Source organism: Hyphomonas sp. CACIAM 19H1, assembly GCF_003325995.1.
Classification (GTDB): domain Bacteria; phylum Pseudomonadota; class Alphaproteobacteria; order Caulobacterales; family Hyphomonadaceae; genus Hyphomonas; species Hyphomonas polymorpha.
The window spans coordinates 2,378,831-2,493,674 of record NZ_CP016437.1 but is presented as its reverse complement, the minus strand read 5'-3'; the positions used below and the strand labels follow the sequence as shown (position 1 = coordinate 2,493,674).

The 114,844-nt window shown below is 62.3% G+C and carries 100 protein-coding genes, 1 tRNA gene and 1 pseudogene; 55 read left to right on the top strand and 47 right to left on the bottom strand.

Features of this window, described 5'->3' with window-relative positions; genetic code table 11:
• The first annotated feature begins 38 nt into the window (after positions 1 to 38).
• The gene (locus tag BBF93_RS11570) at positions 39 to 386 is read left to right on the top strand and encodes a hypothetical protein (RefSeq protein WP_114105999.1); all 348 of its coding nucleotides are present in this window, start codon (positions 39 to 41) and stop codon (positions 384 to 386) included.
• Positions 387 to 475: 89 nt separating this feature from the next.
• Here BBF93_RS11570 and BBF93_RS11565 read toward each other — a convergent pair whose 3' ends face one another.
• On the bottom strand, positions 476 to 1,240 hold the full coding sequence (locus BBF93_RS11565; RefSeq protein WP_114105998.1) for a crotonase/enoyl-CoA hydratase family protein: 765 nt from the start codon (positions 1,238 to 1,240) through the stop codon (positions 476 to 478).
• Positions 1,241 to 1,348: 108 nt separating this feature from the next.
• On the opposite strand from BBF93_RS11565, the gene BBF93_RS11560 reads away from it, so the two are divergent.
• The 5 genes from BBF93_RS11560 to eda all read left to right on the top strand — a co-directional run bounded on the left by BBF93_RS11560 (position 1,349) and on the right by eda (position 5,687).
• Positions 1,349 to 2,542 carry an acyl-CoA dehydrogenase family protein gene (locus BBF93_RS11560; protein WP_114105997.1) on the top strand — a complete coding sequence of 398 codons (1,194 nt, stop codon included), beginning with the start codon at positions 1,349 to 1,351 and terminating at the stop codon, positions 2,540 to 2,542.
• A gap of 5 nt (positions 2,543 to 2,547) precedes the next feature.
• A complete protein-coding gene (locus BBF93_RS11555) occupies positions 2,548 to 3,594 on the top strand; it encodes an acyl-CoA dehydrogenase family protein (RefSeq protein ID WP_114105996.1) in 1,047 nt (348 codons plus the stop codon).
• 120 nt (positions 3,595 to 3,714) lie between these two features.
• The gene (locus tag BBF93_RS11550; RefSeq protein ID WP_035600879.1) at positions 3,715 to 4,269 is read left to right on the top strand and encodes a hypothetical protein; all 555 of its coding nucleotides are present in this window, start codon (positions 3,715 to 3,717) and stop codon (positions 4,267 to 4,269) included.
• Positions 4,266 to 4,895: a GNAT family N-acetyltransferase gene (locus BBF93_RS11545; protein WP_233349102.1), complete on the top strand. Its 630-nt coding sequence runs from the start codon at positions 4,266 to 4,268 to the stop codon at positions 4,893 to 4,895. The genes BBF93_RS11550 and BBF93_RS11545 overlap by 4 nt, the downstream gene beginning before the upstream one ends.
• Before the next feature lie 156 nt (positions 4,896 to 5,051).
• Positions 5,052 to 5,687, top strand: a complete 636-nt coding sequence (gene eda, locus BBF93_RS11540; protein ID WP_035600881.1) for a bifunctional 4-hydroxy-2-oxoglutarate aldolase/2-dehydro-3-deoxy-phosphogluconate aldolase — start codon at positions 5,052 to 5,054, stop codon at positions 5,685 to 5,687.
• A 13-nt stretch (positions 5,688 to 5,700) separates the two neighbouring features.
• Here the strand turns inward: eda and BBF93_RS11535 are convergent, their stop codons facing one another.
• Positions 5,701 to 7,233 carry a lipopolysaccharide biosynthesis protein gene (locus BBF93_RS11535; protein ID WP_114105995.1) on the bottom strand — a complete coding sequence of 511 codons (1,533 nt, stop codon included), beginning with the start codon at positions 7,231 to 7,233 and terminating at the stop codon, positions 5,701 to 5,703.
• Positions 7,234 to 7,792: 559 nt separating this feature from the next.
• Between BBF93_RS11535 and BBF93_RS11530 the strand changes: the two genes are divergently transcribed.
• From BBF93_RS11530 to BBF93_RS11520, 3 genes are read left to right on the top strand one after another with little or no spacing between them, the layout of a single operon-like run.
• The gene (locus tag BBF93_RS11530; RefSeq protein WP_162786530.1) at positions 7,793 to 12,343 is read left to right on the top strand and encodes a MupA/Atu3671 family FMN-dependent luciferase-like monooxygenase; all 4,551 of its coding nucleotides are present in this window, start codon (positions 7,793 to 7,795) and stop codon (positions 12,341 to 12,343) included.
• Positions 12,309 to 18,578: a type I polyketide synthase gene (locus tag BBF93_RS11525; protein ID WP_162786529.1), complete on the top strand. Its 6,270-nt coding sequence runs from the start codon at positions 12,309 to 12,311 to the stop codon at positions 18,576 to 18,578. The genes BBF93_RS11530 and BBF93_RS11525 overlap by 35 nt, the downstream gene beginning before the upstream one ends.
• A 3-nt stretch (positions 18,579 to 18,581) precedes the next feature.
• Positions 18,582 to 19,532, top strand: a complete 951-nt coding sequence (locus tag BBF93_RS11520; RefSeq protein ID WP_114105992.1) for an alpha/beta hydrolase — start codon at positions 18,582 to 18,584, stop codon at positions 19,530 to 19,532.
• A gap of 23 nt (positions 19,533 to 19,555) precedes the next feature.
• Here the strand turns inward: BBF93_RS11520 and BBF93_RS11515 are convergent, their stop codons facing one another.
• On the bottom strand, positions 19,556 to 20,722 hold the full coding sequence (locus BBF93_RS11515) for an L-lactate dehydrogenase (protein WP_114107068.1): 1,167 nt from the start codon (positions 20,720 to 20,722) through the stop codon (positions 19,556 to 19,558).
• A gap of 369 nt (positions 20,723 to 21,091) precedes the next feature.
• Between BBF93_RS11515 and BBF93_RS11510 the strand changes: the two genes are divergently transcribed.
• From BBF93_RS11510 to BBF93_RS11485, 6 genes are all read left to right on the top strand, one after another.
• Positions 21,092 to 22,378, top strand: coding sequence for an outer membrane beta-barrel protein (locus BBF93_RS11510; RefSeq protein ID WP_035600893.1), 1,287 nt, complete (start codon positions 21,092 to 21,094; stop codon positions 22,376 to 22,378).
• Positions 22,379 to 22,438: 60 nt separating this feature from the next.
• A complete protein-coding gene (locus BBF93_RS11505) occupies positions 22,439 to 24,847 on the top strand; it encodes a polysaccharide biosynthesis tyrosine autokinase (protein ID WP_162174058.1) in 2,409 nt (802 codons plus the stop codon).
• 45 nt (positions 24,848 to 24,892) lie between these two features.
• Complete coding sequence (locus BBF93_RS11500) at positions 24,893 to 26,065, top strand: glycosyltransferase family 4 protein (RefSeq protein WP_162786528.1); 1,173 nt, start codon at positions 24,893 to 24,895, stop codon at positions 26,063 to 26,065.
• A 69-nt stretch (positions 26,066 to 26,134) separates the two neighbouring features.
• Positions 26,135 to 27,415 carry an O-antigen ligase gene (locus BBF93_RS11495; protein WP_162786527.1) on the top strand — a complete coding sequence of 427 codons (1,281 nt, stop codon included), beginning with the start codon at positions 26,135 to 26,137 and terminating at the stop codon, positions 27,413 to 27,415.
• A 478-nt stretch (positions 27,416 to 27,893) separates the two neighbouring features.
• Positions 27,894 to 28,901, top strand: coding sequence for a UDP-glucose 4-epimerase GalE (gene galE, locus BBF93_RS11490; RefSeq protein ID WP_114105989.1), 1,008 nt, complete (start codon positions 27,894 to 27,896; stop codon positions 28,899 to 28,901).
• Positions 28,902 to 28,949: 48 nt separating this feature from the next.
• A complete protein-coding gene (locus BBF93_RS11485) occupies positions 28,950 to 29,948 on the top strand; it encodes a glycosyltransferase family 2 protein (RefSeq protein ID WP_114105988.1) in 999 nt (332 codons plus the stop codon).
• On the opposite strand, the gene BBF93_RS11480 is transcribed toward BBF93_RS11485, so the two are convergent.
• The 7 genes from BBF93_RS11480 to BBF93_RS11450 all read right to left on the bottom strand — a co-directional run bounded on the left by BBF93_RS11480 (position 29,941) and on the right by BBF93_RS11450 (position 37,920).
• Complete coding sequence (locus tag BBF93_RS11480) at positions 29,941 to 30,885, bottom strand: RDD family protein (RefSeq protein WP_233349101.1); 945 nt, start codon at positions 30,883 to 30,885, stop codon at positions 29,941 to 29,943. The genes BBF93_RS11485 and BBF93_RS11480 overlap by 8 nt on opposite strands.
• Complete coding sequence (locus BBF93_RS11475) at positions 30,882 to 31,880, bottom strand: stage II sporulation protein M (protein WP_114105987.1); 999 nt, start codon at positions 31,878 to 31,880, stop codon at positions 30,882 to 30,884. Before BBF93_RS11475 ends, BBF93_RS11480 begins: the two co-directional genes overlap by 4 nt.
• Complete coding sequence (locus tag BBF93_RS11470; protein ID WP_114105986.1) at positions 31,877 to 33,190, bottom strand: DUF58 domain-containing protein; 1,314 nt, start codon at positions 33,188 to 33,190, stop codon at positions 31,877 to 31,879. The genes BBF93_RS11475 and BBF93_RS11470 overlap by 4 nt, the downstream gene beginning before the upstream one ends.
• Positions 33,187 to 34,143 (bottom strand): MoxR family ATPase, encoded by a 957-nt coding sequence (locus BBF93_RS11465; protein ID WP_035600907.1) that lies wholly within the window; start codon positions 34,141 to 34,143, stop codon positions 33,187 to 33,189. The genes BBF93_RS11470 and BBF93_RS11465 overlap by 4 nt, the downstream gene beginning before the upstream one ends.
• Entirely contained in the window at positions 34,130 to 35,350 is a 1,221-nt protein-coding gene (locus tag BBF93_RS11460) for a DUF4350 domain-containing protein (protein ID WP_114105985.1), read from the bottom strand. Before BBF93_RS11460 ends, BBF93_RS11465 begins: the two co-directional genes overlap by 14 nt.
• On the bottom strand, positions 35,347 to 36,162 hold the full coding sequence (locus BBF93_RS11455) for a DUF4129 domain-containing protein (protein WP_114105984.1): 816 nt from the start codon (positions 36,160 to 36,162) through the stop codon (positions 35,347 to 35,349). The genes BBF93_RS11460 and BBF93_RS11455 overlap by 4 nt, the downstream gene beginning before the upstream one ends.
• Positions 36,163 to 36,360: 198 nt before the next feature.
• Positions 36,361 to 37,920, bottom strand: coding sequence for a GMC oxidoreductase (locus BBF93_RS11450; protein ID WP_114105983.1), 1,560 nt, complete (start codon positions 37,918 to 37,920; stop codon positions 36,361 to 36,363).
• Positions 37,921 to 38,040: 120 nt separating this feature from the next.
• On the opposite strand from BBF93_RS11450, the gene BBF93_RS11445 reads away from it, so the two are divergent.
• Both BBF93_RS11445 and BBF93_RS11440 read left to right on the top strand, forming a co-directional pair.
• Positions 38,041 to 39,021 carry an aldo/keto reductase gene (locus BBF93_RS11445; RefSeq protein ID WP_162786526.1) on the top strand — a complete coding sequence of 327 codons (981 nt, stop codon included), beginning with the start codon at positions 38,041 to 38,043 and terminating at the stop codon, positions 39,019 to 39,021.
• A 59-nt stretch (positions 39,022 to 39,080) separates the two neighbouring features.
• Positions 39,081 to 39,548, top strand: a complete 468-nt coding sequence (locus BBF93_RS11440) for a GAF domain-containing protein (protein ID WP_114105981.1) — start codon at positions 39,081 to 39,083, stop codon at positions 39,546 to 39,548.
• On the opposite strand, the gene BBF93_RS11435 is transcribed toward BBF93_RS11440, so the two are convergent.
• From BBF93_RS11435 to BBF93_RS11400, 8 genes are all read right to left on the bottom strand, one after another.
• The gene (locus BBF93_RS11435) at positions 39,513 to 41,531 is read right to left on the bottom strand and encodes a carboxylesterase/lipase family protein (protein ID WP_114105980.1); all 2,019 of its coding nucleotides are present in this window, start codon (positions 41,529 to 41,531) and stop codon (positions 39,513 to 39,515) included. The genes BBF93_RS11440 and BBF93_RS11435 overlap by 36 nt on opposite strands.
• 65 nt (positions 41,532 to 41,596) lie before the next feature.
• Positions 41,597 to 42,718 (bottom strand): cystathionine gamma-lyase, encoded by a 1,122-nt coding sequence (locus BBF93_RS11430; RefSeq protein ID WP_051612821.1) that lies wholly within the window; start codon positions 42,716 to 42,718, stop codon positions 41,597 to 41,599.
• The gene (locus BBF93_RS11425; RefSeq protein ID WP_114105979.1) at positions 42,711 to 43,706 is read right to left on the bottom strand and encodes a glutathione S-transferase family protein; all 996 of its coding nucleotides are present in this window, start codon (positions 43,704 to 43,706) and stop codon (positions 42,711 to 42,713) included. The genes BBF93_RS11430 and BBF93_RS11425 overlap by 8 nt, the downstream gene beginning before the upstream one ends.
• 151 nt (positions 43,707 to 43,857) lie before the next feature.
• Positions 43,858 to 44,679, bottom strand: coding sequence for an alpha/beta fold hydrolase (locus BBF93_RS11420; protein ID WP_114105978.1), 822 nt, complete (start codon positions 44,677 to 44,679; stop codon positions 43,858 to 43,860).
• Positions 44,680 to 44,758: 79 nt separating this feature from the next.
• Complete coding sequence (locus BBF93_RS11415) at positions 44,759 to 45,181, bottom strand: DUF1330 domain-containing protein (protein WP_114105977.1); 423 nt, start codon at positions 45,179 to 45,181, stop codon at positions 44,759 to 44,761.
• A gap of 5 nt (positions 45,182 to 45,186) precedes the next feature.
• Positions 45,187 to 45,756 carry an NUDIX hydrolase gene (locus tag BBF93_RS11410; RefSeq protein WP_114105976.1) on the bottom strand — a complete coding sequence of 190 codons (570 nt, stop codon included), beginning with the start codon at positions 45,754 to 45,756 and terminating at the stop codon, positions 45,187 to 45,189.
• Complete coding sequence (locus BBF93_RS11405; RefSeq protein WP_233349100.1) at positions 45,753 to 48,017, bottom strand: S9 family peptidase; 2,265 nt, start codon at positions 48,015 to 48,017, stop codon at positions 45,753 to 45,755. The genes BBF93_RS11410 and BBF93_RS11405 overlap by 4 nt, the downstream gene beginning before the upstream one ends.
• A gap of 162 nt (positions 48,018 to 48,179) precedes the next feature.
• On the bottom strand, positions 48,180 to 48,947 hold the full coding sequence (locus BBF93_RS11400) for a hypothetical protein (protein WP_114105975.1): 768 nt from the start codon (positions 48,945 to 48,947) through the stop codon (positions 48,180 to 48,182).
• 194 nt (positions 48,948 to 49,141) lie between these two features.
• On the opposite strand from BBF93_RS11400, the gene ettA reads away from it, so the two are divergent.
• Complete coding sequence (gene ettA, locus BBF93_RS11395; protein WP_114105974.1) at positions 49,142 to 50,806, top strand: energy-dependent translational throttle protein EttA; 1,665 nt, start codon at positions 49,142 to 49,144, stop codon at positions 50,804 to 50,806.
• A gap of 108 nt (positions 50,807 to 50,914) precedes the next feature.
• Positions 50,915 to 52,516: an amidase gene (locus BBF93_RS11390; RefSeq protein WP_114105973.1), complete on the top strand. Its 1,602-nt coding sequence runs from the start codon at positions 50,915 to 50,917 to the stop codon at positions 52,514 to 52,516.
• A 2-nt stretch (positions 52,517 to 52,518) separates the two neighbouring features.
• On the opposite strand, the gene BBF93_RS11385 is transcribed toward BBF93_RS11390, so the two are convergent.
• Positions 52,519 to 53,214, bottom strand: a complete 696-nt coding sequence (locus BBF93_RS11385) for a YafY family protein (RefSeq protein ID WP_114105972.1) — start codon at positions 53,212 to 53,214, stop codon at positions 52,519 to 52,521.
• Between the two features lie 100 nt (positions 53,215 to 53,314).
• Between BBF93_RS11385 and BBF93_RS11380 the strand changes: the two genes are divergently transcribed.
• The 3 genes from BBF93_RS11380 to BBF93_RS11370 all read left to right on the top strand — a co-directional run bounded on the left by BBF93_RS11380 (position 53,315) and on the right by BBF93_RS11370 (position 56,388).
• Entirely contained in the window at positions 53,315 to 53,926 is a 612-nt protein-coding gene (locus BBF93_RS11380) for a glutathione S-transferase family protein (protein ID WP_114105971.1), read from the top strand.
• 240 nt (positions 53,927 to 54,166) lie between these two features.
• Entirely contained in the window at positions 54,167 to 54,556 is a 390-nt protein-coding gene (locus BBF93_RS11375) for a hypothetical protein (RefSeq protein WP_114105970.1), read from the top strand.
• A gap of 212 nt (positions 54,557 to 54,768) precedes the next feature.
• Complete coding sequence (locus BBF93_RS11370) at positions 54,769 to 56,388, top strand: AbgT family transporter (protein WP_114105969.1); 1,620 nt, start codon at positions 54,769 to 54,771, stop codon at positions 56,386 to 56,388.
• A 78-nt stretch (positions 56,389 to 56,466) separates the two neighbouring features.
• On the opposite strand, the gene BBF93_RS11365 is transcribed toward BBF93_RS11370, so the two are convergent.
• Together BBF93_RS11365 and BBF93_RS11360 are read right to left on the bottom strand one after the other, a co-directional pair.
• Positions 56,467 to 57,093 carry a phospholipid-binding protein MlaC gene (locus BBF93_RS11365; protein WP_035602214.1) on the bottom strand — a complete coding sequence of 209 codons (627 nt, stop codon included), beginning with the start codon at positions 57,091 to 57,093 and terminating at the stop codon, positions 56,467 to 56,469.
• A 4-nt stretch (positions 57,094 to 57,097) separates the two neighbouring features.
• Positions 57,098 to 57,910 carry a VacJ family lipoprotein gene (locus BBF93_RS11360; RefSeq protein ID WP_051612807.1) on the bottom strand — a complete coding sequence of 271 codons (813 nt, stop codon included), beginning with the start codon at positions 57,908 to 57,910 and terminating at the stop codon, positions 57,098 to 57,100.
• Between the two features lie 312 nt (positions 57,911 to 58,222).
• Between BBF93_RS11360 and BBF93_RS11355 the strand changes: the two genes are divergently transcribed.
• From BBF93_RS11355 to metH, 5 genes are read left to right on the top strand one after another with little or no spacing between them, the layout of a single operon-like run.
• Positions 58,223 to 59,200 carry a metalloregulator ArsR/SmtB family transcription factor gene (locus tag BBF93_RS11355; protein WP_035602217.1) on the top strand — a complete coding sequence of 326 codons (978 nt, stop codon included), beginning with the start codon at positions 58,223 to 58,225 and terminating at the stop codon, positions 59,198 to 59,200.
• Entirely contained in the window at positions 59,197 to 60,111 is a 915-nt protein-coding gene (gene metF, locus BBF93_RS11350; protein ID WP_114105968.1) for a methylenetetrahydrofolate reductase [NAD(P)H], read from the top strand. Before BBF93_RS11355 ends, metF begins: the two co-directional genes overlap by 4 nt.
• 3 nt (positions 60,112 to 60,114) lie before the next feature.
• Positions 60,115 to 61,173: a homocysteine S-methyltransferase family protein gene (locus BBF93_RS11345; RefSeq protein WP_114105967.1), complete on the top strand. Its 1,059-nt coding sequence runs from the start codon at positions 60,115 to 60,117 to the stop codon at positions 61,171 to 61,173.
• On the top strand, positions 61,170 to 61,595 hold the full coding sequence (locus tag BBF93_RS11340; RefSeq protein WP_162786525.1) for a gamma-glutamylcyclotransferase: 426 nt from the start codon (positions 61,170 to 61,172) through the stop codon (positions 61,593 to 61,595). Before BBF93_RS11345 ends, BBF93_RS11340 begins: the two co-directional genes overlap by 4 nt.
• Entirely contained in the window at positions 61,592 to 64,234 is a 2,643-nt protein-coding gene (gene metH, locus BBF93_RS11335) for a methionine synthase (protein ID WP_114105965.1), read from the top strand. Before BBF93_RS11340 ends, metH begins: the two co-directional genes overlap by 4 nt.
• On the opposite strand, the gene BBF93_RS11330 is transcribed toward metH, so the two are convergent.
• On the bottom strand, positions 64,198 to 65,091 hold the full coding sequence (locus BBF93_RS11330; protein WP_114105964.1) for a DUF5694 domain-containing protein: 894 nt from the start codon (positions 65,089 to 65,091) through the stop codon (positions 64,198 to 64,200). The two genes, metH and BBF93_RS11330, sit on opposite strands and share 37 nt — an antisense overlap.
• Positions 65,092 to 65,253: 162 nt before the next feature.
• On the opposite strand from BBF93_RS11330, the gene pyk reads away from it, so the two are divergent.
• On the top strand, positions 65,254 to 66,678 hold the full coding sequence (gene pyk / locus BBF93_RS11325) for a pyruvate kinase (RefSeq protein WP_035602229.1): 1,425 nt from the start codon (positions 65,254 to 65,256) through the stop codon (positions 66,676 to 66,678).
• Here pyk and BBF93_RS11320 read toward each other — a convergent pair.
• Positions 66,665 to 67,156 carry a TIGR02281 family clan AA aspartic protease gene (locus tag BBF93_RS11320; protein WP_162786524.1) on the bottom strand — a complete coding sequence of 164 codons (492 nt, stop codon included), beginning with the start codon at positions 67,154 to 67,156 and terminating at the stop codon, positions 66,665 to 66,667. The genes pyk and BBF93_RS11320 overlap by 14 nt on opposite strands.
• 56 nt (positions 67,157 to 67,212) lie before the next feature.
• Positions 67,213 to 67,410 (bottom strand): DUF1289 domain-containing protein, encoded by a 198-nt coding sequence (locus BBF93_RS11315; RefSeq protein ID WP_035602232.1) that lies wholly within the window; start codon positions 67,408 to 67,410, stop codon positions 67,213 to 67,215.
• Positions 67,411 to 67,549: 139 nt separating this feature from the next.
• Here BBF93_RS11315 and BBF93_RS11310 point away from each other — a divergent pair, with 139 nt between their 5' ends.
• From BBF93_RS11310 to BBF93_RS11295, 4 genes are all read left to right on the top strand, one after another.
• Positions 67,550 to 68,551, top strand: coding sequence for a nicotinate-nucleotide--dimethylbenzimidazole phosphoribosyltransferase (locus BBF93_RS11310; RefSeq protein ID WP_114105963.1), 1,002 nt, complete (start codon positions 67,550 to 67,552; stop codon positions 68,549 to 68,551).
• A 122-nt stretch (positions 68,552 to 68,673) separates the two neighbouring features.
• Entirely contained in the window at positions 68,674 to 69,867 is a 1,194-nt protein-coding gene (locus BBF93_RS11305; protein WP_035602238.1) for an acyl-CoA dehydrogenase family protein, read from the top strand.
• Between the two features lie 29 nt (positions 69,868 to 69,896).
• Complete coding sequence (locus BBF93_RS11300; protein WP_114105962.1) at positions 69,897 to 71,051, top strand: acyl-CoA dehydrogenase family protein; 1,155 nt, start codon at positions 69,897 to 69,899, stop codon at positions 71,049 to 71,051.
• 226 nt (positions 71,052 to 71,277) lie between these two features.
• Positions 71,278 to 72,282, top strand: coding sequence for a glycosyltransferase family 2 protein (locus BBF93_RS11295; protein ID WP_162786523.1), 1,005 nt, complete (start codon positions 71,278 to 71,280; stop codon positions 72,280 to 72,282).
• Between the two features lie 4 nt (positions 72,283 to 72,286).
• Here BBF93_RS11295 and rlmJ read toward each other — a convergent pair whose 3' ends face one another.
• Both rlmJ and BBF93_RS11285 read right to left on the bottom strand, forming a co-directional pair.
• The gene (gene rlmJ / locus BBF93_RS11290) at positions 72,287 to 73,072 is read right to left on the bottom strand and encodes a 23S rRNA (adenine(2030)-N(6))-methyltransferase RlmJ (protein ID WP_114105960.1); all 786 of its coding nucleotides are present in this window, start codon (positions 73,070 to 73,072) and stop codon (positions 72,287 to 72,289) included.
• 42 nt (positions 73,073 to 73,114) lie between these two features.
• On the bottom strand, positions 73,115 to 74,851 hold the full coding sequence (locus BBF93_RS11285; protein WP_114105959.1) for a M28 family metallopeptidase: 1,737 nt from the start codon (positions 74,849 to 74,851) through the stop codon (positions 73,115 to 73,117).
• A 194-nt stretch (positions 74,852 to 75,045) separates the two neighbouring features.
• On the opposite strand from BBF93_RS11285, the gene BBF93_RS11280 reads away from it, so the two are divergent.
• The 4 genes from BBF93_RS11280 (at position 75,046) to clpX (ending at position 79,173) form a co-directional block, all read left to right on the top strand.
• The gene (locus BBF93_RS11280; RefSeq protein WP_233349099.1) at positions 75,046 to 76,140 is read left to right on the top strand and encodes an alpha/beta fold hydrolase; all 1,095 of its coding nucleotides are present in this window, start codon (positions 75,046 to 75,048) and stop codon (positions 76,138 to 76,140) included.
• Positions 76,141 to 76,149: 9 nt separating this feature from the next.
• Positions 76,150 to 77,043, top strand: a complete 894-nt coding sequence (locus BBF93_RS11275; protein WP_114105958.1) for an alpha/beta fold hydrolase — start codon at positions 76,150 to 76,152, stop codon at positions 77,041 to 77,043.
• Positions 77,044 to 77,161: 118 nt separating this feature from the next.
• A complete protein-coding gene (locus BBF93_RS11270) occupies positions 77,162 to 77,785 on the top strand; it encodes an ATP-dependent Clp protease proteolytic subunit (protein WP_035602249.1) in 624 nt (207 codons plus the stop codon).
• 125 nt (positions 77,786 to 77,910) lie between these two features.
• Positions 77,911 to 79,173, top strand: coding sequence for an ATP-dependent Clp protease ATP-binding subunit ClpX (gene clpX / locus BBF93_RS11265; protein ID WP_035602252.1), 1,263 nt, complete (start codon positions 77,911 to 77,913; stop codon positions 79,171 to 79,173).
• Between the two features lie 65 nt (positions 79,174 to 79,238).
• On the opposite strand, the gene BBF93_RS11260 is transcribed toward clpX, so the two are convergent.
• The 6 genes and pseudogenes from BBF93_RS11260 to BBF93_RS11235 all read right to left on the bottom strand — a co-directional run bounded on the left by BBF93_RS11260 (position 79,239) and on the right by BBF93_RS11235 (position 82,778).
• Positions 79,239 to 79,499: a hypothetical protein gene (locus BBF93_RS11260; protein ID WP_035602255.1), complete on the bottom strand. Its 261-nt coding sequence runs from the start codon at positions 79,497 to 79,499 to the stop codon at positions 79,239 to 79,241.
• A gap of 55 nt (positions 79,500 to 79,554) precedes the next feature.
• Entirely contained in the window at positions 79,555 to 80,268 is a 714-nt protein-coding gene (locus tag BBF93_RS11255) for a metallophosphoesterase (protein WP_255417595.1), read from the bottom strand.
• 87 nt (positions 80,269 to 80,355) lie between these two features.
• Positions 80,356 to 80,643, bottom strand: a pseudogene (locus BBF93_RS11250) (transposase); the annotation flags it as partial.
• A 27-nt stretch (positions 80,644 to 80,670) separates the two neighbouring features.
• The gene (locus BBF93_RS11245; RefSeq protein ID WP_114105956.1) at positions 80,671 to 80,865 is read right to left on the bottom strand and encodes a hypothetical protein; all 195 of its coding nucleotides are present in this window, start codon (positions 80,863 to 80,865) and stop codon (positions 80,671 to 80,673) included.
• Between the two features lie 89 nt (positions 80,866 to 80,954).
• Positions 80,955 to 82,358, bottom strand: coding sequence for a type I glutamate--ammonia ligase (glnA, locus tag BBF93_RS11240; protein WP_114105955.1), 1,404 nt, complete (start codon positions 82,356 to 82,358; stop codon positions 80,955 to 80,957).
• An 81-nt stretch (positions 82,359 to 82,439) separates the two neighbouring features.
• Positions 82,440 to 82,778, bottom strand: coding sequence for a P-II family nitrogen regulator (locus tag BBF93_RS11235; RefSeq protein WP_011647079.1), 339 nt, complete (start codon positions 82,776 to 82,778; stop codon positions 82,440 to 82,442).
• A gap of 251 nt (positions 82,779 to 83,029) precedes the next feature.
• Between BBF93_RS11235 and BBF93_RS11230 the strand changes: the two genes are divergently transcribed.
• From BBF93_RS11230 to BBF93_RS11220, 3 genes are read left to right on the top strand one after another with little or no spacing between them, the layout of a single operon-like run.
• The gene (locus BBF93_RS11230; RefSeq protein ID WP_114107065.1) at positions 83,030 to 83,839 is read left to right on the top strand and encodes a Coq4 family protein; all 810 of its coding nucleotides are present in this window, start codon (positions 83,030 to 83,032) and stop codon (positions 83,837 to 83,839) included.
• Complete coding sequence (locus BBF93_RS11225) at positions 83,836 to 84,375, top strand: histidine phosphatase family protein (RefSeq protein WP_114105954.1); 540 nt, start codon at positions 83,836 to 83,838, stop codon at positions 84,373 to 84,375. Before BBF93_RS11230 ends, BBF93_RS11225 begins: the two co-directional genes overlap by 4 nt.
• 8 nt (positions 84,376 to 84,383) lie before the next feature.
• The gene (locus BBF93_RS11220; protein WP_114107064.1) at positions 84,384 to 85,826 is read left to right on the top strand and encodes an NAD(P)H-hydrate dehydratase; all 1,443 of its coding nucleotides are present in this window, start codon (positions 84,384 to 84,386) and stop codon (positions 85,824 to 85,826) included.
• A gap of 7 nt (positions 85,827 to 85,833) precedes the next feature.
• On the opposite strand, the gene BBF93_RS11215 is transcribed toward BBF93_RS11220, so the two are convergent.
• The 3 genes from BBF93_RS11215 to BBF93_RS11205 form a co-directional block, all read right to left on the bottom strand.
• Positions 85,834 to 86,319 (bottom strand): GNAT family N-acetyltransferase, encoded by a 486-nt coding sequence (locus BBF93_RS11215; protein ID WP_162786522.1) that lies wholly within the window; start codon positions 86,317 to 86,319, stop codon positions 85,834 to 85,836.
• Between the two features lie 119 nt (positions 86,320 to 86,438).
• Positions 86,439 to 86,523: transfer RNA gene (locus BBF93_RS11210), tRNA-Leu, on the bottom strand.
• Positions 86,524 to 86,668: 145 nt separating this feature from the next.
• Complete coding sequence (locus BBF93_RS11205; RefSeq protein WP_114105952.1) at positions 86,669 to 88,399, bottom strand: hypothetical protein; 1,731 nt, start codon at positions 88,397 to 88,399, stop codon at positions 86,669 to 86,671.
• 76 nt (positions 88,400 to 88,475) lie between these two features.
• On the opposite strand from BBF93_RS11205, the gene BBF93_RS19530 reads away from it, so the two are divergent.
• The 3 genes from BBF93_RS19530 (at position 88,476) to BBF93_RS11195 (ending at position 91,555) form a co-directional block, all read left to right on the top strand.
• Positions 88,476 to 88,748 (top strand): hypothetical protein, encoded by a 273-nt coding sequence (locus BBF93_RS19530; RefSeq protein ID WP_162786521.1) that lies wholly within the window; start codon positions 88,476 to 88,478, stop codon positions 88,746 to 88,748.
• A 163-nt stretch (positions 88,749 to 88,911) separates the two neighbouring features.
• On the top strand, positions 88,912 to 90,174 hold the full coding sequence (locus BBF93_RS11200; RefSeq protein ID WP_162786520.1) for a glycosyltransferase family 87 protein: 1,263 nt from the start codon (positions 88,912 to 88,914) through the stop codon (positions 90,172 to 90,174).
• 91 nt (positions 90,175 to 90,265) lie between these two features.
• A complete protein-coding gene (locus tag BBF93_RS11195; protein ID WP_114105950.1) occupies positions 90,266 to 91,555 on the top strand; it encodes a glycosyltransferase family 87 protein in 1,290 nt (429 codons plus the stop codon).
• Here BBF93_RS11195 and BBF93_RS11190 read toward each other — a convergent pair whose 3' ends face one another.
• The 7 genes from BBF93_RS11190 to BBF93_RS11160 form a co-directional block, all read right to left on the bottom strand.
• Positions 91,556 to 92,320: an SDR family NAD(P)-dependent oxidoreductase gene (locus BBF93_RS11190; RefSeq protein WP_114105949.1), complete on the bottom strand. Its 765-nt coding sequence runs from the start codon at positions 92,318 to 92,320 to the stop codon at positions 91,556 to 91,558.
• A 4-nt stretch (positions 92,321 to 92,324) separates the two neighbouring features.
• The gene (locus BBF93_RS11185; RefSeq protein WP_114105948.1) at positions 92,325 to 93,623 is read right to left on the bottom strand and encodes a class I adenylate-forming enzyme family protein; all 1,299 of its coding nucleotides are present in this window, start codon (positions 93,621 to 93,623) and stop codon (positions 92,325 to 92,327) included.
• Positions 93,620 to 93,865 carry an acyl carrier protein gene (locus tag BBF93_RS11180; protein ID WP_035599293.1) on the bottom strand — a complete coding sequence of 82 codons (246 nt, stop codon included), beginning with the start codon at positions 93,863 to 93,865 and terminating at the stop codon, positions 93,620 to 93,622. Before BBF93_RS11180 ends, BBF93_RS11185 begins: the two co-directional genes overlap by 4 nt.
• Positions 93,862 to 94,950 (bottom strand): hypothetical protein, encoded by a 1,089-nt coding sequence (locus BBF93_RS11175; RefSeq protein WP_114105947.1) that lies wholly within the window; start codon positions 94,948 to 94,950, stop codon positions 93,862 to 93,864. Before BBF93_RS11175 ends, BBF93_RS11180 begins: the two co-directional genes overlap by 4 nt.
• Before the next feature lies 1 nt (position 94,951).
• The gene (locus BBF93_RS11170) at positions 94,952 to 96,421 is read right to left on the bottom strand and encodes an MBOAT family protein (RefSeq protein ID WP_114105946.1); all 1,470 of its coding nucleotides are present in this window, start codon (positions 96,419 to 96,421) and stop codon (positions 94,952 to 94,954) included.
• A gap of 152 nt (positions 96,422 to 96,573) precedes the next feature.
• Positions 96,574 to 96,966: a GtrA family protein gene (locus BBF93_RS11165; RefSeq protein WP_051612587.1), complete on the bottom strand. Its 393-nt coding sequence runs from the start codon at positions 96,964 to 96,966 to the stop codon at positions 96,574 to 96,576.
• A 2-nt stretch (positions 96,967 to 96,968) separates the two neighbouring features.
• Positions 96,969 to 98,444 (bottom strand): UbiA family prenyltransferase, encoded by a 1,476-nt coding sequence (locus tag BBF93_RS11160; RefSeq protein WP_114105945.1) that lies wholly within the window; start codon positions 98,442 to 98,444, stop codon positions 96,969 to 96,971.
• 496 nt (positions 98,445 to 98,940) lie between these two features.
• On the opposite strand from BBF93_RS11160, the gene tig reads away from it, so the two are divergent.
• Both tig and BBF93_RS11150 read left to right on the top strand, forming a co-directional pair.
• Complete coding sequence (tig, locus tag BBF93_RS11155) at positions 98,941 to 100,278, top strand: trigger factor (protein WP_114105944.1); 1,338 nt, start codon at positions 98,941 to 98,943, stop codon at positions 100,276 to 100,278.
• 154 nt (positions 100,279 to 100,432) lie between these two features.
• The gene (locus tag BBF93_RS11150; protein ID WP_035599303.1) at positions 100,433 to 101,596 is read left to right on the top strand and encodes a DUF2336 domain-containing protein; all 1,164 of its coding nucleotides are present in this window, start codon (positions 100,433 to 100,435) and stop codon (positions 101,594 to 101,596) included.
• On the opposite strand, the gene BBF93_RS11145 is transcribed toward BBF93_RS11150, so the two are convergent.
• Positions 101,593 to 102,267 (bottom strand): EAL domain-containing protein, encoded by a 675-nt coding sequence (locus tag BBF93_RS11145; protein WP_035599305.1) that lies wholly within the window; start codon positions 102,265 to 102,267, stop codon positions 101,593 to 101,595. The genes BBF93_RS11150 and BBF93_RS11145 overlap by 4 nt on opposite strands.
• A gap of 114 nt (positions 102,268 to 102,381) precedes the next feature.
• Here BBF93_RS11145 and BBF93_RS11140 point away from each other — a divergent pair, with 114 nt between their 5' ends.
• Positions 102,382 to 103,188 carry an NUDIX hydrolase gene (locus tag BBF93_RS11140; RefSeq protein WP_114105943.1) on the top strand — a complete coding sequence of 269 codons (807 nt, stop codon included), beginning with the start codon at positions 102,382 to 102,384 and terminating at the stop codon, positions 103,186 to 103,188.
• Here BBF93_RS11140 and BBF93_RS11135 read toward each other — a convergent pair.
• Together BBF93_RS11135 and BBF93_RS11130 are read right to left on the bottom strand one after the other, a co-directional pair.
• The gene (locus BBF93_RS11135) at positions 103,185 to 103,769 is read right to left on the bottom strand and encodes an Hpt domain-containing protein (RefSeq protein ID WP_114105942.1); all 585 of its coding nucleotides are present in this window, start codon (positions 103,767 to 103,769) and stop codon (positions 103,185 to 103,187) included. The genes BBF93_RS11140 and BBF93_RS11135 overlap by 4 nt on opposite strands.
• A gap of 80 nt (positions 103,770 to 103,849) precedes the next feature.
• Positions 103,850 to 104,617: an NAD kinase gene (locus BBF93_RS11130; protein WP_114105941.1), complete on the bottom strand. Its 768-nt coding sequence runs from the start codon at positions 104,615 to 104,617 to the stop codon at positions 103,850 to 103,852.
• Positions 104,618 to 104,816: 199 nt separating this feature from the next.
• Here BBF93_RS11130 and BBF93_RS11125 point away from each other — a divergent pair, with 199 nt between their 5' ends.
• Together BBF93_RS11125 and hemA are read left to right on the top strand one after the other, a co-directional pair.
• Positions 104,817 to 105,608, top strand: a complete 792-nt coding sequence (locus BBF93_RS11125; RefSeq protein WP_035599314.1) for a class II aldolase/adducin family protein — start codon at positions 104,817 to 104,819, stop codon at positions 105,606 to 105,608.
• A gap of 89 nt (positions 105,609 to 105,697) precedes the next feature.
• Positions 105,698 to 106,915, top strand: coding sequence for a 5-aminolevulinate synthase (hemA, locus tag BBF93_RS11120; protein ID WP_035599317.1), 1,218 nt, complete (start codon positions 105,698 to 105,700; stop codon positions 106,913 to 106,915).
• Positions 106,916 to 107,011: 96 nt separating this feature from the next.
• On the opposite strand, the gene BBF93_RS11115 is transcribed toward hemA, so the two are convergent.
• Entirely contained in the window at positions 107,012 to 107,410 is a 399-nt protein-coding gene (locus BBF93_RS11115) for a MucR family transcriptional regulator (protein WP_035599319.1), read from the bottom strand.
• Between the two features lie 221 nt (positions 107,411 to 107,631).
• Between BBF93_RS11115 and glyA the strand changes: the two genes are divergently transcribed.
• The 8 genes from glyA (at position 107,632) to BBF93_RS11075 (ending at position 113,460) form a co-directional block, all read left to right on the top strand.
• Positions 107,632 to 108,939 (top strand): serine hydroxymethyltransferase, encoded by a 1,308-nt coding sequence (gene glyA, locus BBF93_RS11110; RefSeq protein WP_114105940.1) that lies wholly within the window; start codon positions 107,632 to 107,634, stop codon positions 108,937 to 108,939.
• Between the two features lie 6 nt (positions 108,940 to 108,945).
• Entirely contained in the window at positions 108,946 to 109,428 is a 483-nt protein-coding gene (nrdR, locus tag BBF93_RS11105) for a transcriptional regulator NrdR (protein ID WP_114105939.1), read from the top strand.
• Positions 109,425 to 110,078, top strand: a complete 654-nt coding sequence (locus BBF93_RS11100) for a RibD family protein (protein WP_114105938.1) — start codon at positions 109,425 to 109,427, stop codon at positions 110,076 to 110,078. Before nrdR ends, BBF93_RS11100 begins: the two co-directional genes overlap by 4 nt.
• An 18-nt stretch (positions 110,079 to 110,096) precedes the next feature.
• On the top strand, positions 110,097 to 110,720 hold the full coding sequence (locus BBF93_RS11095) for a riboflavin synthase (protein ID WP_114105937.1): 624 nt from the start codon (positions 110,097 to 110,099) through the stop codon (positions 110,718 to 110,720).
• Positions 110,720 to 111,847: a 3,4-dihydroxy-2-butanone-4-phosphate synthase gene (gene ribB, locus BBF93_RS11090; protein WP_114105936.1), complete on the top strand. Its 1,128-nt coding sequence runs from the start codon at positions 110,720 to 110,722 to the stop codon at positions 111,845 to 111,847. The genes BBF93_RS11095 and ribB overlap by 1 nt, the downstream gene beginning before the upstream one ends.
• Positions 111,847 to 112,275, top strand: coding sequence for a 6,7-dimethyl-8-ribityllumazine synthase (ribH, locus tag BBF93_RS11085; RefSeq protein ID WP_114105935.1), 429 nt, complete (start codon positions 111,847 to 111,849; stop codon positions 112,273 to 112,275). Before ribB ends, ribH begins: the two co-directional genes overlap by 1 nt.
• Complete coding sequence (nusB, locus tag BBF93_RS11080; RefSeq protein ID WP_114105934.1) at positions 112,275 to 112,739, top strand: transcription antitermination factor NusB; 465 nt, start codon at positions 112,275 to 112,277, stop codon at positions 112,737 to 112,739. The genes ribH and nusB overlap by 1 nt, the downstream gene beginning before the upstream one ends.
• Positions 112,740 to 113,010: 271 nt before the next feature.
• Positions 113,011 to 113,460: an Imm39 family immunity protein gene (locus tag BBF93_RS11075; RefSeq protein WP_114105933.1), complete on the top strand. Its 450-nt coding sequence runs from the start codon at positions 113,011 to 113,013 to the stop codon at positions 113,458 to 113,460.
• Positions 113,461 to 113,485: 25 nt separating this feature from the next.
• Here BBF93_RS11075 and BBF93_RS11070 read toward each other — a convergent pair whose 3' ends face one another.
• Complete coding sequence (locus BBF93_RS11070; RefSeq protein WP_114105932.1) at positions 113,486 to 114,655, bottom strand: epoxide hydrolase family protein; 1,170 nt, start codon at positions 114,653 to 114,655, stop codon at positions 113,486 to 113,488.
• Positions 114,656 to 114,844 lie beyond the last annotated feature (189 nt).

The following is a 114,844-nucleotide window of genomic DNA, read 5'->3' as shown; positions in this document are numbered from 1 at the left end:
GGTGCCGGTGCCCTTGCGAACTTTTATGGAGATGACCCGTGTCGCAAACTGCCTATCTGGTTTCCTGTGAAATTCTGTGCGGCGAGGGGAGCGATGGCGCCCTTGAAGGCATGGACAGCGCATACGTGATCGTTGGCGTCTATGCCGCCAATGACGAAGAAGCGATGACCAAGGTTGAAGCCTCGCTCGAGGAAGAAGGCTATGGCCTGGTGGAGGCCGACTGGATCGCCCCGGCCGCCGACATGGAATGGGAAGACGAAGAAGCCGCCGTTGAAGCCGCCGACCTGGTGGCGCGCCTGGCGACCATTCCGGACGAGGTGGTCTATGGGCCACTCTACCCCACGGTGGAGGAAGACGAGGAAGAAGAAGTGGACGAGGCCGCCTGACGGCGCGCCTTGATTGGTTAGACTGGGAAAAGGAACGGCCACTCCGGGGAGTGGCCGTTTTTTGGTTCGCCTGATGGGCTGTGGGGGACTTACTTGCCCTTCCAGACGGGGGCGCGTTTTTCGATGAAGGCTTTGGGGCCTTCTTTATAGTCTTCGGTGGTGACGAGGCTGGCGAAGGCCTTGCCGGAGTCTTTCCAGAGTTCCTCGTCAGACTTGGTGAATGCGTCGAGGGCGACCGTGCGGCTGGCGAAGACGGCGAGCGGGGCGTTGGCGGTGATGCGGGCGGCGAGCTTTTCGGCTTCGGCCATCACTTCGGCTTCCGGAACGACCTTGTTGACCATGCCGAGTTCATAGGCGCGCTGGGAAGAGAGCGGGTCGCCGGTCAGGATGGCTTCCAGGGCGGCGGCCTTACCGATCTGGCGGGGCAGGCGGAAGAGACCGCCGGCGCCGGCGACGAGGGAACGCTTGACTTCCGGCAGGCCGAAATTGGTGTCGTCAGCGGCGACGATCAGGTCGCAGGAGAGGGCGATCTCGGTGCCGCCGGCGAGGGCCGAGCCGGTGATGGCGGCGATGAGGGGCTTGGTGCGCTCACGCCTCGCGATGCCGGCGAAGCCGCCTTTCTTGGTGGAGAGGGCGCCGCCATTGCCGGCGGAGATTTCTTTGAGGTCAGCGCCGGCGCAGAAGGCCTTGCCGACGGCGGTGAGGATGCCGGCCCAGACTTCAGGATCTGCTTCCATCTGGTCGAGCGCAGCTTCCATGGTGGCGGCCATTTCGCCGTTGATGGCGTTGCGGGCTTCCGGGCGGTTCATCGTGATGATCGCGACGTTGCCTTTTTTGACGTATTCGACGGGCATTCTGGTGTCTCCCTGATATTGAGTGGCGCTCAGCTAAGGGCCTTTCCCCAACGTCGCGCAAGAACCCCTCTTGCGCGACGTTGGGGCAAGCCGCCACAGAGTTGCGTCATGAAGCTGACACTCGACCCCGAATATGAAGCCTTTCGCGAAGAGGTCTCCCAGACCCTTGCGAAGAACGCCCACCTTGCGCCCATGGCAGACGACAAGGGGTACAAGAACCCCAAGCGCCTCGCCTGGCAGAAATTCCTGATCGAGAACGGCCTCGCGGCCCGTACGATCCCGAAGGAATATGGCGGATACGGCGCTGAGCCGGACATCCTCAAAGCGCGCATCATCGCCGAGGAGTTTGCCCGCACGCGCCTGCCAGGGCCGATGGCGGGGCAGGGCATTTCGATGTTCGTGCCGACGCTGCTGGAGCTGGGCACCGAGGCGCAGAAGCGGGCCTATATCCGCCCGACCATCCATGGCGAGATGATCTGGTGCCAGGGCTATTCGGAGCCGGGCGCAGGATCAGACCTCGCCGCACTGCGCACCAGCGCTGTGGAAGACGGCGACCATTACATCATCAACGGCTCGAAGATCTGGACCTCGACGGCGAAACAGGCCGACATGATCTTCTGCCTTGTACGGACAGACCCGAACGCCAAGAAGCATGAGGGGATCACCTACATCACCTTCCCGATGAGCACGCCGGGGATCGAGGTGCGCCCGCTGGTCGACATGACGGGTACGGCGAACTTCAACGAGGTGTTCTTCACCGATGTGCGTGTGCCCAAGAGCGGCGTGATCTTTGCGCCGAATAAAGGCTGGCAGGTGGCGAATGCCACGCTGACGCATGAGCGGGGCATGCTGGGCGACCCGAACGCGACCAAGGCGCGGCTGTTGGAACTCATTGCGCTGATGAAGGCTGAGGCCGTGAACGGCGAGCGCCTGATCGACAATCCGGTGCTGCGCGACCGGCTGATGAAGCTGCAGGGCGAAGTGTATGCGATGCAGGCCAATGGCCTGCGGATCACGACGAGCCGTCTGCAGGGGCAACCGGCAGGGCTGGCGGGGCTGGTGGTGAAGCTGCAGGGGTGCGATCTCAATCACGAGATTGCGCGCCTGGCCATCGACGCGCTCGGGGAACTGGGCATCCTTTATGAGGAGGGCGAGCATCTGCGCAGCGGGGGCACCTGGCAGTGGCGCTATATGTACGACCTCGGACTGATCATCGGTGGCGGCACCGCCCAGATCCAGAAGAACATCATTGCGGAACGCGGCCTCGACATGCCGCGTGAGCCGAAGCTCGCAAAGGCGTAAGGCACATGGAATTTGCACTTTCTGAAGACCAGCGCATGCTGCAGGACAGCCTGAAGGGCGTCCTCAATGATGCTGCTTCCCTTGACCGTATCCGGAAGATCGCTGTGGGCGATGCCGGGGAGAGCGCCGTTCTGGACGGGGCGCTGACGGAGTTTGGCCTGGCGGCGCTGATGGTGCCGGAGGCGGCCGGCGGGCTGGGCCTCGGCGCGCTGGACGCCTGCCTCGTGCAGGAAGCGCTGGGCTATAATGTGGCGCCCTCGCGGTTCCTGGCGACTGCCGTGGCCGCGCAGGCGCTGGCCGGGCATGCGGATGTGCTGGGCGCCATTGCGGCGGGCGAGGCGAAGTTCGCCTTGGCGCTGACGGAGGTTTCCTCGCGGCGCGATGGCGCGGGCGTGGAGCTGAAGGGCGGCAAGCTCAGCGGCAAATCCCTGCTGGCGCAATCGGTGGACGGGGCAACGCATATCCTGGTGGCTGATACTGCCGGAGCGTGGCATTCGGTTTCTGCGGCAGATGCGGGCGTGACCGGGATGCAGACGATTGACCGGACACGGACGTTCCATGAGGTTACGCTGGATGGGGCCAGGCCGCTGGTCAGCGTGATGCCGGGCGTGGAAGTGCTGGCGCTGGCGCGGCTGCTGGTCGCTGCCGATACACTCGGCGCGGCGCAGGCGATGATCGACAAGGCCGTCGCCTATGCCAAGGAGCGCCAGCAGTTTGGCCGGGTGATCGGCTCGTTCCAGGCGGTCAAGCATATGTGCGCCGAGATGGCCGCGAAGCTGGAACCGGCGCGGGCGCTGATCTGGCATGCGGCCCATGCGCTGGATATCGCCGATGAGGAAGGCCCGATGATGGCCAACCTCGCCAAGGCGCATCTGTCGGAGGTGGGCACGTTCGTAGCGCGCACATCGACCGAGGTGCATGGCGGCATGGGCTTCACTGATCTGGTTGGCCTCCATTACTGGTACAAGCGCATCGGCGTGAACCGGCAATTGCTGGGCAGCCCGGAGCAGGCGCGCCAGACAGCGGCTGAACTACAAGGACTGGTTGCATAATCTGAGGCAGTCTTAAAAATTACACAACCTGGTCGCGAGTTTCGGCTTGCGATTAACCATGGGTTGTGTATTCACTTCTCCAGAATACACGCACTGGTCGTATTCTGGAGAGGGTGATTTATGTCTGAGATCTTGATCGACTATGCGCGGCTGGCAAAGCGCGCGGACGAGTTTGGTTTTCGCCGGGGAGAGTTCCTGGAGCTGAAGGCAGGCCTACGCCTGGCCGAAGAGCTGACCGGGCAGACCATGGCGACGCCGGAATCGATCACCTGGATCGACAGCCTGACGGGTATGACGGGCTGGGTGACGGGCGATCCGGTGGACGGGATTTTCATTTCCGTGCCGCTGTCGGCTGCGGGCGTTGTGGCGGTGCGCGATGGCAGCTTCGTGCCCGCCTGGCCGTCGCTGGGCCATATCTGCTGTGAGGGCGAGCTCTGCGGCGGCATCTATATCGGCGTCTATGCCGGGGCGAACAAGGACGCGCGCCGCCGGGTGATGATGGCCGCAGGGGTGATCCGCGTGGATGGCTTTGCAGCCGTGCCCTGTTTTGCCCGCGGGGCGACGGAGGATGGCAAGCGCTCCATGGCGTCGCTGGGGTTCCAGCCGATTGAAGGCGGGCTGAGCGATCTCTGGGGACAGGAGCCGCTGCCGCAATCGCGGGAGGATGCCGCTTGAGCCGCTACCCATCAATTGGTGAGCTTGTGCTGGCGCGGCCCCTGCCGGAGGGGGCACTCGAGGCCTTCTCAGCTCGCCCGGCGCGAACCCTGGGAGAGTATCAGCAGGCGATGGCCATCCGCGCGGCGGTGTATATGGCCGAGCAGGATTGCCCGTATGACGAAGAGTATGACGGCAATGATTTCACGGCCACGCATATGGTGGTCTATGCCGGGGTGCGCCCTATCGGGACCATCCGTGTACGGTGGTTTGCGGGGTTTGCAAAGGTGGAGCGGACTTCAATTCTGCCGGCGTTCAGGGGGACACCTGCGCTGAAGGTGCTGCTGGCGGAGACGTTCGAGATTATCGCGCGGAAGGGGTACCGGATGGCGCTGGCGCAGATACAGGCGCGGCTGTGGCCTACCTGGAGCCGGGTGTTCCGGTGCCGGCTGGTGAGCGGGCGGCAGGGATTTGCCTTTTCGGGATATGAGTATGCCGAAATGGAAATTCCCGTGCCGCGCCATCCGGAGACATTGAGCGTGCGGGCTGATCCGCTGCAGGTGATCCGGCCGGAAGGCGCCTGGGACGAGCCGGGCGTGCTGGACAAATCCGCCGGACGGCCGACTGATGGGGCGCAGGCAGCGTAGCGCGGGTTGAGTGGTCCCGTAGTGCGTCATGACACCGGGGGCATTTTGCGGGATGGGTGCTTGTCATCGTGGGCGACACGGGCCACAACAACGTTGACAGCGGCGCGCCGGTGGACGGCGTGGCTTGATCATCGACTGACTGCCGGGACGTGACGCATGACTGACGCCATCCAGAAACTTGATGCCGCCGCCCGAAAAGCGCCGGTTGTGCCGGTGCTGGTGGTGGATTCGGCTGCTTCGGCAGCGCCCCTGGCGATGGCGCTGGCGGAAGCGGGCGTGATGATTGCGGAAGTGACGCTGCGAACCGCAGACGGGCTGAAGGTGATCGAGGCGATGCGCAAGGCGGCGCCGGGGCTGATCGTCGGGGCGGGTACGGTGCTCACCGGGCGGGATGTTGAGGCGGCGCTGAATGCAGGTGCGGAGTTCCTCGTGTCGCCGGGCATGTCGCCGGGTTTGCGGGCGGCGCTGGGCGGGCGGGAGCATCTGATGATCCCCGGCGTGGCGACGGCGAGCGAAGCCATGGCGCGGTCTGAGGAAGGATTTCAGCGGCTGAAACTGTTCCCGGCAGCGATTGCCGGCGGGGTACCCGCGCTGAAGGCGCTGGCCGGGCCGCTGCCGCATCTGAAATTCATGCCGACGGGCGGCATCACGGAAGGCGAGGTGTCGTCTTATCTGGCGCAGCCGAACGTGTTTGCGGTGGGCGGTTCGTGGATCGCGGGCCAGGCGGATATCGCGGCGGGCAATTGGGCGAAGATCACAGCCACGGCGCAGCGCCTGCTGACACCGGCCTGAGGCGCGGGCTGCTTCAGCGGATGCCGAAGCGCGCGAGTTTCGGCTTGATTTTCTCTGCCGCGTTCAGCGCTGACCGCTCGATTCCTTCGGGGCGGCCGCTCACGATCCAGAACAAGGTATGGGCGGCGGCATAGGCCAGTGCGCCTGCAAGCGCGAGAATGCCGACCGTCAACACATTGCCGAAGAAGGTATCGGAGAATTCGGCAAGCGGGCGGACAAAGAGGACCACGCCGATCATCACGGCAGTGGAGAGGATCGACCGGCTGAAATTCTTTAGCTGATCGACGATGCTGATCTGGATCAGCCCCTTGAGGAAGTAGAGATTGATGACGGTGGCGATAAAGGTGGAGACCGCATAGGCGGCAAGGAAGCCAATGAAGTCATACAGCCAAGTGCCGAGCAGCAGGCAGCTGACCTGGATAATGAGCACGACCACATCCCGCTTCAGCATCAGATTTGTGCGGCTGAGCGCCATGGCGACCGAGCGGATCGGGCCGGTGGCCAGTAGCAGGCCGGTGCAGGGCGCGTAGAACTGGACAATCACGATAGCGAGTTCCCAGCCGGGGCCCAGCAGCAGCGGGATCAGCGGATCGGCGACGAGGGCAAGGCCAAACCCGACCGGCATGGCGAGCGCGACGGTCGCCGACTGCGCCTTCAGATAGGCGTGGCGGAAGCGATAGATATCGTCGGAGAGCCGGCTGAAGGCTGAGAACAGCGACCGCATGATCGGCACGAGAATGAGGTAGGAGATGTCGGAAGACAGCTTGTTGCCGATATGGACCTGGCCGAGGGTGCCCTGGCCAAACCGGCGGCCGGCGATCAGATTTACACTTTCTGCTGTCAGGCGGCTGACGATCATGCTGAGGCCAAGCCAGATCGAATAATCGAACAGGCGCTTGGGCGAGCGGAGCGACAGGCGGGGCAGCTTGCGATAGGTGAGGTAGGTCAGGATCATCGCCGCCAGAGTGCCGGCGATGAGGCCGATGACGAAGGCCCAATAGGATTTCCACATCAGCGCAACGGAAACGCTGACAATCACCTGAACCGTCTTGGAGATGATTTCGGTGATGACATCCCAGGTGAAGTTCAATGAGCGGGCGAAATTCTCGAAATACGGATTTCTCAGCCCAAAGAGCATCACGTTCAGTGTGAGGGCGATGATGACGCCGGATACTTCCGGCATCTTGAATATCATCGCCATGGGCTGGGCGATGGCTAGAAGCAGCAGCGATACCAGAATGGAACGGATGATGGAGATAGTCCAGGCGGTGTCGAACTCGTCATCGGTGGGCGACTGGAGGGCAATCAGCGCCTGAGTGACCGGCAGATCGAGCAGGCCCGCCAGAATGCCCATGATCGCCATGGCGAGCGCGATGACGCCGAAATCTTCGGGCACCAGAATGCGCGCCAGGATGATTGTGCCCGCAAAACCAAGGCCGTAGCTGGATATTTTGGCAAGCCCAAGCCAGGCCGCTGCCCGCAGAACCTGCCGGGAGGACACCTCTTGGTCTTGGGCCGGGGCCGCCGGGCTCTGATCACTGGTCATGCGCGTATCTTTGTGTGTTTCAGTTCGAAACGTAATCCGGAAGGCAGGGTCAGTATGAGATTCTTGTGCCAAGACGCATGCCTTTGGCCAGTGCGGCTGAGTAGAAGCGAGCCAAGTGTTTCGGAAGTCTGAAGATTTTGAGACTGCCAGCGGTATGGCGGCACAGGGAGCAGCCCCTCCACAGCCTCTGGTTTAAATCCTGCAGGGCGTTAACTGCGCCGGCTGGGGAGGGGGGCGCAGGGAGGAATTTGGCGGTATGCGCAATAATCCGGAGTGCATGCAGGCAGAAAGCGTGAAGGGGATATCATTGCCCGTTCACCTCCGGCGCGACAGGCCGGACCAGCGGGGCAAGCAGCGATCAGACGAAGGGAAACCGTCTGCTGGGAGGAAAGCGAGAGGCCCATTCGGCCTGTTTCGAACGAATTTCAGCTTATAATTTTTACCAAAGCTGATCGAATGTGACCTAGTGACAAAGGCCGCTGGCTTGATCGATCCTTAACGTCGAGGTAGCGTGCTGGTGGGGAAATTTGGTAGTAAAAACACGTATAGTGGGTGGTTCGTGAACAATATTCGTGCGCTTTTCGTAGGCGATGGTCCGCTATTGCTGCAATGTCTTGATGCTTATTTGGCGTCGGGTGGCCAGGTGGCGGCGATTGTTACTCAGGACGGGGCCATTGCCAGCCATGGGGAAGCAGCCGGCCTGCGTGTGCTGAACAAGAGTTCGGTCAACACGGGTGAGCTTGACGCGCTCGACTTCGATTATCTTCTCAGTATTGCCAATCTCGACATGTTGTCCGAGGCGCTGCTGAAGCGCGCCCGCAAGATGGCGATCAATTTTCATGACGGCCCTCTGCCGCGCTATGCAGGCCTGAACGCCACCTCCTGGGCTATTCTCGGCGGCGAGGCGAGCCATGGCGTAACCTGGCATGAGATGACCGCCGAGGCGGATATGGGCGGCATTGTTGAGGCTGCGCCCGTCGCGATGGATCCGAACGACACCGCTTTCAGCCTCAACGCCAAATGTTTCGAGGCGGGCCTTGCCGCCTTCAAGGCGATGATCCCGGCGCTTCTGGCAGGGAATGTTTCCCTGCGGGCGCAGGAAGGCGAGCGGACTTACTTTGGCCGGTACAAGCGGCCCGAGGCGGCGGCGACACTGCGCTTTGATGTGCCGGTGGATCAGACGTTGGCCCTTTCGCGGGCGATGTCGTTCGGTCCGTACACCAACACGCTGTCTTTCCTGAAGCTGTGGACCGGGCAGCGCGTGCTGCTGGTGGGCGATGTTGAGGCGGCAGGAGATGCCGCTTCACCTGTGCCACACGGTACCATTACGGCGCAGGAGGACGATGGCATCGTTGTGGCCGCGGAGGGCGGCAAGCTGCTGCGTGTCAAAGGGCTGACCTGCGCGCGGGGCGTGATGGTCATTCCGGCGCAGGCGGACGATCTGCGCATCGGCGCGCGCCTGCCAGACCTGTTGGCGGACGAGATTGCCGAACTGGGGCGCCACACGGTGGCAGCGGCGAAGGCGGAGACGTTCTGGATGGCGCACAGCACCCGCGCTGTGGCCAGCGAGGCGGCGCCCTATCCCCGCGCCATGAAGCCTGCCGGGGGCGAGCATAAATTCGTTCTGGACGCGCGCGGCGATGTGGCGCTTGGCGTGGCGGCGCTGGCGGCTTGGTCTACGCATGTGGGCGGCGGCGCTTCGGCGGCGATTGCATTCCATGACAGCGCGCAATGGGCCAGCCTGGGCCGGTTTGCGCCCTGGTTTGCGCCTTGGCGGCCGCTGGTGCTGGATGTCACCGGAGCAGCCAAAGGCGCAGAGCTGGTGGCGCAGGCGCGCGCGCTGGCAGTTGCCGCGAAGGACAAGGCGCCGCTGGCGTGTGACGCCTATATGCGCCGCACGCGGTCTGAGCGCGCGCAAGGCCGCGCCGACGATTTCACGCTGGCCGTTGCCTTGGGTGATGAGGCGCCGAAACATCCGAATGCGGATATTGTTTTGCGTGCTGGCGATGACGGGCTGACACTGCATGTGTCTGCGGCTGCATATGATGCCGATGTGGCGGAGGCACTGGCCGGGCATATCGGGACAGCGCTGGCTGCCCTGAGAGACCTGCCGGAGCAGACGCTGACGCAGATGGACGTGCGCCCGGCGGCAGAGCGCGAGGTGCTGGCCGGATTTGAGGCGGGGCAGGCGGTGGCTGTGCCCTTTGTTTCGATGCATCAGGGGGTGACCAATCAGGCCGCCCGCACGCCGGACAGGATTGCTCTACGCACCCGCGACGCTTCGATGACGTATGCGGAGCTTGATGCGGTTTCAAACCTCGTTGCCGAACAACTGATGTCGCGCGGTGTACGCCCTGGCGAAACAGTGGGCGTGTGCATGAACCGCTCGATCGACATGGTCGTCGCACTTCTGGCTGTGCTCAAGACGGGCTGCGCTTATGTGCCGCTGGACCCGGCCTACCCGGCGGACCGGCTGGACTTCATGCTGGAAGACAGCCAATCGCGATTTGTGATCATTGATGCGTCCGGCGCGCAGCACGGCGTGCGCGCCCAGCAGCTGGCGTTCGGTGATCTGCGCAGCGCTTCCGCTGGCACTTGGCGCCCTGTGGATGTCGGTCCGCAGGATCTGGCTTATCTCATCTATACTTCCGGCTCCACCGGCCGCCCGAAAGGCGTGAAGGTTCAGCATGGCGCGCTGGCGAATTTCTTCGCGGCGATGGATGTACGCCTTCCGTACAAGGATGGCGATACCTGGCTGGCTGTGACCAGTCCCAACTTCGACATCTCCGTGCTGGAGCTGTTCTGGACGCTGTCGCGCGGCCTGATTGTGGCGTTGCATGGCGCCGAGGCGCGCAAGGCAAAGCCGTTCAGCCTGTTCTATTTTGCTGCGTCCTCCTCGGCCAATGACGATCAGTACAAGCTGTTGTTTGCCGGCGCGCGGTTTGCCGACGAGAATGGTTTTGAAGCCATCTGGACACCGGAGCGCCACTTTCATGATTTTGGCGGCTCCTACCCCAACCCGGCGGTGACGAGCGCAGCGCTGGCCTCGATCACCAAGCGGGTACATATCCGCGCGGGCAGTTGCGTGTTGCCGCTGCACCATCCAGTCCGCGTGGCCGAAGACTGGTCGGTTGTGGACAATATCTCGGGCGGGCGTGTTGGGCTGGCCATCGCCACGGGCTGGCAGCCGAACGATTTTGTTCTGGCCCCGGATAATTTCGCCAAGCGCAAGGAAACGCTGAACGAGCGGATTGATATCCTGAAACGGCTGTGGCGCGGGGAGGCGGTTCCTTTCGTCAATCCCAATGGCGTTGAGGTGCCCACCCGCACCCAGCCGCGCCCGGTTCAGAAAGAGCTGCCGATCTGGCTGACGATTGCCAAGGCGCCGGAAGCGTTCGAGAGCGCCGGCCGCCAAGGATATAATGTGCTGACACACCTTCTGGGCATGTCGGTCGCAGAGCTTGGCGGCAACATCGCCAAGTATCGCGAGGCATGGAAGCAGGCTGGGCATCCAGGCGAAGGCCGGGTGACGCTGATGCTGCACTCATTCGTGGGCGACACGGACGAGGGGGTTCGCGAGGTCGTCCGTGAGCCGATGAAGAACTATCTGCGCACAGCCGTTGACCTTGTGCGCGATGCTGCCTGGACCTTCCCGACCCTGGTGCAGCGCGGGCAGGCAACGGGCCGCACCGCGCAGGAAGTGATGGATGCCGAGCCGCTCACACCTGAGGAAATGGACGCGTTGCTCGACCATGCCTTCGAGCGGTACTTCCAGACGAGCGGCCTCTTCGGCTCAGTGGAAACTTGCGCCGAGATGGCGCGCCGGGTTCACGGCATAGGCGTGGACGAGATCGGCTGTCTGGTTGATTTCGGTGTGGATCAGGATCTGGCCATCGAGCATCTGCCCTATCTGCGCCGCGTGATGGACCGGGCCGGCGCAATGCCGTCGCATGAGGGGCGCCATACGGTGGCCGAGGATATCGAATTCTTTGGTGCATCGCATCTTCAGTGTACCCCTTCCATGGCGATGATGCTGGGCGGGGAGCGTGACCGGCTGGCGGGGCTGCAGGTGATCTGCGTGGGCGGTGAAGCGCTGCCGATGGAGCTGGCCAAGTCTCTTCGGGCAAATGCTCCGCAAGCGAAACTGTTCAATATGTATGGCCCGACCGAGACGACGATCTGGTCGGCCATGTGTCATATCGACGAGGTGGGGGATTTCATTCCGCTGGGCGAAGCGCTGCTCAACACCACGCTGCGCATTGACTCCGCCTCCGGGCATCCTCAACCGGCGCTGGCCGCAGGCGAGCTGCTGATCGGTGGGGATGGCGTAACGCTGGGTTATTGGAACCGCCCGGAACTGACGGCGGAGCGGTTTGTGACACTGACAGACCGGCCCGGCGAGTTGATGTATCGCACGGGCGATCTTGTGCGCCGCCATGTTGATGGCAAACTGGAATTCCTTGGGCGGATCGACCATCAGGTGAAGCTGCGGGGCCACCGGATCGAGCTTGGCGAGATCGAGGCGGCGCTGGTGGCCCAGGAGGGCATCAACCAGTCCGTGGTGGTGGCGCTGGGCGATACCAGCGAGAGCAAGCGCCTGGTGGCCTATTGCGTGGTGAAGCCCGGCGCAGAGTTGGACACGAAAGCGCTGCGTGCGGAACTTTCACACAGCCTGCCGGAAATCATGGTCCCGGCGCACATTGTTGTTCTCAGCGGTCTGCCGCTGACGCCGAATGGCAAGATCGACCGGAAGGCGCTGCCGGCGCCGGAAGCCGTGGTGCAAGGTGCCGTCGAGACGCCGACTGACGAAGTGGAGCAGAAGCTGGCGGCCCTGTGGGGCGAGCTGCTGGGCCTTTCGGCCGTGGATGTGAACGCCAACTTCTTTGATCTGGGCGGGCATTCCCTGCTGGCATTCCAGATGCTGCGCCGTGTGCAGAGCGAGTTTTCCGGCGCTGTGACGATCACGGATGTCTTCCGTTTTCCGACGGTTCGCACGCTTGCGGCCCGCATTCGGGGCGGCGGCAGCGATGACAAGGATAAGCCGAACACGGGCATCGGCCGGGCGCAGGCACGCCTTGCCGCGCGCCGCCGCGATCCTGCCGGGGCTTGATGGCATGGCGGATGAGAACAGCATCGCCATCGTTGGCATGGCCGGGCATTTCCCCGGCGCCCGGTCAGTTCGTGAATACTGGTCCATGCTGGAAGCGGGCCGGGACGCGACCCGCTGGCTGACGCCGGAGGAGCTGCTGGCGGCGGGGGAGTCCTTCGCCGCCATCCAGGATCCGCGTTACATCCGGGCGACGATGGCCCTGCCGGACATGGAAATGTTTGATGCAGGCTTCTTCGGCTTCAGCCCCAGGGAAGCGGCGATCCTGGATCCGCAGCACAGGCATTTCCTGGAATGCTGCTGGGAAGCGCTGGAAGACGCAGGCCATGTGCCTGCGGATGAATTTGACGGCGCTGTCGGCGTGTTTGGCGGATGCGGGATGCAGGCTTATCTTGCATTCAATCTGCTCTCCAATCCTGAACTGGTTGAGAGCGAGGGCATGTTCCTCCTGCGCCACACCGGCAATGACAAGGACTTCCTGACAACGCGGGTGTCCTACCTGCTGAACCTGCACGGCCCGAGCGTCGGCATCCAGACGGCGTGTTCCACATCTCTGGTGGCGATCCACATGGCGGTGCAGAGCCTTCTGGCGCGCGAATGCGACATGGCGCTGGCGGGCGGGGCGAGCATCGATCTGCCGCATGGCCGCGGTTATCGGTATGCGGAGGGTGAAATCCTGTCCTCAACGGGGCGTTGCCGCGCCTTTGACGACGAAGCAGATGGCACGCTATTCGGTAGCGGCGCGGCCGTGGTGGCGCTGCGCCGTCTCGATGATGCGCTGCGCGATGGCGACAATATTCATGGGGTGATCCTTGGCTCTGCCATCAACAATGATGGCGCGCGCAAGGCCGGCTATCTGGCGCCGAGCATTGACGGGCAGGCGATGGCCGCGGCCGAAGCGTTGGCGATTGCCGGTGTGGAGCCGGAGAGCGTGGACTATATTGAAGCACACGGCACGGGCACGCTGGTGGGCGACCCGATCGAGCTGTCGGCGCTTCAGCAGGCTTATGGCGATGCTGCGCCCGGCTCCATCGGGATTGGCTCTGTAAAGACGAATATCGGCCACCTGGATACAGCGGCGGGCATTGCCTCGCTGATCAAGGTTGTGCTGGCGATGCGCGGCGAAAAGCTGCCTGCAACGCTCAATTTCTCCAAGCCCAACAGCCGGTTTGATTTTGCGCGCAGTCCGTTTCGGGTGGTTGGTGAGCAGAAGGAATGGCGCCGCAACGCCAGGCCGCGCCGGGCAAGCATCAACTCTCTTGGGGTTGGCGGAACGAACGCGCATGTCGTGATAGAGGAGCCGCCCGTGCGCGCGCCGGTGATGGCGTCCGGGCCGCAGATCGTCACCCTGTCTGCGAAAACCCGGGTGTCGCTCGAGGGGCTTGTCGCCAAATGGCGCGATTTTGCCGAAACGCCGGGACCGGATTTCTGTATCGCCAATTCCGCATTCACCACCCAGACAGGCCGGAAGCATTTTGCGCACCGGGCAACCGTGGTCGCGGCCAATGCGCACGAACTGGCCGAGCAGCTTTCGCCGAATGGCCCCTGGCGGCGCACGGCGTCCGTTGCGAAGGATGCCAAGCCGCGCATCGTTTTCATGTTTCCCGGCGGCGGCGCGCAATATCCCAACGCGGCCCGCTCGCTCTACGAGAACAATACGGTTTTCCGCGGCGCCGTTGAGGACTGTTTCAAGATCCTTGAGGCGGGCCTTGCCAGAGACATCCGCAGGCTGATGTTTGAGTCCTCTGAGTTCAAGCAAGACTCTGTCGCGCTGGAACGGCCGACCTATTCTTTGCTGGCGGTGTTCATTGTCGAGTATGCGCTTTCCAAACTCTGGCAAAGCTGGGGGGTGACGCCAGACGCCGTGATTGGTCATAGCGCAGGCGAGTATGCTGCCGCTGTGCTGGCAGGTATCATGTCGCTCGAAGATGCGATTGGCATAGTTCTCGTGCGCGGCGAAGTTTTCGAGACGGTGCCTGCGGGCGGTATGATCAGTGTTCAGGATGATGAAGCGCGCGTGCGCGCGCTCATCGGTGAGGATCTGGATATCGCAGTACTGAACTCGCCGCAGGTGACGGTCGTATCCGGCGCGGACGCGCCGCTGGCGGCGTTTTCAAAACGTCTCGAGGCGGGGGGTATCAAGCATGCGCCCGTGCGTATCAAGGTGGCGGCGCATTCGCGGATGCTGGACAGCGGGCTCGCGCGCTTCCGCGCGCGGCTGGACAAGGCGAAGCTGTCACCGCCGAAGATCGAGTTCATCAACAATCTTGTCGGCGCGCCGGCCAACCCGCAGGAACTGGCGGCATCCGACTATTGGGTAAACCATCTGCGCGGCTGTGTGCGGTTTGCTGACGGTCTGTCAGCGGCACTGTCTAAGCCTGAGACAATTCTGGTGGAGATCGGGCCGGGACAGGCGCTGTGCGCCCTGGCCGGTCTGGCGCAGGCCGAGCATTCCCCGCGCGGCGTGGTGGCGAGCCTGCCAACGGCAGTCGAGCAGCTTGATGCGGAATCCTTTGCGCTGTCGGCGTTTGGCCATCTCTGGTCGCTGGGCATGCCTGTTGATTTTGCGCGTGTGCGGAAGGGTGAAGGACACCGGAAGGTTTCGGTGCCAACTTATGCTTTCGAGCGTCAGCGGCACTGGATCGAGCCTGGAAAAGGCAAGGCGGCTGCCGAGACGGATGAGCCGCAGATATTCCGGGCTTCGGATGTAAAAGACTGGTTCGAGGCGCGGGTGTTCGATGCCGCGCCGGTGGAAACCGCCGCGCATGGCGTCCGCACGCATATCGTGTTCAGTGACGGCAGCGATTTTGCCGCTGAGGCTATCAGCCGGCTGCGCGCGCGCGGCGATACATGTGTTCTCGTGCGCCATGATCCTGACGCGGCGGCGCCCCTGCAGACGGGTGGCGACTTTGTATTCAATGCGGGCGCGCAGGATTATTCCGGGCTGATCGAAGAACTTTCCAAAGCTGTCGACGCGCCGGAGTCTGTCATATTCCTTTGGCCACTGATTTTTGCCGGCGGGGAGGCCCCCCTCGGCGCGTTTGAGGCGAGCTTTGCGCTGGCAAAGGCGCTGCAGCTTTCCGGTTGGGCAGAACAGGCGCTTTTCCTTGCCGCGACACAGAATGCCCTCGCCGCTGAAGAGGGCAATGCGTGTGACGCGATGCAGGCAGGCGTTCTCGGGCCGTGGCGGATGTTGAGCGCCGAGCAATCGGGCGTGCGGGCGCGTGTGGTGGATTTTGATGCTGCTGACGAGCCTGCGCTGCGCGCCAGTGCAATCATCAGTGAGCTGGATTCTACGGGGGATGCCGCCGTAACCGCCTGGCGCCATGGCCAGCGCCTTGCGCCCGCCCTGAAGCGGGGGGCGACGGCGCAGCTGCGCCCGGCGCTGCGCGAAAAGGGCGTTTATCTGATCACGGGCGGTCTGGGCGGCATTGGTCTCGAACTGGCGCGGTATCTCGCCGGGGCGATGAAAGCGCGGCTGGTGTTGACCGGACGGACGCAGGCGCCGCCGCGTGAAAGCTGGAGCCAACTGGCGGCGGGATGGGGCGCGCCAGCCGATGTGGCGCGGGCGCGCGATCTGCTGGCGCTGGAAGAACTCGGCGGCGAAGTGCTGGTGGTGGCAGCGGACGTGGCCGACCAGGCGGCGATGGACGCCGTGCTGGCACAGGCGCGCGAACGGTTCGGCGCCGTAAATGGCGTTTTCCATGCAGCCGGCATGATTGATGACACGCCCATGGCGATGAAATCTCTGGATGAGGCGCGCCGGGTGCTTTCGGCCAAGGCAGAAGGCGCCCGTGTTCTGGACCATCTGTTGCCGGACGGTACGCTGGATGTTTTTGCGGTATTCTCGTCCACCAGCGTGCTGATCACGCCGCCGGGACAGAGCGATTATGTGGCGGGCAATGCGATTGCCGAAGCTGTGGCGGCTTCGCGCAAGGATGGCATGGTCATTACCTGGGGTGTCTGGGCCGATATCGGCATGGCCAAACGCGCCGCCGATGCCGGCGCTGTGGGCAATGCCGGCTCCGTGCATCCGCTGCTGGGCGCCCGGCAGGAAACGAAGGACGGCACGCTGCAATTTGCGGAAACCTATTCGGAGGCAACCCTCTGGACACTGAGCGAGCACAGGATCGGCGATATTGCTGTGCTGCCCGGCGCAGCTTACGTAGAGATTGCGAGTGCGGCCGCGTTGAGCGCGGGCCTTGGGGATGCCATCGAGATCAGCCAGATAAGCTATGTTGCACCGCTGGCGATCCGGCCTCGCCAATCCCGCCAGGTGCGCACAACGCTGACGCCGCTGGAGGAGGATGGCTTCCGCATTGAGGTGGAGAGCCGGGCGCATGCCGGGGAGACCTGGCTGCTGCATTTCGATGCGCAGGTGGCAAAGCGGACATCCGCGCAAAGCCCGGTAGCCACAGCTTCCTGCAACACGGGGCTCGATGCCGGACGCCTGACGCTGGCCGAGCGCGGTGTCGGCTTTGGACCGCGCTGGAGCAATGTTGCGCGCGCGGCCACGGGCGACGGCGCCGTCAGCGCCGCATTTGCTCTGCCCAAAGAATTTTCAGCCGATCTGAAAACCTACCGTATCCATCCGGCGCTGTTCGACACCAGCTTTGCAGCGGGGCTCTTCCTGCTGGAGAATGATGTAAAACGCGGGGTGTTTGCGCCGGTTTCGATTGAATCGGTCCGTGTGTTCCGGGCGCTTACCGGGGAATTCACGGCGGAGAGCCGGCTGACATCGCAGAGCGATGACGCTGCCACCTTTGATGTGGACCTTGTGGACAAGAACGGCGCAGTGCTGCTTGAAATCCGGGGGGCGTCGTTCAAGCGCGTGACTTTCGGAGGGGAAATCCCCGCTGTTCCGGATATGTCGGCCCCCATACGGGACCGTCTGTTGGCGGAAGGGATCCGCGCGGCTGAGGCGCAGGCGGTGTTTGAGCAGCTTTTCGCGCAGGGCGGGCGCTCATTCGTTGTATCGCCCGTCTCTGTGGCGCAGATCCTGCGGGCTACCAACGGGCCTGCCATGACCGCAAAGTCCGCATCGTCCGAAAACAGGGTGATGACCGGTGGCGATCCGGTGGAGCAGCGCCTTGCGCAGATGTGTTCGGAAATCCTGGGCGTTGAGACGCTGGGTCTCGATGAGGAGTTCCTGTCTTATGGCGGAGGATCTCTGACGGGCGTGCGTCTGTTTGCGCGTATCCGGCGCGAGATGGGCGTGGAACTGGCGCTCAGCGCGCTATTGCAGGCTCCGACGATCCGCACACTGGCTTTGCTGGTTCGAGAGAAAATGCCTGACCAGCCCGAAGACACAGCCGCAAAAGAAGAGCCTGCGGCGGCGCCCGCCGCACATCCGCCGGAGCCAAAGAAGAAATCTGAAACGTCTAAACCACGCGCAGCGAAACCGCCGGCCAAGAGCCGCTGGACGCCTCTGGTGCGGATGGCGCCCGGAGCGCCGGGTGTAAAGCCGGTCTTTCTCATTCATGGGGCAGGCGGCAACATACTCTGGTTCAAACCGCTCGCGGACCGTCTGCGCGGCGACACACCGATCTACGGAATTGAAGCGCAGGGGATCGACGGGACGTTACCCTTCCTCGAGACGGTTGAAGAGATGGCGGAACTTTATATTCGCCACATGTTGACGGTCGATCCGCACGGGCCTTACCGGCTGGTCGGCTATTCCGGCGGCGGCGTGATTGCTGTGGAGATGGCACACCAGCTGCGGCGGAGTGGCCGCGAGGTTGAGCTTCTTGCAATGCTGGACACGCTTGCCCCGCAGGAAGCCTCCATGCCGCTCAGTCTCGCTGATAAGATTGGTATGCTGACGAAGCTTGATGGTGCTTATATTGCGCGGCGGATTACCCATCACGGCGGGCGTCTCAAGGAAAAGATCCAGGCCAAGCTGACCGGTAATGGCGAGCATCAGGGGAAGTCCCAGATCGAGATGCTGTCGGAGCAATGCGAAACTGTGTATCTTGAGGCACAGGGGCGCTATTTCCCCGAGCCCTATGATGGCGATGTTCTTCTGTTCAGAGCGGAGCGCACCAGCGCGATGTTTGCCAGGTCGGGCGAGATGCTCGGCTGGCAGGGGTTGATTACCGGGAAGCTGGATATCGTTACACTGGATGCCTACCATGACACATTGCTGGCTGATGGCAGTATCGGGGTTATCGTCGAGGAGCTTCAGCGGCGGCTGGCGGTGCTGAATGCCCGGAATATTGAACAGTTCGAGGACGCGTGAAGCATGAACGGTTGGTCGTTGGGCGGTATTGGCGCCGCAGTGTTGGTGGCAATTATAGTCCTGCTTCTGGCCAGCTTCGTTGCGGTCTGGCTGGAGTCCAGGTCGCTGACCAGCCCGCAAGGCTATCATCAGCCTGATCCCAAAACGTTCACCTTCGCGCAGACCCCCAAGACCGAGGCAGGCCTCGATTTCGAGGATATCAGCTTTCCGGCGCGCAATGGGCAGACGGTGCGCGGCTGGCTGGTGCCATCAGCTCAGCCTGCGGATCTAGCCATTGTGACCTTGCATGGAGCCGGCGGCAATCGTCAAAGCTATTTTGACCAGCTGTCGATGCTGCATGGGCTGGGCGCAGACGTTCTGATGTTTGATGCCCGCGAAAACGGGTTGAGCGATGGTCGCGGCCGGGGCATCGGCCTGGCGGTGCGAGAAGCGGAGGACGCCGTGGCTGCAGTGGAGGAAATGCGCCGGCGCGGCCACAAGACAGTGGTTGCTTATGGATGTTCCCTGGGTGGGTCTGCCGCCATTATTGCGGCTGCGCGGGACAGCTCCATTGATGGGATCATCGTGGAGGCGTCCCTCTCCAGTTTTGAAGATTTCGTCGCTGACAAGGCAAACCGGCGGCTTGGCAAGCTTGGCCTGAAAGCCAACTGGGCAACCAGCATCTGGGGGCGCGCGGTTGTGGCCATGTCGCGCTGGCGGATGGGGCTGGAGGACTATGAGCGGCCGGAGGACGTTATCGGTCAGATTGCGCCCCGTCCCCTCCTGCTGATCCATGGCGGGCAGGATCCCTGGGTGATCGAAGCCCATGCTGACCGGCTGGTTGAGCGCAGCAATCAGACAGCGGATTATTGGCTGATTGAAGAGGCCGGCCATTGCGATGGGTACAACATCCGCGAGGCAGAGTATCGCGCGCGCGTGGATGGGTTTATCGAAGCGCTGAGGGCGGCTGACTGATCCGGCGTTTCCTTCGCTACAGATCAATCGTTGCCGGCAAGCAGCCCGGGGGAGGCTTCCGTGACCTTTGTGATGCCGGTCAGGGCCATCGAGACGGTGAGCTCGCCCTTCATTGCGGCCAGCAGATGGGCGAGCCCCTTTTCGCCGCCGCCTGCGAGGGCGTAGACCCAGGGGCGGCCCATCATGGTGAGGTCTGCGCCGCTGGCGAGGGCCTTGAGCATGTCCTGGCCTGAGCGGATGCCGCCATCCATCAGGATCAGCGTCTTGCCCGAAACCGCTTCGGCAATCGGGGGCAGGGCGCGTATGGAGGAGGCCACCCCGTCCAGCTGGCGGCCCCCATGGTTTGACACGACAATTCCGTCAGCGCCGCAATTGACGGCTTCCAGCGCGTCTTCGCGGTCCAGGATGCCCTTGATGATCAGCGGTCCGCCCCATTGGGACTTGATCCATTCGATATCTTTCCAGCTGACCGAGGGATCGAGCGAGGAATTGGCCCAGGCGGAGAAGTCTGCCGGGGTAGACGCGTTTTTGACGTAAGGGGCGACGTTGGCGAGGATATGAGGCCCGCCCCGGACGCCGACATCCAGCGACCAACTGGGGTGCATCATGTAGGATAGGAGGCCCCGGCGCACGCGCGCCCACGCGCCGCCACCACCGCTCATGGTGTTGCGCACGTCGCGGTAGCGCGTACCGACGACCGGCAGATCGACGGTCAGGACCAGAGCCGCAGCTCCCGCAGACCGGGCGCGGGCGATCAGGTCTGCCACCGAGCCGCGGTCGCGGATCATGTAGAGCTGGAACCAGAGCGGGCCCTTGGTGGCTGCGGCGACTTCCTCGACCGAGCAGATGGACAGGGTGGAGAGGCAATAGGGGAGGCCGAACTCCCCGGCGACCTTCGCGGCGCTGGCTTCACCCCGGCGGGCCATCATGCCCGACAGGCCAACAGGGGAAAGTGCCAGCGGCATCGTTAATGTGGCGCCCAGGAAACGCTTCTCCGTGGTCAATGCGGAGACATCTCTCAAGATGCGCTGGCGCAGCTCCAGAGCCTCGAAGTCAGCCACATTGCGCCGGAGGGTCAGTTCGGCATACGCGCCCCCGTCGAGATAGTCGAAGAGGAAGCGCGGGAGGCGCTTTTCTGCTCGGAGTCTGTAGTCGGCAGCACAGGCGGGGGCGAGGGACAATGTCGGCATCGGCCGCTTGTAGAGGATACCGGCGGCGCCTGGCAAAGCCAAATTGATCGGAAATTGCTCGCTTTTTGAAACCCCGCCACAGCCCAACATTTCAATTTTGATAAAATTTCAAAGCAGCCCTTTAGACCTTGTTAAGGTTAACGGCGTGCGCCATCAGGGCGAGATCAGCGGTGCAAACTTGTCCTGACAGGAGAAATCTACGGGATCGTGATATTCATTTGTAATCCATTTCCGCGTACACAGGGGGCAGGAAATCCGTTGATATCAAGTCGTTCAGGACCGCCAGGCGGGGTGGCGTTGAACTTGCAGGGGACCGCCAACAGACCGGGCCTAACCGGCCTCTCAGTCAAAGTGAGAATGGTAAATAGCATGACAGATCTGAAACGCCTGAGCCTGTCCAGCGTCGCCGTATGTGCAGTCGCTGCATCAGTGGCCAACGCACAGGGCGCAGACTATTACAGCCGTGAAAAGTACACTGCGGTACTTGATCGTGCGCAGCCCGAATTCGATCCCGAACCGGTCCGTCTTGGCACATTCTCGGTTCGCTCTGCCGCCGAACTGGGTGTTACGTATTCCGACAACATCTATGTCGTGTCGCAAAACACGGATTCCGGCGCTATCGGCCGCGCTGGCCTGACCGCCGCCGGTGATACGACCTGGAGCGTTCACAATGTCGGTTTCGATGTTTCCGCTCGCCGCAACGAATATTTCGACCAGGGCGACGAGTCCCACAATGATCTTCGCGCGCGCCTGCGGGGCCGCCTTGATGTGACCCGCAGCTTCTCGCTCGGCGGGGCGGTGTATGTGGAAGACCGGGTTGAACCGCGCACGGATATCACCAACGTCTTCAGCCCGGACAAGCCGATCGGTGTTTCCGTCCAGGGCGCCAATGTTGAGGCCAACTTTCTGAATGACCGGGTGCGCTGGACCAACGGCCTGGGCATTCGCAATGAAGATTACGAAAACGGCCGCCAGATCGGCACTGGTCTCCCGATTGACCAGAGCTACCGCGACCGCACAGTTCTCGATGGCCGCACGCGTCTGTCCTATGCTGTTTCGCCCAACTTTGCCGTGTTCGGACAGGCGACCTATGAGCAGCGCGATTATGATGTGCTGCAGGTTTTCGGTGGTCTGCCGCGTTCGCGCGATTCCAAAGGCTACACTGTGGCCGGCGGTGTCGACTTCGAACTCAACACGCTGGTCCGCGGCGACTTGGCCGTGGGCTATCTGAATGAAACCAAGGATGACAGCTTCTTTGAAGAAGTCAGTGGTCTGTCCTTCGATGGCCGTCTCCAGTGGTTCCCCACTCAGCTGACGACGCTTACCTTCAATGGTAACCGCCGCGTCACCGATACTGGCCTGTTTGATGCGCCGACGGCCGTTGAGAGCCGGGCCGGTGTCCGCGTCGATCACGAACTGCGCCGCAACATCGTGGTCTCTGCTTCTGCCAATTATCTGCAGTACGAATTCGAAGAGATCGATCGCAAGGACGAAGGCACCGATTTCGAACTTGCCGCGACCTACAAGATGAACCGCCGCGTTCATTTCGACACCTTTATCAATCGAGCTGACCGCGATGTGTCGGGCGTCGATGTGTTTGGCGATCCGTCCTACGGCGTGACGACGGTTGGTGTCGGCGTCCGTCTGTTCCCGTAATACCCCTACTCCTGGAGGCCTGCATCCTGCGGGCCTCCCATTAAGTTCCAGAGCGTTGCCTTGACCAAGTCATATACGATCGAAATCCCCACAAGCTCCGGTCCTTCCGGAAACACTGGTGGCGTAGACATGAGTTCCTTCGACCTCAAGTCGTTGATGAGCATGATTTACCGGCGCTTCTGGCTGATCTTTGCCGGCTTCGTCACGGTCATGAGCCTGGTCATCTTCGTGACCTTTACTCAGACGCCGACCTACAGGGCGCAGTCTGTCCTTCAGCTCGACACTAACCAGATCAACGTTATTGACCTGGGCGCGCTCTTCTCCGGCGCCGGCGGCGCAACGACATCCGTGATCGATACGGAAGTTCGCGTTATCGGGTCGAAGACGCTTCTGGCGCGCGTGGCCGAGAAGCAAAGGCTCATCGAAGATCCGGAGTTCAACTGGACCCTGCGTCCGAAGAAAGAGAGCCTTGTTTCATCGGCGCAAAAGGCTGTCGTCGGACTTCTTGGCGGAGATACTTCCGAAAAGGATCCCTTCGCGGGCATGACTGCCGAGCAGAAAGAAGCGGAAATCTTCGAAAGTGTTGTTGGTACGCTGATGACCAAGGTGCGGGTTGGCCGCGTGGGGGCGACTTATCTCCTGACCGTTGATGTTACCAGCACGTCTCCAGAAACGGCTGCGCGCCTGGCTAACGAGGTTGCGGACCAATACCGTGTCCAGCAGCTCGAGAAGAAATATGATGCGACCCGCAAGGCCACCGAATGGCTGCAGGAGCGTGTCTCGGGTCTGCGCGACGAGGTCGAGGAAAAAGAACAACGTGTCGAGAGCTTCCGTGCCGAAACAGGCCTTCTGGAAGCTCAGGGCACGACGCTGACTGAACAGCAGATCGGCTACCTGACTTCGCAGCGCGGCCAGGCTCAGATCGAAGTGGATCGTGCGCGCGCCCGTTATGAAAGCATGCGTCGCCAGATCGATAGCGGCGCCGGCGTTGAGGGTGTGTCGGAAGTCATCAACTCGCCGCTGATCAACGATCTCAAGACGCAGCGCTCGATAATCATGCGCCGTGTGGCAGAACTTGAAACCCGTGTTGGCGACCGCCACCCTGACCTTATCAGTGCGCGCAACGAAGTTGCCGATATCGACCGGCAGATGAGTGCCGAGATGAACCGCATCGCGGCTAATCTCGAGAGTGAACTGCGCGTGGCTCAGGCCCAGCTTTCATCCATTCAGGGCGAGATCGGCCGTTCGACCTCGCAGCTGCGCGGCAACAACGTGAATCTGGTGCGTCTGCGCGAGCTTGAGCGCGATGCCCAGACCAGCCGCGTCATGCTCGAGGAATTTCTTGCCCGCTCGAAACAGACGCGCGAGCAGGATGCGCTCATCACCGCAGACTCCAGCATTCTGTCGACCGCCTCGGTGCCGTATTCTCCCGCATCTCCGCGCAAGGCCTTCAACCTGGTAATCGGCGCGCTTCTCGGCCTGATCATCGGTGGTTTCCTGGCGATCATCGCGGAACTGTTCGACTCCAACATCAGTTCTTCGGAAGATGTCGAGAACAAGCTCGGCTCCAACCCGATCGGGTCTGTGCCGCTTATCCGTACCGCGGGACTTCTCGGCCTCGGCCAGACCAGTCCGGCGGACTTCCTCGTGGAAAATCCGCTCTCGGCCTATGCGGAAAGCATCCGCTATCTGCGTGCGGCCATCGCCTTCTCCGATCTCGACAGCGAGACCAAGACTGTGGCGATTACGTCCTCGCTACCCGATGAAGGCAAAACCAGTCTTGCACTCAGCCTCGGCCGCATGTCGGCCATGTCCGGCTCGCGCACCCTCGTGATCGATGGCGACTTCCGCCGCCGTCAGCTCACCGAGATGGCAGGTCTCAAACCGGAAATCGGCCTTGTGGAGCATCTGTTCGGCGCAGGCCAACTGTCTGATGCTATCGTCAAGGATCACAAGACGATGCTCGATATCCTGCCGCTGTCGCTGAACGGCCATACGCCGCATGACGTGTTCGGCACGCGTGCGTTTGACGAGCTGCTGTCGCGACTGCGCGCGATGTATGATCTCATCCTGATCGATACTGGCCCGCTGCTGCTCATGGCTGAGGCTCGCGTGGTTGCCGGCAAGGTGGACAAGGCGATCCTCGTGGTCCGCTGGCGTCAGACGACCCGTTCGGCCGCCCGCCAGTCGCTCACGCTGCTGCGCAACTTCAAGGCCGATGTTCTGGGCGTCACGCTCAACATGGTCGACCTCAACCGCCGCCGTCATCACCGCGATCCGGGCGCGACCTACAAGGCCTATCGCAAATACTATCAGATGGAAGCCAAGCCAGGTCTGTTCGGCTGGTCGAAGCCGAAGAAACCGAAGGCCAGCAAGCAGGGGCCGAAGTCGGCGATCGCCATCCAGGTACCCCCGTCCAAGGCAAGCGGCCGCAAGCAGGATCCTGTCGACCGTATCTCGGCCGAATAGACCGCCGCGGGTTCGGGCACAGGTGACAAGGAGCAGGGGACGCACATGCTCTATCAACCTGCACGGCAGGGAACGGACATGACGCGCATTGCCTTCTTCGGCCATGATGTGGCGGACGCGGCCGTGCGCCGGCGCGCGCGCGGTTTCCAGGACGACGGTTTCCAGGTCACGGGCTTCATGATGCGCCGGCGTGAGCCTTTGGCGCAGGAATGGGACAATGTGGATCTCGGCCAGACGCGGGATGGCGCCTTTCTTCAGCGTATCCGCCAGGTTTTTCGGGGCGCGCGGATTGCCGCCGCCTCTGGCGACAAGTTGCGCTCTGCCGATGTGATCTACGCCCGTAACCTCGACATGCTGGCCTGCGCCTTCCTGGCAAAGCGCCATGCGAAGCTTGGCACACCAGTCATCTACGAGTGCCTTGATATTCATCGGCTGCTCTGCCGGCAGGATGTGATCGGGAAGGGGCTGCGCGCCCTTGAGGGCTGGCTGCTCAAGCGCTCGGCCGCGCTGGTCGTCTCCTCGCCGGCCTATCTCACCCAGCATTTCGAGCGCTATTATCCGGGCAAGTTCGAGGCTTATCTCATCGAGAACCGGCTTTCGGGCCACGCCAATTATGGCGCGCGGGTTTCTGCAACCAAAGCAAAGCCCCCCGGCCAGCTTCGTCTCGGCTGGGTCGGGAACCTTCGGTGCCGCCGCTCGCTCGACCTCTTGTGCCAGATTGCAGACCGTTTCGACGATCAGGTGGAGGTGAGGCTTCACGGCGTACCTGCGCTGACAGAGATACCGGACTTTGAAGCGAAGATTGCTGCAAGACCGAACATGTCCTTTTACGGACGATACAAGTCGCCGGAAGACCTGCCCGGCATCTATTCCGCGCTGGATGTGGTCTGGTCCGGCGATTTCATGGAGGCAGGCCTGAACTCTACCTGGTTGCTGCCCAACCGTATCTATGAAGGCGGATATTACTGCGTGCCGCCCATCGCGCCCGCAGAGACGGAAACCGGCCGCTGGGTTGTCCGGCATGAGTGCGGTTTTGTGCTGGATGAACCGCTCGAAACGACCCTGCCGGGCCTGATCGAAGATCTTCTTCACGACGCGCCCCGGATCACTGCCTGCAGCAATGCCCTTGCCGGGTTGCCCGAGGAGACGTTTGTTCAGCCGCACGGTTTCCTGCGGCAGCTCATCGAAACGGCCGTGAAACCGAAAGTGGCTTCATGATCTCTCCAGCTTTTCCCTGTATGGAGACTGCAGCCGGGCGCTCGAGGGACGCCCTCGCGGAGGTATCCTGTGTCTGACTACGCTACCCCCCGGACCAGCGCAACGGTGCAGCCTGCGTATGTAAACGTCTACTCGGTGGACAAAGGGGCAGGGCGCTGGGAACAGGCCTTTGTCTGTCTTTGGATGTTCATCATCTATCTGCCGATCGAAGCGTTCTCGCCTTTGCGGTACCTTTGCATCCTCGGCTTTCTGGCAATCGCGGCCTACGACTACAAGCGGATCGTGCCGCTTTTGGTCAGGTGTTGGCCGCTGTTTACGCTGGCAATCCTCGGCCTCGCATCTGTGGGCTGGGCGCCTTACCCGGCAGAGGCGTTTCGCCAGGGCGTGCTGTTTTTCCTGTCTGCTTTTGTTGCCGTCGTTATCGCGGTCCATCTGACACCCCAGCAGATATTGCGGATCATCATGTTTGCCGGCATGGCGACGACCATAGCCTCCATTCCCTTCTGGGGCACTTTCGCGGGCGGGGGCCCGTATGCCAGCAAGAACTACTTTGCTGTCCACATGCTGTTCTGCATGCTGCTCAGTCTCATCACGGTACTGAACGAGAAAGAGCCGCTGTTCCTGCGCCTTCTCGCGCTGCCATTCGTGCCGACGTGCCTGCTCTTCATTTTCATGGCAGATTCGGCAACTTCGCTGGTTTTTGCAGTCCTCGGGGGCGCAGGGCTGATCGCTATCAAATTCTTCTGGGCGCCGGCTACCAAGGTGCGTGGCCTTTCGATGCTCGTCATCCTGTTTGCGCTGGTGGTGGTGCTGGTTGGGGCGCTGGCGGTGTTCAACATGCCCCAGAACACGTTTGTGGAGCGGTTTCTGGACATCGTCGGCAAGGACGCCACGCTGACCGGCCGCACCGCCCTGTGGGAAGGCGCGCGCCTGGCAGCAGAGGAAAAGCCCTGGTTCGGGCTCGGCCTTGAGGGGTTCTGGTATTACGATTCCGGCGCCGCCCAGACGCTCAACGAGAATGATTTCAAGGCTTTCGGGACCAAGCTGACCTTCCATAATGCCTATTGGGAAGTGCGGGTTCACCTCGGCTATGTGGGGCTGGCGCTGTTCCTCTTTTTCCTCGGCTGGACGTCGCTGAGATTGCTGTACCTCTGGTTCCAGGATGGCTCGCTGGTCAACTCAGCGCTGGTCCTGCTGATTGCCGTGAACCTGACCATGACCTTCACGGAGTCGCTGCTGTGGGGCATGTTCACTACTCCGGTCCTTCTGCAGTCGCTTGCGGGCATTGTGCCGTTTAAGCTTCACGCCCCCAAGCTGGAAGGCCGCGCGCGGATTGTTCCGGCTTCGTAACATTACAATGCAGACATCCTTGTCAATTCTGGCGGCCTGAGGTGGGCCCTCAGGGCCATGTGCCCGAATGATGCCAGAATTTAACGATAATTTCTCATAATACAGCGATAAGATCTGGTGACTTTAAACCAGTGTTAAGTCTTCGCTGTTCTAACTGAAGTTATGTCGCGTTCGAGCCAAGTGATGCCGATGAAATCAGGCGCCTTTTCAGACCCCGTTACGGGAGCACTCGAGAGTGATCGTTCTCTCATGAACGAATTTAGCGGTGAAAAGCTGCCGGTATGGTTGCGACTGCTGACCATTATTGGTCTGAGCGCTGGTCTTTGGGGCGCGATTATCTGGGCTTTTGTCCTTCTGTTTGGTTGATCCGCGCGGGCGTTTGGCGTCCTGAAACGCGGTTGGGTTCTTGCATATCTCTGGCATGTGGAGGTCCCGCTGTCATGCGGCGGGACAGTCTATGGAACTAAAGGGGCCAGGAATGCCGGGAAAAGTGCTGGTTTTGGGTGGAGCGGGCTATGTGGGTAGCCATTGCTGTCGGGCCTTTGCCGAAGCGGGCTGGGACGTTACCGTTTTCGACAATCTATCTACCGGCTGGCGGGATATGGTACGTTGGGGCGGGCTGATTGAGGGCGACCTCAACAATCCGGCCGACATCGAGGCGGCGTTCAACACGGTGAAGCCGGATGCAGTGGCCCATTTTGCGGCTTCATCTCTGGTGGGCGAGTCGGTCACCGATCCGGGCAAATACTTCCGCAACAATACCCTGGCGACGCTCAACCTGCTTGAGGCAATGAAGCGCCACGGCACGCAGTCGATCATCTTCTCTTCGACCTGCGCCATCTTCGGTCATGCGCAGACGGATTATCTCGCTGAAGATCATCCGCGAAACCCCATCAATCCCTATGGAATGTCAAAGCTGATGGTCGAGCAGATGCTCGCCGCTTTCGATCACGCCCATGGGATAAGGTCTGTCTGCCTGCGTTACTTCAATGCTGCTGGCGCAGACCGGGATGCCCTGATCGGCGAGCGCCATGCCTGCGAAACGCATCTCATTCCCTTGGCGCTCAAGGGCGCCTACGATCCTGATTATGCCTTCACCATCAATGGCACGGATTTCGACACGCCGGATGGCACGGCGCTGCGGGACTATATCCATGTCGAGGATCTGGCCGAGGCCCACCTTCTTGCCCTGCAGACACTGAAGGCGGGTGCCCCCTCTGACGCGTTCAATCTGGGTACCGGCCAGGGTACGAGCGTGGCGGAAATCGTGGGCGCAGTTGAGCGCGCCACCGGCCGCCACCTTCCGCGCAAGATTGGCCCCCGCCGGCCCGGAGACGCTGTTCGCCTCGTCGCGGCGCCGGACAAGGCGCAGGGTGTGCTTGGCTGGAAGGCAACCCGTTCTGACCTGGACAACATCATTACTTCAGCCCTCGCTTGGCACCAGAAGGACTGGACAATCCAGACCCCGGAAAAGGTCCAGGGTTGAAAGAGCGCGATGACATTTGAAATGTTCGTAGGCTGAGGGGGCGTCATCATGGAAAAGGTCACGGTCATCATTCCGTGCTATAATGGGGAAGCCTTCATCGAGAAGGCCGTGCGCAGCGCGCTCGGCCAAACGATCCCCACGCGGGTGATTGTCGTGGATGATTGTTCGAAGGATAACAGCTTTGCGCTGTTGCAGGCGATCGCGGCGAACGAGCCGCGCCTGACAGCTATACGCCAGCCTCAGAATGGCGGGCCTTCGGCAGCGCGAAACGCGGCCCTGCGTCTCGTCGAGACGCCCTGGGTCGCCAATCTTGATGCGGATGACTACCTGCTTTCCGACCGGCTGAGGCGCCTGGTGGAGCATGGCGAGGGGAAGGGGCTGGATTTCGTCGCTGACGATGTGATCCGTGTGGAACCCGGCCAGTCCCCCGCCGATGGGGTCCGCGTCTGGAAGGACGAGCTGTTTGGATCTGCCCCTATGGGGCTTGCGCGCTTTGTTCGGGAGAATATGGCAAAGTATGCCGGCCCGCGCCGCGAGATCGGTTATCTTAAGCCGCTGATGCGGGTAGCGTTCCTGCGCGAAAAAGATCTGTTCTTCCGTGAAGATATGCGTCTGGCGGAAGATTATGAGTTCTATGCCCGCTCGCTGACACTTGGCGCGCGCTGGGAGGTGATTGATCCGTGTGGGTACATCGCGGTCAGCATGCCGGACTCGCTTTCTAAGGCGTACCCTACTGCTGCAATCGAGAAGATGGTTCAGGCGGACCGGGCCTTCCTGAAAACCCCTGGCCTTTCAGCAGAGGAGCGCGCCGCGATTGGCGAGCATCTTCACCAGACGGCCACCGACTATGCCTGGCGCACGATGATCGATGGCGTGAGAACCAAGAGCCCCGCGCTGATGCTGCGCGCCCTGATGCAGCCGCCGGCAGTGTCCGGCAAAGTGATGCTGCGCATGGTGAAACACCTCCTGCGGCTGCCTATTCTTCCCGAAATTCCAGAACTGCCCCGCAAACCGGCCCGCGAGTCGGCAGGGCTTGGCCTTACCTGACGTCGAATTTGTCGGCCTTTCTTTCGCCAAGCAGCATACGTTGCTCCAGCCGCCGCCGCAGCGCGCCATAATAGGCCTCAAGGAAAGCCAGATCGGTTTCGCCGGTCTGTTTCGTCCAGCCGATCTTGGCGCGGATACGCTCGGCCACCTGATGTTTGATCTCCGGCGTGGACTGGCGCAGCACATCTTCGAGAACATGCAGCTCATGAATGCCATAGGCATCGGCTTGCGCCACGGTGAAATTGAAACGAGCGCTGGCGTCGGCGGCTTTGGCGGCGGACGTGATGTCATGCATCAGCTTGGTCTTCGGTGAGCGGATCACCCAGGTTCCGGCGATCAGATCGCCTACGCGCATCTTGTCCTTGTTGAAAATCGGAAACAGCAGGAACACGCCGGACCAAGCCAAGCCCAGTAGCGCCATCCACCCGCTCGCCCCATCGCCGCCCATCATCGCAAACTGGAAGGGCAGGCCGACTTCGATTTCCCGGATGAAATTCCGCGCCAGAACGGAATTTGCCGTCAGCCGTCCCCCGTCGCGTGCCGCCACCCGGAGGCCCAGGGCGCGCTTGCCGGGCGTGGCGGCGCGCTGGCCGATCTCGAAGAAAATATAATAGAAGTTCCGGACAAAGAAAAAGAACACAAGCCAGAAGGCAAAGGCGATATTCGCGCTGCCCGGCGTCAAGGCGCCGATCAGTGCGCTTAATCCGAAAAGTGTCGCGATCACGATCACCCACTGGATCGCCACATCAATCAGGAAAGCGCCCGCCCGCTCGCCCGCAGTGGCGAGCTTCAGCCGAATGGCTGCGCCCTCCGGCGTTATCAGGCGGCGGATCAGTTTTGACTGGCGCATCTCTTCGGCCATGCGCGCGCGCCGCTGTGTGGCGGCCTCGAGGCTGACGCCAGGGCGCTGCGTCCTGGGGGCGGCTGTCTGCGTCATCCGTGCCGCTCCCGGCGCGGCATGTAGAAATATAGCATCCACAGCAGGCCCGTTCCGGCTGCAATGGCATAGCGGACCAGATCTGAATTGATGAGTTGCCGCCCGAAGCCTTCCAGAAGGGCCGCAATGATCAGCATCACCACGCAGCCCATGGCGATGGTGGCTGCCTTCTGCCCGGCCGCGCGGGCTGAGGCGAGCCGTGTCTGACCGCCAGGAAACGCGACCGCGCCGCCAATGACAAATCCGGCTGCGCCCGCCAGCACGATGGCAAAAAGTTCCGTCACCCCGTGGATCATCAGCCAGCCGGTAAACTCATAGCCGAGCCCCTTGTCCCAGAACACGGCATACATCGAGCCGATCATCACGCCGTTATAAACCAGCAGCCAGGCTGTCGGGATGCCGAAGGCAAAGCCAAGGGCAAAGGCAAAGAGGGCGATCTGAGCATTGTTATTGAAAAGGAAACTGGAAAAGGCCGTGAGCTGACCGTCACCATGACCGTCCGTATAGATCGTGCTGCGCAGGTATTCCACCGTGGCGTCCGGATTGCGCCCTTCCAGAAAGCTTGCCCCGTGAAACGTCCAGTACCAGTCCATATCCTGCAGGCAGAGGAAAAAAGCCAGGCCCCAGCCGCCGAAGAAGAACAAGGCTGACAGCAGCGTCGGCCACACCGCGCCGCGCACAGCCGCTGGCCAGTCCCTGCGCAGGAAGGTCATCATCCGCTCGCCAATGGTCGTGCGCGCGCCATAGACGAAGAAGTACGCCCGCGTACACAGGCTCTCCAGATAGGCGATGACGTTCTGGTCCAGCGAGATCGAGCGCGCGACAGACAGCGAGGAAACCGCCTGCCTGTAAAGCCGGGGCAGCGCCAGCATGTCTTCATCGCTGAGGCGTTTGACGCCGCCATTTTCAGCCCGCGTCAGGATAACGTCCAGCTTCTGCCAGTCGCCCTGGCGCTCTTCGCGGAAACGGTAGGATTTCAGAAGATCGCCGCTCACAGCATATCCCTCTGCTTGATCTGCAGGTAACGCGAAACGAGTTCCGCGCCGAAATGTTCGGGCCGGCTTTCGATGATCTGCACACCCATGCGCTGCAGCCGGCGGAAGACAAGATCGCGCTCCGAAAGCAGCGTATCGGCAATCACGGCGCGCGCCACGTCTTCCGGCTTCTCCGGCGCGGCATCAGCCATGGTGCTGAGGGCTTCATCTTCAAAGGTTGCGAACAGCACAAGATGCCGGTCCGTCAGCCGTTTTACATTCTCCAGCATCAACTCGGCAGAGATCGTGTCGACGAAGTCGGAAAAGATGATCACCAGGCTGCGCCGCTCCAGCCTTCCGGCAAGATTGGTGAGGGCGAGCGTGAAGTTGGCTTCCTCGTCCGAATAGTCCATTTCCGCCACGGTCGCCTGCGCCTTGGGAAAACTGCTGGTGCCGGTCAGGAAGCCGCTCGTCACGCCGGGTTTGGACGAGAAGCCATAAAACATCGTCCGGTCGCCCGAGCGCAGCGAGACATAGGCCAGCAGCAATCCCGCCGTCACCGCCCGGTCAATCTTCGGCACCCCGCCCAGCGGCTCGCTCATCAGGCGGCCGGTATCGAAGGCAAAGACGATGTTGTGATTGCGCTCGGTCTTGAATTCCTTGGCCAGCAGATGGCGGTGGCGGGCCGAGTGCTTCCAGTCAATCGCGCGGCGATCCATCCCGGCGGTAAACTCGCGCAGGGCGTCAAACTCGCTGCCATCCCCGCGCTCAATCTGTGTCTTGATGCCGAACTCCGCATCGCGGGAGAACAGCCGGATCGCCTCGTCGCGCACCCAGCGCACATTCGGCGTCACCGGCACATCAATGCCGATCTCCTGCACGTGCCGCTTCTGTACAAGGCCCAGCGGCCCGCGCCAGCGGCTCCACAGGCGCACGATCCGGGCCATGCCGCGCCGGCTAGGCGTCAGGTCAACATCATAATGCCGCGTGCGCGCTTCCCACCCGCGCAGGCCCTGCGGCGCAAGCTGGGGAATGAACTCATTGGTTTCCAATTGTATCTCAAGGCGTGCGGGCAGCGGTCCTTTCGCAAAACGCAAGCGCAGGGGCAGGGGCGTTTCTTCGCCGACATAGAGTAGCGGCGGGATGTCCGCCTCGACCTCAAACGCGCGCAGCTGCGCTGCCAGCAGGCCGTCCATCAGCACAATGCCGCACACCCCCGCGATCCAGCCGGCCGAGAGAATCCACAAGCCTGGCGCAAACAGCGCAATCGCGATGAGCAAGGGCATGCCCATCAGCATAAGGAAGACCGCGCGGGGAGTGGGCGAGATCACCGGGGCGCTGCCGTCTGTTCAATAATGCCCGCCAGCGTCTCGTCGGTAGTGCGCCCCTCAATGTCTGCGGCAGGCGACAGGATAACCCGGTGGCGCAGCGCGGGCAGGGCCAGGGTTTTCACGTCATCGGGAATAACAAAGTCCCGCCCGTCGAGCGCCGCGCGGGCGCGCGCGCCCATCGCCAGGGCGGCAGCGGCGCGCGGGCTGGCGCCGGTTTCCAGGGCCGGGGTTTCCCGCGTCGTGCGTACGATATCCACGATATAGGCGATGATCTCGTCCTTGAGACGCACTTCGGATACGGCATTGACCGCCGCATCCAGCTCCGCCGCGCTCAGCACCGGCTGAACGTCAAACGCTGCGGGCGTCTTCATGCCCGTGCGCGTGCCATGCTGGGCCACGATGCGGATTTCTTCCTCACGGGTCGGATATTCCAGATTGTGCTTGAACAGGAAGCGGTCGAGCTGCGCCTCCGGCAGGGGGTAGGTGCCCTGCTGTTCGATGGGGTTCTGCGTGGCGATCACTGTGAAGCGCGGGTTCAGCGGATAGCTTTCCCCATCGATGGTCACCTTGCGTTCCTGCATTGCTTCCAGCAGCGCGGCCTGGGTTTTCGGCGGCGTCCGGTTGATCTCGTCGGCCAGCAGAATGTCCGTGAAGATCGGGCCTTTGGTCAGGCTGAACTGGTTGGTCTGGAAGTTGAAGAGGTTTGTACCCAGAACATCGCCCGGCATCAGGTCCGGCGTGAACTGGATGCGCCCGAACTGCAGCGAGATGGCGCGGGAGAAACACTGCGCCAGCAGCGTCTTGGCCGTGCCGGGCGGCCCTTCGAGAAGCACGTGCCCGGAGGAAAACAGCGCCACCAGAAGCAGGTCCACGCTCGCATCCTGGCCGATGATGGCCTTTCGCACTTCGGTGCGGATGCGGTCCGCCAGATTACGGATTTCAGCCACGCTCATGCATTGTTCTCCTGATGATTGCCTTGCGCCACTGGTGCAGATCGCGCGCTTTCTGCGCGAGATCTTCCCGGTTGGCCGCTTGCCCGGTGAGGGCTTGTTCGAGTTCCGAGAAAGTTTTCCCGCCGCTGTCAGCGGGTCCCAGCCTGTCGAACATTTCCGTCAGCTGAGCTTCCGGAAGGGATCGCGGCAGGCCGAGGGCAAGCGCCAGGCGTCGACGGATAAGGCTGGCATAGCCCGGTGCCATCTTCATTTCCCGCCGCGCCATGGTTACCAGGCCAGCCGTATTGTCTGCCAGCGCCTGCTTGCCCAGCGCAATGGCGCGCGCCTCACGTGCGGGCGGACCAAAGCGCACAACCGCCGCCCAGCCAAGCAACAGCGCGCTCGCCAGCGCCACCAGCGTCGCACCGATATAGGGCACGCTGAACAGCATCTTCAGCAGGTTTTCTGATCGGGCAAATCCGTGAAGCGTTGCGTCCATCAGGATCGGCTCGTTTTGGGAGGAGCGCAGATGGTTCACCAGCCGCGTGGCAAAGACAGCGTTCTCCACGCGGGCAAGGCCGAATGTGCTGATCATGTCCGGATCGCTGAGAATATAAAGGCCCCGTCCCGGATCATACGCCACCAGCGCGCCCTGCGCGGTGCCCACCACGGTTTCCAGCGCCGCCGACCGGATTAGCTGCAGCCGCACATCCGGTTTAACAGCGCCCGGTTCGAATGTGCCCCGAACTTCAACAGAAGGGGCAATGCGCAGGATCTCGGCGTCCGGGTAAATGGTCCGCAGGCGGTCGTTCAGGTCGCGGGCATCAATGAAGCGAGTGTCCGCCTGGCGGGCCGGGTTCAGCGGATCCGCCCGGCCATACCATTTGGGCAGCACGACCAGTGCCGGCAACTGAAAGCCCGTTTCTTGGATCACGTCGAACTTGCCATAGGCGGGCAGGGTGACGATCATCAGCCCCCAGTCGCGTGTTTCCAGATTGCGTTCCAGGCGGGAGACGCTGACCGGATAGCCCTGCGCCTCCATCAGGCGCACGAAACCGTTATAGCCCAGCGCAGAGGTCGAATAAGGATGGTCGCCTGCCTGGTTCCGGTCGCGCAGCTCCGGCGCCCAGCCCGCCATCACCATGACTCCGCCGAAAGAAAATACGGCAATCGCCACAAGGATCGCCACCACGCGGGCCGAGAAGGGAGACTCGTTCTGCCCGCTCATGCCCAGCCCTCGCCGAAGGCAAAGTCCTCATAGCTGCGCCGCGCGTTCTGCCAGCCTTCGGCATCCACGTCGCGCCCGCCGAAAAAGCTGTTCTCCACAATCTGGATGATCGGCCTCAACGCCCGGCGCGCGCGGTCGGGCAGGCTGCCCAGTCCGGCGATTTCCCGCGCTGTCAGCGAGGTCGGCACGCCGCCCTCCAGCCGCTCCTGCACATCCTCGATCGACCGGAACAGCAGCAGGTGAACCGCTTCGGCAAACCGCCCCTCGCGGGCCAGCGCGTCGGCCTCCTCCAGCAGGGAGCGCGCGCGATCGGCATCAGGCCGGATGTCGGTCAGCACATCGTCAACCGCTTTGACCTTTTCCTTCCGCGTGAAGCCGAGCCGCATCCGGATCGCTTCGCCAAACAGGAAATAGAGAAGCCCCAGAATGACAGCGCCAGCGGCAATCCAGAAGATCAGTTTGAACAGCGGCCCAAGGGCCTCGAGAAATTCGCCGATGGCCCGTATCCAGCCCGGGGGCTCGCGCGGTTCTATCTCGATATCGGCTTGTTCCGGGCGGGCAAGTTGCAGGTCGCCATCGCGCAGATAGGCCCTATGCGCTCTCTCCACGGCGCTGACATCGGTGCCGACGCTACTGCCATTATAGTCGGTCTCATATCCGTAATCATCGTAATATTCCGGATCGGCCTCGTCGCTGTATTCAGTTGGCGGCGCAGCGCTGGGGGGGCGGTTCTGAGCAAGCGCCGGCGCCCCCACAAACAGGAAGACACTTGCGGCCAGAGCGAGCGCGCTGGACCTGACGAGTGACACCACTCAACCACCCTCCTGCCGACATCCCGGGGATGTCCTTTCGGCAACTATTTCAGAGCTTTCCGGCCGCTTCAATGTCTGTTTCCGTCCCGGCTGATGTTAGCGGCGTAATGCGCCGGACAGGCCAATTCTGGGCGCTGCGGCGGCGGTTTGAGGTCATTCCGCCTTATCCGGCTCCGGCGGCTGCCCGCTATCCCCGGATCAGGGGGCAGGCACAGCCGCCGCGCCGGTGGCATGCGCGCAGGCGCGCGCTGTCAGCGCCATAATGGTGAGGGTCGGGTTCTGGATGCCCTGCGAGGGCAGGGCGGCACCATCGGTGACATACAGCCCCGGCATCGCCCAGCATTCATTGTGCGGTGTCAGAACGGAAGTCTGCGCATCGCTGCCCAGCCGCGCGCCGCCACACTCGTGCACAGACGTGCCCGGTGGGGCGGCCCGGTCCGGCCGCACCAGCACCTTGGCGCCAATCGTGTCGAACAATTCGGTCAGCGCGGTGGACATCGACGCGGCCAGCGCGCGTTCCCGCTCGCCCCACTGCATCTCGATGCGCAGCAAAGGCGCGCCCCATTTGTCGGTTTTCACCTTCGACAGCGACACGCGATTCTCCGGCGACGGCGCGCTTTCGCCGAAGGCCACGGCGGTGGTCCAGGAACCCGTCACGTTCACGGTGGCATACAACTGGACGCCATATCCCCGGTCGTGCGGATTTCCGCCAGCCCTCAGATCAAACCGGGGAAGATACACGCAGCGTCCAGGCTCCACCTCGGCGCTCATCGGCAATGCGGGGCTCACGCCTTCAGCCTTCACCATCACATGGTCGGTCAGATACCCGCCCAGCGCTGGCAGTTGATCAGACAGCGACCCCTCCGGCGTGCTGGAGTTCAGCAGGATGCGCGTCGACTCCAGCGAGGAGGCGCAGAGAAACACAAGCGGCGCCTCGGCAGTTTCCCGCTGGCCCGTCAGCGGGTCCAGCCATTCCACACCGCTGACGCGCCCATCCGGTCCCGCCAGCACGCGCTGCGCCAGTGCATGGGTGCGCAGCGCAAGATGGCCAGTCTCGTCCGCGATCCGGGCGAAATTCACGGGCGGGGCATACCGGCTCAGCATGGCCGGTGCCTCCGGCCAGACAGAGTGGATACTTTCAAACAGCACGTTTTCAGACGCGCTGGGGGCAATCGCCTGCGTAATCACGCTGTCGGGAATGTAACCGATGCCTTCCTGCGCGCCGGTCAGGTGCAGGCGGCGCTCCACCTGCTGATACCATGGCTCCAACTCGCCGATCCCGAATGGCCAAGGGCTCGGGCTGTCCGTTTTTGGGCCCAGATCGGTTTCGCCGAAGCGATAATACTGGCGGCCGTGCCCCGGCACGACCATGCGCCCGCCCACGCCGTGAGACCTGATCCAGTTGAACGGCTTGTCCGGCGGCGTCTCGTAAGGGTGGTCCCTGTCGTCCACAAATCCATCCGGCTTCTGCACCCAGGCGAAGCATTCGGTCTGAACCGGCTGGCGCACGCGGCCGACGCCTCGCAACACCTTCATGGCGGCATTGATCGCGCGTGGCGGCAGAACCCTGGCCAGCCTCGGATCAGAAACGCTGCCGATGGTGGCGGCCACGCTCTTGCTGAGCGGTTTTTTCCAGAACGGGTATTTGCTACCAGCGTCCAGCAACAGCACGGACAGGCCCCGCTCGCAAAGCAGCGCAGCCGCAAGCCCTCCGGCGGCGCCTGCGCCCACCACGATTGCGTCATACTTAGCCGTCATGAGTGTCCCACTCTGATTACTCCGTCCCGGCGGAGATTACAGCTTTGCACGATTCATGCATGTTAGGGGCAAGAGAGAAAGCAGGCCGCCTGCCTTCCACTGAAAAATTGATTGATCGATATGAACATTAACCACCCGCCACCCTCCGATAAGCCCTCGCCAGCTCCTGTTGGCGCTGTTGAGCGGCTGCTGTCTCGCCGCTCCGGCCCTCTGGGCTTTGGAACCGGCCTCCTACACCAGATTGACGATCCCGCCTCTGCCGTTCGCCTCCTCCGTCAGGCGCATGAGCAGGGCATCACCTATTTCGACACCGCGCGCCTCTATGGCGAAGGGCGCTGCGAAGGGCTGCTGGGCGAAGCTTTCGCGCAAATCCGCGGCGAGGTCATCCTTGCTACCAAGGTGGGTATCCTTCCGCCCGCGCGTGACCTTGCCATCCGCCTGAAAGGCAAGCTGGCCGCCACCCTGCGGCGGTTGCCGCCGCTGCGCGGCGTTGTTCCACCACCGGCCATTCGATGGCCGGAATTTGGCGTGTTTGATCCTGCCCGGATGCAGGTCAGCCTTGAGACCAGCCTGCGGGAACTGCGCACCGATCATGTCGATCTGCTGCTGCTGCACGAATGCACGCTGGAAGATGTGCGCCGCGCTGAGGTTCTGGATTTTGCCGAACAGACCGTGCGGCAGGGAAAGGCCCGCGCCTGGGGGGTGGCCCCTGCGCCAGACGCCATGCTCGCCATCGCCGCCAGTGGCTCGCCCTATGGCGATGTCGCTCAGTTCGATGCGGCGCTTCACCCGGCCTTCGCCTGTTCGCCCTCCCTGACGATCACCCATTCCTGCCTTGGCACCCGTTTTCAGGAAACCTTGTTCCGGCTGAGCCAGGACGCGCAGCTGAAAGACCGCTGGTCCGGCGCGCTCGGAATGGAGGCGACCACAGCCAATGTGGCGCAGGGTTTCCTTGCCCATGCGATCTGGCAGAATCCAACGGGCCTGGTCCTGTTCTCCACAACCCGCCCTGAGCGTCTGCGTCCCAATCTGGACGCGGCCACCCTTATCACCACGCCGGAACAGGCAGCGGCCATCGCCGCGCTGATCGCAGCAGAATGAATGGACAAGCGCCGGCCAGCGCATATCTAGAGCGCTCAAACGGACAAAGGGTGCCGACCATGGACAAGGCTGAGGTCTACCGCCAGCTCAAGGAAGAAATCGACAGCGTCGTGGCTGGGGAAACATCCGATACCGCCCGCTATGCGTCGGCCGCCTGCCTGCTCACCCAGGCCTTCAAGCCGCGCTTCTTCTGGACCGGCTTCTACCTGGTAGATCCTCTGAAGCCGCAGGAACTCGTCGTCGGCCCCTATCAGGGCACGCTCGGCTGCTTGCGCATTCCCTTCGGCAAGGGCGTCTGTGGCCATGTAGCGTCCACCAGAGAGCCCATCATCGTGCCGGATGTTCATGAGTTCCCTGGCCACATCGCCTGCGATTCTGCCTCGAACTCGGAAATCGTCGTTCCGGTCTTCCGCGCCGATGGCAGCCTCGCTGCCGTGCTGGATGTCGACTCGACCGAGTATGACGCCTTCGACGAAATCGATCAGGCTGGCCTAGTTGCCATTTGCCGGAGCCTGCTCACCGCCTGAGACAGGCTGGGAGCCAGGTTCGGACGCTTGCCCGGGATCTTGCGCAGGCGTCTCGACCGGCGGGTTCAGCGGCCGCAGCACAGGCGCCGGCAACTCCTCCGCAGGCTGAGGGGTGGGGCGCGTTTCGACTCGCGGCGGCGCCGCCATCGCGGGCCGGGTCACGGGCGTTTCGCGGATAACCGGCGCTCTCTCGAAGGCGGCAGGCTCTGCCTCTTCCAATGCCTCGATATTGGCCGGCGGCACAGCTGCGTCCACCGGTTCGGGCACTGTCGGCGTCAGCGGCGGCCCAGCCATCTGCTCGATCCGTTTCAGCAAATTCTCTTCCAGAATGTCGAGCCGCCGCGCGCGTAGGCCTTCGATCACGCGGATGGAATGGTTGAGGTCCAGCCACACATCCCGGTCCACCGAATAGGCTGGCCATTCGGGCACGCCGGGGCCGTTAGGATCGCCGGTGCGCGCGAAGTTCGTCCAATAAGTCATCATCGCTTCGGTCAGTGCCCGGTCACCCTCGGTCACTTTCAGGCCAGGCAGGTGGCTGTCGAATACGAACGAAATCTCCGCCGCATGGAAGGCGCCGATGGTCTGGCGCGGCGAAGGCGGCACACGGGTGAAATGGTAGAGATAGGTCGGCTGCCCCGTCTGGGCATTGCGACGCCCCACATAGCGCATGTGAACGCCAAACAGGTCGTCGCCCAGCATGTCGGTCGCGCCCCTGTCCCAGCTCTCCAGCGTGTTCATGCCATAAAGGGCCTGCAACGCCTTGGCCGGGTTCAGTCCGAACACGGAGGCCAGCGCGTCCTCCCGCTCCTCCAGCGTGCCCGTGATCCGCGAGCGCAGCACGGTCGGCGACTCGATCTCGCTGTAGAACAACGTGCCCTCATCCGCGTTGAAACCCGCCATCATCGGCACCTGTGGCGTCTGCCCGTCGCGGAACGCCGCGCCGATGGGGCGCGGCAGAACCTTGCCGTCAACAACGGGCAGGAAATACGGCGTCAGATCCTGACGCACGTCGCTGCGGGCAATGATCGCGCCAGCCGGAATATTGCGCAGGTCGCCTGCACGCGCCGTATGCGGAACAAGTGTGGACAGGAATTCGATGCCGGCTTCTTCGGCGCTCTTCACGCCGGGGATGGCCGAGCGCTTCAGGTGCAGCGCGTTATACGTGCTCGCGCCGCTTTGCAGGATCGCCTTGTGGAACAGCCCCTCCGACAGGGGGCTCGCCATCAGTTCGGTGATGGATTGCGCGCCTGCGCTTTCGCCGAACACGGTCACATTGTTCGGGTCACCCCCGAAAACTGCGATATTCTCGCGTACCCAGCTCAGCGCCGACACCTGATCCATCAGGCCGTAATTGCCGGACGTGCCCGCCTCTTCCGTCAGTGCGGGGTGGGCGAGATAGCCGAACGCGCCGAGCCGGTAATTGATGGTGACCAGCACCACACCATTCTCCACCAGCCCGTTGGCCTGATAGATCCCCTGCGATCCCGATCCGAACTGGTGCGAGCCGCCATGGATCCACACCATTACCGGCTGCAGCTCGCGGCCGCCCAGATTGGCCGTGCGGATATTCAGCGACAGGCAATCTTCCGATTCCGCGGGCGGCTTCTGCAGCGCCATCACTCCACGTGCCATCATCCGCTCGAAACCGGAGAGGCCCACGCCCTCCAGGATCCGATCGATAAAGCCAGCCGAACGTCCCCGGCTCTGCAGGCATTCTGGGCCATACTCGCGCGTGTCGCGGGAAATTGCGCCCCATTGCGGCGGCGCGGCGGGCGGCGTCCAGCGTTTGGCAGTGGCGTAGGGAATGCCGTTGAAGACGATCACATCCGGGTTGGCCCGGTCCACCCCGCCGATCACGACGCCCTGATGGATGCGCACCGGCTCCGACATTTCCATCGGCTTGGGCGGCTTGCGCAGGGCATACCAGCCATAGGCCGCCCCTGCGATCAGGATGAAAAGCAGAACTATACTGAAACGGCGCATCGCCGGTCCCCCGCAATCGTCGAATCCATCGGCATCATAGCCACATGAGGCTGGTGTGGCTAACCCTAAGCGCTGCGCAGGCCCAGCGCGCTCAGCGTCCGGATCGTCGCGCCTGTAAGGTCTGCAACAGGCTCAATGCCGCAGGCCATGCGGATAAACCCGCCCGGCACCTTGTCGCCCCAGCGCGCCCGGCATTCGGCGGCAGAATGCACCCCGCCAAAGCTCGTCGCCGGCGTCAGCAGCGGATGGGTTTCAATGAAGCGTTCGGCCAACTCCCGGCTCGGCAGGCAGAAGCTGACAATCGGTCCGTATCCGCTCATCTGCTTGCGCGCCACGCCATGGGCCGGGTCCGTCGCCAGCCCCGGATAGCGCAGGCCCGTCACGCCCTCCATCCCGGAAAGCGCATTCGCCACAGCCAGTGCATTGGCATTTGCCCGCGCCACGCGCAGCTCCAGCGTCGCAAGGCCCCGGTGCAGAAGGTAGGCATCAAATGGGCTGCAGATCGCCCCGCCCAGGCGCCGCCACGTCTTCACCGGCTGCATCAGCGCCGGATCGCGGCTGGCCACATGCCCGGCCAGAATGTCCGAATGCCCGGCCATTGCCTTGGTATCGGCCATGATCGTGAAGTCCGCGCCCAGGTTCAGCGGCCGCTGGCACAGCGGCGTCGCCGTGGTGTTGTCCACCGCCAGCAGCGCCCCGGCATCCTTCGCATTGCGCGCCAGCTTGGCGAGGTCACACACCTCCAGCCCCGGATTGGACGGCGTCTCCGCCAGCACCAGTTTCACCCCGGTCAGGTTCGCCTCGGCCATCTCTGCGGTGGGGCAGGTCGCAATGTCGATCCCCAGCGGCGCAAAATACGCCTCCAGCAAGGCACGCGCGTTGTAATAGCCATCCGCATGCACCAGCACCCGGTCACCCGGCTTCAGATGTGCGTAGAACAGCGCCGCAATCGCCGCCATGCCGGAGGGAAAGAGCACCGCCTCGGCCCCTTCCAGCAGGCCGATCTCGGCCTCCACTTCCTCCACCGTCGGGTTGCCATAGCGGCCATACACATGGCTCGCCTGCGGATCGCCCGGCAGGTGGAAGGTGGTGGAGGCCACGATGGGCAGGGCGACAGGATCGCCCTTCTGCAGGCTTTCGCCCCGCCGGTGCAGCAAGCGCGAAATGGGGGAGAGGTTGTCAGCCAAGTAAGTCAGCTCCAGGTCCGATAAGCCGCGCCAGCCCGGCGCGGGTGTCCGCGTCCAGCCGGTGCCACTCCTCGCGCAGGCTCGCAAGACACTTCACCTGATATTTGAACACGCCCTGCTCATACCGGCCCCCTTCAATCGTCAACGAGAAGGTTTCGGCGCCCGCCTCAATGGCTTTGGCATTCGCCAGCAGGAAGGGCAGGTAAGTATCACCCGCCTGCGCCAGCAGTTGGGTGATCGCTGGGCTCGCCAGCGCCGCCTCCGCGCTGCCCCACTCGCCGCCAATCCCGCTCGCATCATCGGCATGGTCCAGCCAGCGATAAAGGTAGGGCGCCGCCTCCCGCATCCACGCCATCGGCGTCGGGTCATAGCTCATCACTTTCAGCTGCCCGTAGAAGGCCAGATCCGCCAGCGAAATCTGGTCGCCAAACAGGAACCGCCCCGGCCCCAGCGCCATCTCCTGCAGCGCCGCGCAGCTGCGCTTCCAGCTCGCCTCGATGATCGGCGCCGTCTCCGGCGTGCAGCCCACCAGCGCCATGCGCGAAATCTGCCTTGCACGGATCACTGCCGCACTCTTCTCCACGCCAGCCCGGCCGGCATTGGGCATCGAGTCATACATCAGCCAGTTGGCGCACCATTCCTGATCGGCTGCGTAGAACCAGCGATAATGGAACATTGCCTTCATGAACCATTCGTCGGCCATGTCCTCCAGCAGCAGGCACACAAAGCGCAGCGCCGGGTCGTCCGGCACAAGGCTGCGCCCTTCGCGCTCAATGGAAAGAAGAAAAGGCGTGGAATCATTCGTCCAGCTGCCGTCCGGCTTCCGGATCACGGGGATCACCTGCGCCTTCACATTCGGCATGATCACCCCGCGCTCCTCACCCGTCATCCCCGTCCAGCTATGCGGCAACCCCTTCGCCCGCATCGCCGCCCGCACCTTGAGAGAGTAGGGAGACCCCAACGCTCCGTAGACTTCATATCCGCTCATGTTTTCCTCCCAGGCAGTCCTCGCCGGAACGCCTTACGATCTTGCTCCGGCAAGATATTGTCACTCAATGTGCCGGAATATTCATCACACTCGGGGGAGTCTGTCACGGGGGCTGCAGAGGCGCAAACCCTCTGCCCGCGCGGAAGGGGTCTCAGCCCAGCGCCGCCTTCACCGCGCGCACCGCCTCATCGGTATGCGCGTCCAGAAAGCCATGGCCCCAGCCGGGCTGGTCCACCACCGCGCCATTCTGCAGATACCCCGGCGCGCGCAGCGTCTGCGTCCGCAGATCATCATCGGGATTGAACACGGTAATCGGCTGCTCCAGGCTCGCCAGCACCTGCGGAAACCGCCGCGCATACGCAAACGCCGCCCGGTGGCCCCATTCATACTTTTCCCCGGCGCGCAGGTTCTCGGCAAAGGATTCCGCCATCATCTCCAGCGTCATGCCCGGCCCGCGATGGGCCACCACGCTTTTCCACATCCGGGAAAAGCGCGTGCCGTCTTCATCCAGGTCCACATGGCTGTACGTCGCGTGCATCTCGTCCAGTTCTGCCGCCGTGAAGATCGGCGCTCCGATCAGCACGATCGCCCCCACCGCCTCTGGCCGCTGCCGCGCGGCCTCCACCGCCACCTCCGACCCGGTGTGATAGCCCATCAGGTCAATTTCCTGCAGGCCCAGCTCGTCCACCACATCCCAAAGGCTGCGGGCATAATCCTCAATGCTCACATGCGGCTCGGCGGGCGGGGCATCAGATTCGCCAAAGCCGGGATAGTCAGGCGCCATCACCATCCGGTCGGCCGCCATCGCTTGCATGAAGCGGGCATAAATCCGGCCGGATTTGGGGCTCATATGCAGGCAGGCCAGCGGCCGCGCCGTCTGCGTCTCCGGCGCCGCCACGCGCACATGTATCTGCCCGAACGCCCCCTCCACAAACTGGCGGATAACCCTGGGGCGAGTGGCGGGTTGGGTCATGGCGCAGTCTCCGTCTGTGATTTCAAAAGATATATCATTTGAAATCGAGGACCGGCAAGCCGCGCTTGGGGCAGGTCGGCTAAACCTTCTTCCCGCCCACCCATGTCGGCCGCGTCACGATCAGTTCCTGACAGAGCAGCCCCGCCTCGCGGTGGCGCGCCATGTCCTTGTAGTCCTTGTGGTTCAGCGTCGCGATAAACGCCTGGCGGTTGGGGAAATGGTTCACCAGCACCGCATCCCAATCCCCATTGCCGATGAAAAACCGCTCCGTATCCCCCAGCAGCAGCGTCGTCCCGCCCACTTCGGCGGCCGCCACCGTAAAGGCTTCCGAATAGCGCATATAAGCGTTCCGCCCGCTGATCGCCTCGCCATATTCGGGATCTTCGGGCCGATACTCGGCCTTCACCTTGAACTTCAGAATGTTCACCTGCGCCACCGGCCCGTCATATGGGTCATCGCGAAAGGCGCGGAACTGATCGGCAGTGGGCTGAAAGGCGGGCATGGGCGTTACTCCTTCGGGCGCAGCTCAGGGTGTTTCAGAAAATGCCGCTCGGCATAAAACAGGCCTGCCGCGTGCAGGGCGTGCTGAACCTCCAGATGCCCATAATCGAGAAACTCCGAATACGGCATTTCCAGAACTTCAATGTCTTCATTGGGATCAAGGTCCTGCTGTGCATCCGGTGTGCAGCCCAAGGCCAGATAATAGTGCAGCTTGTTGTTCTGCGTCGCCGGGTTGGGGTGGCAGGTGCCCACCCAGACCATCTCGCGCGGAACATAGCCTGTCTCTTCACGCAACTCCCGCGCGCCGACTGCGGCCCAGTCTGTCTCCCCCGCGTCTGAGACTCCACCCGGCAACCCCGTGAGGATCACCCGGGACGCATGGCGATACTCGCGCACCAGCACGATATTGCCAGCGTCCGTTACCGGAATCACCGTCACCCATTCTGTCAGTTCAATGACGTTATAAGCCTCAACGATATGCCCATCCTCCCGCTCGCACTGGTCGGCGCGCAGCCCCATGAAACGATCTTTCATGATCTGGCGGGAGGACAGCACCTTCCAGGGTTTGATGGTCATTGCTGCGGCTGCCCGAGATGGCGCTTCAGGAAATCCAGGCGTGTGCGCATCAGGTGAAGCTGCAGCGCCTCGCCCTGAATGCCATGCCGCTGGCCGGGATAGGTCATCAGCTCGAACATCTGCCCGCGCTGCTGCAACTCCGCCATCAGGCGCGTGGTGTTGTCGAAGGTCACATTATCGTCCGCCATGCCGTGGATCAGCAGCAGCGGCCCCGTGAGACCATCCACATGCGCAAACACGCTGGAGGCGTGATAGCCCTCGGGGTTGAGCTGCGGCGTGCTCATATAACGCTCCGTATAAAACGTATCATAGAGCGTCCAGTCGGTCACCGGCGCCCCGGCAATCGCGGCGGCAAACGTGCCCTCCGGCGCCTGGCCATAGGTCATCAGCGTCATGTAGCCGCCATAGCTCCAGCCCTGAATGGCAATGCGGTCCCCGTCCACAAAGGGCTGCGCCTTCAGCCACGCGACGCCCGCCAGCTGGTCGCGCACTTCCGGCCCGCCAGTCTTCAGATGGATCACATCTTCAAACCGTTTACCCCGGTTCCAGGTGCCGCGATTGTCCAGCCGGAACACGATATAGCCTTCATGTGTCAGGAATTGATCGCTCAGCGGCCGCCAGTCATTGGAAACCCTCTGCACATGCGGCCCGCCATACACTTCCACAATCACCGGATATTTCTTGGCCGGATCAAACCCCGGCGGCTTCTGGAGCGAATAGTAAAGCGTCTGCCCGTCTTCCGCCGTCAGCGTGCCAAACTCAGGAACGGTGTGGGCCTCCAGATAAGGCGTATACGGATGGGACCCGTTCAGCGTATTCTCATTGATCCATGCCACGCGCGTGCCGTCTGCCTTGTAAAGCGCCGTCTGCGGCGGCTGCGCCGGTGAAGAGAATGTGCCGATATAGCTCTTGGCGCCCGCGCCCATATTGACGCTCCAGCTGCCGCCTTCCGGCGTAATCCGGCGCACCTCCGGGCAAACCTTCGACACACGCGCTGACTCGGGGGTCCTGTTGAGGCAGTTGGTCTCCGGCACCCGCTCAGCGCCCAATGTCGCAATCTCGGCATCGCTCCGGCCCAGTGGCACGGCATAGAGATGCCGCTCCAGCGGTGTGTCTAGATAGCCTGTGAAATATACCGTCTCCGTCTCCGCATCAAAGCCGGCAATCTTGTCTACCACCCAGTCGCCAAAAGTGATCTGCCGCTTCTCGCCCGAAGACGGATCGCGCCAATAGATGTGCCGGAACCCGTCCAGCTCATGTGTCACCAGCAGCCCGCCCTCCGGCAGGGCCAGGAAATCATCGGACAGATTCACCCACCGCTCCTGTTCCTCCGTAAACGGAGACCATATCCGCCAGGGCAGGCCATCAGTGCGGTTGAACCGGATTTCCGTCTGCGCGCGGTTCACCGTCTGGAACCAGAGGCTGCCATGGGCCCAGTTCACGCGGGCCAGATAGTCATCGGGCCCCATAGACGCGATCCGCCGGGTTGAGCCGTCATTGTGGTCAAACACATGCAGCGCCACCTTCGCATTCGGCCGTCCGGCTCGCGGATAGCGCTGCTCGATCACGGTCACCTTATCGGCAGCAATGTCGAAGCGAGGGATGACGTCCACGCCGCTCTCGTCCACTTCGGTAAACGCCACATAGCGTTCGTCCGCGCTCCACCAGTAGCCCGTATACCGGCTCATCTCCTCCTGCGCGACAAACTCGGCCACGCCATAGCTGATGGCCTTGCCTGGTTGCGCCTCCGGAGAGATGCGCGTCTCGGTTCCGCTTGCCAGGTCGATGGCATAGAGGGCCCCATCGCGGATGAAGCTCACATGCGTGCCGCGTGGCGAAACCTTGGCGTCATATTCAAACGCGTCCGTCTGCGTCAGGCGGCGTGTTTCCGGCCCGCTGGCCTTCAGCGTCACCAGATGAATATCTCCGCCCGCTGGCACGATGATCGTGTCCGCCGTGCCCCAGGCATAATCGGCGATCCCGCGCACACTGGCGATGCGCTTGCGCTCGCGCAGGGCCTTTTCCTCTTCGGAGAGTTCGGCGTCTGCCGGGTCCACGGCGGTGGAATCCACCAGCAGGCTCTGTGCCCCGGTTGCCACATCAAACTGCCACAGATCATACCGCGCGCTTTCCTCGGCCCGTGGCTTCAGGAAGGTGACGCGCTTGCCATCGGGTGAAAAGCGCACGGCGCGCGGCGTGCTGCCGGAAAGGGAAGGGGAGGCATAAAGGCGTTCCGGCGTCAGCCGGGGGGCGTCGGTCATTCGAGGGGTATCCTGCTGCGGGGTGCGGGCATGCGCGGCCTGTCCGGCAGCGCAGCCGGCAAGCGTGAGGGCGGCCATCGCCGCGGTGAAAAGAGAACGGATCGTCATGGCGGGGAGACTAGCGGCGATTCCGCCGCTGTCATCCTCTCTGCGCTGGCAGGATCAGCTCGCCCCGGCGAACAGCAGGGTGACGGCCCACAGCGAAGAGACGGCGCTCACCACAAGGTCGCCCCCCATCATGACCACAGCCCCCAGCGCGCTGCGCCCCGCTCGCCCTGCGCCCCGGTGGACGGGCCCCAGTCCCCGATAGAGCGTGAGGAAATACAGCCCGAGCATCAGGCCGAAACCGATCACCATTGTCTGGTCCAGGGCTTCGGCGCTCAGCCCGGCATACACCAGCGTCATCAATACGCCGGCCAGAAGCACCGGCAACAACCCCGCAAAATACAGCCGTATCCGCACCGCCAGGGGCGTGCCCTTGCCCCAGATGTTCAGCATCAGGGCAAACACCGCATGCACCCCGAAATAGCTGAAAGGATAAGTTACCAGCAGCGCGGCGAGATAATCCCTGGCGGCTTCTTCCGGGGTGCGGCCAGGAAACTCGGTTCCCATCGCCTCCATGGTCGCCTGGGTATAGGCAAACAGGCCAGACGTATCGTTGACCCACAGGAATTTGAGGAACACGACCGCCGCAATCAGCGTGAACACCAGCCGGATCGACGGGGTATACCGGCCCAGCCAGTCCACATCCCGCGCCGCTTCAAACAGCCTGGCAGGCGAAAACAGCGCCGCCGCCACTGTCTTGAGCGCCCGCACATTCAGCCCGAACAGATCATCCAGCAGCGCGTCCCAGCCTGACGCCCGCGTCATGTCATCATCGCCATAGCTGGCAGGCTTCTGGTCAGCGGGGGAAGGGGGCTTATCGCTCATGATCGGGCCTGCGCGGGGGAAAATCCCCTCTACTGAAGGCTGATGCCGCGCCGCCCGGGCCAGCACAAGGGGAAAACCTGGCCCGGTCACACGGCATCTGTCAGCGAACGCTGCGTATCGCTTGATATTCTTCGCGCAGCAGGCCACATCGCGCCCAGACAACCGTTTCCAGCTTCGCAAAGGAACCATAGCCCATGGCCGGTCCCCAGATCGTTTACCACATGCAAGGCCTCACCAAGGCCTATCCCGGCGGCAAGAAGGTGTTTGAAAACATCCACCTGAACTTCCTGCCGGATGCCAAGATCGGTGTGGTCGGCGTCAACGGCTCGGGTAAATCGACCCTGCTGCGCATCATGGCCGGGGTGGACAAGGACTATTCCGGCGAGGCCTGGGCCGCTGAAGGCATTAAGGTCGGCTACCTCCCGCAGGAACCGAAGCTTGATCCGGCGCTCACCGCTTTCGAAAACGTCGCTGCCGCCTGCCCGGAAAAGCAGATGCTCGACAAGTTCAACGACATCTCCGCCAAGCTCGGCGAGGACTATTCCGACGAGCTGATGGAGGAGATGACCAAGCTCCAGGAGCAGATCGACGCGGCTGACGCGTGGGACATCGACTCCAAGATCGAAATGGCGATGAACGCCCTGCGCTGCCCGGACAATGACGCCGACGTGTCAAAGCTCTCGGGCGGGGAAGTCCGCCGCGTTGCCATCTGCCAGCTGCTTCTGTCGAAGCCCGACATGATCCTGATGGACGAACCGACCAACCACCTCGATGCGGAAACCGTCGCCTGGCTGCAGAACTACCTCATCAACTTCCCCGGCTGCGTCATCCTCGTCACCCACGACCGTTACTTCCTCGACGACATCACCAGCTGGATTCTCGAACTCGACCGTGGCCGCGGCGTGCCTTTCCAGGGGAACTACTCCTCCTGGGTCGAACAGAAAGCCAAGCGGATGGAGCAGGAAGCGCGCGACGATGTCGGCCGCAAGCGCACCCTCGCCAAGGAACTCGAATGGGTCCGCTCCGGCCAGAAGGCCCGCCAGGCCAAGTCCAAGGCCCGTATCACGGCCTATGAGAAGATGGCGTCGGAGGCAGAGCGCGAGAAGGTGATGACCGCGCAGATCCGCATTCCCCCCGGCCCGCGCCTTGGCGGCGTCGTGCTGGAGGCTGAAGGCCTCAGCAAGGCATTCGGCGACAATGTGCTGATCGAGAACCTCAACTTCAAACTACCCCCCGGCGGTATCGTCGGCGTCATCGGTCCGAACGGCGCGGGTAAGTCCACCCTGTTCAAGATGATCCTCGGCCAGGAAAAGCCCGACGCGGGCGCCATGCGCGTCGGCGAAACGGTCAAGATCGGCTATGTCGACCAGAGCCGCGACAAGCTCGATCCCAACAAGAACGTCTGGGAAGAAATCTCCGGCGGCACCGACGTGATCGACCTTGGCGGCGTTTCGGTCATGTCGCGCGCCTATGTCGGCGCCTTCAACTTCAAGGGCACCGACCAGCAGAAGAAGGTCGGCATCCTCTCGGGCGGTGAGCGTAACCGCGTCCACCTCGCCAAGATGCTACGCGGCAGCCACAACCTGCTCCTCCTCGACGAACCGACCAACGACCTCGACGTGGAAACCCTGCAGGCGCTCGAAGAGGGCCTCGACAACTTCCCCGGTTGCGCCGTCATCATCTCGCACGATCGCTGGTTCCTGGATCGTATGGCCACCCACATCCTCGCCTTCGAGGGCGACAGCCATGTCGAATGGTTCGAGGGCGATTTCTCCTCCTACCTCGAAGACAAGAAACGCCGCCTCGGCGAAGACGCCGTCAACCCCAAGCGCCTGAAGTTCAAGAAATTCTCGCGCTAACGCCGTCAAAAATTGTCATCCCGGGCAAAGGCTGGACAGCAGCCGATTGACCCGGGACCAGCCCCCGCTACTCTCCCGTTCCTGATCAGGGACCGGGGGAGGGCACCCATGAACCACACCATCACGGCCGCGCTCGGCGCGCTGCTTCTCGCCGCCTGCGCCACGCCTGCGCCAGCGCCCGTCGCCGACGCCCCCGTCGCCCCCAGTTACGAAGCCACCGGCCTCCTCGCCAAAACCCTTCCCGAGCTCTCCGCCGCCCTCGCCAGCGGCGAGACCACCTCCACCGCGCTGACCACCGCTTACCTCGCCCGCATCGAGGCCATCGACCGCGATGGCCCGCGCCTGCAATCCATCCTCGCCACCAATCCCGATGCCCTCGCCCAGGCCGAAGCGTCCGACGCCCGCCGCGCTGCCGGGCAGGCCCTCGGCCCCCTCGATGGCGTCCCCGTCCTCCTCAAGGACAATATCGAAACCCTCGATCCCATGCCCACCACGGCCGGCTCCCTCGCTCTCCTCGGCAATGTAACCGGCCGCGACAGCCCCCTCGTCGCAGGCCTGCGCGCCGAAGGCGCCGTCATTCTCGGCAAGACCAATCTCAGCCAATGGGCCAACTTCCGCTCCAACAATTCCATCAGCGGCTGGTCCTCCGTGGGCGGACAGGTCCGCAATCCCCACATGCTCGACCGCTCCCCCTGCGGCTCCAGCTCAGGCACAGGCGCCGCCATCGCTGCCTCCCTCGCGGCTGGCGGCGTCGGCACCGAAACCAACGGCTCGATCATCTGCCCGGCCAATGTCAACGGCCTCGTTGGCTTCAAGCCCACGGTCGGCATCCTTCCGCAGGAGGGCATCGTGCCCATCTCGCCCAGCCAGGACACCGCCGGCCCGATGACCAAATCCGTCACAGGCGCTGCCCTCCTGATGACCGCCATGGACCCAGGCGACACCGACTACACCGCCGCCCTCGCGCCCGATGCGCTGCAGGGCAAACGCCTCGGCGTCCTGCGCGCCTCGGTCGGCGACAATCCGGACATCATCACCCGCTTTGAGGCCGCGCTCGCCATGATGCGCCAACTCGGCGCCGAGATTGTCGAGATCGAGGAAAGCAGCGTGCCGGGCGAGTTCTGGGCCGCCTCGCTGCTTGTTCTGGAATATGAATTCAAGGACAGCCTCAACGCCTATCTCGCCGCTACTCCGCAGGGCGTGGAAACGCGCTCGCTCAGCGACGTCCTCGCCTTCAACCTCGCCAATGCAGATACAGAACTTGCCCTCTTCAATCAGGATCTGTTCGAGGCGTCAGAGGCCCTGGGTCCGCTGACGGAAGAAGCCTATCTGGAAGCCCGCGCGCTGATCCAGTCTTCCGCGCGCGAGCAGGGAATCGACCGCCTGCTGAAGGAACATGGCGTGGACGCGCTCATCTCGCCCTCCGGCCCGCTCGCGCCCCGTGTCGATCCGGTAAATGGCGACGTCTGGCCCGCCTGGGCCGGGGCAGGCTTCCTCGCCGCCGTCGCGGGCTACCCCCATCTCACCGTGCCCATGGGCGAAGTGCATGGCATCCCCCTCGGCGTTTCCTTCATGGGCGCCAAGGATACCGACGCGGCCATCCTCGCCTATGGCTATGCCTACGAACAGGTCACCCAGCTCCGCCCGGACCCGAAATATCTGGAAACCGCCGAAGACCGCCCCGAAATCGCCGCCGCGATGTTGAAGTAGCCCTAAACCGGTCGCCCCCGCGCCTTTATCTGCCCCACATACTCCCGCAGCATAGATACCCTCCGTGGGCGGAAGCTCTCGCCCGTCCGCTCGGCGGCTGCAATCCGGTCAATCCGGAAACTCCGCCAGTCCTGCCGCAGCTGGCACCAGGCCAGCAGCACCAGCACCTTCTCCGCATAGAGGATCGTCAGGGGAAGGACGACCCGCTCGGTCTCCGCGCCCGCCTCGTCGCAATAGGAAAGCCGCAGCGTTTCCTCTTCCCAGCACGCCGTGCGGATCAGCGCCAGGTCGCGTGAGGTCACCTCCCGCCGGTCATACCGGAACACGTAATGCACGGCATGGGCCGCTTCCCGCTGCTGGCGCTCGGGCAGGGTGGCGATCACCTTGGCAAGGGCGAGCTGAGCGGCCTGGGCAATTTCGCTGTCGCCGGAATTCTGCGCCTCGGCGAGGCCGATCAGTAACGCCTCTATCTCGATCCGCGTAAAGCTCTGCGGGGGCAGGGCGGGGTCTTCCTCCAGCACATAGCCATAGCCCGCCTCCCCATCGATGCGCGCGCCCGCTGCGCGCAGGGCGGCAATGTCCCGATAGATCGCCCGCTCGGAAACCTCGGTCTCCTGCGCCAGCCGCGCCGCGGTCACGGGCTGGGGCAGGGTGCGCATCAGGTGCAGCAGGTGGAAGAGGCGGTCGGTGCGGGCCATGAGAGTTCTCTACAGAAACCCTCCTGACGGAAACTGTCAGGAGGGCTGCACCATAGTGTCCTCATGCCGCCCCCGGCAACCACCCCAGAAAGGACGCCCCATGCTCACCCTCTACCACGCCCCCCATTCCCGCTCGACCCGCATCCTCGACCTCATCTACGCCATGGGCATCGCAGACCGGGTGACCGTCCGCATCGTGTCGGTTCCCCGCCAGGATGGCACCGGCCGGCGCGACCCGCTCAACCCTCACCCCGAAGGCAAAGTGCCGCTGCTCGTCCATGATGACGTGATGATCTGGGAAAGCGCTGCCATCATGCTTTATCTGGCAGACCTGTTCCCCGCCGCCGAATACACCGTGCCCGAAGGCGATGCCGGGCGCGGCCGCTTCCTCGCCTGGATGTTCTGGTATGCCGGCGTGATGGAGCCTGTCATCGTCCACGGCGTCGCCGGCCTCGACCACCCCGTCCTCCACACCACCTATCGCGGCATGGCCGAAGTGACAGACCGCCTCCGCAAGGCGCTGGAAGCGGGCCCCTGGCTGATGGGCGACCGCCTCACGGCGGCAGACCTGCTCATCTCCTCGCCCTTCATGTGGTTCAAGGATTCCACGCCGGACGATCCCCTGATCCGCGACTGGGTAGACCGCATCGCCAGCCTCCCTTGGCAAGCCACTGTCATCGAACTTGAAAACTGGCACATGGCCGCCGCCTGACCGGAATTGTCCGGAATTGTCCAAGTTTCGGTCCTGGAAGTCTTTGGAGCGCCGTTGGAGTTTTTTTGGAGGTTTCCGGGAAAAACTCCAACGCCGCAGCCCTCACCTCCCGCGCCCGCAGGGCGTGGGAGGTGAGGGCCTTCCGCCCTATCCAACAAAAATCCGCCCAAACCTGCAGCAAACACGCGGAAAAAACTTTATTTCCCCACCCCCTCCGCAGGCGGACGTATACTGCAAGGCATGTCGCCTGAGATCGCCCGCCTGTATGCCCACGTATTGCCAGTCTTCTGGCCATACCTCTGGCTGCAGCTGCGCTGGATCTTCAAACGTCAGGATGGTGAACTCCGTACCCTGCTGATCTCGGTCAGCAAATGGGGCCACGTTTACATCGTCCAGGCCGGCGATCATGGGCGTGCCTACAGGAAACCCGCCGCCGTAAAGCCGAGCTGGGACGATCCCGTCTGGGAAAGCCACATCGCGCCGAACTTGGCTGACGTTTTCCAAAAGGAAGTCAGCACGCTCGGCCTCCCCCGCGTGCGGGGCTTCGAGGGATCAGAAATCGCACTGCGATTTCCCCCAGAAGGCCCTGCAGGGGCGGAGGGGGGAGCCCCATACCCCGACACCTCCTAGCCACATCCCCGGGTCATCCCGGAACTCGCGAAGCAATTATCCGGGACCCTCTCTCCGCACTTTCCCCAAAACCGGCCGCGCTCCCGCGCGTTCCGGCCAAACCTGCTGGCCCTCCCGAAATCTGGCCCGCTTCGCTGTAATTATGGCACAAAAACCCTTGCCTTCGGGCCCCTGATCCGCACAGTTCGCCCTGGGAAACTGGGAGAGTTCGAATGAGCGAGAACAATACGGCGGCTGCGCAGAAAGGTTTTCTCGGATTTGTCGAGAGAACGGGCAACAAACTGCCTGACCCGGTTTTCCTCTTTTTCTACCTGATTGGCGGCCTTGTTCTCCTTTCGATAGTGTGCGCCGCCCTTGGCGTGTCTGCGCCCCACCCGACCCAGATCAACCCCGATGGCTCCGAAGTCGTCGTGCGTGCCGACAGCCTCCTGTCGGCCGCGAACATCCAGCGGCTCTGGGTGGATATGCCCAAAACCTTCACCCACTTTCACCCCCTGGGCTATGTGCTGATCGTGATGCTCGGCGCCGGTGTGGCCGAGCGCTCCGGCCTCTTCGCCAGCGGCATGCGGGCCGCCGTCCGCGGCGCGCCGACCTTCCTGCTGACGCCGGTGGTCGCCCTCATCGCCATGCTGTCGAACCATGCGTCGGATGCGGGCTATGTCGTGCTCATCCCGCTCGCCGGCATTCTCTATGCGGCCGCCGGGCGTCATCCGATTGCCGGTATTGCGGCCGCTTTTGCGGGCGTCTCGGGCGGTTTTTCCGCCAATATCACTCCCGGCCAGCTCGACGCGCTTCTCTTCGGTATCACCCAGCAAGCTGTGGATAACTCCGGCCTCGTCGACAGCCTTCACGTCAACATTGCCGGCAACTGGTTCTTCATCTCCGTGCTGATGGTGATCTATCTGCCGCTGATCTGGTTCGTCACCGACAAGATCGTCGAGCCGCGCCTCGGCAAATGGGTGCCCACTGCCCAGCAGGCGCAGGATTTCGGGGATGAGGACAAGCCGCTGGAGCCCGGCCAGAAGAAAGGCATTCTCTATGCGGGCCTTGCCAGCCTTGGGGTCATTCTTCTTTGGGTCTTCATGACCTTCGGCCCCGGAACGCCGCTCGTCAATGAAGAGGCCTGCCCCCCCGGCACCATCGAAGCGGGCGACTGCTCCGTCCACGCCACGCTCGCGCCGCTTTACCAGTCGCTGGTCGCGGCCTTCTTCCTACTCTTTCTGTTCGCTGGCTGGGCCTATGGCGCCGCAGCCGGAACGGTGAAGAACCACCGCGATCTCGTCGCCATGATGGCTGAAGCGATGAAGGACATGGGCTACTATCTGGTCCTCGCCTTTGCTGCGGCCCATTTCGTCGCCATGTTCGGCTGGTCAAACCTCGGTTTCATCACCGCGGTTCACGGCGCCAACGCCATCGAATCGAGCGGGCTGCCGCTACCGGTCGTGCTCGGACTGATGGTGATTTTCACAGGTTTCCTGAATCTCTTCGTCGGCTCGGCCTCGGCCAAATGGGCGCTGATGGCGCCGGTTCTGGTGCCGATGCTGATGCTGCTGGGCGTTTCCCCGGAAGGCGCCACGGCTGCTTACCGTGTCGGTGACGGCGCCACCAACATCATCACGCCGCTGATGGTCTATTTCCCGCTGATCCTGATCTTCGCCCAGCGCTGGCAGAAGGACTTCGGCCTCGGCAGTCTGACCGCGCTGATGCTGCCTTACTCGGTCTGGCTGCTTCTTACGGGCGTGATTCTCACGGTCAGCTGGTTCTATCTGGGCATAGATCTTGGCCCTGGCGCGCCGATCAGCTTCGCCATGCCGCCAGCCCCGGCACCGTGATCAAGGCGGGCCGAGCCTAAACAAGAACGCCCTGACCATCGGTCAGGGCGTTTTGACATTTGGGAAGGGCTGAAACGATCAGCTGCGCTTGCGCGTCTTGATGTCGGCGGTCATCGAATTGATCTTGTTGATCAGCACATCCGCCGAACCATTGTTCTGGTCGAGCAGGGCGATGAACTGAGCGCGCTGTTCGATGGCGAGCCAGATCAGGTTGCCGTCAAGGTTGAGGGCAACGTCGACAACCTGATAGTTGCCTTCCTTACCCTGAACACGCCAGCGTACATCCATGTCCCGGCCATCCTGACGTTTGATCACCGTGTTGACGATCGAATCGGTCGGGGAACGGTCGACCGAGTTGCGCACGGTCACGGCCTCGCCGCGATACGCGTCGAGCTCGTTCTCATAGACGGCCATGGCGTAGTTCCGGAACGCCGTGCGATAGCGGGTGAGGTCAGCCTCGCTGAAGCGGCGGCTGTATTTGCCGATCACGAAGTTCGAGATCGCGTCGAAATCGGCGAACTGATCCATATACTCGCTAAACTTCTCCGTCCGTTCCTTGGCGGAAAGAGCGGGGTTGTTGAGCGTGGACAGAACTTCGTTGGCATTCTTCTTGACGTAGGCCTCCGTCTTGGCATCTGCGAAGGCGGGGAGCGCGCTTACCGACAAGGTTGCGGCCATGAGAGCCGGAAAGATGAAACGCTTCACTGTGTTACTCCTCTTCAGGGGCAGCCCCGACATTCTCATCTTCGAACAGCTCATCGTCATAATCGTCAAAAGCGTCGAAATCAGGGAGGTCGTCATAGGCGGTGTCTTCGTTCACCCTCCCATTAAGGATCTCTGCCTGACGCGAAGATGAATAAATCCGTCTAAGGGCAATATAGGGTTCGGGTTGGGCATTCAGCGTGTTGATCTGGTCTTCCAGATTCACGCGGGCATTCAGTGCGCCGACAACGCCGAGGCCGGCGCGGATGGCGAGGTCTGTGTCATTGTCATTGTCCAGTTGTACCCAGGTCAGCGGATCGATGGCGCGATCCACGCCAAAGCCGGTCAGGTCGCGCGGCGTCGTTGGGCCGAGCACCGGCAACACCAGGTATGGGCCGCTTTCCACGCCCCACACGGCCAGCGTCTGGCCGAAATCCTCATTGTGGCGGTCCAGCCCCATATGGGTGGCGGCGTCCCAGAGGCCCAGGAGGCCGATGGTAGTGTTGATTCCAAAGCGGGCAAAGGTGGTTCCGGCGCGATCCGGCTCGCCCTGAAGCACATCATTGGCGAAGATGACCGGGCCGCGCAGGTTGCGCAGGAAATCTGTAACGCGGTCGCGGGCGAATTCTGGTGTCACCGTCTTGTAAGCGGTTGCGGCCGGTTCCAGCGCGTATTTGTCGAGCCCGTTGTTGAAGGCGAACATCTTGCGATTGAAGCCCTCATACGGGTCAGCGATGTCACTGGGCCCAGCAGCGGGTGTCGAAGCGCAGGCAGTAATCGCGACCGCAAGCAGGGCGGCACCTGGGAAGGCGGGTTTCATGCAGTCAATAATCCTGAAGAGACGACGTACGGCGGAGGATGGCAGGCAAATGTGGCTTCTGGGAGGAGTAAGTCATCGACTGTTGACCTGCCTATGCTGCGAAGTTCGAAATAAGTCAACGGGTGATGACAAGAATGGTGGATGAGGTGGAAGAGAGATGGCATGTGGTTCTCGCGCTTCAACCGGACGCCCTGAAAAATGGTCGGGAACGTGTCTTTCATGCCATATTTATTACGAATGCTAACGAACCGGTTTAGATCAGGTTCCGAACATGGATTGCAAATCATATAAAAGTTCGTTTATATGATTTGCATGAGCGATGCATTCGACGGACTTCTTGAGCGGCTTCGGGCCGCAGGCGAGCCTACGCGGCTGCGCCTGCTTGCCTTGCTGCGATATCAGGATCTGTCGGTAGGGGAACTGGTGCAGGTGCTCGAACAGAGCCAGCCCCGCCTGTCCCACCATCTCAAGGCTTTGTCTGAAGCTGGCCTTGCGGAGCGTTTACCCGAAGGAGCGTTCGTCTTCTACCGCGCCGCCCGCAGTGGCCCCGGCAAGGAATTGCTCGACGCCCTGTTTAATGCGCTCGGCGCCGACGTGCCGGAGATTGAGGCCGACCTTGAGCGCCTGCGTACAGTGATGGCGGGGCGCGCAGCCTCGGCCGAGGCCTATTTCTCCAGCATCGCAGAGACCTGGGATACCGTGCGCGGCCTGCATTATCCCAATGAAGCCATCGAAACGGCGCTCCTGGATCTGGCCGGCGCCGGGCCTTTCCACCGAATGATCGATTTTGGAACCGGCACGGGCCGTATGCTGGCGCTGTTTGCGCCGCTGACGGCGGAGGCCGAAGGCATCGATTTCAGCCACCGTATGCTGACGGTTGCGCGGGCCAATCTGGAAAGCGCCAATGCGCGCAATGCCCGTGTCCGCTTCGGCAATGTCACGGCTGTACCGTTTGCTGACGCCAGCGCTGATCTGGTGATCATCCATCAGGTGTTGCACTTCCTCGACACACCGGCCGATGCAATTGCCGAGGCGGGCAGGGTGCTTGTGCCCGGCGGTCGGTTGCTGGTCATCGATTTTGCCCCCCATGATCTTGAATTTCTGCGTACCGAACATGGGCATCACCGCCTGGGCGTACGTCATGATGCGCTGGCCAGCTGGGCCAGCGAAGCCGGCCTCAGCCTTGAGGCTCCGCAAAGCTTTGCGCCGCCGGAAAACGGCGCGCCGGGCCTTACCGTCAATATCTGGCGGGCCCTCAAGCCCGCCTCAGCCCGGGAGAAAGCCGCGTGACCCCTCCGGCCATCCAATTGCCAACTGCCGAAAACGCCGTGCGCGTATCGTTCGAGTTCTTCCCGCCGAAGACAGAGGCGATGAATGCGCGCCTCTGGGAAACCATCCAGCGGCTGGAGCCCATGGCGCCGGCATTCGTCTCGGTGACCTATGGCGCCGGCGGTTCTACACGCGAACGCACGCATGACACGGTGCGCCGCATCGTAGCGGAGACGACGTTGCGTCCGGCCGCGCACCTCACCTGCGTTTCGGCAACGAAAGAGGAAGTGCTCGCCGTGGCCGAGGAATACTGGCAGGCGGGCGTGAGGCATATTGTGGCGCTGCGCGGCGACCCGCCAGCGGGCATGGGCGCGAAATTTGAAGCGCATCCGGGCGGCTTTGTGGATTCGGTTGATCTCATCCGTGGACTGAGAGAGCATCGCCCCGAGCTGGGCAAGTGTTTCGAGATTTCAGTGTCCTGCTATCCGGAACTTCATCCCGAGAGCCAGGGCTGGGACGCGGAAATTGGCTTCCTCAAAGCGAAGCAGGATGCGGGCGCGGACCGCGCGATCACCCAGTTCTTTTTCGAGCCGGAAGTCTATCTCGCTTTCCTTGAAAAAGCGCGGGCAGGCGGGGTCACCATGCCGATCGTGCCCGGCATCATGCTGCAGCCGAATTTCAATGGTCTGAAGCGGATTGCCGGTCTCTGCGGCGCGTCGATCCCGAGCTGGCTTCACACGTTGTATGATGGGTTGGACGAGGATGAAGAAACCCGCGATCTCGTCACGGCCAATGTGGCGGCCGATCTCTGCCGCAAGCTGCAGGCGCAGGGCGTTCAGGATTTTCACTTCTACACGCTGAACCGCGCGGGCCTCGCCCTGTCGACCTGCCGTCTGCTCGGCCTTAACCCCCAATCTGCAAAGGCAGCCTGAGCCATGAACAGCCAAGACCGTTTCAAGGCGCTCGAGAAACTCGCCAATGAGCGCATCCTTGTGCTCGATGGCGCGATGGGCACGCAGATCCAGAACTTCAAGCTGACGGAAGAAGACTTCCGCGGCAGCCGGTTTGCGGACTGGGCCATCCCGCTCAAGGGCAACAACGACCTCCTGAACCTCACGCGCCCCGATGTCATCGGCGAAATCCATCGCCGGTATATTGATGCGGGGGCGGACTTTGTGGAGACCAACACCTTCTCGGCAACGACCATCGCGATGGCGGACTACAAGATGGAGGCGCTCGCGCCGGAGATCGCCCGCGAAGGCGCGCGGATTGCCCGCGACGTGGCCGACAAGGCCGAGGCGGAACTTGGCCGTCCCGTGGGCGTGATGGGCGCCATCGGGCCGACGAACAAGACCCTGTCGCTCAGCCCGAATGTCAACGATCCCGGCTATCGGGACGTGACGTTTGATGATGTCCGCGCAGCTTATTACGAGCAGGCGGAGGCGATGGCGCCGTTCATCGATGTGTTCCTGATCGAGACGGTGTTTGATACGCTCAATGCCAAGGCAGCGATCAAGGCGCTGCTGGATCTGCGTCAGGACAAGGGCATTGACCTGCCCATCATCATTTCCGGCACGATCACCGATGCGTCCGGGCGAACCCTCAGTGGGCAGACGGCTGAAGCTTTCTGGAACTCCGTTCGCCACGCCAGGCCCTGGGCCATTGGCCTTAATTGCGCGCTGGGGGCGGACCTGATGCGCCAGCATATCGCATCCATCTCCCGGGTGGCCGATACGCGCGTCATTGCTTATCCCAATGCCGGCCTGCCGAACGCATTTGGGGAATATGACGAGACGCCGGACCAGACGGCAGCGCACCTGAAGGAATGGGCAAACAGCGGGCTGGTGAACGTGCTGGGCGGATGCTGTGGCACCTCGCCGGGGCATATCGCAGCGATTGCGAAGGCGGTGAAATCTGCTTCGCCTCGTCCGGTGCCGGAATTGCCGCGTGCCATGCGCCTGTCCGGGCTGGAGCCTTTTACGGTGGCGTCGTGAGGAACAAAGTTCAGGCCGGAGACCTTTTCATCTTCTACGGCCTCCTGAAACAGGGCGCTGCCGGCGCGCCCAATGAATTGGGCTTGGATGTGGCCGGGGAGTTTCTCGGGCCCTGCCGGTTCCGCGGTTCGATGCTCGATCTGGGCGGTTTTCCGGGCGTGGTGGCGGGCGATACGCTCTGCCACGGCGTGCGTTGGCGCGTGAAGGATGCGGGCATCATTCCGGCAATGGATGAATTCGAGGATGTGACGGATGATCCGGCTACATCGCTTTACCTGCGCCGGCAGGTGCCTGTGCTTGACGATACAGGCGCAGAAACAGGCGAGCAGGCCTGGATATATATCTACAATCAGAAGACGGACGGTTTTACCACGCTCAGCGATGGCAACTGGCCGCTGGATCGCGGAAGGTCGCGGAAATGACACAGGCAAGAGCTACTTTCATCAACGTTGGGGAGCGCACCAACGTGACCGGATCGGCTGTGTTCCGGAAGATGATCACGGAAGGGCGGTACGCTGATGCTGTCGAGGTCGCCCGCCAGCAGGTGGAGAGCGGCGCGCAGGTGATCGATGTCAACATGGATGAAGGCATGCTGGACGGCGTGCAGGCCATGACGACCTATCTGAACCTGATTGCCGCGGAGCCCGATATTGCCCGCGTGCCCGTGATGATCGACTCGTCGAAATGGGAAGTGATCGAGGCGGGCCTGAAATGCGTTCAGGGGAAGCCAATCGTCAACTCCATCTCCATGAAGGAAGGCGAGGAGAAGTTCCGCGAGCAGGCGCAGGCGTGCCTCTCCTATGGCGCAGCCGTTGTGGTGATGGCGTTTGACGAGCAGGGGCAGGCCGACACCGCAGCGCGCAAGATCGAGATCTGCCAGCGTGCCTTCCGTATCCTGACTGAAGAGGTGGGTTTCCCGCCGGAAGACATCATCTTCGATCCCAACATCTTTGCAGTGGCGACCGGGATTGAGGAGCACAACACCTACGCGCTCGATTTCATCGAGGCCGCGCGGGTGATCCGCGAGACATGCCCGGGCTGTCATATTTCCGGTGGCCTTTCCAACGTCTCCTTCTCCTTCCGGGGGAACGAGCCGGTGCGCCGGGCGATGCATTCGGTGTTTCTCTATTATGCTATTCCCGCGGGCATGGACATGGGCATCGTCAATGCCGGCCAGCTGGATATTTACGACGATATCGAACCGGAACTGCGCGAAGCCGTGGAGGACGTGATCCTCAACCGGCGCGCCGACGCAACCGACCGTCTGGTGGAACTTGCCGAGCGCTTCAAGGGCCAGAAGGGCAAGGTTCAGGTCAAGGATCTTGCCTGGCGTGAGCTGCCCGTTGCCAAGCGCCTGGAACATGCGCTGGTGCATGGCATTACCGAGTTCATTGATGTGGACACGGAAGAAGCCCGCCTCAGCGTGGAGCGTCCGCTGCATGTGATCGAAGGTCCGCTGATGTCCGGCATGAATGTGGTCGGCGATCTCTTTGGATCGGGCAAGATGTTCCTGCCGCAGGTGGTCAAATCGGCTCGCGTGATGAAGCAGGCGGTGGCCTGGCTTGAGCCCTTCATGGAGGCGGAAAAGCGCGAGCTTGGCCTTGAGCGGAAGTCCAACGGCAAGGTCGTCCTCGCCACGGTTAAGGGCGATGTGCACGACATCGGCAAGAACATTGTCGGCGTGGTGCTGGCCTGTAACGGCTATGAGATTGTCGATCTGGGCGTGATGGTGCCCGCCGAGAAGATTCTCGACACGGCCGTGCAGGAAAAGGCCGACATCATCGGGCTCTCTGGTCTGATCACGCCGAGCCTTGACGAGATGGTATATGTTGCCGCCGAGATGCAGCGCCGGGGCATGGCCCAGCCGCTGCTGATCGGTGGGGCAACCACCAGCGCGGCGCATACGGCGGTGAAGATCGAACCGGCGATCCGGTCTGCGCCGGTGGTGCATGTCATTGATGCCAGCCGCGCGGTGGGGGTGGTCAGCACGCTGCTGAGCGATGACGATCGTCCGGTTTTCCTCAGCGAAGTGCGCGCGCGGTATGAGCGTATGCGCGAAACCCGCAAAGATGGCCCACCCAAGCCGCGCCTGCCGATTGCAGAAGCGCGCGCTGCAAAGCTGCAGTTTGACTGGGCAAGCTACACGCCGCCGAAACCCTCCTATGAGGGTGTACGGACATTCGAGGACATAGATCTGGGCACGCTGGCGCGGTATATCGACTGGACGCCGTATTTTTCCGCCTGGGATCTGGCCGGACGTTATCCGGCGATCCTGGAAGACAAGATCGTCGGCGAGGCGGCCTCCAGCCTGTGGCGCGATACGCAGGCCATGATGCAGCGGCTGGTCGGCGAGGGGTGGCTGAAGCCGAAGGCCGTTGTCGGCTTCTGGAAGGCCAATTCTTCAGGCGATGACGTGAAGCTTGCCTGTGGCGAAACCTTCCTGACGCTCCGCCAGCAGATGATGAAGGATAATGGCCAGCCAAACTTTGCGCTGGCAGATTATGTCGCGCCGCAGGGGGATGACTGGATCGGCGGTTTCTGCGTGACGGCAGGGCCGGAGGCCGACGAAATTGCGAAAACGTTTGCCGCGAAGGGGGATGATTATTCTTCCATCATGGTGAAGGCCCTGGCCGACCGGTTTGCCGAAGCCATGGCCGAATACATGCACGAAAAGGTCCGCAAGGAGCTTTGGGGCTATGCGCCGGAGGAGGCATTGTCGAGCGAGGAGTTGATCGCCGAGAAGTATCAAGGCATCCGCCCGGCGCCCGGCTATCCCTGCCAGCCCGACCATACCGAGAAGGGCACCCTGTTCGCCCTGCTCGAAGCAGACAAGCGCATCGGCGTGGAGCTGACCTCCAGCTATGCGATGATGCCCGCTTCGAGCGTATCGGGACTTTATCTCTCCCATCCCAAGAGCGTGTATTTCGCTGTCGGCCGGATCGACCGGGATCAGGTGGCCGACTATGCCGCCCGCAAGGGATGGGAAGTGCGGATGGCCGAGCGCTGGCTCGCGCCGATCCTGTCTTATGATCCATTTGTGGCGGTGGGGGCGGTGGCCTGACCGTGGAGATAGGGCACGGGGTCTACGAACTGGAAGCCCGGCGTCGATTCGACGAAATGCTGGAGCCAGTAATTGTGGCCTGAACCATAGATCACGAGGATGCGGTCGCCGGGCTGGCTGCTCGCCGCGATGTTGGCAAAGATCAGGGCGTTGCGGGCATACCAGCCATAGTTCAGCGCCGCGCCGGGCTGTTCCTCGGCATCGGCGAATTTCAGGAGGCCATAGTAGAAGTCCGAATGCATCCGCTGGGTGCGTTCGGCATCGTTTTCTTTGGCGAGCAATTCGTACATCGGAGTTGCCTCGCGATCATCTGCAATTGCCAGGACCTCTGCCTGAACCCGCGCGATCATGCCGTTTACCATGTCCATCTGCCCGGTCTTTTCGGCGAAATTCCGTATGCGGTCAAATGGGAAGAATTCGACTTCCCCGTCCTGGGCGTCAACAGCATACACCCGGTCGATGCCTTGCTCATGCGCGACGCGGTATCCGATCTGAACGATTTCGTTCCGGTCAGAGGTGAGGTCGGTCTCGGTAAAGCGTGCGAAGCCGGAATCGATCAGGCTGCCGCCGCGCGGAACTTTCTCGACGGCGATGGCTGTGGGCTGAAAGGCGCCGAGCCGTTCGGCAACGAGCTGCAGTTCGGCCTGGCGCCGTTCGGCCAGAACATCGTCAGCATCCACATTGACCAGATCGAGGCCGGGATTGTCGAAGTGATAGGTGCCAAGCACCATAACCTGCACAGTGTCACCGGCAGGGGGCGGTGCGGCGGTTGCTTCGGGACTGGCGAGCGCGGGCGTTGCGCAGGCGGTCAACGCAAAGGCAGCGGCGGCGGCAGCGGCGAGGGACAATTTGATCATGCTTGAAAACTCCTTTCCGTGAGGATGCCATCATTTCCTCCAATGGATGCACGCTCGCTGGAAAAAATGGTGCATTGATCTGCGATTGCTCGCGCTGGCAGCATGGCCCCGAGTCGCCTACAGAGATCATTCCGCAAGGGCAGAAGCCGGAGAGACACCAGAATGACCCCCCAGAAATTGCAGGGCGAGAACGCCAAGATCATCGCCACGCTGGGGCCGGGCAGCCGCTCGCCAAAGGAGGTCCGCGCGCTGGCGCAGGCGGGCGTTGATGTTTTCCGGCTGAACTTCAGCCATGGCGAGCACGCGGCCCATCAGGAAGCGCTGAACGCCGTGCGCGCCGCAGAGGCCGCCGTCGGCTGGCCGCTGGCCACGCTGGCCGACCTGCAGGGGCCGAAAGTGCGCGTCGGCAAGTTTGAAGGCGGTTTTCTCAAGCTGGGTTTCCGGAAGGAATACCGCCTCGTCGTCGGCGAAACGGCCCCGGATGAGGAAACCATCCCCGTGCCTCATGCTGAAATTGTCGCCATCCTGGAGGAGGGCGACACGATCCTGGCCGATGACGGCAAGCTGATCTTCACGGTGGTCCAGGGCGGCGATCAACCTCGCGTGCGCGCCGAGGTGCCCGGCAAGCTGGGCGACAAGAAGGGGTTCACCGTTCGTGGCAAGGCACTGCCCGTGCGCGCGCTGACCGACAAGGACCGGGCTGACCTCTTGTTCGCGCTGGAAATCGGCGTGGATATTGTTGCGCTGTCCTTCGTCCAGACGGTTGAGGACATTCAGGAGGTCAAGGAGATCATCGCGGGCCGCGCGCCGCTGGTGGCAAAGCTGGAGAAGCCCGCTGCCATCACCAACCTCGACGCCATCGTGGAGGCGGCGGATGCCGTCATGGTCGCGCGCGGCGATCTGGGGGTGGAGTTTGCGCCAGAGGAAGTGCCGGTGATCCAGCGGCGGATCGTGCGGGCTGCCCGCTCCAGGGGGCGCCCGGTGATCGTGGCGACCCAGATGCTCGAATCGATGATCGAGAATTCTGCCCCCACCCGCGCGGAAGCCTCCGATGTGGCGACCGCTATCTATCAGGGCGCAGACGCCGTGATGCTGTCGGCAGAGACGGCCGTTGGCCGGCATCCTGCCACGGCGGTGGCGATCATGTCCCGCATCATCCGCGCGACGGAAGAGGCAGAGGATTACCGCCGCTCGCTGGACGAGTTCTGCGGCGAGGTTCAGGCGCCCAATGCGATCGATGTGGTGGCCCAGACGGCGCTGGCCATGGGGGCGGCGGAAGGGGCTGCCGCGCTGGCCCTGCGCACCGGGGCGTTCGAGCGGCTCGCGCGGTTTGCGCGGGTGCGGGGCAGCGTGCCGATTCTCTACGGCTCTCTGGACGATCAGCGCCTGCGGCAGGCCTGCCTGCTGTGGGGCGTTCACCCGCAGCGGCTGAATGCGGGCACCGAGAACTGGTACAGGGATCTGATGAAGGCGGTGGGCTTGGAAGGCCGTGTGGCCTATGCGCGCTGGGCGGGCGACGATCAGCGCTTTGCCTGGGAGATTGGTATCGGCCGCGGCGCGGACGGCAAACCGATTACTGGCGTATGATCAGCTGGCCCTTGCGGAACTCGTAGGAGTTCAGCTCGCTGAGGAAGGTCATGCCCAGCAGGGATTGTTCGAGTTCGCTGCGCAGGATTACGGCGTTGACACGCTCCACTTCCACGCGGCCGATGCGAATGCTGTCGAGCGTGACAGGCGCGCCATAGGTGACGCCGCCGGCGGTGCGGATTTCCGAATCATAGTTGAGCGTTTCTGGCTGCAGGCCGAGACGCTGTGCATCGCGGAAAGTCAGGGCAACAATGCTGGCCCCTGTATCCACCATGAATTTCACTTCGGTGCCCTGAACATCGGCGCGGGTCCAGTAATGGCCGTCAGCCTCCCGCTCAATGAAGGCGGCGCGGGTGTGGATTGAAGAGGTAGGCTCGGTGGCGGTGGCCACAACCGTCTTTGCTTCGCGCTGGCGCTCCAGCGCGGCCTGATACTCAGCTTCGCGCAGCTTGGGCGCAAGATACAGGCTGATCACCATTGCGATCGCAACCGCAGTGGCTATCAGGGACAAGATCTTGCCTGCACTCATACCCGTCACCGCTTCCCGAGGGCTTTCAATCGTTCAATCCGTTCCGGCAGCTGTGCGATCACCGTGTCACGCTGTTCATTGCTGAAACGTGTCCAGGCGCCGATCTCCGGCAGGGTCCGTCCGCAGCCGAGGCAAAGCCCTGTCTGGCCATCAACAGCACAAACCTTGATGCACGGGCTCTTTATCGGCTCAATCTGTATCATTATACGAGTAACCCATACTGGCGGCGGGCTGCAGTGCAAGTTCTACAGGAGAGGATGAAATAAATCCTTGCCGGACGGCGTGTACGTTATCTGCCATAATTAAGATTGCCGGCTATTCCGGTAACAGGAGACCTTTCCCTTGAGCGAGCCCACCCGGAGCAAGTCCCCCCTGGATGATGTCCGCGACCTGATCCTGAAACCGGTCGAGACCGATCCTGACGCCGGCCGGAAGGTCCATCAGGCGCTTCTCGGCATGGGCCGGGAAGGAGATTTCGGCCGCCTGGGGGAAGCCGCTGAATGGCTGGCCACCTGGCAGCGCCGCTTTCCGCCGCGGATCGAGAAGCCGACGCTGGCGATCTTTGCCGGATCTCACGGCCTGGTCGAGTCCGGCGTGTCGCTGTCGTCCAATGACGATACCCGCGCCCATATCGAGGCTCTGAAATCGGGCCGCGCGCCCCTTTCGGCCATCGCCGCGCAGGTGGGCGCCAATGTCCGCGTGTTTGAACTCGCGCTCGACAAGCCCACGCCCAGCATCGCCGAAACCGCCGCGATGACCGAGCGGGAATGTGCCGCGACCATCGCCTTCGGCTTTGAAGCTGTTGAAGATAATCCCGATCTGCTGGCCATAGCCGTCTCCGGCGCCGGCGTGGGCACGGTGGCGGCGGCTGTGGCCTGCGCGCTTTATGGCGGATCGCCCGAATATTGGGTGCGCCCCAGCGCCCAGACCCCGCCGGGCCTGTCCCAGAAGCGGGTGAACCTTGTCAGTGCCGCCCTGAAAGTGCATCGCGGCCACCTGTCGGACCCTCTGGAATCTCTGCGCTGTCTCGGCGGGCGGGAGATTGCGGCCTGTGTCGGCGCCATTATCGCGGCCCGGCATCAGGGTATTCCGGTGCTGCTGGACGGTTTTGCCACGACGATCGCGGCCGGCATCATCCATGCCGTCTCCCCGCAGGCCGTCAGCCATTGCCTTGCCTCTCACATCACCCAGCGCCCGGCGCATGAGGCCGCGCTGGAGCGTATTGGTCTCAAACCGCTCGTGCAGCTCGAATTCCAGACCGGCAGCGGTCTCGGTTCGGCCACGGCTGTCGGCCTTCTCAAGACCGCCTGCGCGCCCTTCATTGCCAAGCCGGCGGAAGGGTGACGCAGGGAAACGTGCGGCATTCTTTACGTTTACGTGCGCGTCACCTTGTCAGCGAATAGGAATGGCTGACATACAGAAATGAAGTGCCGGGACCAAACAGGCAGATCCAGGAGCGAACGTCCATGAACCTCGAATTTTCACCCGAAGAGATCGCCTTCCGTGATGAAGTGCGCGCTTTTATCCGTGACAACTACCCCAAAGAACTCGTCGGGCTCGGCAACCGGGAAGATCTGACGCGCGAGCAATTCCTCGCCTGGCACAAGATCCTCGGCAAGAAAGGCTGGTCTGCCCCGGCTTGGCCAAAGAAATATGGCGGTACCGGCTGGACCTCCACCCAGCGCTATATCTGGTCGGAAGAGAATGCACGCGTGGATGCGCTGATGCCGCTTCCGTTCGGTATCTCCATGGTCGGCCCGGTGATCTACACCTTCGGCAATGAAGAGCAGAAAGCCAAACACCTTCCGGGCATTCTCGCTGGGGACGTGTGGTGGGCGCAGGGCTATTCCGAGCCGGGCGCAGGGTCTGACCTTGCGAGCCTGAAGACAACCGCTGTCCGCGACGGCGACCATTACGTGCTCAATGGCCAGAAAACCTGGACAACGCTTGCTCAGCACGCTGACTGGGGCTTCTTCCTCTGCCGCACCGACCCGACGGCAAAAGCCCAGGAAGGCATCTCCTTCATCCTCGTGGACATGAAAACGCCGGGCATCGAAGTGCGCCCGATCAAGCTGATCGACGGCACGCATGAAGTGAACGAGACCTGGTTGACCGATGTTCGGGTTCCGGTCGAGAATCTCGTCGGCAAGGAAAACGAAGGCTGGACCTATGCCAAGTTCCTGCTGGCGCACGAGCGCTCCGGTATTGCGGGCGTTGCCCGCTCCAAGCGCGGCGTCGAGCGTCTGCGTTCCATCGCCTCGCAGGAAACCCTCGACGGCACGCCGCTGATCAAGACGGACGAGTTTGCCCGCAAGATCAGCCAGCTTGAAATCGACCTGACCGCTCTGGAGTTCACCGAGCTGCGCACGCTGGCTTCTGAAGCGGCCGGCAAGGGCCCCGGCCCGGAAAGCTCGATCCTCAAGATCAAGGGCACCGAGATCCAGCAGCGCTTGACCGAGCTGACGCTGGAAGCCGTTGGCAATTACGGCGCGCCTTATGCGCGCGGCATGGATCATTTCGGTTCGAACGAAATCGGTGTGGGTCCGGAGTACTCCAACTTCAGCGCCGACGCTTACTTCAACATGCGCAAGACCTCGATCTATGGCGGATCGAACGAAATTCAGCGCAACATTATCAGCAAGATGATCCTCGGCCTCTAAGGCACCGGGGCAGGGAGGAGTTTACATCCATGGATTTCAATTTCACCGAAGAACAGACAATGATCCGCGACAGCCTCGCACGGCTGATCAAGGACCAGTATGATTTCGACACCCGCCGCAAGGTTGTTGCCTCGAAAGACGGCTGGCGTCCGGAAATGTGGGCTCAGTTTGCTGAACTCGGCCTGCTGGCTGCGCCGTTCTCGGAAGAGGATGGTGGCCTCGGCGGCGGCCCGATCGATGCGATGGTCGTGATGGAAGAGTTCGGCAAGGGCCTCGTCGTCGAGCCGTTCCTGCAGACGGTCGTGCTGGCAGGCGGTTTCCTCAAGGCAGGCACCTCTGCCCAGAAGGAAGACCATCTGGCGGCGCTGATCTCCGGCGAGCGCGTGTTCGCCTTCGCCTATGCCGAGCCCAAGGGCCGCTACAACCTGGCAGACCTTGAAACCACCGCCACGAAAGATGGCAGCGGCTGGAAGATCTCGGGCCACAAGGCGGTCGTGATCGGCGCGCCTTGGGCGTCTCACCTGATCGTCACGGCACGGACTGCCGGTGGCCGCCGCGATGCCAAGGGCGTCGGCGTGTTCATCGTTCCGAAGGATGCCAAGGGCGTCACCACGCGCGACTATCCGACCGTTGATGGCCGCCGCGCTTCGGAAGTCTATTTCGAAAACGTCACCGTTGGTGCAGATGCCGTCATCGGCGACGCGTCCGACAGCCTGGGCCTTGTCGAGAAGGTGACCGATGAAGCGATCGCCGCCCTCTGCGCCGAAGCTTGCGGCGCCATGAAAGTGGCCAATGCCCAGACGGTGGAATACTCAAAGACCCGTAAGCAGTTCGGCACACCGATCGGCAAGTTCCAGGTGCTTCAGCACCGCATGGCCGACATGTTCATTGAACATGAGCAGTCTGTTTCCATGACTTACATGGCCACGCTGAAGCTCGGCGAAGACGAAGTGACCCGCAAGAAGGCCGCTTCGGCAGCCAAGGTGCGCATCGGTCAGGGCGGCCGGTTCATCGGCCAGCAGTCGATCCAGATCCATGGCGGCATGGGCATGACCGACGAGCTTGCCATCGGCCACTATTTCAAGCGCCTCACGATGATCGATTCCGAATTCGGCAATGTCGACCATCACCTGAAGCGCTATACGGAACTGTCGGCAGCGGAAGCTGCTGTGGCGGCCGAATAAGCCTTCCTGCGCCTCGCGGCCTTAAAATCTGCAGCGGGGTGGTCCATTTTGGGCCACCCCGCTTTGCTTTCCGGGCGCCGGGCAGTCGGCCCGGAAGTTGCATCCCCAGCGTTCAACTCTGGCCGTTTATGCCTGATCTGGCTGCTTTTGCGTCGCCGTCCCGCTCGGGATCGTGGTAAACGCGGTCACTGAAAGGTCCTTCCGGCCCAGCCAATGGAGAGCAGACTTGACCCTTCGCAGCCCGTCCGAACGCAGGAAAATCCTGGTCGCGATCCCGACCTACCGGCGGAACGAGATGTTGGAGCGTCTGCTAGACAGCCTGAACAAGCTGGTTCCACCCGAGAATGCGGATGTCAGCGTGGCAGTCATCGACAATGACAAGTCAGGCGGCGCCCGCCCTTTGGTGGAGAAGTGGAAGGCCCAGTTCTCGATGCCGCTGCTCTACGAGATGGAGACAGCGCCAGGGGTGACCCATGTGCGTAATCATGCGCTCAAGATGGCGGCTGATTTCGATCTGCTGGCCTTTATCGATGATGACGAGTTTGCCGCCCCTGAATGGCTGGCGGCACTGGTTGCGCGATATGACGAGACGAAGGCTGGTGCCGTTTTCGGACCGGTCTGGTCAATCTATCCGGACTCGACACCGCAATGGATGCGGGAATGGAACGTCCATGCCATCAAGATCACCGAGACGCGCGACCGGATAGACCCCGGCGGCAGCGGCAACAGTCTGATGGACATGCATGTGGTGCGCAAGCTTGGCCTCACCTTTGACGCGCGCCTGTCGAAGATGGGCGGTGAAGACACGCTGTTCTTCTATCAGATGCAGGATGAGGGTTATCGCCTCACCCAGACGAAGGATGCCTCCGTCTACGAACATGTGCCGGAAGATCGCGCCCGGGTCGGCTGGCTGTTCCGGCGCTGGTACCGGTACGGCATCACGGACGCCCTGATCATCTCCCGCCATAGTTCAATGCGGGTGGCGCGCCTCAAGGCAGCCCTGAATGGCGCGGCGCGCATCGCCGTGGGCGCGCTCCTGATAGCGGGCGCCACGGTCGCCACGCTGGGCCGCAACAAGCAGGCGATTTACAGCCAGTTCTTCACGCTATGCCGCGGGTTCGGCATGGTCACGTTTGCCTTCGGTGGCAGCTATGAGGAATACGGGAGCGCGCTTACCCGCCCCCAGTTCGGCGCTGACATAGGCGCTGTGACCAGCAGTGCCCGGAGCTGACGGCTCAGCCCTGAGCCCAGTAATGCTCAAGGCTTGAGGCAATCGCTTCGCATTTGGCGCGGGCTTCTGCGGGTGCGCCGTATGCCACCATGGCCGAACCTTCGATCGAGCTTTCCGTGCCCGTCGCAACCGGCCAGCGCGCCCCCACGATCATTGCGTCCCCCAGCGTGGCCAGGTATTCGCCAAACTCCGCTTCGCGGCCATCCCGGAACAGGGGCAGCCAGAGGATCAGCAGGGCATCGGGCCAGCGCTTCAGCGCCTTGGGGGTCCACAACGCCAGCGCCTCGATATCCCGGTGGGTTTCATAGCTGGGGTCAACCAGAACCACCATCCGTTCTCCTGCGCGCGGGGCCAGTCTCAGCGCGCCGGAATAACCATCAGCCTTCTGTATACGGATACGGTCATCACCCTTCATCGCTTCATTCAGGGCGGCGTTTTCCTGCGGGTGCAGTTCGAACAGAACCATCCGCGCGGTCTTGGGCAGCAGGGTTTGAGCCAGTGAAGGTGATCCGGGATAATCCTTCACGCCGCGCGCTTTGACCAGCTCTATCCACTGCGAAAGCGGCTTGGGCGCCTTGCCCTTCATCAGGTCGATCACGCCATCGTCGGACTCGCCCCGCTTGCGCGCCTGGGCGTTTGTAAGATCATACCGTCCGCGTCCGGAATGGGTCTCAACATAGAAAATCGGGCGGGGGCCTGCTGCAGCCGTCCGCAGCAAGGTATCGTGTACGGCGTGCTTGAGCACATCCGCGCGATTTCCGGCATGAAAGCCATGCTGATAGGAAAGCATCTCGTCTCTCTTGTTCCTGAGAGTGGGGCAGGGCCCGCCGGCTTATTCGCCGGCGAGACTTGCTTTGCGGGCTGTTTCGAACTCGTTACCCGGATACCAGGTCGGCCAGGTGGCGGAGTTCGCGATGCGCAGGCCAACTTCATAAAGCGCCTGAACATCTTCCTCGAAGCCGGAAAGATTCCAGCTGTCGGAATATTCGTCCATCGGCTTGTGGTAGCGCTCGGCGGTGTAGGCTGCTGCGGCTGCCCGGCCCGCGGCCAATCCACCCTCGCGCTTGTCTTCGCCGCCATCGGCATACAGCATCGGCACGCCTTTCTTGGCGAGCGAGATATGGTCGGAGCGGTAGAAATAGCCCGCTTCCGGCCGGCCATCCGGCGTAACTATGCGATCCTGCGCGACGAGCACATCCTTCAGGATGTCCTCAAGCTCGGAGGCGCCATAGCCGATCACGGTCATGTCCCTGGTGCGGCCCACCGGCAGCGCGCCGTCGATGTTGACGCCTGCCACAACCTTGTTGAACGGGACTGTTGGATTGTTGGCGAAATACTCCGACCCCAGAAGGCCGGATTCTTCCAGGGTCCAGAACAGGAACATGGTCGAGCGTTCTGTGGGCTCGGCCTTCATCGCTTCAGCGATTTCGAGAATGGCGGCAGTGCCCGTCGCATTGTCTACGGCGCCGTTATAAATCTGGTCGGCATAGAAGTCCTCTCCCGGCGCGCCCTGCTTCATGCCCAGGTGATCCCAATGCGCCGTATAGAGAACATATTCATCCGGCGTATTGGTACCCGGCAAAATGCCGATCACGTTGCGGCTGCTGAGCTTGTCGATCGTCTGATGGATTTCGCCCCGTGCCTTCACGCCCTCAAGCGGAACGGGCTGGAACCCCGGCGTCTTGGCCGCCGTTTTCATGGCTTCAAAATCGAGGCCTGCCTTGGCAAACATCTCAACGGCCACATCGCGCTGGATCCAGCCTTCCATCATGGCGCGGTCTTCCCCGCCGTTCGGGCGCACCAGATCAGACTGCGCGCCGCTCCAGGAATTGGCGACAACATCCCAGCCATAAGCGGCAGGTTCGGTTTCGTGCACAATCAGCGCAGCGGTTGCCCCTTGGCGCGCGGCTTCCTCGAACTTGTAGGTCCAGCGGCCATAATAAGTCATGGCCTTGCCATTGAAGAGAGCCGGGTCGCCGGTGGCAAAGCCTGGATCGTTGACGAGGATCACAACCGTCTTGCCGGCATAGTCCTGGCCCGCATAGTCGTCCCAGCTGTATTCCGGGGCAACGGCGCCGTAGCCGACAAACACCAGATCGCTCGGCTCGAAGGAAATATGATCGGCATTCTGCCGCTTGGTCCAGACCACCGCCTGATCCTTAAGGGCGAGCGACAATTCATCCTGATCCGGCCAGGTGAGAACGAGGCTGGAGGTGGCCGGGTCTACAGTCTGGTTCACCATATCGACCTGCTGAAACCAGCTGCCATTGTCGCCGCCCGGCTGAAGGCCGATGCGGGCGAGTTCAGCGGCGATCCAGGCGGCAGAGGCTTCGCCGGCAGGTGTGCCTGGGCCCCGGCCCTCAAACACATCGTCGGCCAGTGTCTTCACGCGCACGGCAATGTCTGCTGCCGTGATTTCCGGCACGGTGCTCTCCGGCAGGGGCAGCAGCAGCTCTTCGGCAGGCGGCTGGGGAGTTTCCGGCGCGGCTGCGGGGGCAGAAGGCGCCGATGGCGAACAGGCAGCCAGCGCAAGGGCGGCGGCCGTGAAGCTGAGATGTTTCATTTTCATTTGAACGGTTCCCCGTCAGGATTCTTGGATGCCCCGGTCTCGCATGCCGGGCGCTGCCGGGCAAGCAAGGCGCCCCGGCGCCCGCCCGCCTGCTGCTGCTGTGCCGGTGCCCAGTCCGCAAAAATGCCCTATATCCGTCAGGCGCTGTTCATCGGCCGCTGCGATGATGGCGCCGAACCTGTTTGGAATAGACAATGACGATTGATGTTGCGCCTTCTGTCTTTCGCCCGCTGACCAGCGGCGTTTTCCGGCTGGCCGCCATGGTGATTGCATCGCTCTCGGTGGCTGTTGCGGCCTGCGCTACGCCGGTCACGCAGGGCGCGCTCACCCCCCTCGGGCAGGTGGCGCCTGCCTTTATTCCGGAAAGAAACCAGTTCATTGCTCAGGACGGCGCCCGTCTCGGGCTTACCGTCTGGCCCGCGGAAGGCACCGACAGCCCCGAATATGTCGTGGTCGGCGTCCATGGTATGAACGATTACGCCAACGCCTTCCACATGGCCGCGCCCTATTGGGCCAAACATGGCGTCACCACCTACGCCTACGATCAGCGCGGCTTTGGCCGGTCTCCCAACAAGGGCATCTGGCCGGAGGAGGAGCTGCTGCGGGAAGATCTGCGCACGGCAGTCGATGTTGCGCGGGCCCGCCACCCCGGCGCCATCATCACGGTCGTCGGCATCTCCATGGGCGGCTCGGTCACGCTGACGGCCTTCGGATCAGACCGCCCGCCGAAAGCGGACCGGCTCATCGTTTCTGGGCCTGGCCTGCGTGGCTGGGGTGCCATCAACCCGCTTTATCGGGTCAGCCTGTGGGCTTCGGCCCATGCGAATCCGGACTGGCTCGTCGTCCCGCCTGTGGGCCTCGTGAAGATCGAGCCTTCAGACAACAACGCCATGCTCCGCCGCACCTGGTCTGACCCGCACATGACCTACCGGACACGCATTGATCAGGTCTACGGTCTCGTCGCTCTGATGGAAAATGCCAACAATGCCGTCGCCCGCCTGAAGCCCAACGTGCCGACGCTGATTTCCTACGGCGCAAAGGATATAGTCATTCCCGAGAACGGGGTGCGCCGCGCCGCGGGGATTCTCCCCTCCTTCGTGCGGACGGTCTATTATCCCAACGGATACCACATGCTGCTGCGGGATCTTCAGGCAGAGCGGGTGCATGCCGATTATCTGGCCTTCATGAAAGACCCTGCCGCCGCGTTGCCAAGCGGCGAGGGAGAGTGGCCGTTCCGTGAAGGGTGCAAGCATTGGGCGGCTGCAGATCGTCCGCCTGTGGCATGCTGATCGCGCCTCATGGCGGCTTTCCTTGACGATGAAGAGGCCATGATCGCGCAGGACGGCGCGCGCCTTGGCCTGACTGTCTGGAACGCGGAGGGGGCTGCGCCGCCGGCCCATGTCATCGTCGGCGTTCATGGCATGAACAATTACGCAGGCGAGTTCCGCCTCGCCGCGCCCGAATGGGCCGCGCAGGGCAGGGCGGTCTATGCGCATGACCAGCGCGGCTTTGGCCGGTCGGAAGGACGTGGCCACTGGGCAGAGGAGGAGCTGATGCGGGAAGACCTGCGCACGGCCGTCAGTCTCGCCAAAGCGCGGCATCCGGACGTGCCGCTTACCGTCATTGGTATCTCCATGGGCGCGGCCGTTGCGATCACAGCTTTTGCTTCAGATCGCCCGCCTGAGGCAGACCGGCTCATCCTCTCCGGCCCCGGCCTGCGCGGGTGGGGCGCGCTGGACGCTGCCTCTGCCGGCGCATTGCGGCTGCTGACGGCTCTCAGCCCTGGCCTGATCGTCAGCCCACCGGCCTTCGTGAGGCCGAAAATGTCCGACAATGCCGCTTTCCTCCGCCTCCAGGACGCTGATCCGTTGCACGCCCGGATCAACCGGGTGGATCAGATTGCCGGCGCCGTGAATTTGATGGAGCGCGCTCATGAGGCCGCCCGCATGTTGCCGGAAGGTTTGCCAGTGCTCGCTTCCTATGGGGCGCATGACCGGGTTGTGCCCCCTGCCGGACCGGGCCGGACGCTGAAACGCTTCCCGCCAAATGTCCGCACGGTGTATTACCCTGACGGATACCATGTCCTTCTGAGCGATAATCAGAGGGACAAAGTAATCGCTGACTATGCGGCATTCATGGACAATCCGGGCGCTGATTTGCCCAGTGGTTGCGGCAGTTGGCCGTTCCGTTAGGGATTACGAGCTATTCCACAGCAGGCGCGGCCTTGCGGTCGCCGGTGAATGGACAAATATAAGGGCATCTGCCAATCCTGCAGGTGGCGATTCAGCCCTGATCCACAAGGCCATTTTTATGTCGACATCTTATGAGACCGCTCTCAACCTTGTTCCAATGGTCGTCGAGCAGACGAGCCGGGGTGAGCGCGCGTTCGACATCTTCTCGCGCCTCCTCAAGGAGCGCATTATTTTTGTCACCGGCGGTATTGATGACGGTGTGGCCTCCCTGATCACGGCGCAGCTTCTGTTCCTCGAATCCGAGAACCCGAAGCGCGAGATTGCTATGTATATCAACAGCCCCGGCGGTTACGTCTCGTCCGGCCTCGCGATCTACGACACCATGCAGTATGTCCGCTGCCCGATTTCCACCGTGTGTATAGGCCAGGCCGCCTCAATGGGCTCGCTCCTGCTTGCCGCCGGGGAAAATGGCATGCGGATCGCCCTGCCGAATGCCCGTGTGATGCTGCACCAGCCGTCCGGGGGCTATTCGGGCGTCGCAACGGATATCGAGCGCCACGCGGAAGAGATCATCGAACTCAAGCGCCGGTTGAACGAGATTTACGTCAAACATACCGGCCAGAATTACGAAACTGTTGAAAGAAAGCTCGATCGCGACACGTTCCTGACGGCTCAGGAAGCCATGGAATTCGGGATCGTTGACAAGGTTTATGAACGCCGCACTGCCGAAGAAGAAAAATAATAGCGTTTCTTTCAAGGTGCGGCCCAGCCCTTGCAGGGCAGGCGAACGGCTTTATTGTCTAAAGAAAGACCATGCTTGGCTGGGCTTAAAGCCCACGTTAAACCTTGTGTGGCAGTGAGGACCGCATGACCAAACCAAACGGCTCCGGCGATTCGAAGAACACGCTGTACTGTTCCTTCTGCGGCAAGAGCCAGCACGAGGTTAAGAAACTCATTGCCGGACCGACTGTGTTCATCTGCGATGAGTGCGTCGAACTCTGCATGGACATCATCCGCGAGGAAAACAAAACCTCTGCGATCAAATCCCGCGATGGCGTGCCGACTCCGCAGGAAATCTGCGATGTTCTCGACGATTACGTGATCGGGCAGCGCTATGCCAAGCGCATTCTCTCCGTTGCCGTGCACAACCATTACAAGCGCCTCTCCCATTCGGGAAAATCCGATGGGGTGGAGCTGTCGAAATCCAACATCCTGCTGATCGGCCCAACCGGTTGCGGCAAGACGCTGCTCGCGCAGACGCTGGCCCGTATCCTTGACGTGCCCTTCACCATGGCCGACGCCACCACGCTTACCGAAGCGGGCTATGTCGGTGAGGATGTGGAAAACATCGTCCTGAAGCTGCTGCAGGCGGCGGACTATAACGTTGAGCGCGCCCAGCGCGGCATCGTCTATATCGACGAGATCGACAAGATCAGCCGTAAGTCGGACAACCCCTCGATCACGCGCGACGTATCGGGTGAGGGCGTCCAGCAGGCGTTGCTGAAGATCATGGAAGGCACCGTGGCCGCCGTTCCGCCTCAAGGCGGCCGGAAACATCCGCAGCAGGAATTCCTGCAGGTGGACACCACGAACATCCTCTTCATCTGCGGCGGCGCGTTTGCCGGCCTCGAGAAGATCATCGCTGCGCGCGGTGAGAACGCCTCGATCGGCTTCGGCGCCACCATCAAGAGCGGAGAAGAGCGCGGTGTTGGCGCAACCCTCCGTGAAGTGGAGCCGGAAGACCTTCAGAAATTCGGCCTGATCCCGGAATTCATCGGCCGTCTGCCGGTTCTGGCAACGCTGGAAGATCTCGACGAGAAGGCCCTGATCCAGATCCTGACCCAGCCGAAGAACGCCCTGCTCAAGCAGTATCAGCGCCTCTTCGACATGGAGAACGTCCAGCTCACCTTCACGCCGGAAGCGCTCACGGCTGTTGCCCGCCGCGCCATCACCCGGAAAACCGGTGCGCGCGGTCTGCGCTCGATCATGGAATCGATCCTGCTCGATACGATGTTCGAACTGCCCAACCTGCGCGGCGTGGAAGAAGTCGTGATCAATGCTGAAGTCGTCGAAGGCAATGCCGAGCCGCTTTATGTGCACGCCTCCAAAAGCCAGACCGAAGCGGGTTAGCCGTTCGTCAAAAGATATTCCTGATGCCCGCCCGGCCCCGCCGCGGCGGGCATTTCATTTCTGGCTCAACGGTCATGCGCGCCGGTGCGGTGCAGGATGCGGGCAAAGGCCGGCGGCATGTATTTCTCGGATTTCTCCATCCACCGGTCGAGCCGGGGATGCCGGGCCCTGCGGCGATGCAACCAGCTGCGCGCCGTGGTCGAATTGGCCACCAGCAACGCCACTCCTCCCAGGATGAGGACGGCGCCCACCGGCACCGGTGTCCAGAACAAAGGCAAGCCCAATAATATCAGCAGCACGCCGACAAGCTTGTAAAAAAGCGCCATCGCTGTCTCCGTAAACTGGCTGTATCCCAGCCTAACGGTTCACACGCAGATGAGTTCAATCGGCGGGGGGCGTTTTGTCAGTCTCCGGCAAATGCACGGTCAGGATGTCGATCCGCGGAGGCATCAGAAAACGCATGGGAACGCCCACCATGCCGGTGCCCGTGGTCACATAGACCAGGCGTTCTCCGGCCGGGCTCTGGAAGTGGTGCAGTTCCCGGTCAAATGGGCCGCGCACAGGGATGAAGCGCTTGTAGAACCCCGGAAGCCGGACCTGCCCCCCATGGGTATGCCCGGCGAGCATCAGGTCATACCGGAATGTCTCAGGCACGGAGAGCGCCGTATCCGGATTGTGCGTGAGCAGAATGACGGGAACACCCTCCGGGAGGCTTGCCTGAAAGCTGAAATCCTGCCGGCGTTCCCAAAGGTCGGACGCGCCGGCGACGATAACCCTGTGGCCGCCGATCTCGGTATTGAGCGCGCGGTTGTGCGGAACCCGCGCGCCGGCCGACTGCAGCGCGCGCATCAGCGGCTCGGTGAGGTCGGTTCCCGGAAACCCGACATCGTGATTGCCAAGGACTGCAAACAGGGGCGCTTCCAACCGGCCCAGCGCGGCGAAGTGCTCTGGGATATCATCCGCCTCCGGATGGTAGGAAAGGTCGCCTGCCAGGAATACGGCGTCCACACTTTCTGCATTGATACGGTCGACAATCCGCCCAATGGGTATGGCGTGTGGAAACATGCCGATATGCGGGTCCCCAAAGAGGGCAATGCGGATGGCGGGGGATGTCTCGCTGGCGCCGGGCAGGAGGACTGTTTCGGTAATCCTCCCATTTTTAAGCGACCGGATTGCTGGACTTCACGCGGCAAGTTTGAGTTTCATGGCGGGGGTGATGCCGCCGATACCCATGTTCGGGCGCTGGTTGTTGTAAGACCATAGCCACCGGGTGGCGTGTTCCTTGACCTCCTCGATCGTGTTGAAGATGAACTGGCCGAGCCATTCCTGGCGGACCGTCCGATTGTAGCGCTCGACATAGGCATTCTGCTGCGGCTTGCCGGGCTGGATGTAAAAGATCCCGATGCCACGCTTTGCCGCCCAGGTTTGCAGTGCGGCGCTGACATTTTCGGGGCCGTTGTCGACGCGAATTTTCAAGTCGATTAATTTCTGGGAGGATTACCTTTCCTCGTGCACCGTCAGCAGGCGAGGTTCCACAAAGCGCGCCCAGGCGGGTGGTAGCGACAGGATAAGAACCAGCCCCGCCACAATCCGCGGCGTACCGCGCCCGCGGAAAATCGCCCACAGGCAGAGCAGGGCGAGGGGCCAGAACAGATGGGCGCCGTGCAGCAGCGCAAGTTTCAGGGAGGTCATGAGCTATGGCGTGCCATGCCTTTGCGGCAAGGAAAAGGCCGGCACCCGAAGATGCCGGCCTTCTGCCCCATGAACCAGAACTCCGCGTTCTAGTTCTTGTAGTACATGTCGAACTCAACCGGGTGCGGATGGAGTTCGTAGCGCATGTTCTCTTCCATCTTCAGTTCGATATAGGCATCGATCTGGTCGTCGTCGAACACGCCGCCTTTCTTGAGGAAGGCGCGGTCAGCATCAAGTGCTGCCAGGGCTTCACGCAGCGAGCCGCAGACCTGCGGGATCGATTTGGCTTCGGCCGGCGGCAGGTCGTAGAGGTCCTTGTCCATGGCGTCGCCAGGATGGATCTTGTTCTCGATGCCGTCGAGGCCAGCCATCAGCAGGGCTGCGAAGGCGAGGTAGGGGTTCGCCATCGGATCGGGGAAGCGGGTTTCGATACGCTTTGCTTTCGGGTTGGAGCCGAAAGGAATACGGATCGAGGCCGAACGGTTACGCGACGAATAGGCCAGCATGACCGGCGCTTCGTAACCCGGAACCAGACGCTTGTAGGAGTTGGTCGACGGGTTGGTGATCGCGTTCAGCGCCTTGGCATGCTTGATGATGCCGCCGATGTAGTAGAGGCACATGTCGGACAGGTCAGCATACTTGTCGCCTGCGAACAGCGGCTTGCCGCCTTTCCAGATCGACTGGTGAACGTGCATGCCCGAGCCATTGTCCTTGAACATCGGCTTCGGCATGAAGGTCGCCGTCTTGCCATACGATGCAGCCACCTGGTGGATCACGTATTTGTAGAGCTGCATGCGGTCAGCCATGACCGTCAGTGTCGAGAATTTCAGGCCAAGCTCGTGCTGGGCCGGAGCCACTTCGTGGTGGTGCTTCTCGGGCTGAAGGCCGATTTCGCCCATGATCGACAGCATTTCGCCGCGCATGTCCTGCTCGGAGTCGATCGGGGGAACCGGGAAGTAACCACCCTTCGGGCCGGGGCGATGGCCCATATTGCCCATCGGGTATTCACGGCCGGTGTTGGCCGGCAGTTCCGTCGAGTCGAAGCTGTAGCCGGTCTTGTGCGGATCGGTGGACCAGCGCACGTCATCGAAGATGAAGAATTCGGCTTCCGGGCCGAAGAATGCGGTGTCGCCCAGGCCGGAGGCGGCGAGATAGGCTTCAGCCTTCTTCGCCGTGGTGCGCGGATCGCGGTTGTAGGCCTGGCCCGAAACCGGGTCGAGGACATCGCAGAAAACCACGAGCGTGGTCTGCTGGAAGAACGGATCAATGAACGCGCCCGTCGCGTCCGGTTTCAGAAGCATGTCGGACTCGTTGATGGCTTTCCAGCCAGCAATCGACGAGCCGTCAAACATCTGGCCGTCTTCGAAGAAGCTGTCGTCCACCATGTCCTTGTGGAAGGTGACGTGCTGCAGCTTGCCGCGCGGGTCGGTGAAGCGCAGGTCCACGTACTGGACGTCCTGGTCCTTCATCATCTTGAGGAGATCATCTGCCATTTTTTTTGCCTTCTAATGAGCGTTTCTTCGGTGCAGGTTTTGCCGGGCCGGCAGATTTTGCCGGCCCTGCTGGGTCGATAATCAGAGCGCCGAGTCGCCTGTTTCGCCGGTCCGGATGCGCACGGCATCGATCACGTCGGAGACGAAGATCTTGCCATCGCCAATCTTGTCAGTGTGGGCAGCCTTCTTGATGGCTTCCACCGCGCCCTCGACCGCGCTGTCAGGCAGCACGACTTCGATTTTCAGCTTCGGGAGGAAGTCCACCACGTATTCGGCGCCGCGATAGAGTTCAGTGTGGCCGCGTTGGCGGCCGAAGCCTTTCGCTTCGATGACGGTCATGCCCTGCAGACCGATTTCCTGCAGCGCTTCTTTCACATCGTCGAGTTTGAAGGGTTTAATGATCGCTTCGATTTTTTTCATTGCGTGGTTTCTCCCCAGCCGTCGGGTTTAGAGTCCATCCGTGCGTATGAGGTGTTCCCGCCTTAAGCGATAGGGGGGTGTCCGCATTTTGGTTACCTTTGATCCCGCGATTAAGTTTTGTGCAGTGTTGATTAATGATTGGGCGGCTTGGTTTTCGCGAAATAGCAGGAAAATGACGCGAGCGTCACTTTCTTGCGCCGCCAGATTGTGCTACGTAATTCTCTGCTTTGATATCATGAGGAATGCTCAATATGGCTGCCCAGGACCTTGAGATCGTTGTCCATCCTGACCGGAAACGCTCGAAGTTCCGTCCGCTAAAGGCATGGCATCACATGCAGAAGCTGATCCAGAACAAGGAAGATACCGAGCAGGTGTTCCACATCATCGAGGCGCTGAACGGGCGCTCGTTCGAGAAGAATTTTGCTGCTTTTGTTGCCAGTCCGGAGGGCCGCCGCCTCCTGAAGGAGCGCACCTATCTGCCGCCGGTTCTGGATGATCATTCCTGGATCAGGCAGCTTCCTGAAGGCACGGTTGGCCGCGCCTATGTCGAGTTCATGGAGCGCGAAGGGCTGACCGCGCAGGGCCTCGTTGAGGAAAGCGCAAAACACCGCGCCGGCGTGCCGGACTATGACGATGACTATCTCTGGTTCGGCAATCGCCTGCGCGACACGCACGACCTTTTCCATGTTCTCAGCGGCTATAACCGTGACGCCCTGGGTGAAGCCTCCCTCCTGGCCTTCACCTACAGCCAGAACCCCGGCAATGGCGTTCTGTTCATCGCTTTCATGGGGTGCCGCACGATTGCGAAAAGCGCGCCCAAAGGCGCCCGAATCATGGATTGCTTCTGGGAGGGCAAACGCAATGGCGCGGCTGCCCAGAAGATTATGCGTCAGGATATCGTGGCTCTCATGAAGGAACCGCTTGAGGAAGCCCGCGCCCGTCTGGGCATCCGGCCGCCCGTGGCTTACCAGCAGGCACTTCAGGTGCTGACCGCCCATGGCTATACCGCCACCACCCAGCTTGAGGATGCCGGCAAGGTCCGCGAGCAGGCAGCCGCGTGATCTTCCTGATCCGTCACGGTGAAGCTGCCGCCAGCTGGGGCGACCATCCCGATCCGGGCCTGAGCGATCTTGGCAAGGGGCAGGCTGAAGCAGCTGCCGAAATCCTGACACGGCTGGGCGCGACCAGTGCGATTTCCAGCCCCATGCAGCGTTGCCGGGAAACGGCGCGCCCTTTCGAGGCCCGGGCGGGGCTGACGGCGAGTGTTGTGCCGGAAGTCTCCGAAATCTCGACCCCGGCCGGTATTCAAGACCGCGTGGCGTGGCTGCGCGGCCTGATGGCCGGCACCTGGACTGAGGCTGGCGCCGGTCTGACCGCCTGGCGGTCCAGAATGTCCGAAACTGTCACCAGTCTGCCTGATGGCGTTGCGGTGTTTTCCCATTTTGTGGCCATCAATGCGCTGGTCGGCGCCCTTGAGGGCGATGACCGGGTCACCGTTTTCCGGCCCGGCCATTGTTCGGTCACCCGGCTGGAGCGGCGCGGCGGGGTCCTGCGTGTTGCAGAATACGGGAGCGAATCCGCAACCCGCGTGCTATGAGCCTTCCAATGGGAAGGCCTATACTGACACCGCAGGAGATGCTTGCCGCCGAGCAAGCCGTTATCAATGCAGGAACCGACCGGTTCACCCTGATGCAGAGGGCAGGCGAGGCGGTTGCCGAATTCGTCCATGCCCATTGGCCAGAAGGCCGTATCCAGGTGCTGTGCGGGCCCGGCGGCAATGGCGGCGATGGGTTCATCGCGGCGGCAAAGCTCGCCAAATTCTGGCGCAAGGTAGACGTCTACTGCACTCATCCTGTCAGCGAGTTGACCGGGGATACCGCCAAGGCGGCCAGCCAGTGGGAAGGCCCTGTCCACACGCTCGAAGACGCGCTCAACACCGAGCCGGATCTGATCGTCGACGCGCTCTATGGCGCAGGCCTGACGCGACCTCTCGAGGGCCCCGCCGCCATGCTCGCCCTGCGCGGCGGGCGCGTGATCTCGGTTGACGTTCCTTCGGGGATTGATGGTTACACGGGCAAGCCGCTCGGCCCTGCCTTCCAGGCAGAGGCTACCCTCACCTTCGCCGCGCTGCGACCGGCCCATGTTCTGCTGCCTGGCTCTGCCTTTTCCGGCGTCGCGATGGTCGCGGACATTGGCGTACCCGTGCAGACGAACCTCGCCGAAAACAGCCCCGCGCTCTGGCACAGCCAGATGCCGCAGCCGGGCTTTGGAGTTCACAAATACCAGCGCGGCCATCTCAAAGTGGTCAGCGGCGGCTCATGGAATACCGGCGCGGCGCGTCTCACCGCCAAGGCAGGCCTCCGCGCGGGGGCGGGTCTTGTTACCATGCTCTCACCGCCCGAAGCGGCCGGCGTGCATGCAGCCCACCTCACCGCCATCATGCTTGCCCCCTTCCAGACGGCAGATGACCTCGCCGCCTATGCGGCGCGCGCCACCGCCATGGTCATCGGCCCCGCCGCCGGGATCAGTGATGCCACCCGCGGCAATATCGAGGCATTGCTCAAGAGCCCGGCCCGCATCCTGCTGGACGCTGACGCGCTCACCGTTTTTGGTGAGGACCCCGAGGCCCTGTTCAAACAATTGCGGCCAACAGACATCCTCACCCCGCATGAGGGCGAGTTCTCCCGCTTGTTTGGCGATCTGCTCGCCACCAGCGACAACAAGATACAAGCCACTCGCGCGGCGGCTGCCAAGGCTGGCTGCGTGATCCTGCTGAAGGGGGCTGACACGGTCATTGCCCAGCCCGATGGCAACGCGCTCGTCAACACGCACGCCACCCGCTGGCTGGCAACCGCCGGCTCGGGCGATGTGCTGGCCGGTATCATCGCCGGCTTCATGGCGCAGGGGGTAGACACCTTCGTTGCCGCCGCCATCGGCAGCTGGCTTCACGGCGAGGCCGGCCGCCGCGTGGGCGCGGGGCTGATTGCCGAAGACATCGAAAAGCAGCTGCCCATCATCCTCAGCGCCCTTCACGGGGAGCTGGGCTGAGGAACGATCAGATCGGCCGCGCCATCAGGCGCGCGCCCGGCCCATAGATATCGAGGATATAAGCGCGCTTGGTCTCGGTGACGTGCGCATTGGGCACAAACCCCACCCTGTCCCAGTAATTGCCGGATTGGCTGACCGCCACCAGGCTTGCCGCATCGAAGCCCAGCTTCAGCGCCGTTTGATAGGTATCCTCCAGCAGGGCTCGGGCAACACCGCTGCCGCGCGCGTCCGGCAAAAGGGCAATGTCATGGATGAAGAAACAGTCCGGCTCGGGCAGCTCTTCGGGAAATTCCTGATTGTTTACAGGTGCATCGCCAAACTTCCATGGGAAAGCGACCACATAGCCCACCATGCGTCCATTCAGGTAGGCGACCCGGAAAAACTCCCCAAAACGCGCAATACGGTTGGCAAACACCTCCGGCGTTTCCCGCAGGTCCGGTGTGAAGGCTTCGGCCTGAATCTGGACGACCTCATTGATATGGGCCGCAGTCATGGGGACGATTTTCAGGGTCATTTGCAACGGGCAGGCTGATTTCCGGGGAGGGTTGAGGTCCATATGGCGTATCAGGCCAAAGGCGCCAGAGGGGCTCAGCAGTCAGCCCAGCCAGACCATGGTGCGGATGAAAGGACTCGAACCTTCACACCTTGCGGCGCTGGAACCTAAATCCAGTGCGTCTACCAATTCCGCCACATCCGCGTGTGGCCGCTTCCTACGCTACGTCGGCGCGGCCTGCAACCGGCCTTCTGAAGTGCCGCAGGGGGGCTTAAAATGCCGGATCAAACCACCCGTCGGCGGCTCCGGCTAAGGATAATATCAGCACAAGGAGCAATATCGCTCGCCATCAATCCTGGCAGGAACAGATAGCGCCGCCGTACCGGTCCGGGCCGTAGCCTGCGATCTCCTGCGGCTCGGCGCAGGCAATTGCCTCGGCGGGCTGATACCGGATGTCCAGCCCGGCTTCCCGCATCAGGTATATCCGTGAGTGCGCCATGTCCGGATAGACGCAGTAGCGTCCCCCGGCTGCCGCCATGGCGTTTATCTGGGCATTGACTTCGGCGCCCCGTTGGGCGGCCAGCCGAGCGCCCGCTGCTCCCACGATCAGGCTGTTGAACAGCATCAATGCCAAGATCAGGCCGCCGAGGATTTGTGCGGCGCGGCTGTTTGCGGCCAGCGCTGCCGCAGTGATCGCCACCGGTACGAACCAGAATTGCGGCACATAGCGCGCCCACCAGTTCTGCGGCATCACGATCACCGAGAATATCATCATGGCACTGATCACCAGCAGCCAGAGGGTTGTCTCGCTGCGCCAGCGCGGGCGAACGACCAGAGCAAGAGCGGCCGCGATCGACAGCAGGAAAATGCCCGAGAAAAACGGCCCGAAGCCGGACAGGCGAACGTCCACGCCGCCTGCAGCGCGCAGTTCCTGCGAGGAGATGGAGAGGGGAAACTTCAGCTGCGGCGTTGTCGCATATCCAGAATGTGTTTCCGAGAAGAGAGAGTAGAAGAAACGTTCGGCTGCGGACATTCCCTCGAGAACTTCCGGCGTATTGTCGAGCGCGGGCCCTTCGCCGGTCATGATGTCGACCGCGTTTGGACCCATGATCGGGTGGAAGATGTGTCCTTGATCAAGGAAGTTCTGCATGTAGGGCGACCAGCCAAGCAAGACGACGGCCACAAAGGCAGAAGCAAACAGCCCCGCCGCAAGCGCTGCCGCCGGGCGGAGGCCCCGCTGGAAGAAGATGCCGGCGCAGGCAAATCCGCAGAGGATCACGAACATCGGAATGGCGGAAAATTTCAGGTTCAGGGCGAGTAGAAGTGTGATGAGCGCGGTAGCCAGAGCCAGCTTGTCGTCATATCGCGCCCACATCATGATCGACACGGTGAATATCAGGATGCAGACGCCCAAGAGTCCGTCATTCATCGCCGTAAACAGTTGAGAGAGGACGATAGGGTTGAGCGAGACCACTGCGGTGAGCAGCGCTGAGAAGAGCCATGAGAACCCCGCGCGGAAAAGTGCGCCCCCCAGCACTGCGGCGCCGGCAAACAGAACAAGCAGATTGAGCACCTTGCCCATTGCCAACGGAAACCCCGCCGTCATCAGCAGCGCGGCGAAATCCCACCCGCCGCGCGGATAGTGGATGGCCCACAAGGTAATCGGATCGCTAATCACCGCTGGCTCGGCGTTGCCATGCAGAGGGTTCCAGCCCTGAGCGAGGGCATAGATCGCCTGGAAATGATAATGCTGACCATCCATCGACGTATCGTGAACCAGCCCCGTCACAATCAGCGCGGCGACAATGAGGCCCACCGAGACAAGCGGCGCAAAGCGCCAGCGGCCGGAGAGGAAAAACCGGGGCAGGTAGAGCCCTCCAGCAAGCGAAGCGCCCAAGATGATCCAGGCCACCGGCGCGGAAAGTGCGCTGCCCGCTGTCAGCCATAAGGTCGTCAGGATGAATGCCAGTACCGGGAAGAACAGCAGCGGCGTGCCGATTTCCCAGAGAATGGCCGATTGCGTCCCTTTCCGGTCGTCACTCGCATGATCGTATGGGCTGAGGAGTAGATGAGCGATCATGGCAGGGGCACACTGGATTGTTGAACCGGATCAGGCTTCGCGGGCAGGCGCCGCAGCGGGCAGGGATGCAATCTGCATGCAAGATCAGCAGATCGGCTGGCGAAAATTTCCATCCGTCCTGAATGATCAGCAAATGATAGCAGTCTCAAAACCGGCGCCCCCGAAACCCAAAATCTGGCATGCGAAAGGACGCGCCGTCAATCTGCGCCCGCCACCACAAAGGGAACCTTGGAAACGGCTGCGCCGCTGCAGTTTGTGGCCGATTTTACTGGGCATTCCTGCACATGCTCGCGGCGCGGCCGTGTGCATGAAAATTAGGCCGGAAGGGCATGTTCTGCTGGCATTCTGATTTCTTTGCGATATTTGGTTCAGACTGGACGGGGACACAAATGTCGAATTTGCGCTCAAAGGCTGTTGCAGGCCGTCTGTCTGCATTCGTGGCTGGTTCGCCGAGAACCGCCGCCGCGCTGGCCGTGTACGCGCTTCTAGCTTGTGTCCTGCTGATTCATATTATGCTTGCCCTGGCCGGCCAGCAGTCTGGCGCGTGGATTTTGCGCGGTATCGTGTCGAATGAAACTCTGGAGGCTGCGGACTCCTGGAATGTGATGATCGTGGCCCTCGAATGGCTGGACACGCATCCGGCTGCCGATGGCAGCCTCTATCGCGAAGTATTCTTCGAGCAGCAGCATAAATTCCAGTATGCGCCCACCAGCCTGGTGCCCCTCGATGCCCTGCGACTGATGGGGTTCGAGCTTACGCCGCTGCTCCTCAACAATTTGAACCGCCTGATATTGCTCGCATCGGCCCTGGGCGTGGGCGCGCTGTGTTGGCTTTTGCCGAAGCGCCTGATCAAAGGCCCGCTTGACGCCGACACGCGCCGCGCACGGCTGCTTTTGGCCGTGGCGGCGCCGGGCGCAGCGCTGCTCTTCTTTCCGTTGATCTATGGCTATCATATCGGCCAGCTGCAGGTGTGGATTAACGCGCTGTTCGTGGCCGCCTGCATCGCCTGGGTAAGTGGTCACCGCGCCACCACGGGCGTGCTCATTGGGCTCGTCTGTATGCTGAAACCGCAATTCGGCCTGTTCCTCATCTGGGGCGCGCTCCGGCGTGAGTGGCGTTTCACCATTGCCCTCCTGGCAACCGGCACGCTGGGTCTTGCGCTGTCCGTTGTCCTCTACGGCTTCGGCAACCATCTCGCCTATCTGGAGGTGCTCTCCTTCCTCTCCAGGCATGGCGAATCTTATTGGGCAAACCAATCTGCTAACGGCCTGATGCAGCGCATCTTCCAGAATGGCGAAATCCATGATTTCGGCGGCGATGCATTCCCTCCGTTCCATGCAGTCATTTACGCCGTCTCCATGCTGGTGACCGTTGCTTTCCTCGCCGGCATTTTCCGGTTACGGCGCGCGGAAGGGGAAGGCGTCCCCTTCTTCGACTTCATGCTGGCGGCGCTGGTGTTCACCGCGGCCTCGCCCATCGCCTGGGAACACCATTACGGTATTCTGGCGCCCATATTTGCCGTCATGGCCTCGGTGTGGATACTGGCTGCGCCGCGCAGCGGTCGTGGCTGGCTCGGTCTGGCGCTGTGCCTGGCTTTCCTGATTGCGGCGCTTCCCCTGTGGGCGCTCCAATATGCACCCGGCTTGCTGCACCTGCTGATGTCGCATCTCTATTTCGCCGCGCTGTTCGCGCTGGCCGCTCTTTGGGGGCTGGTCAGAGGCCGCTGGGGTCTGCCGCCCGGCGATACTCCGCTCGCCGCTGGGGAAGCAGCGTGATATTTCTCTCCTTGCGCGCGTTCCGCGCAGCTTTTGGAGCACAACCGGGCTACTGCCGGGTTGAACTGAAGGACTCTCCGGTGGAGCAGATATGCAATCGCTGATCATAAACGGGCTGCATCTCGCAGGGGCGATTGGCGGCTTTCTCGTAATCTACCGGCTCGCAGGCTCGGCCCAGATGTCGCGTTTCATGTGGCCATTCACGCTCCTGTGGGGCGCTGTGATGGCGGCGTTCATCTTTCTGGTCACGCAGCCAACGCTGGAGTTCATCTTCTGGGACTTCCGGTACTGCTACTGGCTGGCCGGCAACCTCATCTGGCAGGGCCCACCAGCGCTGATGAGCTCCTATGACGATGTGCTGTTCGTCAATATTCCGATCGTCGCCTATCTCTTCGCGCCGTTTGGATTGTTGCCGCCTTTGGCGGCGTCGATTGTCTTTACACTGCTCGGTCTTGCTGCTGCTTGGGCCATCTGGCGGCTGCTGGTGCAAATGTTCGCGCTCGATCCGCGGGAAAGCGCGCTGCTCTGCTTTGCGCTCTGTGTCTATGGTCCGCTCATCTATGTGCTCAAGGTCGGCAACACATCGCATTTCATGCTGCTGCTGTTGCTCGGCGGTCTGATGATGGCCCGGTCGGGAAAGGATGTTTCCGCTGGCGTGTTGTTCGGCATCGCTGCGGTCATCAAGCCGTCGCTGCTGCTGATCGGCGTACTTTACTTCCTGCGGGGGCGTTGGCTGGTCGTCGCGGGCGGGGCAGCCGTGGTTATTAGTTCCCTGACTCTGTCATTGCTGATCTTCGGATGGGACATGCACGTCTACTGGTATGAGACCACAATCCAGCCTTTCACGTCCAATCCCGTGCTCGCCAGCGCCAATCAGGCAGTGGGCGGCATGGTCGCGCGGTTTGAATCCGGTGGTACGGACTGGCAGGATTTCAGCCCCTACATCCTGTCCCCCGTCAGCAAGCTGATCGCGCAGGGCCTGACGCTGACGATTATTGCCGGCATGCTCTATGCGGTCTGGCGTTCGGGCCGGATTTTCCGCCTGTCCAATCAGGATATGGAGCTGGAAGTCCTGATGATCCTCGCCCTCGGCCTGTCCGTCTCGGCGTTGTCTTGGGCGCACTATCATATCTGGGCGTTGCCGGCGCTTGTTTTGCTTTGGGCCCGGTCGCGTCCCGGCGGACCGCTCGCGCGGCTGCGCTGGCCGCTGATTGCGACTTATGCCCTGCTGGCGGGCGCCGTCTTTGTGAGCCATTCGATGACATTGGGGCGGTTCGGACCGGTTTCCAACTTCATCGTTTCACACTGGCTGTGGGGCGCGCTCGCCACGCTGATTCTGCTCGCGATCGTCAGGGCGCAGCGAACGCCGCCGGCCGGCTGATCAGCAGGAAACGCCGCCGTCCACCAGGATCGTCTGCCCGGTAATCATGCGCGCGCCGTCCGACAGCAGGAAACGCACCAGATTGGTCACGTCCTCGTCTTCGGCCAGCATGCCCAGCGGGGTGCGGTTGACGATCTGGTTCAGCTGAACCGGTGTGAGTACGGACGACATTTCCGTCAGCACATAGCCCGGCGCCACCGAGTTCACGGTAATCTTCCGGCGGCCAAGTTCACGCGCCAGCGCGCGGGTGAGGCCGTCCATACCGGCCTTGGAGGCCGAATAGGCGCTCATGCCATTATAGCCACGGCTGCCGATGATGGAGGAGATGTTGATGATGCGTCCGCCCTTGTTGGCGCGCAGCATGTATTCTGATGCAGCGCGGGCCGCCTGAATGGCGCCGAACAGGTTCACCTTGAGGATCTTTTCGGTCTCGCGGTTCGGGAAGGAGGCGAGAATGCCCGTCTGCGCGACGCCGGCATTATTCACAAGGCCCCACAGATTGTCCTTGCCCGCCCATTCAACGGCTGCATTGACGAATGCATCCACCTGATCGGCTTCGCCCACTTCACAGCGGCTCCAGAAGAAGCGCGACCCGTATTCCGGATGCGCTGCCAAGGCTTCAATGTTGGCAGACTTTGAGCGCGAGCAGGTCGAGATGTGATACCCGTCTGCCAGCAGGCTTTCGATCATCGCCGCGCCGAGACCCCGGCTGCCGCCGGTCACGATCACATGGCGTGAGTTGAGAGAGGGCGCGGAGCCATTCATGTTCTTAGCCTTTCTTGCCGGATTCGCGCACGGCGATGGCATCCACCACCTTGAAGGCGCGCGGCACCTGATATTGAGCGAGATTTTCGCGGCAGGCCGTCAGGATGGCGCTGCGTGTTTCGGCAGGGTCGAGCCCTGGTTCGATCACCACATCGGCAGCCACAAGCTGGCCGCTGATCGGGTTGGCCACGCCATAGACATGCGCCTCCATCACACCGGGCTGCTTTAGAAGGAACTGCTCCACCATCAGCGGATAAACCTTGGAACCAGCCACATTGATCGTGCTGTCGTCCCGGCCAACGATGAAAGCGCGATCGCCGCGGATCTCCACGCGGTCGGCCGTCGCCAGCCAGCCATCATCGAGACGCGGCTGGGCCGTGTCGGAAACATACCCACCCATCGCATTGGGCGTGCGGATATGCAGGAACCCGTCACGCACGCGCATCGTCACGCCCTGCGTTTCCGTGTCCAGCCATTCGGCGGGGAAGCCTTCGCGCCCGTCGTGTACGGAGAACACGACGCCCGCCTCGGTTGAGGCATAGATATGCGTCACCCGGGCATCGGGGAAAGCCTTGCGGATACGGTCCAAGGTGGACTGGTCCGCCGCTTCGCCCCCCAGGGTGATCTGGCGCAGGGTGAGATCGCCGGGGCGCACCACCATAAGGAAAGCGCGCCAGAAAGTCGGCGTGGCAGAAATCTGGGTAACACCGTTGGCCTTGGCCGCTTCAAGGAAACCGGCAGGCGTGCGCTCGTCGGGCGCCACGACAACGCCGCGCCCCACCACGGCGGTGAGCTGCACCTGCACACCGGCAAAGCCCGTCGGCTGATAGGTGAGGAGCCATTTTGCGCCGCGATTGCCCGGATGCATGGCCGCTTTGGCGCGGCTCATCAGGGCGCTCAGGCTATGGGATGCAATCTTTGGCGCGCCGGTCGTGCCCGATGTCATCATGAAGATGCGGGCACTGGCAGCGTCGGCCGGCGTTTCGCCGGTGAGTTTGTCGCCAGCAGACACGACCATCTGTACGCCGAACTTCTTCACCACAGCGTCGATATGCGCCTCGGGAAGGTTGGTGTGTGCGATGAACAGGTCCGCGCCCGTGCGGCTGGCCGCATCAATGGCACGGAGGATGTGGAACGGGTCGTCAGACCGCACCATCAGGCGCGAAACGTCCGCTTCGCCCATCGCTGCCACCAGGCTCTCCGCCGCACGCGCAAGATCCCCGCGGCTCAACATGCCGCGGGCATTTGCGATCAGCGGAGCGGTGTCACTCGTGTCGAGTCCGAAGGCGCCGGCAGCAATCATTTTGCGTAGAGCTTCGCAAGTTCGCCGACGGTGCGGAATTCGATGAAGCCTTCTGCGAAGGGGTCATGGCCGACCACGTCTTCCAGTTCGCGCACCAGCATGGCGAGGTCGAGAGAGTCGATGCTGATCGCGCCGCCGAGCAGTTCTGTCTCCGGCTCAATGGTTGCGGCCTTCACGCCTTTGTCTTCCAGCATGCGCTGAACGATCGAGGTGATGTGTTCGAGAACCTGTGCTTCGGTCATGGTTGTGTCTCCTTGGAAGATTGTGAGGGTTGGCTGCCACACATCGCGTCTTCGCCAAATTGGGTGAGGATATCATCTGCCAGCATCTTGGAACGGATCGGGCGCCCGTTCTCGTTGAGGTGATAGACGGTGTCAAAGTGCAGCTTTTTGTCGAACCGGAAACCGCTGGCCTGGCGGGGGATCAGAAACTCCGGCACGGTGGCCATCTCGGCATTCAGCCGGTCGATCTCCTTGCTGTGGCGATCATAGAAATCGTCCAGCAGGGGCGTCCAGGAAATCATCACGCGCACGCCGCGTGCGTCCATGTCGCGAACGAACTGCCGCATCATTGGAATGATTTCCTGATCCATCGGGATGCTGGAAATGTCCATCGCATCGATTGGTTCATGCGGCCAGTTAACGCCTACATGTCCGACCAGGTCGCCATTGCGGGTGAAGTTGCGTGCGCTCTCGATGTCGAGAATATCAACCTCAGTCCACGGCGCATCTGGTTCGGCGCCCAGCATATAGGTGAAGTTGTCATAGGTCTCGCCCATTATGCGCAGCACCTTCTGCTGGGCAATGAAGGGAAACCGGCTCATCGCGGAGAGCTTCTGATAGGGCGTCAGGAATTTGAATACGCGCGGATTGGCCTTGGAAACCGTCAGTAAGTCGGTATTCGTTCCGTTCACAGACTTGTAGTAGCTGTCATACTCCCAGGCGATGACGACGAGATCGCCCGGCTTGAGATAGGGTTTCACTTCTTCCAGCATGAAGCGGACGCCAAAATAGCCGTTCATGCCCATATTGACGACCGGGCAATGGGTGGCCGCTTCTATCACCGTGCTGTCGGTGCCGTAGGAAACATTGGAGCCGCCCACGAGAACGATCTTTTTGGGAACATCCATCTCCAGCAGGTCGTGCTTCAGATTGGACGCCTGCGCATAGTCGCCATCATCGGGTACGAGAACCGCAATTGCCACGGTCGTTGCAAAGGCTGCGGCGACCAGGAGAGCGGCCGGCAGGAAAAATCCGATCACGGCGAAGCGGCTGGGCTTCGCCTTGCCAGCTTCCGTCTGCTCGGGGGAGGGAGGGGCGGTGTCCATATCAGAACCTGAAGTAGATGAAGGCAATTTGAGACCCGTAGAAGGCGCCCAGCAGAACCACTGCCAGCGTGCCGACATAATAAAGACTCCAGCGCATCCAGACCGGGCGGCTATTGATGGCTTCGCGCATGTTGATCCGCCCCTGCAGCACTTCGGCGCCCATCACCACGGCAATGCCGATCAGCGCCAGGAAGAACTCGTTCCGGTTCGCGCCAACCACTGACAGCAGATTGGCCTTGAAGTCGCCCCAGCCGGTGCCAAGGCTGCCTACCATGTGCAGGGCGTCCTCCATCGTTGGTGCGCGGAAGAAGATGTAGGCAAAACAGACCAGCGAGAAGGTCACGGTAATCTTCAGCGCCCGGTAAAGGTTGGGCCGGTCAACCAGCTTCACTGTGCGGGCGAAATTGTTCCAGCGCTTCTGAAGCAGCAGGGACACCACGATATACCCGCCATGCAGCGCGCCCCAGACCACATAGGTCCATGCAGCGCCATGCCACAGGCCGCTCACCACGAAGGTGATGAACATGGCGTAGAGCATCAGGTTGAACAGCTTGATCTTGAACGTCTTCTGCCGGGTAATCGGCGTGAAGATGTAATCGGTCAGCCAGGAGGTCAGCGAGATGTGCCAGCGCTTCCAGAAATCCTGGATAGAGGTGGCGAAGTAAGGCCGGTTGAAGTTCTGCGTCAGCCGGTAGCCAAAGATCAGGCCTATGCCGAGCGCAATATCGGTATAGCCTGAGAAGTCGCAGTAAAGCTGGAAGGCATAAAGCCAGGTGGCAAAGGCGATCTGCACGCCATTGGCCGCGTCGGGATTGTCATAGATGGCGTTGACGAAAGGCGCGATCCGGTCGGCCACGAACACTTTCTTGAACACGCCCCAAAGGATCAGCTGCAGGCCCAGCATGGCCTGCGTCCGGTCAAATGCGGGATGGGCGTGGATCTGCGGTAGCAGGTTTTTCGCCCGCTCAATCGGGCCGGCCACCAGCTTGGGGAAGAAGGTCACATACAGCGCAAAGGCGCCAAATTCCCGCTCTGCCTTCTGCTGGCCGCGGAAGATGTCGACCAGATAGGAAATCAGCTGGAAGGTGTAGAAAGAGATACCGATCGGAAGCAGCCACTGCAATTCGGGAACGGGATACTCAACATGCGCCATGCCGAGGATCGAGCGCAGCGTCTCGTTCAGGAAGGGCGTGTATTTGAAAACGACCAGGTTCGCCGTCAGCAGCACGACGCCCAGCGCCATGATCTTCTGCTTGGCTTTCTTGTCCGGCGCCGCCTCAATCCTTTGGCCCAGCCAGAAAGAGAGGCCGGTGGCCGCCAGAATTTGCACCAGGAAAATGGGTTCAGCGAGGCCGTAGAAGAACAGGCTGGCCGCCAGCAGCCAGATCCATCGCGCGCGTACCGGCAGCAGGAAGTGAACAACCGTCACCACCGCCAGGAAAATCACAAACTGCGTCGAAATGAACGCCACAGCGCCCCACCCCTATTCTACAATATTACATAGGCGGCGCCGGTGAGACGCCCCCCCAAGGTCCCTTGCAAGTCCAGTGCCGCAAAAGCGGGGTACTGACAATCATATTCCAGCCTCTCCCGCCGCTACGGCAACTGCTGCCCAAATCCGCCTCAGCGGAACGTGAACAGCTTGTGCCCGAAGAAGTTAACCACCGCGCCGATGCCGATGCCTGCCATGTGCGACGCGCCAGGCGCATAATGCCGGTAGGCCTCCGGCCACCACGGCCCGCTGCTCAGCACAAGCGCGGCCAGTACGGTCACCACGCCGGCAACGATGTTGACCCCGATAAAATCACGGATCTGCAGCCACAGCGGTCGGGTCGATCCCTGAAACACCAGGCTGCGATACAGAATAAAGCCTGCCACCATGCCAATCGCCGTCGCTGCCGTCACGGCGGCCGCATAGGTCATGAACATAGACAGAGGAAACCTGACGATCCAGTTCAGCAGGGCGGCTGAGCCGCCCGCCAGCAGAAACCGGACCCGCTCGTCCCGCAACAACATGATCAAAGCGGCACTCCGAACCAGGCCAGGAAGAAACAGACGGCCGCCAGCGCCGCATAGGCAAGGCACACCCGGTCCTTGACCACGAACACCACCGGATCGTCATCCAAGTCGCCGCGCTGGCACACCACCCAGATGCGGCTGGAGATCAGGAAGATCAGCGGCGGCAAGGCCCACAACCAGTCGCCCACCTTGATGAAGCTCTGCTGGTGCGCGTCCTCGATGATGTAGAGAACCATGATGACCACGGCAGCAATCGAGCTTGCGATGCCGGCCGCCAGTACCAGCGGCAGGTCGGACGCGCGATAGCCCCGCCCGCTCACCCAGTTACCGCCCTTTTCGATAACGCGGGCAATCTCGGTGTGGCGTTTGGCAAAGGCCAGCGAGGTGAAGAAGAACATCGCGAAGACAAACAGCCAGGGCGAGGGCTCTGCGGCCACCGCCACCATGCCCACGACCAGCCGCAGCGTGAAAAGGCTGGCGAGGGTGAAGGCATCATGGATCACCTTGCGTTTCAGCCAGAGGGAATAGGTGAGGGTAACGACAACGTAGATCAGCACCCATTGCAGCACCGCCAGCCCGGCCATGAGCGCCAGCGCCAATCCGGCCACAAAGCAGATCAGCGCGCCGAAGATACCGGCCGGCAGCGACAGCGTGCCGCTGGCAAACGGCCGCCGCCGTTTCGACCAGTGCTGCCGGTCGTCCTGTAGATCCCAGATATCGTTGAACACATAGGTCGCAGACGCGGTGAGCGAGAGCGCAAAGAAGGCCAGGATCAGAGGAAGGATGGAGGAAGGCTCGATGATCTTGCCCGAAAGCACTGCCGGCACGACCACCAGAACGTTCTTTGCCCACTGGTGCGGGCGCAGGCATTTGATGAAAGCTTTCAGCACGGTGGGGCGCGGAATGACCTGAACAACATTCGCGCTCTTGCGCGCCTTGCTGACGGTGCCGCGCGAGGCGCCCACCACAATGGCGTTGCGGGCGCGCTTCCAGACTTCAAGATCGGCCCGGCTGTCGCCCGCATAATCAAAGCCTTCGGGAAACCGCTTCATCAACGCTTCGGCTTTTGTCTTGCCCTTGAGGTTCACACCGGCTTCGGTCGCCAGAACTTCGGAGATGAATGGAAACTTTTCCAGGAACAGCTTTGCCGTCTCGGCATGGGCGGCGGTTGCCAGAACAACCTTCCGACCCTTGTCCGCCTCCTGCTGCGCCAGCGCGACAACCTCTTCATTGACGGGCAGGAGTTCCGGGTTCACCGGCACAGCGGCGGCAAGGCGCTCCTTCAGCGTCACGCGGCCGGCCATCACCCAGCCAATCAGCTGGAAGATCGAGAAGGGATTGCGGCGCACGAAGGCCAGCATCTGCTCGATCAGGGAATCGGTGCGGATCAGCGTCTCATCCAGGTCCAGAACCAGCGGAACGGGATCTGCCCCACCGGGGGTGGCGATTGTTACGGGGGTGCCGTTATCGATCATGGCTCTGTCATCTTCCTGAGCGTGTATGTGCTGGCGCTGCAACGGAGTGTGCCAGTGCCGGACGGCTGGCCTCTAAGGTTGCATGAAACGCATAAAACAAGGTGAAGGCTGCCAGCCTCTCGGCCAGTCCCGCGTCAGAGTGCGCAAGGCTGAATGGCCCATCTGAATGCATCGTCCACCCTCTTGGTACGCGCCTGCCGCCATCGGTCCCCGCAGGCAACGATAATCCGCGACTGTTACAGCAATTAATGTGCCATCCGGGGGAGGGGATTAAGCATTCACCGCAGAAATCCGCTTCCCCCTTCCTCCAGACGCCTCTTCGTGACCCTTCGGGGGCCTTTCCGCGGCGTCATAATCAGGCACTGCATATCCCGTGAAGCTGGCGTGGACAGGGCCTTGTGCCTGTGACATAAGCCGCCGCTTCAGGCAGGATCAGCAGGCTCCGGGCGCGCATTCTGGCGTGCGCCGCGCCGCCCAATAGACGGAAGAATGTCCCATGGAAGTGACACAGACCAAGGCAGAAGGTCTTAGCCGCACCTTTGCGGTCAAGGTGCCGGTCAGCGAACTGCAGGCGAAACTCGATGCCCGCATCGAGGAAGTGCGCCCGCAAATGCGTCTCAAGGGCTTCCGCCCTGGCAAGGTGCCGGCAGCACATGTGCGCAAGATGTATGGCCGCGACCTTATGGGCGAAGTGATCGACAAGCTGGTCAACGAGACCAACCAGAAGGCTCTTGAGGAAAATTCGCTGCGTCCCGCTGGCCAGCCCAACGTCCATATGGAAGCTGACATCGAGAAAGTCGTCAGCGGCCAGGCCGACCTGTCCTACCACATGCACGTTGACGTGATGCCGGAATTCACCCCGGTGGATGTGTCCACACTCACCATCGAGCGCCCGGTTGCCGAGATCGCCGACGAGCAGATCGAGGAAGCCCTCAAGCGCATCGCCGAGCAGAACACCAAGTTCGAAGCCCGCCCGGAAGGCGAAGTCTCCCAGGACGGAGACGCCGTGATCGTGGATTTCGTCGGCAAGATCGACGGCGAAGCCTTCGAGGGCGGCACGGCTGAGCAGCAGGCCGTCGTGCTCGGCTCCAACCGCTTCATCCCCGGCTTCGAAGAGCAACTCTTCGGCGTCAAGGCTGGCGACGAGAAAGAGCTGAACGTTTCCTTCCCGGAAGACTATCCGGCGGCAGAACTTGCCGGCAAAGCGGCCATCTTCGAAACCAAGGTTCACGAAGTCCGCGCCCCGCAGACCCCGGAAATCAACGACGAGTTCGCCACCGGCCTCGGCCTTGAAAGCCTGGAGCAGCTGCGCGGCCTCGTGAAAGACCAGCTGCAGAACGAGCACAATGTCGCTTCGCGCTCCAAGGCCAAGCGCGACCTGCTCGACAAGCTCGACGCCGCCCACGACTTCGACCTGCCGCCCGGCATGGTCAACATGGAGTTCGAGCAGATCTGGCAACAGCTTCAGCGTGAAATGGACGCTGGCCGCGTTTCCGATGAGGAGAAGGCGAAGCCGGAAGACGAGCTGAAGGCCGAATACCGCAAGATCGCCGAGCGCCGCGTGCGCCTGGGCCTCGTGCTCGCAGAGGTCGGCCGTCTGGCAGACGTGCGGATTTCCGAGGCGGAAGTGAACCAGGCCCTCATCCGTGAAGCCCGCCAGTATCCGGGCCAGGAGCGGGAAGTGGTCCAGTTCTTCCAGAAGAATCCCGGCGCCATGGCCCAGCTGCGCGCCCCGATCTATGAGGACAAGGTCGTCGACCACATCCTCGAGACTGCAAAAGTTGAGGATAAGACAGTTACCCGCGAGGAACTGTTCAAGGAAGACGAAGAGTAAGTTCTTTCCTTACAAGGTACTTCAAGCCGGCCGGTCGAAAGATCGGCCGGTTTTGTTTTGCGCGGGGTTCTTTCCGTTCGGTCATTTTGGTAAACGGCTGTTAACCGGCTTCGGAGAGGTTGCCGGTATATTTTGATCGGGATTCCATTAACCTATGAGCGTCCAGAGCCTCCGCCCTCAACTCACCCAGCAGGACATTCACCGGCTGATGAAAGGCGAGTCGCCCGAGCAACGTGCCTCGGTCGCCCACCGGCTGTGCCGCCGCATTGGTCTGGATGTGCTCAGCGATGCCGAGAAGCAGTACGCTCAGGAAATCATAAAGATCCTCGCTGCCGATGCCGCAGATCTTGTCCGCCGTACTCTAGCGGTCACGCTGCGCTCCTCGCCTATCCTGCCGCGCGAGATCGCCCTGAAGCTCGCTCGCGACATTGAAGCCGTCGCCATCCCGATCCTCGAAGAGTCCCCGGTCTTCACCGAGGAAGACCTTGTGGAGCTCGTCCTGTCGGTCACCGCCGCCAAGCAGGCCGCCATTGCCGGTCGCGAGGGGCTTTCGATCACCGTGTCCGAAGTCATCTCCGAACACGGCGCCGTCGAGGCGGTCCGCGCCCTTGCCGAAAATTCGACCGCCGAGTGGAGCGACAAGGCCTATACCGACGCGCTTTCCCGCTTTGGCTCCGACGAGACCGTTCAGGCCGGCCTCATCCGCCGCGACTTCATCCCCGTTCACATCGCCGAGAAGATGGTCTCCCTGGTCTCCGGAAACCTGTTCGACATGCTGGTCAACCGGCACGAACTGCCTGCCCAGCTGGCCATCGACCTGGCCGCCAGTGCCCGCGAGCGTGCGACGATCGATCTGGTTGAACAGGCGGGGCGTTCGCATGATCTGCCACGCTTCGTCTCTCAGCTGAACCTCAACGGCCGGCTCACCCATTCACTGATCATGCGTGCGCTTTGCTGCGGTCAGATGCCGTTCGTGGAACATGCCCTGTCTGAGCTGTCCGGCGTGGCGCACCAGCGCGTCTGGCTGATGATCCATGATGCCGGCCCGCTGGGGCTACAGGCCGTGTTCGATCATGCTGGCCTGCCGCGCAAGATGCTCGCGGCCTTCAAGGCGGCGGTCAACGTCTATCACGAAACCGAACACGATGGCGGGCCAAACGACCGCGCCAGATTCCGTGCCCGGATGATCGAGCGCGTGCTCACCCAGTTCCAGGCCATACCTAAGGATGATCTTGATTACCTGCTCGACAAGCTGGATTTCTATTCCGAAATGGCTGCGCGCGAGGAAATTGGCGTCACGGGAACGGACGGCGCTTAAGCGTCCGCCCTCGGAGCAATGGCCCCGGCAACACCGGTGTCTTCCAGGAAATCACCATCCCGCCAGCTGGCATTGTCGGCGACGACCAGGATGCCGCTCTCCTTGGCAATCAGCACAACTTCCTGAAGATCGGCAGACGTTTCCAGCGCATCTGCGTCTACACGGATGGTGTCGATCAGAAGGCGCAGCCCCTCGCTGAGCCCGCAATGCCAGGAGCGGCGCATATCAATGCCAACGCGGAAGCCGGCCTTGCGCAGGCGCGCCACGCGGCTCGTGCTGTCGGCGGCATCGGCGGCAAAGGCCGCATCGGAAAACATCAGGCAGAATTCCTGCTGACACATCGTCGTGCGGCGCACGGCGGCGTCGCAGGCTACGGCGGTATTCACATTTGCCAGCGCCGCCATCGGGGCGGGCACCAGGATCGGCCGCGCCATCGCGCCATCGGCGCAGGCGGCAGACGCCACACGCACCAGCCGGTCGGCCAGCCATTTGGCCGGGTCAGTCTCGGCAGCCACGGTGGCCGGGCCAAAGCTGACGCGCTCCTCGAACTCCACCGCTTCTTCCGCCGCCATCCCCAGGCTGTCACCGGCCAGCAGATGCACGACCGGCAGAAAGCGGACACGGCTCTGCTCAAGGCGGGGTGAGGCGGCATGGATATTGAGGGAAGTCACGCGGGCGTCTCCGAAACAGTTTCTTGGCTATTGCCTTCCCTAACGGAGCAAGCTGAACATCACGCGGAGGAGACCCGGCGAATTTGCCGGAAATTGCATATAAAGAGGCATCAAATGACCGCCCAAACCCCGCCGGACGCCCGCCTGTCAGCGACAATTCTTCTTTTGCGAGAAGGTATTAGCGCGCCGGAAGTGCTGATGGTGAAGCGCCATTACGAGATCGACTTTGCCGCCGGCGCATTGGTGTTTCCGGGCGGAAAAGCCGCTTCCAGCGATACCGATCCGGGCTGGGACGCGTATACAGACGGCGATTACGGCCCCATCCAGCAGGACGCCCGCATCGCCGCCATCCGTGAGGCGTATGAGGAATCCGGCATCCTGCTGGCGCGCCGTCGAAACGCGCGTGGGGAAGGGGCGCCGCTGGTGGGGGCAGACATTGCCGACAAGCTGGCGCCTTACCGGGCTGGGGTGGACCGGGGTGAAATCCCGTTCCTTGATCTGGTGCGCGAACACGATCTTACCCTGGCGCTCGACCGGCTCATCCATTTCGGCCACTGGATCACGCCGGTGATGATGCCCAAACGCTTCGACACGCATTTCTATGTTGCGCCGGCGCCCAGCGGCCAGGTCGCCGCCCATGATGGCCGTGAAACCACCGATGCCGTCTGGCTGTCGGCCTCAGATGCCCTGGCGCAAGAAATGGCCGGGCAGGCCACCATCATCTTCCCGACACGGATGAACCTGGTGAAGCTTTCCCGTGCTGCCTCGCTGGAAGATGCCCGTCAGCGGTTTGTAGCCGAGCCCGTGATCACGGTATTGCCGCGCCCCGGCAAGACGGAGACGGGTGATCCCTGCCTCTTCATTCCGGAAGAAGCCGGCTACGGTCAGACGGTCGAGCTGCTCTCGAAAGTGAAAGTCTAGCCTGCGTTTCCAACCTTGAGGGCAACGCGGCGCTCAAGGGCTTCGCACACGGCATCGGCAACCGATTCTGACCCCTCGCCCTGCGGGCCGGCCGCCACGGCGGCGCGGCAGGCTTCGATGTGCAGATTGATCAGCGCAGTGTTCTCGCCAGCCCGCGTGCCGCTCAGCAGATCGCACAGCGATCCGCAAAGGCGTGAGACGGCCGGGTAGCCATAGGAGGTTGCCGCCCCGCGGATATTGTGGGCGCAGGTATAGAGCGTGCGGTAGTCGTCGGCGGTGGCATGCGGCTTCTGGGCAATGCGCCAGGCGTCGCGCATCTTTTCCAGATCATTGCGCATCCAGCCCTCAAATTCTTCGGTCAGGGCGTCCAGGGCTTCTTCGGCCTGGGTCACCATCTCCTGTGGGTCGGCCACAAATACCGGTTCCGGCGGGGTGATGGCTGCAGGGGCCATCTCTTCGTGCGCCGGCGTCGTGGCAGAGGCGGGCCGGATCACACGGGAAATGTCGGGCGCGACAACGGTCTGCGCCGGTTTGCGGTTAAACTTGGCGGTATCCAGTTTCTTGAGGAACTTGCCCAGCATCACTCCACCCCTCGTTTCTGAAGGATCGTGATTAACCAACAAAATTTAACATTCGCCTGACGCAAGGCGTTGAAATTACCTCAGAAAGCAAACTGTTCGCGCAAAATGCGCTCGTCGAGCGCATGGCCGGGGTCAAACAGCACCTTCAGCGTCCTGGCCGGATCGGTTTCCACTGTCACCTTGGCAATATTGCGCACTTCCTCATTGTCGGCCGAGGCAGAGACCGGGCGGCGGTCGGGATGGATCACTTCAATGTCCACCTTGGCCTCGGCTTTGAGCAGCGCCCCGCGCCAGCGCCGGGGGCGGAACGCGCTCACCGGCGTCAGCGCCAGCAGCTTCGCGCCGATCGGCAGGATGGGGCCGTGGGCCGAAAGGTTATAGGCGGTTGATCCGGCAGGCGTCGCCACCATCAGGCCGTCACAGACGAGTTCTTCCATCCGCACCCGGCCGTCGACCACGATCTTGAGGCGCGCCGACTGCGCCGTCTGGCGCAGCAGAGACACTTCATTGATCGCCATGGCCCGGTGAACCCTGCCGTCCAGATCGGTCGCCGCCATCCGCAGCGGCGAGAGCGTCGCCCGCTCGGCCGCCTCGATCCGCTCGATCAGGCCGTCCGCGCGGTAGTCGTTCATCAGGAAGCCCACTGTGCCCAGATGCATCCCGTAGACAGCCTTGCCGTCATCAAAGCGCCGGCGCAGCGTATCCAGCATCGCGCCATCCCCGCCGAGGGCGACGATGACCTCAGCCTCTTCCTCGGAATAATGGCCGTATTTGTCGCGCAGAAGCGGCAGCACCTGCTGCGCCTCTGGCCGTTTTGAAGCATAAAAAGCGATACGCAGCGATGTCATGCGGCGGCATGTGGGAATGTTTTGCCCCACCCGTCAAGGCAGGCCGGATATGTCCGCGCAGAGCTTCCCTTGCGGCAAAACGTGACGCCAGCGTCATCTGAATCTGGCGCTCAGGCCCAAACTCGTTTACTTTCGGCTCTGGAAACGCACAAAACCGCCTATAAGAACGCAAAGACACGCATCCAGGGAGAAGACCACCATGGCCGATGGCGCAGGCAAGATTGATATCCGCAATTCCGTCAGTGAAGCCGAATGGAAGGCGCGCGTCGATCTCGCTGCGCTCTACCGTCTCACCGCGCTTTACGGCTGGGATGACATGATCTTCACCCACATTTCCCACCGCGTTCCTGGCCCGGAGCATCACTTCCTGATCAATCCCTATGGCTATTTCTTCGAGGAAATCACCGCTTCCTCGCTGGTGAAGGTCGATCTGGACGGCAACATCGTTCAGGAAACCGATGCGATGATCAATCCGGCTGGCTTCACCATCCATTCGGCCATCCATGCGGCCCGCGAAGATGCGCATGTCGTGATGCACGTCCATACAGATCAGGGCGTTGCTGTCTCGGCGCAGAAGGAAGGCCTCCTCCCGCTCAGCCAGACGGCCATGGTCGTGCGTGAAGATGTCGCTTATCATGATTATGAAGGCATTGCCCTTGATCTGGACGAGCGTGAGCGCCTGGTGCGCGACCTCGGCCCCAAGAAGCATTCGATGATCCTGCGCAACCACGGCACGCTGACCTGCGGCGCCACAGCTGCCATCACCTTCACCCGCATGTTCTTCCTGGAGCGCGCCTGTAACATGCAGATCATGGCGCTTTCGGCTGGACGCGACGGCGTGCTGGAGTGCGATGGCGGCCTCCAGCAGAAGGTGGCCGGGCAGGGCGGCATGACCGAACACAGCAACGGAATGTCCACCCTGACCGAAAAGCTCGTCTGGCCCGCGCTGCTGCGCAAGCTGGACCGGGATCTGCCCGGTTATGCCGCATAGGTATTTTTACGGGTTCGCCTAAATAGGTCGCCGGACTAAGCCTCCGGTACCCAATTAAGCATGGTCAGTCGCAGAGAGTTCAGAGCGCCATGAAGCATCTCAAAGCCTTCGAAGACGCCCTTGGCGCCATCCACAGTGAAGGACGCTACCGGGTTTTCATCGACCTGCACCGTCACAAGGGCCGTTTTCCGAAAGCCACCGCCCGGTTTGAGGATGGCGAGCGGGAAGTCACCATCTGGTGCTCGAACGACTATCTCGGCATGGGTCAGGATGATGATGTCATCAATTCCATGCACGAAGCCATCGACAGCTTCGGCGCTGGCTCGGGCGGCACGCGCAACATCTCCGGCACCACCCGCTTCCACGTCGATCTGGAGCGCGAACTGGCAGATCTGCACGGCAAGGAATCGGCGCTGCTGTTCACCTCCGGCTATGTTTCGAACGACGCGACCCTGTCGACGCTCGGCAAGATCCTGCCCAACCTGATCATCTATTCCGATCAGCTGAACCACGCCTCGATGATCGAGGGCATCCGCCGCTCGGGCGCCGAATACCGCGTCTTCCGGCACAATGATGTCGACCATCTGCGCGCTCTGATCGAGAATGACGATGCAGACCGTCCCAAGCTGATCGCCTTCGAAAGCGTGTATTCGATGGATGGGGATTTCGGCCGGATGCAGGAAATCTGCGACCTCGCCGAGGAATTCAACGCGCTGACCTATCTCGACGAAGTCCATGCCGTTGGCCTTTACGGCCAGCAGGGCGCCGGTGTTGCCGAAATGCTTGGCCTGGGCGACCGGATCGACATCATCGAAGGCACGCTGGCCAAGGGGTATGGCGTGATGGGCGGCTATATCGCCAGCCACGCCACCGTGATCGATGCCATTCGCTCCATGGCGTCCGGCTTCATTTTCAGCACCTCTACCTGTCCGGTCATGGCGGCCGGCGCTCTCGCCAGCATCCGCAAGCTGCGCACCGATGAAGGCCGCCGTCTGCGCGCTGTCCACCAGGCCAAGGCGCTCGAGTTGAAGCAGAAGTTCCGCGATGCCGGCCTGCCGGTCATGGATTCGCCCTCCCACATCGTCCCGCTGCTGGTGGGGGATCCGGAGCGCTGCAAGGCCCTGTCCGACACGCTGCTCTTCGACTTCGGCATCTACGTCCAGCCGATCAACTATCCCACCGTCCCGCGGGGCACGGAGCGTCTGCGCTTCACGCCCAGCCCGGTGCATGATGAAGTGATGATGGATGAGCTGGTCGCCGCCATCCTCGCGGTCTGGAAACAGCTGGGGCTCGATAAGGCGGCCTGAGGGCGCAGCCTGTCCGAAATTGTCCGGTTTTCTCCGCGCGATGACCGGAAAACGCGTCAAGATGGCCCGGTTTTGCCGGGCCATTTGCTTGTAAAGTCAGCGTTTTTTGCCCAACCCAATTTGCTTGGCATGTTTGGAACGAAGTTTGGCATAATTCGGCGCCACCATCGGGTAATCGACCGGCAGGCCCCATTTGGCGCGGTATTCTTCCGGGGTCATGTCATAGCGCGTGCGCAGGTAGCGCTTCAGCATCTTCAGCTTCGCGCCGTCTTCCAGGCAGACCAGATATTCTGCCGTCACCGACTTGTTGACCGGAACCGCCGGCTCCAGCTGCACGACCGGGGCAGGGGCTGCAGATGAAAGACTGGTAATCGTCGCGTGAATACTTCTGATCAGCTCTGGAAGTTGTGCCGACTGAAGGGAATTATTCGCCACATACGATGAGACAATCTCAACCGTCATTTCCAAAGCGTCGATATCTTCCGGATCAGTCATTCGCCCACCCCATCCATCCTGTAATCGTTGCTGCGATTCTCGCAATTCTTAGCTTGTCTAAGTATAATCGCGATAGTCCGTAAAGTATCGAGCTAAATTTTTCATCGCAGCGGCGAGGTTTCTTCTATTCTAGTTGAAACTCTGCAGAACTTCGAGTCGCAGTTGCCCCGGTCGGCTGCACGGCGTAAACAGCGCCCAGACCGTCATATAGGAGGCTCCCCATGGCAGATTCGGCGCATGTTCCTGAAACGCTGGCTGGCGGATTCTTCTCGGCCGGTCTGGCTGAGCGCGATCCCGAGCTGGCAGCGGCCATGGCGAAGGAAGCCACCCGCCAGCAGCATCAGATCGAGCTGATCGCTTCGGAGAACATCGTCTCCCGCGCCGTCCTTGAGGCGCAGGGCTCGATCCTCACCAACAAGTATGCCGAAGGCTATCCCGGCAAGCGCTACTATGGCGGCTGTGAATTCGTGGACATTGCCGAGGAACTGGCAATCGAGCGCGCCAAGAAGCTGTTCAATTGCGGCTTTGCCAACGTCCAGCCCAATTCCGGCAGCCAGGCCAATCAGGGCGTCTTCCAGGCGGTGCTGAAACCCGGCGACACCATCCTCGGCATGAGCCTCGCCGCGGGCGGCCACCTGACCCATGGCGCCAAGCCCAACCAGTCGGGCAAATGGTTCAACGCCGTCCAGTATGGTGTGCGTCCGGACGATCACCTGATCGACTTTGAAGAGGTCGAGCGCCTTGCCCGCGCCCACCGCCCGCAGATGATCATCGCCGGCGGCTCAGCCTATCCGCGCCAGATCGATTTCAAGCGTTTCCGTGAGATCGCCGATGATGTCGGCGCCATCTTCCTGGTCGATATGGCCCACTTTGCTGGCCTCGTCGCCGGCGGGGTCCACCCCAATCCGCTCGACCATTGCCACATCGCCACCACCACCACGCACAAGACCCTGCGCGGCCCGCGCGGCGGCATGATCCTGACAAATGACGAAGCGCTGGCGAAGAAAATCAACTCCGCCATTTTCCCCGGCATCCAGGGCGGACCGCTGATGCATGTCATCGCCGGCAAGGCAGTCGCCTTCGGTGAGGCGCTGATGCCCGAGTTCCAGGCCTATGCTGAACAGGTCGTCTCCAACGCCCGCGCCATGGCCGCAGCCTGCCGCACCGCTGGCCTCGACGTCGTCTCCGGCGGCACCGATACCCACCTCGCCCTGATCGACCTGCGCCCGAAAGGCGTCACCGGCAAGGATGCCGAAGCTGCCCTCGAGCGCGCCTTCATCACCTGCAACAAGAACGGCATTCCGTTCGATCCCGCGCCGCCGACCGTCACCTCGGGCATCCGCGTTGGCTCGCCTGCGGGCACCACGCGCGGCTTCCGCGAGGCCGAGTTCATCCAGATCGGCACCTGGATCGGCGAAATCGTCGAAGCCCTCGCGGGCGGCAACAGCGAAGCTGTCGAAACGCGGGTCCGTGAAGAGGTGAAGGCGCTGACAGCGCGCTTCCCCATTTATGAGGGGCTGGGGGCCTGATCCGTCTTGCGGTGTCCATTCTGCGGTTCTGACAATACGTCCGTAAAAGACAGCCGAGCTGCTGAAGACGATACCGCTGTGCGCCGCCGCCGCGTTTGCGAAAGCTGTGGCGCGCGCTTCACCACATTCGAGCGGGTGCAGTTGCGCGAGATCATGGTGGTCAAGCGTGACGGCAAGCGCGTCCCGTTTGACCGGGAGCGGCTGGCCCGCTCCATCACAATCGCCCTGCGCAAGCGCCCGGTAGACCGCGAGCAGATCGACCAGATGGTTTCCGGCATCCTCCGCAAGCTGGAGAGCACTGGCGAGCAGGAAGTCACTTCCAACGATGTCGGCGAGCTGGCCATGGATGCCCTGAAACGGGTTGATCCGGTCGGCTATGTCCGCTTCGCCTCGGTTTATCGCGACTTCAAAGACCCCAGCGACTTCGCTCAATTCATCGACAAGGCCGCCCTTGAAGATGAAGACGAAGACGACGCCCCCGGAAAATGAAAACCCTGCGCATCACCCTGAAGATTGCGTCCTCGCTGGATGGGCGCATCGCGCTGGCTGATGGCACCAGCCAGTGGATCACCTCCAGCGCTTCGCGCGCGCGGGGCCACCAGATGCGCGCCGAGAATGACGCCATCATGGTCGGCATCGGCACCGTGCTTGCCGATGATCCGCTGCTGACGGCCCGCACCGTGCCGCTGCCCGCACGCCAGCCGGTGCGTATCGTGGCAGACTCGCGCGGCCGTCTGCCGCCTGCGTCGCATCTTGCCCAGTCCCTTGATCTTGGCCGGGTCGTTGCCGTCACCAGCGGTCAGGCCACCGAAACTGCCATCCCCGCCGGGGTCGACATCTGGCGCTGTGGCAATGGCGTGCGCATGGATGTGGCCGAATTTGTCCGCCGCGCTGAGGCCGAAGGCCTGCGCACGCTCCTCATCGAGGGTGGCAGCACGCTGGCCGCCACCTTCATCCGCGCCGGCTTCGTTGACGAAATCGCCTGGTTCCGCGCGCCCATCCTCATTGGCGGGGAAGGCCTTCCCGCCCTTGGCGCCCTCGGTCTCACGGATCTCAAATCTGCGACCCGCTGGCGCCCTATCGCAACGGAACGGATTGGGGATGACGTTCTCGACACTTATGTTCGCTCTGAGCAATAGGCCCCAGGATAAGAAATCATGTTTACTGGCCTCGTCACCGATGTCGGCACTGTCCGCAAAGCGGAGCACCGCAACGGCCTCACCCGGTTTGAAGTCGAAAGCGGCTATCCGCTTGCTGAAATCGCCATGGGCGCTTCCATCCTGCATTCCGGCGTCTGCCTGACCGTGGTGGACAAGGGGGAGGGCGCGCGGGGCGCCTGGTTTGCGGTGGAGGCTGTGCCTGAAACCCTGTCGAAAACCATCCTCGGCGGCTGGCAGGAAGGCACGCGCGTCAACCTCGAACAGAGCCTGAAGCTTGGCGAGGAACTTGGCGGCCATTTCGTGTTCGGCCATGTCGATGGCGTCGGTGAGATCGTCTCGGTCGCGCCGGAGGGGCAGTCCTTCCGCGTCACCATTCGCCCGCCTGCCGCCATTGCGCGCTATTTCGCCACCAAGGGCTCCGCCGCGGTTGACGGCGTCTCGCTCACCGTGGCCGCTGCCTTGCCGAATGGCGACTTCCAGGTCGCCATCATCCCGCACACCTGGGAAGTCACCACCCTCAGCGCCCTCCAGGCCGGCACAAAGGTAAACCTCGAAATTGATATGCTTGCGCGCTATGTGGCCCGCATGATCGGCGCAGATGCGCCAAAGGGAGCTGAATAATGAGCAGCGAGTTCACCGCCGCCATCTCCTCGATTGAGGAAATCATCGAAGACGCCCGCAACGGGCGCATGTTCATCCTGGTCGATGCCGAAGACCGCGAGAATGAGGGCGACCTCATCATCCCGGCCACCTTCGCCACGCCGGAGGCCGTCAACTTCATGGCCAAGCATGGCCGCGGCCTCATCTGTCTCGCCATGACGCAGGAGCGCGCCCACACGCTCGCGCTGGACATGATGACCCGCAACAACCGCGAAAGCATGGGCACGGCGTTCACCGTCTCCATCGAAGCCAAAGAGGGCGTCACCACGGGCATTTCCGCACATGACCGTGCCCGGACGATTGCCGTCGCCATTGATCCGACCAAGGATCATGATGACATCGTCACCCCCGGCCACATCTTCCCGCTGATCGCCAAGGAAGGCGGCACGCTCGTCCGCGCCGGCCACACGGAGGCCGCTGTCGATATCTCCCGCATGGCCGGCCTCTTCCCGGCGGGCGTCATCTGCGAGATCATGAATGACGACGGCACCATGGCCCGCCTGCCGGAGCTGATCGCCTTTGCCCAGCTGCACAATCTCAAGATCGGCACCATCGCAGACCTGATCGCCTGGCGCCGCCAGAACGACCGTTTCCTGGAGCGCCGCATCGAGGCCCCGCTGGAATCCGATTATGGCAGCGGCTTCCGCACCGTCTGTTTCCGCAACACGATGGACAATTCCGAGCATATCGCCATCGTCCATGGCGACATCAAGCCGGATGCCACCACCCTCGTCCGCGTCCACCGCACAGACATCCTGGCCGACATTCTCGGTGAGAAGGGCCCCCGGTCCGGCCTCGTCTCCCGCGCCATGCGCCTCATCGCGGGCGATCCCAGTCCGGGCGTCGTGGTGTTCGTCAACACAATGCAGCCAGGCTCTCTTGCAGAGCGTCTTGGCCTGAAATCCGCCGCCCCGCGTGATCCGTCCGCACCTCTCAGAGAGTACGGCATCGGGGCCCAGATCCTGCGCGAGCTTGGCGTCCGGCGCATGGTTTATCTGTCCGATACGCAGCCCACCCGCCTTGCAGGGCTTGACGGATACGGTCTGACAATAGAGGGCTGGCGCCGCCTGAACGAGGAGACTACCTGATGGCCGACCGCGTCCTTGTCGCGATCTCGCGTTACTACAAACATATCAGCGACGAGCTGGAAGCAGGCTGCCTGGAGGTCCTCGAAGCGGCCGGCGCAAAGGTCACCGTGATGGAAGTGCCCGGCGCCTTTGAAATCCCGGGCCTGATCGCCATGGCCGCCGACTCCGGACGGTTTGACGGCGCCGTGGCGCTCGGCTGCGTCATTCGCGGCGAAACCACCCATTATGACTATGTCTGCGGCGAGAGCGCGCGCGGCCTGATGGACCTCATCGTCCAGCGCCGCCAGGCCATCGGCTATGGCATCCTCACCGTGGAAAACGAAGCGCAGGCGCTCGCCCGCGCTGATCGCAAGCGCAAGAACAAGGGCGCGGAAGCGGCCAATGCCTGCCTTGCCATGATCAAGTTCCGCAAAGAGCTGATCCGCTGATGACCCAGAAGATGCCCTTCGATGTCACACGCGCGCGCCGGGCCGGCGCGCGTCTTGCGGCTGTGCAGGCACTTTACGAAATGGAGCAGACGGAGAAATCCGCCCGCGCCACCATCCGAGACTTCATGGAAGACCGTCTGGGCATCGGCCCGGACGGCCTGCCCGTGGAAGAGGCAGACCCCGACCTTTTCAAGTCCATCGTAAACTCCGTGGTCGAACATCAGGCGAAGATTGACACCGCCATCCTCGCGCGTCTCGCCGAGGGCTGGAAGCTCACCCGCCTCGACGCCACCATGCGCGCCCTCCTGCGCGCCGGCGCCGCCGAATTCATCGCCCACCCGGAACTCTCCGACGCGGTGATCCTCGACGAATACGTCTCCCTCGCGCACGATTTCTTCGAGGAAAACGACGCGAAGTTTGCGAACGCCGTTCTTCAGAACATGGGCCGCGACCTGCGCGCCTAACTCCTCCGCACACGTCACCCTCGACGGGCGTTAGCCCATCAGAGGGCCCATCTCCCGCCATCTCGCCGCGCTCAAAGGGTTAGGTCTCCCGATGGGCGCTCCGATGGCCTCAGGCCATCGAGCGTGACGCAGCAATTGCAGGTTTGTGTGCTGTCTTCTTAAGCAAGGCGGCAGCGCGCCATTTTGAGTTGTTTTTGCTCGAGCTGTCCTTGAAGGTACATCCAGCATAGACAGTTGGCTTAACGATGCTCCCGAGAAACAGGACAAGCAGATGACTGGCAGGCCTCCCCACGACCGTCGATTTGTTACGGGTGCTGTCGCGATGACAAATCAGCGTGCGGGAAAGAATGAGATGCCGATGATGGTGAAAGCCTCGCATGATCTTGAACAGATCGTAATTTCGAGCGGCTTACTTGATGATGCTCCCTTCTGGTGGATTGGCTTAATGTATCGCAAAGGTCTCAAAAATGATCCTGCGCCTGAAATCAGGAGAATAAACAAGCAGTATGGTGAGCTGCCTGTCGCGTTCGAGATCGACGTGCGCCTTCTTTATCGCCAAGAAGATGAAACCATCTACAGGGTTTACTGCGCATCGGCGCTCTGGGCCCTCATTCATGTAGGCAGGAAATACGAGCTACCCACCGCTGTCCTTGAATCGCGGCTTGCCGAACTCGGCGGATGGCCACCTCAAGTCATCCATGCAAACCCAACTGAGACTTAGCAAGCCGAAGGCGGAACCCACCGTCTCACCCCACCTCCCGCGCCCACGCTCTCACATCGTCCACATAAACCTCCTGTGCTTCCATCGCTGCGAAATGCCCGCCGCGCGGCATGTCCGTCCACCGAGTAATATTATACGCCCGGTCGGCCCAGCTCCGCGGCGGCGCCACGATGTAGCGTTCGCCCGGATAGCTCGCAAACGCCGTTGGCGTTTCACAGCGCTCGCCCTCGGACAGGCCATTGCCGCCTTCCTGGAAGAGGGCATTGTAATACCATACGCTCGTCGCAATCGCATCGTTCACAAGGTAGATCATCACATTCGTGAGCAGCTGATCGCGCGTGTAAACCTCAAACAGGCCCCGCTGCGAAAGATCGCTCCAGCCATGAAACTTCTCGAGGATCCACGCCGCCGTGCCCATCGGCGAATCCATCAGCGCCATCGCCAGCGTCTGCGGCTTGGTCGCCTGCTGCATGAGGTAGGCGCCTTCCATCTGCATCATCATCTGTGAGTGCTGCAGCCAGGCCGTTTCCTCCGCCGTCTGAGGAACCGCCGGCGTCGGCCGGAAGCCCATCATGTTGAGATGGATCGCCTTCGCCCCGCCTTTGCCCTCGGCGAGGCCATGGTTCTTGCCGATCCAGGACGTGACCATCGAGCCCCAATCCCCTCCCTGCGCCAGATAGCTGGAATAGCCCAGCACATCCCGCATCAGCCTGTCCCACATCGCCGCCGTCGCCCGCTGGCCGAGCGGCGAGGCAGGTTTGCCCGAAAATCCATAGCCGGGCAGGGACGGGATGATCAGGTCAAACGCATCTTCCAATTTCCCTCCGTGCTCGGAAGGGTAGGCGAGTGGCCCAATTGCCTGCCAAAATTCGTAGATGCTCCCCGGCCAGCCATGTGTGATCAGCAGCGGGCGCTTGCCCTTCGCCTCGCCCACCACATGCACGAAATGGATCGGCAGCCCGTCCACCTCCGCCATGAATTGCGGCCAGCGGTTCAGCTCCGCCTCGGCGGCGCGCCAGTCATACTGCTCCAGCCAGTAGCGCTGAATGTCCTGCATCACCGGCGTCGACATGCCATAGGCAAAGCCCTGCTCATTGGCCGGGGCAGGGAACCATTTATAGCGCGCGACACCGGCGCGGATTTCGGCAAGCTTGCTGTCTGGAACTTGGACTTTGAACGGCGTCGGCGTGGACATAGCATCTCCCCAGTTCTTGCTGAGAGAAGGTTAGCGCACTCAGCCGCTCCCGCTAAGCCGTCTCCCGGCGGCAGCCCTCACCTCCCACGCCCTCCGGGCGCGTGTCCCTCCTCTCCCGGAGGGAGAGGGGTTTAGCGTCGTGCTTGCGGCGAAGTCCCCAACCTCTCCCCTTGGGAGAGGAGGGGCCCA

Coding starts and splice junctions, on each gene's coding strand:
- BBF93_RS11270 (WP_035602249.1), top strand. CDS start 77,162: ATGTCGACATCTTATGAGACCGCTCTCAACCTTGTTCCAATGGTCGTC.
- BBF93_RS11315 (WP_035602232.1), bottom strand. CDS start 67,410: ATGATACAGATTGAGCCGATAAAGAGCCCGTGCATCAAGGTTTGTGCT.
- BBF93_RS11380 (WP_114105971.1), top strand. CDS start 53,315: ATGCTCACCCTCTACCACGCCCCCCATTCCCGCTCGACCCGCATCCTC.
- BBF93_RS11565 (WP_114105998.1), bottom strand. CDS start 1,240: ATGCCCGTCGAATACGTCAAAAAAGGCAACGTCGCGATCATCACGATG.
- BBF93_RS11450 (WP_114105983.1), bottom strand. CDS start 37,920: ATGACGGCTAAGTATGACGCAATCGTGGTGGGCGCAGGCGCCGCCGGA.
- galE (WP_114105989.1), top strand. CDS start 27,894: ATGCCGGGAAAAGTGCTGGTTTTGGGTGGAGCGGGCTATGTGGGTAGC.
- eda (WP_035600881.1), top strand. CDS start 5,052: ATGACTGACGCCATCCAGAAACTTGATGCCGCCGCCCGAAAAGCGCCG.
- BBF93_RS11375 (WP_114105970.1), top strand. CDS start 54,167: ATGTCGCCTGAGATCGCCCGCCTGTATGCCCACGTATTGCCAGTCTTC.
- BBF93_RS11410 (WP_114105976.1), bottom strand. CDS start 45,756: ATGACCATCAAACCCTGGAAGGTGCTGTCCTCCCGCCAGATCATGAAA.
- BBF93_RS11465 (WP_035600907.1), bottom strand. CDS start 34,143: ATGAGCGTGGCTGAAATCCGTAATCTGGCGGACCGCATCCGCACCGAA.
- BBF93_RS11275 (WP_114105958.1), top strand. CDS start 76,150: ATGGCGGCTTTCCTTGACGATGAAGAGGCCATGATCGCGCAGGACGGC.
- metH (WP_114105965.1), top strand. CDS start 61,592: ATGACACAGGCAAGAGCTACTTTCATCAACGTTGGGGAGCGCACCAAC.
- BBF93_RS11195 (WP_114105950.1), top strand. CDS start 90,266: ATGCAATCGCTGATCATAAACGGGCTGCATCTCGCAGGGGCGATTGGC.
- BBF93_RS11095 (WP_114105937.1), top strand. CDS start 110,097: ATGTTTACTGGCCTCGTCACCGATGTCGGCACTGTCCGCAAAGCGGAG.
- BBF93_RS11405 (WP_233349100.1), bottom strand. CDS start 48,017: ATGACCGACGCCCCCCGGCTGACGCCGGAACGCCTTTATGCCTCCCCT.
- BBF93_RS11420 (WP_114105978.1), bottom strand. CDS start 44,679: ATGACCCAACCCGCCACTCGCCCCAGGGTTATCCGCCAGTTTGTGGAG.
- BBF93_RS11305 (WP_035602238.1), top strand. CDS start 68,674: ATGAACCTCGAATTTTCACCCGAAGAGATCGCCTTCCGTGATGAAGTG.
- tig (WP_114105944.1), top strand. CDS start 98,941: ATGGAAGTGACACAGACCAAGGCAGAAGGTCTTAGCCGCACCTTTGCG.
- BBF93_RS11125 (WP_035599314.1), top strand. CDS start 104,817: ATGGCCGATGGCGCAGGCAAGATTGATATCCGCAATTCCGTCAGTGAA.
- glyA (WP_114105940.1), top strand. CDS start 107,632: ATGGCAGATTCGGCGCATGTTCCTGAAACGCTGGCTGGCGGATTCTTC.
- BBF93_RS11175 (WP_114105947.1), bottom strand. CDS start 94,950: ATGGACACCGCCCCTCCCTCCCCCGAGCAGACGGAAGCTGGCAAGGCG.
- BBF93_RS11215 (WP_162786522.1), bottom strand. CDS start 86,319: ATGACTGCGGCCCATATCAATGAGGTCGTCCAGATTCAGGCCGAAGCC.
- pyk (WP_035602229.1), top strand. CDS start 65,254: ATGACCCCCCAGAAATTGCAGGGCGAGAACGCCAAGATCATCGCCACG.
- BBF93_RS11160 (WP_114105945.1), bottom strand. CDS start 98,444: ATGATCGATAACGGCACCCCCGTAACAATCGCCACCCCCGGTGGGGCA.
- BBF93_RS11360 (WP_051612807.1), bottom strand. CDS start 57,910: ATGAAACCCGCCTTCCCAGGTGCCGCCCTGCTTGCGGTCGCGATTACT.
- BBF93_RS11140 (WP_114105943.1), top strand. CDS start 102,382: ATGACCGCCCAAACCCCGCCGGACGCCCGCCTGTCAGCGACAATTCTT.
- ettA (WP_114105974.1), top strand. CDS start 49,142: ATGGCCGGTCCCCAGATCGTTTACCACATGCAAGGCCTCACCAAGGCC.
- clpX (WP_035602252.1), top strand. CDS start 77,911: ATGACCAAACCAAACGGCTCCGGCGATTCGAAGAACACGCTGTACTGT.
- BBF93_RS11460 (WP_114105985.1), bottom strand. CDS start 35,350: ATGAGCGGGCAGAACGAGTCTCCCTTCTCGGCCCGCGTGGTGGCGATC.
- BBF93_RS11515 (WP_114107068.1), bottom strand. CDS start 20,722: ATGCCGACATTGTCCCTCGCCCCCGCCTGTGCTGCCGACTACAGACTC.
- BBF93_RS11220 (WP_114107064.1), top strand. CDS start 84,384: ATGGGAAGGCCTATACTGACACCGCAGGAGATGCTTGCCGCCGAGCAA.
- BBF93_RS11390 (WP_114105973.1), top strand. CDS start 50,915: ATGAACCACACCATCACGGCCGCGCTCGGCGCGCTGCTTCTCGCCGCC.
- ribH (WP_114105935.1), top strand. CDS start 111,847: ATGGCCGACCGCGTCCTTGTCGCGATCTCGCGTTACTACAAACATATC.
- BBF93_RS11415 (WP_114105977.1), bottom strand. CDS start 45,181: ATGCCCGCCTTTCAGCCCACTGCCGATCAGTTCCGCGCCTTTCGCGAT.
- glnA (WP_114105955.1), bottom strand. CDS start 82,358: ATGGCAGATGATCTCCTCAAGATGATGAAGGACCAGGACGTCCAGTAC.
- rlmJ (WP_114105960.1), bottom strand. CDS start 73,072: ATGCTTTCCTATCAGCATGGCTTTCATGCCGGAAATCGCGCGGATGTG.
- BBF93_RS11135 (WP_114105942.1), bottom strand. CDS start 103,769: ATGCTGGGCAAGTTCCTCAAGAAACTGGATACCGCCAAGTTTAACCGC.
- BBF93_RS11385 (WP_114105972.1), bottom strand. CDS start 53,214: ATGGCCCGCACCGACCGCCTCTTCCACCTGCTGCACCTGATGCGCACC.
- BBF93_RS11115 (WP_035599319.1), bottom strand. CDS start 107,410: ATGACTGATCCGGAAGATATCGACGCTTTGGAAATGACGGTTGAGATT.
- BBF93_RS11520 (WP_114105992.1), top strand. CDS start 18,582: ATGAACGGTTGGTCGTTGGGCGGTATTGGCGCCGCAGTGTTGGTGGCA.
- nusB (WP_114105934.1), top strand. CDS start 112,275: ATGACCCAGAAGATGCCCTTCGATGTCACACGCGCGCGCCGGGCCGGC.
- BBF93_RS11425 (WP_114105979.1), bottom strand. CDS start 43,706: ATGAGCGGATATGAAGTCTACGGAGCGTTGGGGTCTCCCTACTCTCTC.
- BBF93_RS11165 (WP_051612587.1), bottom strand. CDS start 96,966: ATGTTGTTGCGGGACGAGCGGGTCCGGTTTCTGCTGGCGGGCGGCTCA.
- BBF93_RS11480 (WP_233349101.1), bottom strand. CDS start 30,885: ATGACGCAGACAGCCGCCCCCAGGACGCAGCGCCCTGGCGTCAGCCTC.
- BBF93_RS11535 (WP_114105995.1), bottom strand. CDS start 7,233: ATGACCAGTGATCAGAGCCCGGCGGCCCCGGCCCAAGACCAAGAGGTG.
- BBF93_RS11300 (WP_114105962.1), top strand. CDS start 69,897: ATGGATTTCAATTTCACCGAAGAACAGACAATGATCCGCGACAGCCTC.
- BBF93_RS11075 (WP_114105933.1), top strand. CDS start 113,011: ATGACTGGCAGGCCTCCCCACGACCGTCGATTTGTTACGGGTGCTGTC.
- BBF93_RS11280 (WP_233349099.1), top strand. CDS start 75,046: ATGACGATTGATGTTGCGCCTTCTGTCTTTCGCCCGCTGACCAGCGGC.
- BBF93_RS11245 (WP_114105956.1), bottom strand. CDS start 80,865: ATGACCTCCCTGAAACTTGCGCTGCTGCACGGCGCCCATCTGTTCTGG.
- BBF93_RS11440 (WP_114105981.1), top strand. CDS start 39,081: ATGGACAAGGCTGAGGTCTACCGCCAGCTCAAGGAAGAAATCGACAGC.
- BBF93_RS11370 (WP_114105969.1), top strand. CDS start 54,769: ATGAGCGAGAACAATACGGCGGCTGCGCAGAAAGGTTTTCTCGGATTT.
- BBF93_RS11355 (WP_035602217.1), top strand. CDS start 58,223: ATGAGCGATGCATTCGACGGACTTCTTGAGCGGCTTCGGGCCGCAGGC.
- BBF93_RS11560 (WP_114105997.1), top strand. CDS start 1,349: ATGAAGCTGACACTCGACCCCGAATATGAAGCCTTTCGCGAAGAGGTC.
- BBF93_RS11180 (WP_035599293.1), bottom strand. CDS start 93,865: ATGACCGAAGCACAGGTTCTCGAACACATCACCTCGATCGTTCAGCGC.
- BBF93_RS19530 (WP_162786521.1), top strand. CDS start 88,476: ATGCAAGATCAGCAGATCGGCTGGCGAAAATTTCCATCCGTCCTGAAT.
- BBF93_RS11100 (WP_114105938.1), top strand. CDS start 109,425: ATGAAAACCCTGCGCATCACCCTGAAGATTGCGTCCTCGCTGGATGGG.
- BBF93_RS11435 (WP_114105980.1), bottom strand. CDS start 41,531: ATGCGCCGTTTCAGTATAGTTCTGCTTTTCATCCTGATCGCAGGGGCG.
- BBF93_RS11150 (WP_035599303.1), top strand. CDS start 100,433: ATGAGCGTCCAGAGCCTCCGCCCTCAACTCACCCAGCAGGACATTCAC.
- BBF93_RS11190 (WP_114105949.1), bottom strand. CDS start 92,320: ATGAATGGCTCCGCGCCCTCTCTCAACTCACGCCATGTGATCGTGACC.
- BBF93_RS11510 (WP_035600893.1), top strand. CDS start 21,092: ATGACAGATCTGAAACGCCTGAGCCTGTCCAGCGTCGCCGTATGTGCA.
- BBF93_RS11400 (WP_114105975.1), bottom strand. CDS start 48,947: ATGAGCGATAAGCCCCCTTCCCCCGCTGACCAGAAGCCTGCCAGCTAT.
- BBF93_RS11185 (WP_114105948.1), bottom strand. CDS start 93,623: ATGATTGCTGCCGGCGCCTTCGGACTCGACACGAGTGACACCGCTCCG.
- hemA (WP_035599317.1), top strand. CDS start 105,698: ATGAAGCATCTCAAAGCCTTCGAAGACGCCCTTGGCGCCATCCACAGT.
- BBF93_RS11330 (WP_114105964.1), bottom strand. CDS start 65,091: ATGATCAAATTGTCCCTCGCCGCTGCCGCCGCCGCTGCCTTTGCGTTG.
- BBF93_RS11235 (WP_011647079.1), bottom strand. CDS start 82,778: ATGAAAAAAATCGAAGCGATCATTAAACCCTTCAAACTCGACGATGTG.
- BBF93_RS11200 (WP_162786520.1), top strand. CDS start 88,912: ATGCTTGCCCTGGCCGGCCAGCAGTCTGGCGCGTGGATTTTGCGCGGT.
- BBF93_RS11070 (WP_114105932.1), bottom strand. CDS start 114,655: ATGTCCACGCCGACGCCGTTCAAAGTCCAAGTTCCAGACAGCAAGCTT.
- BBF93_RS11500 (WP_162786528.1), top strand. CDS start 24,893: ATGCTCTATCAACCTGCACGGCAGGGAACGGACATGACGCGCATTGCC.
- BBF93_RS11345 (WP_114105967.1), top strand. CDS start 60,115: ATGAACAGCCAAGACCGTTTCAAGGCGCTCGAGAAACTCGCCAATGAG.
- BBF93_RS11230 (WP_114107065.1), top strand. CDS start 83,030: ATGGCTGCCCAGGACCTTGAGATCGTTGTCCATCCTGACCGGAAACGC.
- BBF93_RS11285 (WP_114105959.1), bottom strand. CDS start 74,851: ATGAAAATGAAACATCTCAGCTTCACGGCCGCCGCCCTTGCGCTGGCT.
- BBF93_RS11485 (WP_114105988.1), top strand. CDS start 28,950: ATGGAAAAGGTCACGGTCATCATTCCGTGCTATAATGGGGAAGCCTTC.
- BBF93_RS11260 (WP_035602255.1), bottom strand. CDS start 79,499: ATGGCGCTTTTTTACAAGCTTGTCGGCGTGCTGCTGATATTATTGGGC.
- BBF93_RS11320 (WP_162786524.1), bottom strand. CDS start 67,156: ATGGTGATCAGCCTGTATCTTGCGCCCAAGCTGCGCGAAGCTGAGTAT.
- BBF93_RS11130 (WP_114105941.1), bottom strand. CDS start 104,617: ATGACATCGCTGCGTATCGCTTTTTATGCTTCAAAACGGCCAGAGGCG.
- BBF93_RS11445 (WP_162786526.1), top strand. CDS start 38,041: ATGAACATTAACCACCCGCCACCCTCCGATAAGCCCTCGCCAGCTCCT.
- BBF93_RS11550 (WP_035600879.1), top strand. CDS start 3,715: ATGTCTGAGATCTTGATCGACTATGCGCGGCTGGCAAAGCGCGCGGAC.
- BBF93_RS11205 (WP_114105952.1), bottom strand. CDS start 88,399: ATGATCGCTCATCTACTCCTCAGCCCATACGATCATGCGAGTGACGAC.
- ribB (WP_114105936.1), top strand. CDS start 110,720: ATGAGCAGCGAGTTCACCGCCGCCATCTCCTCGATTGAGGAAATCATC.
- BBF93_RS11555 (WP_114105996.1), top strand. CDS start 2,548: ATGGAATTTGCACTTTCTGAAGACCAGCGCATGCTGCAGGACAGCCTG.